The sequence below is a fragment of the Kaistella polysaccharea genome (assembly GCF_020410745.1).
Lineage (GTDB): Bacteria > Bacteroidota > Bacteroidia > Flavobacteriales > Weeksellaceae > Kaistella > Kaistella polysaccharea.
The window spans coordinates 1,441,788-1,557,130 of sequence record NZ_CP084528.1; the positions used below are offsets into that span (position 1 = coordinate 1,441,788).

Below are 115,343 nucleotides of genomic sequence, written 5' to 3' on the forward strand. Positions count from 1 at the left end.
GAAAATACAGGTATTTTGTGCCTGATCTTCTTTTAAAATATCTGCCTGAACGGTTCCACGAACGTTTGCGATCGTTTCTGCTTTAATTTTATTATACGTTTCAGCATCGATTACTTCGTCGCCTGTAATTCCTAATAATTTTAAACCTAAGCCGTTATTTCCTTTTGGAAGTTCGCCTTCATACGATGGTCTTTTCAAACCTTTATCATCAAATTTGGCTTTTAACTGTGCTTCAACTTTTTCCCAAAGATTATTTTCAGATAAATATTTTTCTACATTTTGATCAATTGCTGCATTCATAAAAAACGCGAGCAACATTGGAGCTGGACCATTAATCGTCATGGAAACCGAAGTCATGGCATTCACCAGATCAAAACCGGAATACAATTTTTTCGCATCATCTAATGTCGCAATTGAAACTCCGGCATTTCCGATCTTCCCATAAATATCTGGTGGAAAAGCGGGATCTTGTCCGTATAAAGTTACAGAGTCAAAAGCGGTTGACAAACGTTTCGCGTCCATATCTGCAGACACATAATGGAATCTACGGTTCGTTCTTTCGGGTCCGCCTTCTCCCGCAAACATTCTGGTTGGATCTTCACCCGTTCTTTTAAAAGGGAATAATCCAGCGGTGTACGGAAATTGTCCTGGAACATTTTCCTGACCTTTCCAACGAAGCAAATCTCCCCAATCCTGAAATTTCGGTAACGATAATTTCGGGATTTTTAAATGCGATAAAGATTCATATTTTGTTTCTACTTTAATTTCCTTTCCGCGGACAAAATAGGAATAAGCGTCTTGCGACATTTCTTCTTTAAAATGTTTCCAGCCTTTTAGAAATGCGATATTTTCTTCAGAAAGTTCTTTTTTCGTTTTAAGGAAAGCTTTTTCTAATTTATCGGTTGTATGTTGATCATCGGTGATGAGTACTTTGGCACCTTCCAAAAGATACATTCTCTTTGCGATAAGCGCCTGATTTTCAACTTCTTTATCGTAAGCATGATTGCTTTCTACAATTTCCGAGAGATAACGCACACGTTTTGGCGGAATTACCGTAATATCGTCAGAAACATTTTGTTCTACAAATTCTTTAAATTTTGGCGCAGTTTCCCCTTGAGTTTTTTCTAAAGTTTCGTTAACCTTATTAATTAAAGCATTGTATAATTCTGTGGTTCCGTAGTCGTTGAACTGACTTGCTTTGGTTGAAAAGACAGGCATTTCTTCTAAAGTCTTGTCAAAAGCAACGTGATTCCGTTGATAGGTTTTACGAACAGCTTGTAATGCGTCTAAAGCACCACGCTTATCTGATTTGTTTAAAACAACCAAATCGGCATAATCCAACATATCAATTTTTTCCAATTGCGTAGAAGCACCATATTCCGGCGTCATTACGTACATGGAAACATCTGCAATATCTGTAATTTCTGAACCCGATTGTCCAATCCCGGAAGTTTCCAAAATGATGACGTCAGGTTTTGCTAATTTTAAAATATTTAAAGCAGAATGAATATATGGAGAAACAGAAACATTATTCTCACGAGTCGCCATCGAACGCATATAAACGCGAGGATCATTAATGGAGTTCATTCTAATTCTATCACCCAAAAGTGCTCCTCCGGTTTTCTTTTTAGAAGGATCTACGGAAACAATCGCGATCTTTTGATCTGGATTTGAACGTAAAAAACGACGAACCAATTCGTCTGTTAAAGAAGACTTCCCTGCACCACCAGTTCCGGTAATTCCGATAATTGGAATTTTAGAATCTTTTGCTTTTTCGTCAATGGCTTTTACCAACTCAGGTTTTTCATCGGAGAAATTTTCTACGGCTGAAATAACTTCTGCGATGGATTTCGAATCTTCAAATTTAATTTTATCTAGATCTGAAACTTCAATATGTTCTCCCGTAGCGAAGTCGGATCTTTGTACCAAATCATTGATCATTCCTTGTAAACCCATTTCACGGCCATCATCAGGGGAATAAATTCGGTCGATGCCGTATTCCATTAATTCTCGAATTTCTTCGGGAAGAATTACGCCACCGCCACCACCAAAGATCTTGATTTGAGGTGCTCCTTTCTGACGAAGAAGATCGTAGATATATTTAAAATATTCGTTGTGACCACCTTGATAAGAAGTCAAGGCAATTGCGTTTGCATCTTCCTGAATAGCGCAATCCACCACTTCTTCCGCAGATTTATCGTGACCGAGATGAATAACTTCGGCACCTGTGGCCTGAATCATTCTTCTCATAATATTAATAGCAGCGTCGTGTCCATCAAATAAAGAAGCGGCTGTTACGACTCTCACTTTATTTTTGGGCGTATATTTTTCTTGATTCATAATATAATTTCGATTGTCCCAAAGATACGGATTTTAGAAATTTTGGAAAAAGAAAAGCCTTTGAGATTTCTTAAAAGGTTTTCTTCTAAAAGTTATTGTTTTTTCAGAATCCACGTACCAGAATTACCTTCGTCAATTTTCCAGGTGCCAGAATATGTATTTTCTGGACTTCTGATGACATTCCCTAAAATGGCAAATCCAGAAATGCGGGATTGTACTTGATTAAATGAGGCGCCAATCATACCGCCTTCAAATGTCTCGTTGACCGCACTAAGTGTTGATATTCTTTTTACTTCAACAAAATTTTTTGCGGAAATTTCAATATGAAGCGTTCCCTGATCCGAACCGGAATAGGTACCAATATATACTCCTTTATAAGGAGAGCTGTAATTTTCTTCTGCTTTTCGCTCCCAATAATTATCTACAATCTGTTGGCAAGAGAAGAGGGAAAATAACGCGAACAGGATCATGAATTTGTAGATTCTCATATTATTTTACTACAAATATAAATTTTAATCGGAATGTCTACAATATATATAGCAGTCAGACTTTTGCGGACCTAACTATTTAATAATTGAATTGATTGCGGTTTGGCTAAAAATTAAAATTGGTATTTTTGAGCAAAATAATTTCAAATGCAAAAGACGTTTCTTTATTTATTCGCCGGAACCTCCATCAGTTTTCTCCTGAACTATTTCCTGTTAGGAAGTCAAGGTTGGGAACTTGATCTATATTACGCATTTGCTTTTGGTTTGGCGTGGGGAATTGCCTATTTTTTAGATAATGAAAAATTTTCCTTGCCTCAGAAATTGATTTACTCTTTTTTAGCGATGGGAATTCTAGTCATCATCGGAATACTATTTTTCAGTTTAGAAAAAGCAGTTCCTTCTATAATTAAATTTTCGATGGTTTTTGTGGCATATTATGTATTTGCCAGTTTTAGAAGATCTAAATCATTGCGGAAATAATTAAGGTTTTAGCATATCAATTTCAATTGAATTATTGTTTTTTGCTTGTTTTTCTTTAGCGCTATTCTCCGTCCTTTTTATAAACTCAGTTGGTGAGATTGCAGCTCCGTTTCCATCTTTCATATTGCCTATGTTTCCCTTCACGATCATTTGTTTAAAATCTTTTGCGGGATCATTTCTCATCTCCCAGAAGAGTTTTTTATATTTTTCCTGCGTAATGCGTATTGGAGTAACTTCCTGATTAAATTCAGAGATTTTCGGTTTTGAAGGTGTAAATTTAGTCACTCCTTTTAATTCAAATTGATGTGTTTTTGAAGCATCTTCCATTTTAACAATCAAACCCGGAAGACCACTAAATTTATAAGGCCCATCTTGAAAAGGTAATTCGGTAGCGAAATAGGCAGTCCAATTTCTGCCGGCAAAAGTAGTAGTGGCTTTTTGTGTTTCAAATTCTCCGATTTTCATTTTTTCAGGTAAGATTTTCCAAACCATTTTTCGATCATCAGCAACATTAAATAAATCCCCGCCTATTCTGGTTTCTAAAGAAACTTCTTGTTTTGGGTAATCCTTAAAAACTTTATACGTTATAATTCCGGAATTTCTTGGTCGAACTGTAAGAGAAACATTCATCGCACCAGTAGCCTGAATTTGTTTTTCATAATAGGCAACCCTTGTAGAATCTGCAACGAAAGCATCGCGGCTGTAAAACTTCGACCCGTCTTTGGAAACATCAAGATACATGAGTTCTTTGCTTATGTTATCTTTATTTAAAGTATCCCGTACAAAACTGTAATCGTAAATAAATCGTTGGTTCTGCGCGGAAGACAAAACGGAAAAAAAGAGTAATAAAGCGGCAAATTTTTTCATTGTTAATGTAATTTAAATGGAAAGATAATTCTTTTTTGGATTCGAAAGTTGGAGGAATGAAAATTTCTTTAATAAAATTTTTACGCGCATTTCAATGCGCAAAAATTTACTCAAAAAGCGGCAAATTTTTTATTTTTTTAATGAAAGAAAATTAGCGTAATGATTGTCATAAATTAAAAACCGAAAAAAATGACGTTTAAGCAGGATATTTTTTGCTTTTGGAAGATGTTAAATTTAAATATAATAATTACGGAAGACATTCAGCGTGAATATTTTAGGTAGAAAAATATTTTGAAGGAAATGATTTCGGACAAATATTACGAAATCTTTTCGGAATAGAAAAAAAAATCCTACCTTTGCACACCCGTTTTGGGGAAAATTATGTTTAATCGTAAACGAAAAAGTGTGAATACATTAAGTTACAAAACCGTCTCAGCTAACAAAGCTACCGCAAATAAAGAATGGGTTGTGGTAGACGCTGAAGGACAACCGTTAGGAAGATTAGCTTCTAAGGTTGCAAAGATTTTGAGAGGTAAGCACAAAACGAATTTTACACCTCACGCAGACTGCGGAGACAATGTAATCGTTTTGAATGCTGGAAAGATTACTCTTTCTGGAAACAAGTGGGCTGACAAAACTTACATTTGGCATACTGGTTATCCAGGTGGTCAAAAGTCAATGACTGCGCTAGAACTTCAAAAGAAAGATTCTTTGAAAGTATTGGAAAAATCTGTAAAAGGTATGCTTCCAAAAAACAAATTAGGATCTGTATTGTTTAAGAACCTTTATTTATATGAAGGAACTGAACATAAACATGAAGCTCAAACGCCGAAAGTAATTAATATTAACGAATTCAAATAATTAATATGTCAATAGTTCATAAAATCGGAAGAAGAAAAACTGCTGTTGCAAGAATTTACGTGAGACCAGGTACTGGTGTAATCACGATAAATAAAAAGGATTCTAAGGAATACTTTGGAACTGACGTTTTGGTTTACAAAGTAAATCAACCATTTTTATTAACAGAAACAGCTGGTCAGTATGACGTAACTGTGAATGTTTTCGGTGGTGGAATTACAGGTCAGGCTGAAGCAATCAGATTAGCTATTTCAAGAGCACTTTGCGAAATCAACGAAGAATACCGTTTGCTTCTTAAGCCACACGGATTGCTTACAAGAGACGCAAGAATGGTTGAAAGAAAAAAACCAGGTCAGAAAAAAGCAAGAAAGAAATTCCAATTCTCGAAACGTTAAGACGAGATTTGAGACTTGGCGACAAAAGATTAGAGATTTTTTATCTCCTGTCTATTGTTTTTCATCTATTATCTAACCCAAAAAATGCCCCGTTAGTTTAGCACCCAAACATTTCTCCCATCAAAGAAATTGTTGATTGCATAAAGCGGCACGTAAACTAAAAACAAAAAAGAGACATGGCAAAAGCAAATGTTAAAGACCTTTTAGAGGCAGGCGTACACTTCGGTCACATGACCAGAAAGTGGAATCCAAATATGGCTCCATACATTTTTATGGAGAAAAACGGTATTCACATCGTAGACTTACATAAAACAGCAGTAAAATTAGATGAAGCTTGTTCAGCTTTAGAAAAAATTACTTCTGCAGGTAAAAAAGTTCTTTTCGTAGCAACTAAGAAACAAGCGAAAGAAGTGGTAGCGAAATATGCTGCTGAACTTAATATGCCTTATATTACTGAAAGATGGCCTGGAGGAATGTTGACAAACTTTGTTACCATCCGTAAAGCTGTTAAGAAAATGAACCACATTGATAAAATGAAGAAAGACGGAACTTTCGAAACTTTATCTAAAAAAGAAAGACTACAAGTTGATCGTCAAAGAGCAAACTTGGAGAAAAATTTAGGTTCAATCTCTGACATGGTTCGTCTTCCATCAGCACTTTTTGTTGTTGATATTATGAAAGAACACATCGCAGTAACAGAAGCGAAAAAATTGGGTATTCCAGTTTTCGCAATTGTTGATACGAACTCAGATCCAAGAAAAGTAGAATATGTAATTCCTGGAAATGATGATGCTTCAAAATCAATTGATATGTTGTTAAGCGTTGTTTCAGATTCAATCAAGGAAGGTTTATCTCAAAGAAAAGCCGACAAAGAAAAATCTAAAGAAGAAGGAGAAAAAGTATCAGCTGATGCTGACGCAGATTTTACTTCTGAAACTCCAGCTCCTGCTGCAGAATAAGATTTTATCTTGAATATAAAAAAGGTTCAGAATTTATTTCTGAACCTTTTTTTTTGTGCCTATTTTTAAAATGGAAAAATAAATTCTCTATTTCTTAATTGATCTTGAATTTTATATACGTAATGGTTTTTCCTTTCGATTCAAATAATTCTTCGTAGTAGGTTTTAATTTCTCTTAACATCGGCGTTTCCGGATCAAACTCCGGCGCACCATAAATGTCGTGATTGGCGAAGAGAATTTCATGATCTAAACCTTGAAGAAGTCCCAAAGTATAACCGTGTAAAAATTCTGAATCAGTTTTCAAATGCATGATGCCGTCTTTTTTCAGAATCTTTTTATAACGTTCCAGAAAATCAGGATGCGTCATTCTGTGTTTTGTGCGTCTATATTTAATTTGCGGATCTGGAAATGTAATCCAGATTTCATCAACCTCATCTTCTGCGAAAAAACAATCAATCAGTTCTATTTGTGTTCGTAGAAAAGCAATGTTATTTAAATTATTTTCAAGGGCATCTTTTGCTCCAAACCAAAAACGCGCACCTTTAATATCAATACCAATAAAGTTTTTTTCGGGGAACGCTCTTCCTAATCCGACAGAATATTCTCCTTTTCCACAACCCAGTTCTAAAACGATGGGATTATCATTTTTAAATACTTCTTGTCTCCATTTGCCTTTCAGATGATAATTTGCCAAAGCTTCTGCTCTGGTCGGCTGAAATACGTTTGGAAGCGTTTCATTTTCGGCAAATCTTGCCATTTTATTTTTACCCATAGGATATAGAAAAAGCCAGGGCTTCTTGGGAATTTTAATTTAAAGGGAACGGTTTATTTACCCGGATTATTTAAAGATACAATCAAAGCTTTTTGCACAGACTTCTGCGAAGCGTAATCTGCGCCGCAAACCTTAGTTGTGAAGAGGTAACTACCTTTTTGCACTACAATTGAACCTTCGGCCTGTGTAGGAACAGCAAGGCGATATTTGGTATTGCCCACGCCCTCTATACGCATAATCATATTGCAGTTCGATTTATTTTCAATCATTACAATACTTTCTTTGCTGGTAGGATCGTTATCAAACAAAGAATTCAAAATCTGAACAGTTTTATTTTTATGTTCCATCGGTGATACCGACATCAACATCAGAAACTCTTCTTGCTCATTAGAATCAAGTAATGCAGAAGATTCGCCTAGTGCTTCAGCGCTCAGGTTTGCAGCGTAATTTTTCGCTGCCAGTTGCGCCTCAAATTTGGCAATTTGTTTTTGCTTAATAATTTCATTCATTTCCTCGAAACCAATTTTGGTTGAAGGTCTGCTGTACAGTAAGGCTATTTTTTCTTGAAAATGCGGAACACGCTGATCTGCAGGATGAGCATTTTTAATATATTCTTTTAGCAGTTTAATTAATCGTGGTTTTAAAAGCAATCTTTTCGGATCATCTGGATGTGCATCTTTCAGAAAAGCATCTATTTCATAAATGCTGGTACTTCGCATGATACGGGAATAATCCTTCATTTTTTTCTGTGCGGAAAAATTTGCACAAAATAAAGTGATAAAAAGTAGAAAAGTTATTTTTTTCAAAAACGCCATAGACTTTAAAAATTTTCGGTGAAGTACAGTTTGAGTATTGGTGTGCTAAAAACTGACTTTAATAATACGTCGCCAAATATAAAAAAATATTACTTAAAAATTGTTCTAATGCCTTATTTTACTTGCTCCATCAGATTAGAGTTTTTTAATCTCCGCTGATAAATTGGCAGATATTTCTCAATATATATTCCAATTACTTCGTAATTATTTGCTTGCACGTAAGAATAAATATCATCCGACGAATAGACAAACTGTAAAAAGTTTTCAATTAAATTTTCGGGAATCTTAAGAGCGGTGAAATACGGTACACCAAAGTAATTTTTGATATTCTTAACGGAAGAATTCATTTTTTCGTATTGTTGTGCCCTTTCTTTTTTCTTGCGTTCTCCAGAAAGAATATCGTAAACGCTTTCTAAACTAAAAGTTAAACCTCCTCCACTGAATCCTGCAACGGGCAATTGTGGCGGCGTACCGTCTCCTTTTGGACTTGGCAAACCGATCATTTTCTGCAAAGCCAGAGCTTTTTCTCCATTTCTAAGAGAAGTCACATCTTTTCGAAGATTTCCTGTGGGTTTAAATCTGCTGATGATCACTTCCTGAATATCGTAATACGCAATCTTCAATTCAACAAAATTCTTTGAAGTCTCCAGCTGTTCAGCGGTAACGGTCACGTCTTTCCGATCGGTAACGATCGATGTAAACCGAATTACATCTCCTTCTTTTGCCGGAATTTTAAACGTTCCAAAATAGTCGGTATACACCGTTTTGTGTGCTGTGACATTCGTTACATAAATCTGATTGAGGTAATATACCGATTTATCCCGGATAATGATTTCGCCGCTAAAATATTGCGCCTGAACATTAGTTAAAATAAATAGAATTCCCAGGAATAGTAACTTCTTCATACAGTGCGCAAAATAAATGTTTTTTTTCGGTACGATCACGTTCTTTGATGCAGAATTTGGGTTAAAGTTTGGTTAAAGCCTCCAAATTAGTGTTAATTTATTTACCGTTATTAAAAAGAAAAATCCCCGGACATCGCCCAGGGATTTTCTTATTGAAAAAATGACTCTTACTTTTTGATGAATTTCAATTTTGCAATCTCACCATCTTCTTCGATAGAGATGATGTAAACACCTTTTAAAAGGTTTGTAACCTGTACTTTATAATCAATTACTTTCCCATTAGAAACCAGTTGACCTGCCATATTATAGATTTTATAGCTTGCCTTATCGGTAACTTTCGTAATGTTTAATAAATCAATCGCAGGATTCGGATATACCTGAATCTGGTCTGTTTTTGGATTATTTATACCCAACACTGAGGAGATTTTAACTGCATAATCCTCTACTTCGCCATAATTAATGGTTCCGCATGGTGAAGTTTGTGTTCCGTTATATCTTAATGCAACACGCATTCCGACGGTTTTATCTCCAGTATAAGCATCCGCAGGAACTGAAAATGTCGCAGTTACTGATGTGGTTTGATTGGGCGCCGTTGACATGATCATCTCGTTCTGCTCATATATTCCGTTTCTATTAAAGTCGATCCATACACTTACCGCATCATCATAAGGAGTTCCCGGCCATGTTTTAGTGACCTTGATGATATTATTGGTTGTATTTGACTTAAGTTTTACCAATCTCGTAGCGTCATCAGAGTAATCAGTATAAGTTGACGCTCCTGAGACACTCGTCACGCCTGCAGCTCCTTCCGCTGTAATTTCAACTTTGCTGATAAATTCATCAGTTGCACTGTTTGAGACCAATTCACAATAGGTAAGACCCGTAGTTTTAAAAGTTGCATTTGCATAGGCGCTGGTACTTCCGGAGCAAACCGCAGCAACCTGTACATTGTAATCTGTAGTTTCCATTAAACCCGTAAGCAGGTAGCCTACTCCCGAAACAGAAATCTGAGTCCATGTGGTTTCAGTGGATTTTTTATACCGGACAATATAAGTTGCACCGGCCACGGCATCCCAACTTAATTTAGCAGTGTCCATCGTAATATCTGTCACTGTGAAATTTTTCGGTGCTGTCCCATCACATGGTGCAATGGGAGAAACGATAACCGTCTCAACTGCATAAAAGACATTTCCAATAGCTGAAATGCGTACTTTAAGTTCTGAATCAGTGGCAGCAGATGCGAAACTGAAAAGTTCCGCACCGTCGTTAGGCGTTGAAGCTGTTAAAAGTGTCCACGATGCGCCGTTATCTTTTGTATAATCTATCTTCACATCTTTTACATTAAAAGGCGAAGCATTTGTTCCGACAACATCCCAAGTTAAAGGTCCAGAAGCATTATTGTAGACTTTAGAACTTGTAATTTTAAATGGTCCTTTATCGCTCACGATCACTTTTTGCGTAGAACTTTGAGTTTGTTTCTGCGTAGCATCTGGATGATTATCTCTCACGTTCACACTAAAGTTGGTAGTTCTGGCAACTGTTGAAGCAGATTCCCAACTGTCTGGACTTCTCACCACGCCTGAAAGCACTGTTTCCAGTTTTGGAAAAGACCTAGCGGGATTCGCAACTGGTGGCAAAGATCTGAAACTTGCACCTGTCGTTGTGTTTCCAAGATTCGTTTTATCGATGGGAATCATCGCATTATCAATTTCTTCCCAGGTATAGGTAAGCGCATTATTTTCTGAATCAGTGGCCTGAGCAGTTAACACAAAAGCGGTAGATTTTGGAATCGTAACGTCTGGCATCGCTGTAATAAACGGTGGATTATTACTGATGGGAACTTCAACATCGCACGTTTTAGCTATTAAATTACTTTGTACCTGATTGATAGATATTACATGAAAATACGGATCAGAGTTCGATTGCACATCAGTATTTGCACCGGTAATTCCCGCATAACCCATTAAGGTAGATCCAGAACCGGGTTCAATACTCGTTATTTGACCTTCTAATAGATGAGAGAAAGTGTGGGTTGCACCAACTTGATGTCCCAGTTCGTGAGCCACAAAATCAAGATCAAAACTGTCACCCTTTGGAATACCGTTCGCGGGCGAAGTTATTCCAGACCCTTTGGCCTTATCAGTGTCACTGGAAGGATTGATACAGATACAACCCACGCAACCAGCATTGCCACCACCACCTGCGGCACCGAATAAATGCCCGATATCGTAAGCATTATTTCCAATGGTACTGGTAAGTGTTTTTTGAAGTTCTACATTCCAGTTCTTTAAACTGCTGTAAGGATCTGTAGCGGGATCGGTATAAATGAGCGCAGGGAAATCCTGAAGAATTAATCGCAGAGCAAAGTCTCTCTCGAAAATTCCGTTAACGCGTGTAAGCGTTGCGTTCATAGCAGTTAATGCCTGGGAGACTCCACCGAAATACTTGGTGTATTCTCCTGTAACAGACAAGGCCAGACGTAAAGTTCGAAATTTCTTATCGGAAGATTTATTAAAATTTAGGGCGTTTTTATCAAATGTTTTTCCCGCGGAATACATCTGATCGAGTTGTTGCTTAGTTAATGGCGTCTCGTTGGTAGAGCAGACAAAAGCTTTGTCACCTTCACTTTTAGTACTTTTAGGATGAACCCGATAGATTGATTTTTCAACATTCTGAGGTTCGATAAATTCGTAAACTCCATTTCTAACCATCATCGACTGGAAATCATTCGGCGCGATACTGAACCGAACATAAGCTGAAGGATCATCAATACCTACACCAGCATAAGAGCCGAGTTCATACCGATCCGCCAAAGATTTCACCACTACAGGTGAACTGTACACAGCAAATCTTTCTAGCCTTCCGTCAAGAGTTGGCAATGTAACTTCTACCGGAGTTGCATATTTACCAGATTCCTCAGCACGTGAAAGTGCAGCGACCATTTTGGTATATTCAAAGGAATAATAGATAGATTGTTGCGAAGATTTTTGAATTTTGTCACTTTGTAAAGTAACTGGACTCCACTGGCCAAATGCTGCGGTAGCCAACATTACCAAAAGGAAAGAAGGAAAGATCTTCTTCATATTACTGATATTTTATTATTTTTCAAATGTAGATTATTTTTAACCTCTTCCAAAGTTATAGAACTTAAATTTTTTCTAAAAGACAGATTTATACCATCTTAAAGCTTTAAGCAGCTTCATTAGTAAATTAAAAACCGCACTGAAAGTCAAAATGTAACTTTAAATAAAACTCCACCATTAATAGTTGAAAGACAGAGAAAGCAGTCTTGTTAATTAAGAATTCATCAGAAGGAATAAGCGATATTCCAGGAGAAACCGATGTTAAATTTTGCGGAGCTTTTACCAAATCCCGGAACAATCATGGGCTTAATCTCTTCTTGTGTGGTGGAGAAAACTAAATATTTTGGCTGTACCGTAACTTCGATATAAAGAGGTGATTCAAATAACTGAACCCTGCCGCCGACTGCACCTTCAATCCAGTAGGAACTTTGAGTAGATGAGGGAAATGCCGTGGAAACATCGCTGTCTCCAAATCCTCTGATAGGAACGGCTTTGTATTCCTGCGAATAAAATGAACCTGCCACTTTACCGCCTACATAAAAACCGTTAAGTTCATTTTCGGGATCGTGCGCCAGCATATATAAAGTTCCTAATCGCATAAAAGGACCTGAAGCTGTTGCATCGTAGCCATTTTTCTGATAGATATTAGATTCAAAACCGGCGTCTGCAATTGCATAAAAATTATCTTTGATTTTTGAAGACACAAATCCCTGAATTAATTTTCGGTCCGAAAATACGGAAAGACCAGCATTCAAAACATCAAAACCAACTAAAAAATTAGGTTCATATTTCCATGTTGATGGGATAGAATCTTTTTTATTTTGAGCCAGAGCAAGAATAAAAAGAAAACTAAAAAAGAAGGAAAAGATGCGTTTTGCTTTCATCGATAATCTGGGTTTGATTGAGTTCTATGCCGAGAACTGCGTTTGGAACTTCCAATTCGGGAATAAAATTCTGATAGAGCTTTTTAATTCCGCAGGCCGGCGAAACGTATTGCGCCACCGTCGTATAATTTAATTTTATTTTCGAATCTACCTTTTTCCTTGATGTTCCTACATACATTTCTGTAAATGGTGTTTCATCAACTCGTAAAGGAATTAACACCGAATCTGTTTTCATCACAGAGCCAAAAACGGGCACTGGACCTTTCCCGTAATCTACAGCGATAAAGAGCGAATCCAGTGTTTTCATTTTCCCGGTCGACTTTGTTTTAAATTTAATTTTCATTCGCGGCGTCGCTTCCCCACTGATGCAAATATCATCGTCGGACCCGCAGGAATAAAGGAAAATAGAAAGTAAAAAAAGTAGGACCAGGTTTCGTTTCATTATTTAGGATCTAAAGCCTTTTCAATTCTATACGTCAAATCGTCATAATGGTATTTGTTCACTAAATCAGAAGAGGTTTTCATGGCAATTTCTTCTTTTATAGTTTTCAATGTTCCGCGGACAATGGCAGAAACATCTGAATTTTCTGAAACTGCAACTCCACCTGAAAATCTGGAAGCTGGTGCAGGTTTAGAGTTAAGAACATTAATAAGCGATCCTACATAATTGCGCTGAAGATTTCTGCGATAAATATCAACCTCGGTATTATTAAAAATATCACCTTTCAAATCATTCATGTATTCAACTAAGGGATACGCATTTTGATCCAATACTTGATTTTGATACATCATTTGAAGAACGTTGGCTCCTAAAATTCTGTTTAAAACGGAATTCTGAAGATTTTCTACAACGGTTACGGGTGTTTTTTCGGTATTCTGAAAAACCTCTTTCTTCAAAAGCCATTCTGGCGTAGTAAATAGATTTTGGTTTAGGAAATCTAAAGAACGTTTTTGATCTGCTTTGGAAACCACTTCATAAACTGGTCCACTTTGTTCGATGGTTTTCGGAGTTTCCATTTGTCCGCCGATGTATTTGGAAACATGGCCAAGATATCTTGAAAACTGACCAGTCACTTGATCGTACATTGTGGCAAGATTGGTGAAATCCTCATTCGGTTTTTTCGTCCAGTTCGGGAGATTATCTACAATTCGCTGTAAATTTTTGATACCATAAGTACTTGCAAGCATTGCATCGTCACCAACCTGTTCGCTTTGGGAACGCGGATCGTATGGATTGCTTTCTGTTCCGAACCAAAGTCGGTTGTTCTTCAATTTACTCATCACCCATTTATTAAGGTGCTCTTTTTCTTTTTCGGGAGAATTGTACTGGTAAAATCGTCGATAACCCCAATCAATGGCCCAATCATCATAATCACCAATTCTTGGCATTAGTCCAGCTTCGGTCACTTTATCTTCTGGCTGCGCTACATAATTAAATCGTGCATAATCCATGATAGAAGGCGTATGACCATTTTTTTCCAACCATTTTCTATCTCTTAATTTTTCAACAGGAACGGTAGAACTGGATCCGAAATTATGTCTCAAACCTAAGGTATGTCCAACTTCATGAGAAGAAACAAACCGAATCAATTGACCCATCAACGCATCGTCGAAATCCATTTTTCTCGCACGTCGATCGTTTGGAGAAGCTTGTACAAAATACCAGTTTCTCAAAAGAAGCATTACATTATGATACCAGTTGATATGACTTTCCAGAATCTCCCCTGTTCGTGGATCAGAAATTGAAGGTCCGGACGCATTAGGTACATCTGATGGTTTATAAACAATCGCGGAATATCTTGCATCTTCAAGACTCCATTCCGGATCATCTTTGGAATTGGGAACTTTAGCAAAAATGGCATTTTTAAAACCTGCTTTTTCAAAGGCTTTTTGCCAGTCATTAACACCTTCTATTAAAAATGGAACCCACTTTTTAGGCGTCGCTGGATCGATATAAAAAACGATTGGTTTTGCAGGCTCTACCAATTCACCTCTTTTATATTTTTCCAGATCTTCTGGTTTTGGCTCAAGTCTCCATCTTTTTATAAGTGAAACTCTTTTCACTCCCTGGGGATCTAAATCAAAATCGGTATAACCGACAGCAAAATAGCCAACACGCTCATCAAAATAGCGCGCCTGCATTTTATCGGCGGGCAATAAAACAAGCGACGAATTAATTTCTACGGTATAATTTCCACTTACCACAGGTTTTTCCTGTCCTGGCGGAACGGTAATCCGGCCTAATGTTTTTGCAAAAGTTTTGGTTGTATTTATTTCAAGATTATTAGGAAACGATTTAACAAAGTTGACATACGATTTGTCTTTCTGGAAAGAACCAACTTTATAGCTGTTTTTCACTGGCGCCGCAAATGACACGAGTTCATTGTCAGCGTTCAACATATCGGTTACATCGATTACTGAAGATTTTTTGTCTTTACCGAAAGCTTTAATATCAAAAGACATAATAATCGATTGCATATTATTACGCATCACCGAATTATACATCTGCGAAGTAGAATCTTTCGCATAATCAACATAGGAAATTGATTTAATGAAAATTTTATCTTGCGGACCTTTTTCAAAAGTAATTACGTTCTGTGCAATCTGGTCACCAGCATAACCACTTGTTCCAGAGCGCATTCCTGCGGCCGCTTTCGTTAATCTGCTAACGAGTAAAAATTCTTTAGCAAGAATTGTATTGGGGATTTCAAAATAAAATTTATCATCAACTTTATGTACCGCTAAAACTCCCAGATCTGTGATGGCTTTATCCGTAATCACGTCTTTGTAAGGTTTTATTTTCTCCGGCTTTTTAGCTCCAGCTTTTGGTTTTGCTGTTGCTGCCGTATCAGTTTTTGTAACTAAAGTGTCTTTTTCCTGAGCACCAGCGCTCGTAATTACTCCAAAAAGTATAAATGCTGACAATACGTTTTTCAATGCTTTCATATATATTTTAAAAAAAAATAAAAATAGTGTTTATATTCGATATAGAAGGGCTATGTTTTCAACATGATGGGTTTGTGGGAACATATCTACCGGTAAAATTTTCACTAATTTATAATGATCTTTCATCAGTGCTAAATCTCTGGCCTGTGTCGCAGAGTTACAACTAACGTACACGATTTTTTGCGGCGCCAATTTTAAAATTTGTTCGACTACTTTTTGGTGCATTCCATCTCGTGGTGGATCGGTAATTAAAACATCAGCTTTGGGGTGTTGAGCGATAAATTCATCATTAAAGATTTCCTTCATGTCGCCACAGTAGAACGTACAGTTATCTAAACCATTTAATTCTGCATGTTCTTTAGCAGCATTAATGGATTCCTGAACCGATTCGATTCCGATGACGTGTTTTGCTTTTCGCGCGACATATTGAGCGATCGTGCCAGTTCCTGTATATAAATCGTAAACGACCTCATCACCTTTTAAATCGGCAAATTCTAAAGTTTTTGCATATAAATTTAAGGCTTGCTTATAATTCGTCTGGAAGAAAGATTTCGGTCCAATTTTAAATTTCAAACCTTCCATTTCTTCCATTAAAAAGCCCTCGCCAAAATAGGTTTCAACATCTTGATCGTATAATGAATCATTTTGTTTTGAATTTACCGCGAAAAGCAACGTTTTAATTTCCGGAAATTTTGCCAGTAAAAAATCAAATAATTTTTCTCTGCTTGCTTTATCCTTGCGGAATAACTGGAACAAAACCATCCATTCTCCTTTTGAATTCTGACGGAACATGACGGTTCTTAAAAAACCCGCCTGATTTCGAACATCGAAAAACTCCAGTCCATTTTCTTCAGCATAATTTCTAATGGCTAAACGCATCGCATTTGAAGGATCTTCCTGAAGGAAACATTCTTTCAAATCTAAGATTTTGCTCCACATTCCGGGAATATGAAAACCTAAAGCATCTCTATTGCCATAATTTTCTTCGGAACTGATTTCGTATTGCGTTAACCAGCGTGCATTTGAAAAAGAAAATTCCATTTTATTTCGGTAGAAATATTGTTCTTCACTGCCCAGAATTGGTAAAGTTTCGAAATCTTCAATTCCCGCAATTCTTTTAATATGATTGTAAACTTCGTCTTGTTTAAATTCGAGCTGTTTTTCATAGGAAAGATTCTGCCATTTACATCCACCACAAACTCCAAAGTGAATACATCTTGGCTCTACACGAAAAGGAGATTTTTCTATAATCTCGATCATTTCGGCTTCGTAGTAATTCGATTTAGATTTTTTTACACGCGCATTTACAACATCGCCCGGAACTGCGCCAGAAACCAAAACAGTTTTCCCTTCTGGAGTTTTTCCGACTGCGACGCCCTTTGAGCCCGCGGAAACCAACTTTATATTTTCTAAAACAATATTTTTATTCTTCTTTCTCATTGAAATTAATCTGGTGGCAAAAGTAAGGTTTTAAAATAAAAAAAAGCAGGTAATTGCCCGCTCTGAATTTCGAAATTTATTTAAAGTTTATTATTCTGAGTTACTTGCGATTGGATAAATAATATTCCCGATTTCGAATATAGACAAATCCTGCAATGCCGCCTAAAAAAAGAAATGAAAGCGTCCAGAAATATTTTAAAGAAAGATTGTTTTTAAATACATCGATGATGAGCAAAACAGACGCTATAAAATTTGCAAACAATCCTAAAGAAATAAAAACGATCTCCATGTCAGACGAAATTCCGATTTGTGATAAATCAAATACCAGCGGAAATGAAACGAAGATCAGTCCGAATAATATGATGGAATAGAGCATGTTCTCCGGAAGCAATAGATCTGTTTTCATGTATAAAAAGTTTCTTTAAATATAAAAAATCCTGCCCAATAACTCGGACAGGATTTACTGTATAAATTGAATTTATTATTTTGTGGCTGGAGCTTCTTGCATTGGAGGCGCAAGCAAATCATTTTGTAACGTGGCTTCTGGCGCTGCTGTTGGCGCTTTCAAACCTGTCATTTTATCAAGAACGTTGATGAGTTCTGGATCGCCCAAGTTGTAGGAGAATTTACTTGCTACTTTTCCATCTTTGTCAATCACAATAAACGAAGGTAATTTAAAGCCGTAAATTCCTAAATCTTTAGCAATTTGAGAATTCATGCCATTTTCACCATAAACATTAGTTCCCGGAATATCTTTTAAAAGTGCATTGCTTGTTTTGATGAACTGATCTTTAGTATCATCAAGGTTTACGAATACAAAATCCATTTTTGATTTATAAAAATTTACCACTTCTTTCAAAACTGGAATATTCGCTTCCGCGATATATGGATTCCACGAAGCGTAGAACATTACCAAAGATGCCTGTGCTGCAGAAAGTTTGAAGTCACTGCCATCAGCTTTTATTAATTTTGACGTGGGTGCAACTTCACCGATTTTCGGTCCTGAGATTACGTATTGAATTCTCTTTAAATCTGCTTTAATATCTTTATCGCTAATTTTTTCGTCGATAATTTTACTGATTTTTGCTGCATCAGCATCGCTTGTTTGTGGATTTATATCGCTGTTTGACATTACAAAAGCCAAAAGATAATCTTTCGCCAATGCAGACATGTCTTTTTTAGTATCTAGAAATCGAGAGAACAATACAGAAGAAGTTTCATTACCCGTTTTGTTATTGGCTGCAGCAAAGGCTTGAAAGTCTTTACTTAATTTGCCTAATAAATAATTGCGGTAAATAGGTTGATTTTTTAATAAACGGTCTTCATCTTTTTTCAGTTTCGCTTCCATATCCGTAAAGTTTTTAGAAACTTTAAAGTTTGGATTCTGACTTACTTGCGGACGATTCATCTCATATTGGTTCATTAAACCCAAAATACTGGCATTTAATTCATCTTTTTTCCACTGTACGACTTCACTATCCGGCGAAGTAGTTTTGGCAGCAGTTTCGATATTTTTCTCTAAATCGGTACTTATTTTTTCAATCTCTTTCAAGAAAGCGGGTTCTTCTTTCGATACGAGTTCACCCACGTTAATTTTCGAAGCATAACTTTCAATCAGTTTTTGAACTTCTTTTAAAAATTCGTTGTTGTTTTTTGCGTCACCAGTTACGGTAAACTGTGCGGGAAAAGATTCTGCTTTTCCAGAAATATTAACTTTCTGGCCTCCTTTCAGATAAATCATTGCTTGCTTGCCAGCATAAGTCATAATATACATTCCATCTTTTGGCGCTTCAAAATTGCCAGAGAAATTGCCTTTTGCATCTACGCCCATATTCACAAGCGGAAGTGTTGCTACGCCTGAGGCTTCGATAAATTCTATTCGTTCTAAAGGAGAGCCGCCAGCAAAATTACCTGTAACTTCTACTTTTTTAGAACAGGACATTGCCACAAAGGCGATTAAGAGCATTAAAAAAAACTTATTCATTTTTTAATTATTTTACTTTTATAGTTTTAAAGAAATTTCGAGCGACTGCGCTTTTAACTTTGGGCAAAAGTAAGGTATTCGCTGTGTTATAGAAAATATTAAAATAAGATTTGTGAAAGTTTAACAAAGAAAAAGCTGCTTTCCGGAAAGAAAACAGCTTTAATGATCATTTGTAAAGTTTTACCCTTTATCAATAGCAGCAGCCATATACTCTCTGTTCATTTTTGCGATCACTGAAAGTGTAATTCCTTTCGGACATTCTACTTCACAAGCACCTGTATTTGAACAGTTACCGAAACCTTCTTCATCCATAGCTTTCACCATATTCAAAACTCTTCTTTCAGCTTCTATTCTACCTTGTGGCAATAATGCCAATTGCGTTACTTTCGCGCCAACGAACAACATCGCTGAACCGTTTTTACAAGTTGCAACGCAGGCGCCACATCCGATACAAGCCGCAGCATCCATTGCGTTATCTGCATCCTCTTTCGGGACAAGAATTGCGTTGGCATCTAATGTATTTCCGGAAGTATTTACGGAAATAAAACCACCGGCTGCCATTACTCTATCGAAAGAACTTCTGTCGGTTACCAAATCCTTGATAATTGGAAAAGCAGCACTTCTCCAAGGTTCAATATGAATGGTTTCACCGTCTTGGAACATTCTCATGTGCAACTGGCAAGTCGTAATTCCAGTATCTGGTCCGTGCGGGCGGCCGTTGATGTACAACGAACACATTCCACAAATACCTTCCCGGCAATCGTGATCAAAAGCAATAGGCTCCTGACCTTCGTTGATAAGGTTCTCGTTGAGCATATCCAACATTTCCAGGAAAGATGAATCCGTAGAAACGTCGGAGATTTTGTAAGTCTCAAACTGTCCTTTTGATTTATTATTTTTCTGTCTCCAAATTTTTAGAGTCAGGTTTAATCCTTTTTTTGTACTCATTTTATACTATTTTTTGGAGATTATTTATAACTTCTTGTTTTGACTTCGATGTTTTCATAAATCAGATCCTCCTTATGTACTACTTCCTGATTTATATTATCGCCCTGATATTCCCAGGCAGCCACATATTTGAAGTGCTCATCATCTCTCTCAGCTTCTCCTTCTGGTGTTGCATGATCCCAACGGAAATGCCCACCACATGATTCTTCTCTTTCCAGCGCATCCATTGCCATCAGTTGACCCAATTCCAAGAAATCTGCAACACGGAAAGCTTTTTCAAGTTCCATATTCATTCCGTTCGCATCTCCGGGAACTTTTACATCTGCCCAGAAATCACGTCGTACTTCTTCAATTTCGCGAATCGCTTCTTTCAAACCTTCTGGTGTTCTTCCCATTCCGACTTTATTCCACATGATGTGGCCTAATTTCTTGTGGAAATAATCAACACTGTGATTTCCCTTATTATTGATAAAGAAATTTACTTTATCCTGAATTTCTTTTTCTGCGGTTGTAAATTCTGGCGTGTCTGTTGGTATTGCTCCTGTTCTGATATCGGCAGCTAAATAATCTGCAATCGTGTAAGGCAAAACGAAATAACCGTCGGCCAAACCTTGCATTAATGCAGAGGCTCCTAGTCTGTTAGCACCGTGATCAGAAAAGTTTGCTTCTCCAATTACAAAACACCCAGGAATTGTAGACTGCAAGTTGTAATCAACCCAAACTCCACCCATGGTATAGTGAACTGCTGGATAAATCTTCATCGGCGTTACGTAAGGATTGTCTGCAGTAATTTTTTCGTACATCACGAAAAGGTTACCATATTTCTCTTCAATCCAAGCTTTTCCTAGATCATAGATTTGTTGTGGCGTTGGATTATGAATATTTTTCTCAATCGCTGCTTCATTTCCTTTTTTTAGGATTTCCGTAGAGAAATCAAGATAAACACCTTCATGCGTCTCATTGTTTTCAATTCCGTAACCTGCGTCACATCTTTCTTTCGCGGCGCGGGAAGCAACATCTCTTGGTACTAAGTTTCCAAAAGCTGGATATCTTCTTTCTAAATAATAATCCCGATTTTCTGCAGGAATATTTTCAGCTTTAAGTTTTCCTTCTCTTATTGCTACTGCATCTTCAATGTTTTTAGGAACCCAGATACGTCCGGAGTTTCTTAATGATTCCGACATTAAAGTCAGTTTAGACTGTGCTGTTCCATGTACAGGAATACAGGTCGGGTGAATTTGTACAAAACAAGGGTTTGCAAAATAAGCCCCTTTCTTATGAATTTTCCAGGCAGCGGAAACATTAGATCCCATTGCATTTGTAGAAAGAAAATATACGTTTCCGTAACCACCAGAAGCGATTACAACTGCGTGTGCGGAATGTTTTTCAATTTCACCGGTTACTAAATTTCTGGCGATGATTCCACGGGCTTTACCATCAACAATAACCAACTCCAACATTTCGTGGCGGTTATACATTTTAATTCTTCCTTTACCGATTTGACGGCTCATAGCAGAATAAGCTCCTAATAATAATTGTTGTCCTGTTTGCCCTTTTGCATAAAATGTTCTTTTAACCTGAACACCACCGAAAGAACGGTTGTCTAACTGACCACCATATTCGCGTCCGAAAGGAACACCTTGCGCAACACACTGATCGATAATCGAGGAAGAAACTTCGGCAAGTCTGTAAACGTTTGCTTCTCTAGACCGATAATCTCCACCTTTAATGGTATCGTAAAATAATCTATAAACCGAGTCACCATCACCTTGATAATTTTTAGCAGCATTAATACCACCTTGAGCGGCAATAGAGTGCGCTCTTCTTGGTGAATCCTGATAACAAAATGCTTTTACATTATATCCCTGCTCTGCTAATGTTGCAGCGGCAGAACCACCAGCTAAACCTGTTCCTACAACAATGATATCAATTTTATCACGGTTATTCGGCGAAACCAAGTTCATATGATCTTTATGATTTTTCCATTTGTCCGCTAACGGACCAGCCGGAATTTTTGAATCTAATTTGCTCATTTTTAGAAATTTTAAATTTTAGATTTTAAATTTTAATACTGATGTAAAATTTAAAATTTATTGAGTTACGTAATGAAACACCGCTACAAGGATAAAACCTGCAGGAATAAGGATTGAATACCAAGTACCAATTGCTTTAATAACAGGAGTATATTTTGGGTGTCTTGCTCCTACCGACTGAAAAGACGACTGGAAACCGTGAGCCAAGTGTAAACCTAATAAAACAAAAGAAACTACATAGATGATCACCCGCCAAAGCTCAGCGAATTTACTGTGCAATTCACCATAAAATCTAGTGATATTGGTAGCGTCACCATCACCCGGAACATATTTATAAGTCATTTCGTGCAACCAGAAATCATACATGTGCAATCCCAGGAAAGCCAAAATAACAGCTCCTGAAATAATCATGTTTCGAGACATCCAAGTACTGTTTGCAGACCGGTTATTCATGCCGTACTTTATAGGTCTCGCATTGTTATTTTTAATTTCAAGAACAAAACCCATTACAAAATGGAAAATAACTCCTATTACCAAAATAGGTTGCATTACAAATTGAATGAGAGGGTTATAACCCATAAAGTGAGATGCTGCGTTGAAGGGACCATTTTCGCCACCAAGTGAGAGTAAATTTACCGAAAGGTGCATAATTAGGAAAATGAGCAAAAACATTGCAGACAATGCCATTGCGTATTTTCTACCAATAGTAGAAGTTGTTAATCCTGCCATAATAATGTTTAAATTTGAATTCTTACAAAGTTAGAAAATTGCAGAGGGAATTCCACGTGAGAAATGTCAGAATATTTTAGTTTGTAACCTTTCTAAATAAGAGATTACTAGTGATCTTATATTCTTCTAATTTAGGTTTTAATTCTGAGATATTTCCATCGCCTATTTTTACCTGAAATGATTTTGTGCGGCGCGAAGTAAGATAAGGTTCGATGATATATTGTTCTACTTTCTCCTGATCCACATTTTGGTTCATGTAAAAAATAACATGATCGCCTTTTTTCACTGATACAATTTTCTTTTTGAAAAACTGGTGCTCCAAAACTTCATTTAGATTAGTTGCTTTGTAGTTGAGGAGAAATCTCAGGGAAATAAATAGGAGAATAAAGAAGGCAAGCCGACTCGTATTTTTGATATTAAAATTTCTAATTATAAATCTTAATAAAAATAGAATGATGAGCAGCAGAAAAACTTCAAGTAAAGTCATGGGAATCATTTTATTTAAAGCAAAGTCAAGATCGCCAAAAAGATGAACCGCTTTTAGAGTGTAAGATATCAATCCATCAAATAAAACATTTACCCAATGTAGATCGATGGAAAAAGATATAAGAATAACCATTAATAAGGAAAAAACGATGATGATTTCAGCAAAAGGTATAATGACCAGATTGGCCAGAATAGAGAGACTTGAATACTGATGGAAATAAAAAATTACCAAAGGCATGGTGGCAAGTTGTGCTGATAAACTGATGCTTATTATATTGATCATTAAATTTTGAAACTTATTTTTAGGTCGAGGAAGACGTTTTAGTAAAGGCTGATTAAACCAAAAAATCCCAAAAACAGCGATAAAACTCAGCTGAAATCCCACATCAAAAACCTGGTTAGAGTCTGTAAAAAGAATGATAAACGCAGCAAGCGACATCGAATGCAATAAATCGGTTTTCCGCTGGAGCAAAATAAAAACATAATAACAGGTGATCATTACACAGCTTCTTACGACCGAATTACCATAACCGATAAAAAGAGCAAATGACCAGATTAAAACCAGAGCTGTAACAATCTTAATTTTCCTATATTTTGATGGAATCAAAAACCTCAGCATCAATAAAATAAAACCAAAAATGATCGCCATGTGCGTTCCGGAGATCGCCAATAAATGCATCGTTCCCGAATTTCTGAAATCTCGAACCATTGCCCGATCCATTTCTGTGCGATCCGCTAAAATAATTCCTTTCGCAAATTCACGCGTTCGCTTTTCCAAATCAGCTTGGTCTATTTTATCTAAAATTTCAAGACGTTTCTGACGAATTTTTTCACCTGTAGAAAGATCTTTACGCAATTCGGAGCGTAATGAACCGGGAAGATAACTTTGAAAGTAAATCCCTTTCCGTGCTAAGTATTTCGAATAATCAAACTGAAAATCGCTGTACGGTTTTTCTAGGGGATTGATATATATTTCTGCTTTGTAATAATTTGCAAAATTCAGCGCTGTTTCACTTTTCGGAATAGAAAGAACACTCTGGAATTGCTGATTATCTTTCCAACCTATAATTTCATAGCGGCGGTTTTTTTCATTGCTGTTGAGCTTTTTGCGCAACTTGAAAATGACCGTTTCTTTCCCATTAAAAGTAGGAAATTCAGGTTTTGTAGAATGTAAATAATGAATGAAAATTCCAAAGCAGATAAATAGAAATGCGAGAATTACCGGTCGGATCTTAAAAGTAAGAAAACTTTTAACAAAGAAAATAAAGAGGGTTACAACGCTTAAAATTAATAAGAGTACAATTGTAGGCTGCCCAAAAGACAGATAATCCTGCAATACAATTCCAAGAATAAAGAGGAGACAGAGAATAAGTAGAGGTTCTTTATCCAACTTCTTTTTTCAGTAAAAATATCAATATTTCATGATATAATTACCGTTAAATCACCCATTTACAATAACCTCGGCCGCGTGGTCACTGGCACCTTTTCCTCCTAATTTTTCTTGAAGTTTTGTAAAATTTTTCAACATTTCATCTCGTCGTTCGCCTTCTAAGATTGCGCTCAATTCTTTCACTAAATTCTTCGTGTTCAACTCACTTTGAATCAGTTCAGTAACAATTTCCTCATCCATAATTAAATTAACAAGGGAAATATATTTGATATTTTTCACTACCCGTTTTCCAATCTCGTAAGAAATGGTGCTGCTTCTGTAGCAAACCACTTCCGGAATGCTGAGCAATGCAGTTTCTAATGTCGCAGTTCCAGAAGCCACCAGGGCTGCTTTTGAACTTCTCAGTAAATCATACGTTTTATTAGAAACAAAATGAACATTTTTGTCGACGTATTTTTGATAAAATGATCTTGGTAAACTTGGTGCTCCCGCAATTACAAACTGATATTCTTTGAAATGAGAACGAACTGAAAGCATTAAATCCAGCATTTTGGTAACTTCCTGTTCCCGTGAACCCGGTAAAAGAGCGATGATTTCTTTCTCGTTTAGATGATGATCTGCTTTAAATTTTTCGATATTAATTTGGGGTAAATCTGAAATAGCATCTAGGAGCGGATGTCCGACGAAATGCGCATCTACGTTATGTTTTTTGTAAAAATCTTTTTCAAAAGGAAGTATGACGAGTATTTCATCAACAAACTTTCGAATTTTTTCAACGCGACCTTCTTTCCACGCCCAAAGTTGGGGCGAAATATAATACACCACTCGAAGTCCTAAACCTTTAGCGAATTCGGCAATTCTTAAATTAAATCCTGGATAATCGACCACAATTAAAACATCAGGATTGTATTTTTGAAGGTCTTCTTTACAGAATTTAATGTTTTTCAGAATGGTTCCCAAATTCTTAGCAACTTCCAGAAAACCCATAAAGGCTAAATCCTTGTAATGTTTTACCGGGACAATTCCAGAAACATCAGACATGAGATCGCCGCCCCAAAACCGGAATTCTGCTGCAGGATCTTTTTTCAAGAGCGATTTCATCAAGTTAGATGCATGTAGATCTCCAGAGGCTTCGCCTGCAATAATGTAATATTTCAAAATTAAAACTGGGTTTTATAAATTCGTGATAAGGGCTTTTCTGCTGAAAGAAATAATAAAATGCCTAAATTTGTTCAAAGATAAAAAAATGTCTGATTTAGAAATAAAAAATAAAATTGCTGAAAGTGGGTTGGTCAATTTTGATCTTTCAAAACTGGTTCCGCAGGGCAAAAGAATTGGTATTGATTTAAAAGATTTTCTTTTCGAAGGAATGATTTTAAAAGAAAAAGACTTTCGGGAGAAAATAAATGCCATCGATACGGAGCAATATTCATCTGCTTACCTATATATTTATAATTCAGCAGAAGCGATCGTTCCTTTATGGGCCTATTTTCTGCTTACCGCAAAATTAACAGAATCCTCAAAAAAAATTGTGTTCGGTAATCGGGAGGATTTAGAAGTATTATTAATGCACAATGCCATTCAAACCTACGATTTTACAGACTTGTACGGGAAAAGAGTTTTGGTAAAAGGTTGCAGCGACGAGCGAATTCCGGAAAACGCTTATATCGAATTGGTAGAACAGTTGAAACCCGTCGTAAAATCTTTGATGTTTGGTGAAGCTTGCTCCAATGTTCCGATCTTTAAAAACTAGATGTAAATTGTCTACCTCAATAAAATTGGACTATAATTTGCTAACTTGTTTCTCGAAATTTTAACACATTAAAATAAAATATTATGAGCTTAATTGATCTTATTACAGGCAGCGCCGGAAATCAAGTTGCGGCAGAAGCAGAAAACAAATTTGGAATCAGCAAAAATCAGGTCATTGCTTTATTGGCAGTTTCAGCGCCTTTGGTTATTTCTTATTTGAGAAAAAAATCTCAGGAAAGTGATCAGGAGGCAGAATCTTTGAACAATGCACTGGATAAAGATCACGACGGAAGCATCTTAAACGATCCATCACAGGCGGTTGCCCGACAACAAGAAGGCAACTCTATTTTAGATCATGTTTTTGGTGGACAAAAATCTACTGTAGAAAATCAGCTATCTCAAAATACAGGAATTTCGATGGATAAAATCGGACCTATTTTGGCCATGCTAGCACCGATTATTATGGGTTATATCGGCAAACAAAAACAATCGAACGGAGTTACTTCTGGCGGTGGTTTGGGAGATTTGTTGGGTGGAATTTTGGGTGGCGCTCAAAACCAGGCACAAGCAGAACCATCTAATCCTTTAAATGATATTTTAGGCAGCGTTCTTGGTGGAGATTCATCTCAATCTTCCGGAAATCCATTAAACGACATTTTAGGAAGCGTACTAGGGGGCGGTGGTCAGCAAAACCAACAGCAAGGCGGCCTTGGAGGACTTTTAGGAAGTATTTTAGGTGGCGGGCGATAATCCACGCACTATATAATAAAAAAACCGAAGATTATTCTTCGGTTTTTTTAGCTTTAGTTTCTTTTGGTTTTGCTTCCTCTTTGTCGGCTGTCTTTTCAGCTTTAGGTTTGGTTTCTACCGCATCTTCTTTTTTCTCAGCCTTAGGTTTTGGTGTCGCTTTAGGTTTTTTTTCCACTTCTGCATTTTCAGACTTTTCAGTAGGATATCCTACTTCTTTCCGTACTTTTTCTTTAGAAGCTTTTTTGTCGTCCTCATCCAAAACTTTTACAGGGATATGATTTACAGAGCTCGCTTTTCTCGGTCTTTTTTTACCGTAGCTTCCCGCTATAATTTTTCCTTTTTTCGATTTTTTATCGCCTTTTCCCATAATTAAATAATTTTTTTGATCTTGATTCTAACAAAGTTAGAAAATATTTCCGCAAACACTTCTTAATTATTCATAAAGTTTAAAAGTGAAAATTCTTGGTTAATACAATCAAATATTATATTTCAAGTTTTTACAATCTAAGCCAAATATTTATGAGGAAATTACTAAAAAAATATTTTGACTATTTTATTATCGTATTACGATATATTTTTATATGTTTACAGTATAAAAATTAAAATAATGAAATTATTCCCACAAATTGTTTCTTTTACCCTAAAAGCATTTTTAAACCTTTCCGTTTTTGGATTAGTAGTTACCTCTTTCTTTAATATTTGGGTTTTTCTGTCCCACCACTTTAATTGGACGGGCTCAATAATGAAGTACTATAATGGTATTGATTTTACAAATATTTGGGAAAAAGACAAATTTGCTTTTAATATCTTGATGATATCTGCGATTGTAATTACCACTTTAGAGATTATTTTATTTCTTTCCGCACTTACACTTTTAAATAAAATTAATTTAAAAAATCCGTTTGACAACGATCAAAGCTGGCTACTTAAACGAATTTCTATTCTCGCATTTTTTATAGGACTAATAAGTATTTTATTGAAGCTATATATAGAAACCTCAGTCAGCAGTGATCTTTTACTTTCTACACAAATGGGTGAAAGCAGTTTTCTGTGGTTGGCGGCAACTGTATATATTGTAAGTTTGCTCTACCAGAAAGGACTTTACCTACAATCGGAAAACGAATTAACCATCTAATTATGGCAATTATTTTCAATATAGATGTTATGCTGGCGAAGCGCAAAATGCAGAGCCAAGAGCTCGCGGAAAAAATTGGTATTACACAGGCGAATTTTTCCGTTTTAAAAACTGGAAAAGCAAAGGCATTGAAGATCTCAACATTAGAAGCAATTTGCAAAGTCCTCGATTGTCAACCAGGAGATTTGCTTGAATATCGACCAGACTAACAATAGCTCTAGTTTAAAAAGCAACGATATCACTATTTTCTATACAAAGTTGGTGAAGCCTTATCCTAACTTTAGTCTTAAAATCATACATTTGCAAACGGAAAAATTTCATATTTCAAAACATCAATTTATGTTCAGAACACACAATAACGGGGAACTTTCACTTAAGAATCTTGATCAAAACGTAACCCTTTCAGGTTGGGTTCAAACCATTCGCGACAAAGGTTTTATGATGTGGATCGATTTACGCGACCGTTACGGAATTACGCAGTTGGTATTTGATGCAGACCGTTCTTCCGCAGAATTGTTAGAAAACGCAAACAAACTCGGTCGAGAATTCGTGATTCAGATTGAAGGAAAAGTTATTGAAAGAGTCAGCAAGAATCCTAAAATACCAACGGGAGAAATTGAAATTTTGGTTGAAAAATTAACGATTTTAAATGCATCAGAAGTTCCACCATTCACCATCGAAGATCAAACTGATGGCGGTGAAGAACTGAGAATGAAATACAGATATTTAGATATCCGACGTAATCCGGTTAAAGACAAATTGATTTTCCGGCACAAAATGGCGCAGAAAGTCCGCAACTATTTATCTGATCAGAATTTCATCGAAGTAGAGACTCCGGTTCTTATTAAATCAACTCCGGAAGGGGCTAGAGATTTCGTAGTTCCAAGCCGTATGAATCCTGGACAGTTTTATGCGTTGCCACAATCACCACAAACGTTCAAACAATTATTAATGATTGGTGGAATGGATCGTTATTTTCAGATTGTAAAGTGTTTTCGTGACGAAGATTTAAGAGCCGACCGTCAACCTGAATTTACACAGATCGATTGTGAAATGGCATTTGTAGAACAGGAAGATGTTTTGGAAATCTTCGAAGGAATGACTGCGACTTTATTGAAAGATATCGCTGGAAAAGAATTCGGTAAATTTCCAAGGATGACTTTCGCAGATGCGATGAAAAAATATGGAAACGATAAACCCGACATTAGATTCGGGATGGAATTCGTGGAAGTAAACGAATTAGTCAAAGGAAAAGATTTCAAAATATTCGACGATTCAGAACTGGTGGTTGGAATCAATGTTGAAGGTTGTGCAGAATATACCAGAAAACAAATCGACGAATTAATCGATTGGGTAAAACGTCCACAAATTGGCGCAAATGGAATGATTTGGATCAAATTTCAAAATGACGGAACCGTTACTTCTTCCGTAAATAAATTTTACAACGAAGAAGATTTAAAGAAAATTACAGAAAAATTCGGATCAAAAGCAGGAGATTTAATTTTCCTAATGTCCGGAAATGAAAATAAAGTGAGAACCCAACTTTCCGCTTTAAGAATGGAACTGGGGAACAGATTAGGATTAAGAAATCCGAAAGAATTCGCACCACTTTGGGTCATCGATTTCCCATTGTTAGAATGGGATGAAGAAACAAACCGTTATCATGCGATGCACCATCCGTTCACTTCACCAAAACCCGAAGACGTTCATTTATTAGAAACCGATCCAGGAAAAGCCAGAGCAAATGCTTATGATTTGATTCTTAACGGAAACGAAATCGGTGGTGGTTCGGTCAGAATTTTCGATAAAGATTTACAGGCTAAAATGTTCAATTTATTAGGATTCACGAAAGAAGATGCAGAAGCACAATTCGGATTCTTGATGAATGCGTTCCAATATGGAGCACCGCCACACGCTGGGTTAGCACTAGGATTTGACCGTTTGGTTGCTATTTTAGATGGTAATGAAGTGATCAGAGATTATATCGCTTTCCCGAAAAATAATTCCGGAAGAGACGTGATGATCGATGCGCCAAGTCCGATTGCTGATGAGCAGTTGACTGAGTTGGCTTTGAAAGTTGAACTGAAAGATTAGTTTGAATTACAATAAATAATAAAAGAGGAAGTTTTGCTTCCTCTTTTTTTGTTTGTGATCTGATCAAGAAATTATTAAGGCAATTTCGCCACTAAATTTTCCGGTAAAATTTTTAAGATATAATAAATGATTTTCCATTTTAAATTGGGAACGATGGAGAAAGATTTTCCTGCATTTACAATATGTTTCCCGACATAATCTGGTTCCATCAAAAGGTTTTTATTCAATTCTAAACCTGCATTAATTTTCGTATTAATATATCCGCTTACTAAAACATTAACGATAATATTTCTCGAAGACAACTCTTGTCGAAGGCCGGCTAAATATTGAGTGAACGCAGATTTTGTACTTCCGTAAATGAAATTACTTTTTCTACCACGAACTCCGGAAAGTGAAGAAAGTCCGATAATTCTTTCCAGATTTTTATTGGATTGATCCATCGCAATAATATTCAGAATAGAAACTGCGCCCATATAATTGACTTCCATCATTTGTTTCGCTCCTTGAAAATCTTGAAGTGCTTTTTGATTTTCAACTAAAAAACCTGCAGCGTAAATTACAATATTGGGTTTTACTGGAAGTTCATTATAAAATTTTTGATGTGATGAAAAATCGGCTGCATCAAAATAGTTAATATTGATTCTTGAAGAATCAATATTATTTTCTTTAACAAAACGCTCCAAACAATCCAGATTTCTCGACGAAGCAATAATCGAAAATCCCTTTTCCAGATATTGCAAAATACATTGTTTCGCGACGTCGGAATTGGCGCCTAAAATGAGAACTGTTTTGTTAGAATTATTAACCATCGACTTACTTTGCTCGAAGTCGTTCCTTAATCTTCTCAATATTTTTCTTCGCAGAATCTTCCAGAATTAATGATGCGCTCATCAAAATTCTTTCCGGCATTAAATGCTCAAAATGCTCCGTTCCTTCCCAGGAAACTTTTTTAACCAATGATAAAGCGTCAGAACTTCGGGTTGATAATTTTTCTAAGAATTTATTGATTTCTTTATCCATCATTTCAATATTTTCAGAAACGGAATGATAGACATCGTGTTTTTCACACCAATCCGCACTTCTGAAGTCAGCGTCAATTGACATAGCAGCATAAGCAGATTTGCCCATTTTCCTTTCGACATACGGTCCAATTACGAAAGGTCCGATTCCCAGGTTTAATTCGGTTAAAGCCATTGCAGAATCTTTTGTAGCGAAGCAATAATCAGCTGCACAGGCAATTCCTACTCCACCGCCAGTTGTTTTTCCCTGAACTCTAACGATGACTAATTTTCCGCATGATCGCATTGCATTTAAAACTTTAGCAAATCCTCCAAAGAATTTTTTTGATTTTTCCAATTCTTCAATGTCCAGCAGTTCATCGAAACTTGCTCCGGCGCAAAATGCTTTTTCACCCTCTGATTTTAACAGAATGGCTTTTACTTCTTCTTTTGCTCCTTCATTTAAGATAGTTTGAGCCAGCAATTCTAAAATTTCTCCCGGCAAAGAATTACTTTTCGGGTGTCCAAATGTGATTTCTGAAATATTATTTTTAAGTTCTTGATTTACAAATCCGTTGTTCATTATGCTTTGTTTAAGGCTATTAAATATTTATCGATGTACAATTGTTTCTCTTTGCTTTTGTATTGCTGGATATATCTCGGATGTTCCAACACGGTGAGTTTATCAAAGAAATGTTCCTGACTGTTGATCTTGTCAATGAAAGTGGCGTTCTTTTTTCCTAAAATAAAAACTTCTGAAGTATCTAAACCTAAACTGATATGGTCTTTTAAACTTTGAATCATAAAGGGTTTTACGGCTTCGAAGAGATTTTTGTCATCATAATAATTTGCGTTTAAATTTCCTTTGATCGTATTTCTGACTATCGCTAAAGGAAAAGGCGAATTAATATAAAATTCTTTATAAAACCTTTCCGGTCCGCCAAAATTATCGATCACATCGTAGAGATAAACAGAGGAGATTTCATGCGTGTGAGCAGATTTCATCTCAATTCCACAAACGGTTTCCAATCTTTTTGTATCGGTGAAAGGAACGCCTGTGACTCCGGCTCCGTGGCGACTTGGATTAATTCCTATGATGAATTTTCTTTGGTTATGATCATGGTAGAATTTTTTATAAAAATCGGTCATCACCATTAAAGTTTCGGGATTATCGAAGAAAGGATTGAGTACATCAAAACCTTCAGGAAGATCGCCTGAATAATGCAGTTTCTTGTTGAATGCTACGACTTGTTCTCCGATGGTTTTTTTCAAAACAGTCTTTTAATTTATTTAGATAGCGTTCCTCCGGAACGCAAATTTTCTTTATATTATTTATTTCTACACAGATATTGTTCCTACGGAACAAATTTCAAATTTAAAAGTAATCTCATCTCACAAATGATTCCGTAGGAATCATATCTGTGTAGAAAGAATCTGATATCATTTTTCAAAGCGTTCCGTAGGAACGCTATCTTTAAACATTATTATCTTCTTCTAATCGTAAAATTCAAACAAATATTCCTCTTTAAATTCAATTTCAAATTTATTCAATACATCTAAATACTCCTCTCTGAAACTCCTTTTCTTATGATGTTCTTCTTGATTAAGAATATATTTTGTTACGACATCCTTTTGGCTTTTCGCATACGAAAATGCTCCGTAACCTTCTTGCCAAAAAAATTTTCCTTGAACCATTTTCTTTTCATTAATGAAATTTGTCGATTCCGTTTTCACCACTTTTACTAAATCCGGAATAGCAATTTTCAAATTTTTGTAACTAAAAAAAATATGAATATGATCTGGATTCAAATATATTGCAATTATCTTTTGACCCTTGTTCGTAAATATTCCCGTAATATACTTTTCAATTTCATCTCTGACTTCAGAACGTATTTAATTCTCTCGCCCTTTAGTAGCAAAAACTAATTGAATATAAATTTGAGAATTAGTATTAGGCATTTTTATGATTTTCAAATAAAATTAATTATCACCTTCAGTACATCAATTGCTTCTTTTCCTTCTTCTTCCAACCGGCTTGACTCCGATATTTCACAAAGAAAATTTTTAAATCTGCTTGGCTTTCGTAATCGACGAAATAAATCTTTTTATCTGCCTGACTAGAATATTTCACAAAGAACCACTTCCCTTCGTTTCCTTCGGCTTGGCTTTGGTAATCGACTTTATGAACTTTTAAATCTGCCTGACTTTCATATTTCACTACAAAAACTTTCACATCTGCTTGACTTTGATAATCAACGGAGAAAACTTTCTGTGCTGAAAACTGCAAAGTAAAAAATAGTCCAAAAATGAAGGCTAGATATTTTTTCATTTCAATTAACTGGTAAAAAGTCCAAATTGTTCAAAATGATGCGTAACATGTTTTTGGTGAAATAACTCCATCATTTCTTTATTTAATTTTCCGAAGACGAAATGCAAATGTTCTGCGTCTGGGTTTTCACGATAATAAATCTGATAGTTTTTTACCGATTCAATGAAGTGAGTTTTGGCTTCATCCAAATTTTTATATTTCAACGCGGGTAGTTTTCCATCTTCTAAGAAAGGTGCAGGAAAATCTTTAGGCATTTTATAGAAATTATAAAGTGAATCCTGATATTTCTCTAAATGTTCTTCCGGAGTTTTACATTCAGAAGTTTCTAATTCTCCGGTGCTGTATTTCATGGTGGTTTCTAAATGTTCCAACATTTGTTGAGCATTCATTTTTCCCCACTGCGGTACCGATTTCTCCGTTAAATTATTTAAACGTTTTGCAAAATCTTTATAATCGATCTTTATAAAAGGTGATTTTTTAGCAACCAAAGTTAAGATTGTTGCAATACAAACTACTTCTTCACGCTGATTAACAACTTCTACCAACCATTTTACTACTCCACTAGGAACGTTTCTTCCTTTGACGCCTTTGTTGATTCTTTCTTTCGCTGTTAAATAAACTGTAATTGTATCTCCGGCATATACTGGCTTGAAGAAACTGGCATTTTCTAAACCATAGTTCGCAATAACAGGTCCTTTTTTACCCGAAACAAATAGTCCTGCCGCTGCAGAAAGAATGAAATATCCGTGCGCAACAGTTTGATCGAAAATAGTTCCGTTTAAAGAAGTGGAATCGGTATGTGCGTAGAAATGATCCCAAGAAACATTTCCGAAGTTGACAATGTCTGCTTCTGTCACGGTTCTTCCGGCAGTTTCTAAAGAATCACCAATTTCTATTTCTTCAAAATATTTTCTAAATGGATGTTTATCTGAATAGGTCGGAATTGCTCCTTGCTGGTAAATTTTGGTAATCGCAGTCAGAATATCTGGTGAACCTTGGATCGCTGTTTTTTGTAAAAAGAAATGAAGTCCATTTAATCCGCCCATTTCTTCGCCACCGCCGGCTCTTCCGGGACCGCCGTGCATTAACGTTGGCAAAGGTGAACCATGACCCGTGGATTCTTTCGCGTTGTCTCGATTTAAAACAAAAATTCTTCCGTGACTTGAAGCCATTTTCCAGGAGGTTTCGGCCACGAATTTCTCATCACGAGAAATAATGGAACCAACTAAACTTCCTTTTCCGCGTTTTGCTAAAGCGGCTGCTTCGTCTGCATCTTTGTAAGGCATCAAGGTTGAAACTGGTCCGAAAGCTTCTACTTCGTGGGAACTATTTTTCTCAAACGGTTTGTCGTTATAAAAAACTTTTGGGGTCATAAAGGCACCGCTCTCGTAATGAGCATCTACGAGTTCATGCTTTCCGTCATAAATCAATTCGGTTTCGGCTTTTAACAATTCTATTTTTTCTTCTAAAACTGCCATTTCCTTTTTACCAACGATGGAACCCATTCTGGTTTCTCGGCTTAATGGATTTCCAATTTTGGTTTGATCTAAGGCTTTACTCAAAGCGTTTTGAACATCACCAACTAAATTTTCGGGAACGATAATTCTTCGGATTGCCGTACATTTCTGTCCGGCTTTTGTCGTCATTTCTGTTCTGACTTCTTTGATGAATAAATCAAATTCTGGTGTTCCAGGTTTTGCATCCAATCCAAGAATGGAACAGTTTAAAGAATCGGCTTCCATATTGAAACGGACGGCATTTTTAGAAACTGAAGGTAAAGATTTTAATTTTTTACCGGTCGACGCGGAACCAGTGAAAAGGACAGAATCGCCATCCTGAACGTAATCTAAAATATTTCCCGGTTCTCCACAAACCAATTGGATTGCACCTTCCGGAAGAATTCCACTTTCTATCATGTCCTGGAAAACGGCGTTGGTCAGGTAAGATCCAGGAGTTGCTGGTTTTACAATGCTCGGAACGCCCGCTAAAAGTGAAGTTGATAATTTTTCTAACATTCCCCAAACTGGGAAATTGTACGCATTAATTTGAACTGAAACTCCTTCGCTTGGTGTTAAAATATGAGTTCCTAGAAATGTTCCGTTAGCAGAAAGTTTCTGCGTATCGCCATCAACCCAAAATGGGGTGTTGGGCAACATTCTTTTTGCCAAACCTGAATAGGTGAAGAATGTTCCGAAACCTCCTTCGATATCTACCCAGGAATCTGCGTGAGTTGCGCCCGTTTTATAAGATAAATCGTAATAATTTTTCTTTCTTTCTAATAAATACAATGCTACTTTTTTCAACATTTCACCACGATCGTAAAAAGTCATGGAGGAAAGATTTTTGTAGCCAACGGTTCTTCCATAATCTAAGGCTTCTTCGAAATTGATTCCGCCTGTATCGGAAATAGCAACTAATTCACCATTAACTGCATTATAAAGTGGAACTTCATTTCCTGATCCTTCGATCCATTGTCCGTTGATGTAATTTTTTAATTTCATGGTTTTTGTGGTAAGGAATTATTTAGAGTTTTAGCAACGAATTTATACAACAGATAAAGAAGATACATGATAAAGAATATATCTAACGTAATTACTACTGCTGCGAAAATCATCCCGAAAAATCCGTTTTGCTGAGCCTTTAATTCAAGAGCAGGATCTTTACCTGCAGCCAAGGTATTATCGATGTTAACGTTGATAATATAAAGAGAAATTGCATTGAGGATAATTAGTAATATTGTACCAACGATGATCCATTTTTTATTAAATTTTTTTTTCATTATTGATCTTCATGCTTCGAGTTTAATGAAAATATGACCACTAAGAATTGAATATTTAGTTTCAAATTTTACTTTTTTAAAGATTGATTTTTCTGAGTGTTAAGATACTGAAATTTTCAATTTTGCTAAAATTTTCTTTTACGATCCAACTTGCGCCCCGGATGGAACGGTCTGTTTGAGCTCTTTTTCTTAGCTGAGGGAAGAGCAATGGCAAGAAAAAAGCGAGTAGTGACAGCCGGAAAAGGCGCCCAAATAAAAATAATAAAAAGGCCTTTCGACGTAGTCAAATGTGCGCCAAAAAAAAATCCCTCTCAAATTAAATTGAAAGGGAAATTAAAAGTATCAGTTAAGATTATCTTGCGCTCATGTCAACGTAATCACGTTTTGTGGAACCTTGATAAACTTGTCTTGGTCGACCGATTGGATCGTTGTGCAAACGCATTTCTTTCCACTGGGAAATCCAGCCAGGTAAACGTCCTAAAGCAAACATTACGGTAAACATTTCAGTTGGAATTCCTAAAGCTCTGTAAATAATTCCTGAATAGAAATCTACGTTTGGATAGAGTTTTCTTTCGATGAAATACTCATCTTCTAATGCTACTTTTTCTAATTGCAATGCGATGTCTAAAGCTTTATCTTCAATTCCTAATGCTGCAAATATATCATCTGCGGCTTTTTTGATGATGCGTGCTCTTGGATCAAAGTTTTTGTAAACGCGGTGTCCGAAGCCCATCAAACGGAAATTATCTTCTTTATTTTTCGCTTTTTCAACATATTTTGCAACGTCGCCACCATCTTTTTCGATCATTTCTAACATTTCGATTACTGCTTGATTTGCGCCACCGTGAAGTGGTCCCCAAAGCGCAGAAATACCTGCTGAAACTGAAGCGAATAAACCGGTATGTGCTGAACCAACCATTCTAACAGTAGATGTTGAACAGTTTTGTTCGTGATCTGCATGCAGAATTAACAGTTTTTCTAAAGCGTTTACCACCGTTGCATCTAAATGGAATTCCTGATTTGGACGACGGAAACACATTTTATAGAAGTTCTCTACATAGTTCAAACTATCGTCACCATGATTGATAGGTAGACCCATCTTTTTACGATAAGTCCACGCACAAAGGTGAGAGAATTTGGCGATCAACATTTCCGCTGCATGATCCATATCTTCTTTCGAAGTTACGTCAACTGCTTTTGGATTAAACGCCGTAAGTGCCGAGGTTAATGAAGATAAAACTCCCATTGGGTGGGCTGAACGAGGGAAAACATCGATCAATCTTTTCATCTCATCTGCTACGAAATTGTATTTTTTAATTCCTCTTTCAAAGCCTGAAAACTGGTCAGCCGTAGGTAAATTACCATTTAACAAAAGATACATTACTTCAGTAAAATTAGACTTTTCAGCAATCTGATCGATCGGGTATCCGCGGTAATACAATTCACCATTATCACCATCTAGGTAGGTAATGTCGCTTAAAGTTGCGCCTGTGTTTTTATATCCTAAATCTAAAGTAATCAAACCTGTTTGGTCTCTTAGTTTAGAAATATCGATTCCTCTGTCACCAATCGTGCTTTCTATGATAGGATACTCAAAGGCTTTACCATCATAGTTTAATATAACTTTGTTATCTGACATTATAATTTAATTTTTTACTAATTTATGAATATTGAGAGAAAACTGCAAATGATTTTCGGCGTTCTCAATGAATTTTATCTATTATCGTTTTATTTTGAAAGCAGACATACCTGGGAAGATTGCGGTGTCTCCTAAAGCTTCTTCAATACGAAGCAATTGGTTGTATTTTGCCATTCGGTCTGAACGGGAAGCTGAGCCCGTTTTAATTTGTCCGCAATTCATAGCAACTGCTAAATCTGCAATAGTAGCATCTTCGGTTTCTCCCGATCTGTGAGACATTACCGTTGTATATTTATTATTTTGCGCCATTTGAACCGCAGCCATTGTTTCGGATAAAGTGCCGATTTGGTTGACTTTAATTAAAATAGAATTAGCAATATCTCCATCAATTCCTTTTGCTAAAATCTCCGTATTGGTTACGAATAAATCATCGCCCACGATTTGCACCGTTTTTCCTAATCTTTCTGTGAGTAATTTCCAACCTTCCCAATCATTTTCGTCCATTCCATCTTCAATAGAGATAATTGGATATTTTGAAGCTAATTCTGCTAAGTAATCAACTTGCTCTTCGCGAGTTCTACATGCTCCGTTTTCCCCTTCAAATTTTCTGTAATCGTATTTTCCGTCCACATAAAATTCTGATGCTGCAGAATCTAAAGCAAACATAATATCGTCACCGGCTTTGTATCCAGCGTTTGAGATTGCCTGGGTTAAAGTATCTAAAGCATCTTCAGTTCCATTAAATTTTGGTGCAAAACCACCTTCGTCACCTACGGCTGTTGAAAGATTTCTCTTTTTTAAGATCGCTTTTAACTCATGAAAAATCTCTGTACCTTTTTGTAAAGCATGGGAAAAAGAATCTGCTTTCACGGGCATAATCATGAATTCCTGAAATGCGATCGGCGCGTCGGAATGCGAACCACCATTAATCACATTCATCATGGGAACGGGAAGTGTGTTTGCGTTGACACCACCAATATATTTGTACAAAGGAATCTTTAGATCTAAAGCTGCCGCTTTTGCAACCGCTAAAGAAACTCCCAAAATTGCATTTGCTCCAAGGTTTCCTTTGTTTGGTGTTCCATCTAACTCAATCATTAATTGATCGATGAAATTTTGTTCAAAAACAGAAGTCCCTATTAATTCTGGCGCAATAACTTCTCTTACATTTTCAACTGCTTTCAAAACTCCTTTTCCACCATATTCTTTTGCTCCATCGCGTAATTCTACCGCTTCGTGTTCACCAGTAGAAGCTCCAGATGGAACTGCAGCACGACCCATAGAACCTGCTTCCGTGAAGACATCAACTTCAATAGTTGGGTTTCCGCGAGAATCTAAAATCTGTCTTGCTTCAATGTAAGAAATGTAACTCATCTTAATTTTTTTAGTATTATTTATGTTCTACAAATTTAGTTAAAATTGAGTGATTTTGTGGGCTATGAAAGCTGATTTTGGTAAGCTTTCCGTTAAAATTTAGTTAATTCTATCACTTTATATCAAATTAAAAAAGGAATCTTTAAATTTGAGTTATCACAATTATAAACACTATGAAAAAATTACTTTTAACCGCTACGAGTTGCGCACTTTTAGTGGTCGCCAGCTGCACAAAAAATACGGAAGGAAATACGAACATCGTTAAAAATGAAGATGGTTCTGATATACAACTCCCCATTGACAGCAGCGCTAGAGAAAAAATAATGTCGAACGACAGCACGAACGCAAAAGAATATACGGACCGATATGTTGCGGAAGATGGAACTTCAGCATTGGTTACTTTTAAAAATGGGGATGCTGATAAAACCATAAGCATCCGAAGTAATAATAAAACGATTACGGCGCCGCAAAAAGAAGCTTGGGCAAAAGGCGGTGTTTACGGTAATTTCGATATTGAAATCGTAGCAAAAAATGACAGCGTAACGATTACGCAAGGGAATAATGTCATTCGACTTAAGAAAGCAAAGGGCGAATAATTACAGAAGAATTGAGAATTAATGAATAATTATAAATCAGGTTAGTCATTAAAGTTTGTAATTATTTAAATTCAGTAGAAAAAAAATCCGTCTTGTAATGAAACAAGACGGATTTTACTTTATAAAGCTTAGGGAATTTATTCGCCTGCTTTTTCTTCTGTAGAATCAGCAGCTTCTGCTTTTGGTTCTTCAGTTTTTGTTTCTTCTTTTGCAGGAGTTTCTTTAACTTCAGCTACAGTTTCTGCTACTTTTGGAGTTGCTCTTCTGCTTCTTCTTGTTACTTTTTTCTCTTCTGCATTCGGGTTGTAAAGATCATTGAAATCTACAAGCTCGATCATTGCCATATCAGCAGCATCACCTTGTCTGAAACCAGTTTTGATGATTCTGGTGTAACCACCATTTCTTTCTGCAATTTTAGGAGCAACTGTTCTGAATAATTCAGTAACTGCTTCTTTGCTTTGCAGGTAAGCGAAAACTGTTCTTCTGTTATGTGTTGTATCTTCTTTAGCTTTAGTTAAAATAGGTTCAACATACACTCGTAAAGCTTTTGCTTTAGCTACCGTGGTGTTGATTCTTTTATGCTCAATAAGAGAACAAGCCATATTAGAAAGCAAAGCACTTCTGTGCGAAGCTGTTCTAGATAAGTGATTGAATTTTTTACCGTGTCTCATTGTTTGTTATTTATCAGCGTCTAATTTATATTTCGCAACGTCGAAACCGAAGTTAAGACCTTTTGCATGCACTAATTCTTCTAATTCTGTTAAGGATTTTTTACCGAAATTTCTAAATTTCATCAAATCAGACTTCGTATAAGAAACCAGTTCTCCTAAAGTTTCTACTTCAGCAGCTTTCAAGCAGTTTAGTGCTCTTACAGACAGATCCATATCTACCAATTTAGATTTTAGAAGTTGTCTTGTATGTAAAGTTTCTTCATCATACTGGATTGATGCTTTTACTGCTTCAGTTTCTAAAGTAATTCTCTCATCGGAGAACAACATGAAGTGATAAATTAATATCTTAGAAGCTTCTGTTAATGCATTTTGAGGACTGATAGAACCATCAGTTTCAATATCCAATACTAGTTTTTCGTAGTCTGTTTTTTGCTCGACACGATAGTTCTCAACACTGTACTGTACTTTTTTGATCGGTGTAAAGATTGAATCAATAGCAATTGTTCCGATAGGAGCATTTGCTGATTTATTCTGATCAGAAGGAACATATCCTCTGCCTTTTTCAATATTGAACGTGATTTCAAATTTCACGTCTTTATTAGCAGAACAGATAACCAACTCAGGATTCAAAACTTCGAATTCCTGCATTGTTTTTCCTAAATCACCAGCTGTAATCGTATTTTGACCAGATACTTTGGCAGTTACCACTTCTGCAGTTGCAGTTTCGGTTTTTGCTCTAAGTCTTAATTGTTTAAGGTTCAGAATTAATTCTGTAACGTCTTCAATTACACCTGGAATTGTTGAAAATTCGTGCTCTACGCCTTCTATTTTGATAGATGTAATAGCATATCCTTCTAAAGAAGAAAGTAAAACTCTCCTCAAAGCATTACCGATCGTAAGTCCAAATCCTGACTCTAATGGTCTAAATTCAAATTGCCCTTTGAATTCATCAGAGTTAAGGAGGATTACTTTATCGGGTTTAATAAATGTTAAAATTGCCATATAATTTGGGTTGAGCAAAAATTTGAAAAAATTATTATTTAGAGTAAAGTTCGACGATCAATTGTTCTTTCAGATCTTCCGGAATTTGAATTCTCTCCGGAGCGGAAATAAAAGTACCTGCTTTTGTTTCGTCGTTAAATTGTAACCACTCATAAGTAGATCTGTAAGCCAATGAATCAGCAATTACTTCAAGAGATTTTGATTTCTCTCTTACTGCAACTACATCACCTGCTTTCATAGAATATGATGGAATGTTTACCAATTCTCCGTTTACGGTAATGTGTCTGTGAGATACCAATTGTCTTGCACCTGCTCTAGTTTTAGAAAAACCTAATCTGTACACTACATTGTCTAATCTAGATTCACACAATTGTAAAAGAACTTCACCTGTAACGCCTTTTGCTCGGTTGGCTTTTTCATAAAGGTTTGCAAATTGTCTTTCCAAAATACCATAAGTATATTTTGCTTTCTGCTTTTCCATTAACTGAACAGCATACTCAGATTTCTTTGATCCTCTTCTTTTGTTAACACCGTGTTGTCCCGGTGGTTGGTTTTTTCTTTTCTCGAAGCTTTTATCATCTCCGTAGATTGCAGCCCCAAACTTTCTTGCAATCTTTGTTTTTGGTCCTATATATCTTGCCATATTTTTTAAGATTTTAGATTAAAAATTTTAGATTTTAAATTAAAAATGGTTCACATCTAAAATTTATAATCTATCATTTAAAATTCTCAGATTATACTCTTCTTCTTTTTGGTGGTCTACATCCGTTGTGTGGCATTGGAGTCACATCAACGATTTCACTAACTTCAATTCCTGAATTGTGAATTGTTCTGATTGCAGATTCTCTACCTGCGCCAGGACCTTTCACGTAAACCTTTACTCTACGTAATCCAGCATCGTGTGCTACGGTTGAGCAATTTTCTGCAGCCATTTGCGCTGCAAAAGGAGTATTCTTCTTAGAACCTCTGAAACCCATCTTTCCGGCAGATGCCCAAGAGATGACCTCTCCACTTTTATTTGTCAAAGAAATGATGATATTGTTGAATGTAGCTTGGATATGCGCCTCGCCGATTGCTTCAACTTTTACTTTTCTTTTCTTAACTGCTTTTGTCTGTTTTGCCATAATTCTTACCGATTATTTACTTGCTTTTTTCTTGTTAGCAACAGTTTTTCTCTTTCCTTTTCGGGTTCTAGAATTATTCTTAGTTCTTTGTCCTCTTAAAGGTAATCCCAGTCTGTGACGTATTCCTCGTTGGCAACCAATATCCATCAATCGCTTGATGTTTATTTGTGTTTCAGAACGCAATTCACCTTCTACTTTTACGTTTTCAGTGATGTAGTTTCTGATCAATGCCAATTCATCGTCATTCCATTCGTTGACTTTCTTGTCTTCGCTAATACCGGCTGCTTTCAAGATCTCAGAAGAAGTACTTCTTCCAACACCATAGATATAAGTTAAACCGATAACGCCTCTTTTGTTTTTTGGTAAATCAATACCGGAAATTCTCGCCATAATTTAATTTTAGCCTTGTCTTTGTTTAAATTTTGGGTTTTTCTTGTTAATCACAAAAAGAACGCCTTTTCTGCGAACGATTTTGCAATCAGCACTTCTTTTTTTGATAGATGCTCTAACTTTCATTTCTAAGTTTTCTATTTTAATTTTACAACGGTTAAATGAGATCTTACGGAATCATTCCCATTTTGTTTAAATTTAGAACTCCATAATTTTCGTAATTACAGATGTCCTCTTTTATAATAAAGTTCAGTAGATACTGAAATTAATATCTGAATGTAATCCTACCTTTTGATAAATCGTAAGGGGAAAGTTCTAACTTCACCTTGTCTCCAGGTAAAAGTTTGATGTAATGCATTCGCATTTTACCAGAAATATGAGCGATAAGGATATGCCCATTTTCTAGTTCAACACGGAACTGCGCGTTCGAAAGTGCTTCCGTAATCACGCCGTCTTGCTCAATATGTTTCTGTTTAGCCATTAATTATTTTACTGGTTGTTTGTTGTTCTTGATAATTTAGACTGCATTAAGCCATCATAATGATGATTCAACAAATACGTATTGATCTGTTGTATAGTATCTAAGATTACTCCGACCATAATTAAAAGCGACGTACCTCCGAAAAATAAGGCAAACCGATCGGTCTGAACAAACGCTCCATACACAAGTGCTGGAAGGATTGCAAAGATAGCTAAAAACAGCGAACCTGGCAAAGTTATTTTTGACAAAATATCATCCAGATAATCAGACGTTTCCTTGCCCGGTCTTACCTTCGGAATCAGCCCACCATTTCTCTTTAAATCATCTGCCATTTGATTCACAGGAATCGTAATTGCAGTATAGAAAAAGGAGAAAATAATGATCAAAATCGCAAACAAAACATTGTATTGCCAACTGAAGACATTTTTAAATCCGGCTAAGAAAGTATTTGATTCGTCCACTTTGGTTAATAATCCTGGTACAAACATCAACGCTTGCGCGAAGATAATTGGCATTACTCCAGAAGCATTAACTTTAAGAGGAATCCACTGACGTGCTCCCTGCATTAAGTTTCTGTTAACTCCACCTCTTGCTTGTGCTCTACTTACGTATTGAATAGGAATCTTCCGCACGGCGACCGAAAGTACGATTGCCAAAAGAACAACTACCATCCAAAATAGCACCTCAATCAGAATCATTATGGTTCCAAAACCACCTTTACCTGTTTGCGTTGCAACCTCTTGAATGAAAGCACCAGGGAAATCTGCAAGAATACCAACCATAATTAAGATTGATATACCGTTTCCGATCCCTTTATCAGTGATTTTTTCACCTAACCACATTGCGAATACTGAACCAGCAACTAATATTACAATACTTGGCAACCAGAACATAACGGACTGCGGATTGATGTAGTACGCTGAAGCAAACTGCGCATGTGGCAAGAACATTTGGGTGATTGAAGTAAGGTAAGAAGGCGCTTGTACCAAACAAACTGCAATGGTCAACCATCTTGTAATTTGGTTCAGGGTATTTCTACCACTTTCACCATCTTTTTGCAATTTCTGAAGATACGGGATTGCCATACCCATCAATTGCACGATAATAGAAGCGGAGATGTAAGGCATAATTCCGAGTGCCATGATTGACGCTCGGGAGAAAGCCCCTCCTGTAAAAGAAGAAAGCAACCCAAGAAGTCCTGCTCCTTGCTTGTTGCCTCCCTGATCTTTATAAATATCCAAAAGATTCCCTACCTCTGCCATGTTAATAGCTGGTAAGGAAATATAAGATGCGAATCTATACACGAGGACGATACCGAGAGTAAAAAGTATTTTATCTCTCAATTCCTTAAGACTCCAAATGTTTTTCAGTGTTTGTATAAATTCTTTCATTGTAAATATTAAAGAGTAATTGCTTTACCTCCTGCTTTAGAAATTGCTTCTTCAGCAGATTTAGTGAATTTGTGTGCAGAAATTGAAACTCCTGATTTCAATTCACCTCTACCCATAATCTTTACGATTTCGTTTTTCTTCGCTAATCCGTTTTCTACCAATACATCTTGTGTAATTTCAGTGATATTTTTCGTATCAGCTAACATTTGTAGGGTGTCGATATTAATTCCTCTGTACTCTTTTCTATTGATGTTGTTGAAACCGAATTTCGGTAATCTTCTTTGCAAAGGCATCTGTCCACCTTCGAAACCAATTTTCTGAGAATAACCAGCTCTAGCTTGCTGGCCATTGTGACCTTTCCCGGCTGTTCCCCCTTTACCACTACCTTGTCCTCTACCGATTCTTTTAGTACTGTGAGTAGAACCTTTTGCAGGTCTAATATTATTTAAATTCATTATTTTTAGATTTGAGATTTTAAGATAAGAGATAAGAGACTGAATAAAGTCTCTTTTCTCTTGACTTGATTTCTATTTTACAACTACTACAAGGTGACTGATCGCAGATACCATTCCTAAGATAGAAGGAGTATCGTCATGTTCAACCACTTGGTGAAGTTTTTTTAATCCTAATGCTTCTAGCGTTCTCTTTTGAGTTTTGGTTCTACCAATAGCGCTTTTTACTTGTTTTACTTGAATTTTTGCCATTGTTTTAAATTAACCGTTAAACACTTTATCTAATGAAATACCTCTTGCTTTAGCAATTTCTTCAGGTCTTCTGATATCCAACAATGCTTTGAAAGTAGCTTTCACAACGTTATGTGGGTTAGATGAACCTTTAGATTTTGAAAGAATATCTTTAATTCCAGCAGCTTCAATTACCATACGAACTGTACCACCAGCGATTACACCGGTACCGTGAGTTGCAGGTCTCAAGAAGATATCTGCACCACCGTATCTTGCGGATGTTTGGTGAGGAATTGTATGATTAACTACAGGAACTTTTACCAAATTTTTCTTTGCATCTTCTACTGCTTTTGCAATAGCTGAAGCAACTTCTTTAGATTTTCCTAAACCGAAACCTACCGTTCCAGCTTCATCTCCTACAACCACGATTGCAGAAAAACCGAAAGCTCTACCTCCTTTTGTTACTTTCGTAACTCTGTTTACTGAAACGAGACGATCTTTAAGTTCTAATCCTCCCGGTTTTACTTTTTCTATATTATCTAGTCCTAACATATTTCCGAAATTTATTGATTAGAATTTTAGTCCGCCTTCTCTCGCGCCGTCAGCTAGAGCTTTCACTCTACCGTGGTATACGAATCCGTTTCTGTCGAACACTATATTTTCAATTCCTGCAGCTTTGGCTTTTTCAGCGATTGCTTTACCAACTTCTGCGGAGATTTCTGTTTTGTTACCTTTAGCAGACAACGCTCTTGACGAAGCTGATGCTAAGGTTTTACCGTCTTTATCATCGATCAATTGCGCATAAATTTCTTTATTGCTTTTGTAAACAGATAATCTTGGTAATTCAGCAGAGCCAGAGATTTTTCCTCTTACTCTTCTTTTAATTCTATTTCTTTTTTCTACTTTGCTTAGTGCCATGTTCTTAAGTTTTAAAATTAAGCAGATTTACCAGCTTTACGTCTTACAATTTCTCCAACGAATCTAACACCCTTTCCTTTATATGGTTCTGGTTTTCTGAAAGATCTGATCTTTGCAGCTACCATTCCTAATAATTGTTTATCGAAAGATGTTAAAGTAATCACAGGGTTTTTACCTTTTTCAGATAATGTTTCTACCACAATTTCTTTAGGAAGATCCATTACAATTCCGTGTGAGAATCCTAAAGCTAAATCTAATCTGTTTCCTTGATTAGATGCTCTATATCCTACTCCTACTAATTCAAGTTTTTTAGTCCACCCTTCGGCAGTTCCCTGAACCATATTATTGATTAACGCTCTGTAAAGACCGTGTAATGCTTTGTGCGATTTTGATTCCGACGGACGATCTAGGGTTAGAATCCCGTCTTCTTGTTTTAAAGTAATTCCTTCTTCTAACTGTTGTGTAAGTTCTCCTTTCGGTCCTTTCACAGTTACCAAACCGTCTTTCTCGGTTACCGTAACATTAGCGGGAATTTCTATAATTGATTTACCAATTCTTGACATTTTCCTTTGATTATTAATTAATAAACATAGCAGATTACTTCTCCACCAACTTTTTCTTGTCTGGCTTTTTTATCAGTCATAACTCCTCTTGAAGTTGAGATAATAGCCACGCCCAAACCGTTTAATACTCTTGGCAGCTCACCTGTTCCTTTGTATTGTCTTAGACCTGGTCTTGAAGCTCTTTGGATGCTTTTGATTACAGGTTTGTTGGTTAGTTTGTCGTACTTTAAAGCGATTTTGATATTTCCCTGAACAGCGTTATCCTCGAACTTGTAGTTCAAGATAAAACCCTGGTCAAACAAAATTTTTGTAATCTCCTTTTTAATTTTCGATGCAGGAATATCCACCACTTTGTGGCCTGCGCTTTGTGCGTTCCTTACTCTGGTTAGGAAATCTGAAATTGGATCTGTTACCATTTTTCTATTTTAATTATTGGTTTGTGATAGTTAGTTTTAAAAGGTGGTAGGCTTTAGGTTACAGTTAAAAACTATGTACTATAACCTACGACCTAATAACTTTACTATCTCGATTGTTCTAAATTTGTTACCAACTTGCTTTTTTCACTCCCGGGATCAGACCTTTGTTGGCCATTTCTCTGAAAGTTACTCTAGAAAGACCGAATGTTCTCATGTAACCTCTTGGTCTTCCTGTTAATTTACATCTGTTGTGTAGTCTTACTGGCGAAGCATCTTTCGGCAATAATTGCAAACCTGCATAGTCGTTAGCTTCTTTCAAAGCTTTTCTTTTTTCTGCATATTTTGCTACCGTAGCTTCTCTTTTGCGCTCACGCGCTTTCATTGATTCTTTAGCCATCTTTTAGTTCTTTTTGAAAGGCATACCGAAATGCGTTAATAATGATTTAGCTTCTTTGTCAGTTTTCGCAGAAGTAACGAAAGTAATGTCCATCCCTTGGATTTTTTTTACTTTGTCGATTGCGATTTCCGGGAAGATAATTTGCTCAGTAATACCCAAGTTATAATTTCCTCTTCCGTCGAAACCATCAGCTTTAATACCATTAAAATCACGGATTCGTGGGAGAGCTGAAGAGCTTAATCGGTCTAAGAACTCATACATTTGATTTGCTCTTAAAGTTACTCTAGCTCCTACTGGCATTCCTTTTCTTAATTTGAAAGCTGCTTCATCTTTCTTAGAAAGAGTTCCTACCGCTTTTTGTCCGGTGATTGCTGTAAGTTCTTCGATTGCATAGTCAACAATTTTCTTGTCGGCAGTTGCAGCTCCTAAACCTTGTGAAACAACGATCTTAAGTAATTTAGGGACCTGCATTACAGATTTGTACCCAAATTCTTCCATCATTGCAGGAACAATTTTCTCTTTATATTGTTGTTTTGGTCTTGCTATATATTCCATCGTCGTTTAATTATAAAGTTTCACCGGTTGATTTAGCAACTCTTACTTTTTTATCACCATCCACTTTAGATCCTGTTTTAGTTGCTTTACCGTTTTTGTCGATAAGCATAACATTGGAAATATGGATCGATGCTTCTTTCTCTACAATTCCGCCTTGTGGGTTTCCTGCTGAGGGTTTAGTATGTTTTTTAACGATATTTAAACCTGCAATAATAACTCTAGCGTCTTTGCCTTCTTTTCTGATCACTTCAATAACTTCACCTGTTTTACCTTTAATTTCTTTCTTTCCGGTAGTGATGATTACGTTATCTCCTTTTTTGATTTTTAACTTTGTCATTTTTGTAAATTTTAAAATTAAAGTACTTCAGGAGCTAATGAAATGACTTTCATATATTCTTTATCTCTTAGTTCACGCGCAACCGGTCCGAAAACACGGGTTCCTCTCATTTCACCTGCAGCATTTAAAAGAACACAAGCGTTGTCATCGAATTTGATGTATGAACCATCTTTTCTACGAACTGCTTTTTTTGTTCTTACTACTACTGCTTTAGAAACAGTTCCTTTTTTCGCCTGTCCTTGTGGTGTAGAATCTTTGATAGTAACTACAATCTTATCACCAACTGAAGCATATCTTCTTCTGGTTCCTCCCAGAACTCTGATTACAAGTACTTCTTTGGCACCTGTGTTATCAGCAACTTTTAATCTTGATTCGGTTTGTAACATTACTTAGCTTTTTCAATGATTCGTACTAATCTCCATCTCTTACTTTTACTTAAAGGTCTTGTTTCAGTAATTAATACTGTATCGCCTTCAGTACACTCGTTGTTCTCATCATGAGCGGTATATTTTTTCGTTTTTAGAACGAATTTACCATACATTGGGTGTTTTACTCTCGTCGTTTCACTTACAACAATGGTCTTTTCCATTTTATTGCTAGAAACGATTCCGATTCTTTCTTTTCTTAAATTTCTATCCATGATAAAAGGAAAATTATGATTGTTGTTTTAGTGTTAATTCAGTTTCCAGACGAGCAATCATTCTTCTCATATCTTTGATCTGAATCGGATTTTCAATAGGGCTTACGCTGTGCGATAATTTCATTTTATTGAAATCTGCTTTTGCTTCAGCCAATTTATTTTGAATATCTCCTGCGCTTAGATTTTTGATGTCAGCTTTTTTCATTTCTTAAAGATTATTGAGGTTGAACAAAATCGTTAGCAACTACAAATTTTGTAGTAACAGGAAGTTTTTGAGCGGCTAAACGTAATGCTTCTTTGGCAATATCGTAAGAAACTCCACCTACTTCAAACATAATTTTACCAGGTTTCACTACAGATACCCAATATTCCACAGCACCTTTACCTTTTCCCATCCTTACTTCGGCTGGTTTTTTAGTAATCGGCTTGTCTGGAAATATTTTGATCCATAACTGACCTTCTCTTTTCATATATCTTGTTGCAGCAATACGCGCTGCTTCAATTTGTCTTGCAGTAATCCAAGCACCTTCATTGGCTTTGATCCCGAAAGTTCCGTATGCAAGTTGACTACCTCTTTGGGCAATCCCCTTCATTTTCATCTTGTGAACTTTACGGAATTTGGTTCTTTTTGGTTGTAACATAATTTCTTAAATTTTAGATTTTAGATTTTAGATTTTAAAAAAGTAACGGTCATTTAAAACTGTCCTCTAAAATTTTGTAATTATTTTCTATCTCTTGGTCTACGGTCGTCTCTGTCTCTTCTGTCATTACGATCATTACGATCTCCTCTTCCTGCAGGTCCTTTTTTCTGTTGTCCTACTAGTGGCGTAAGGTCTCTTTTTCCGTAAACTTCGCCTTTCATAATCCAAACTTTAACCCCTAATTTACCGTACTGAGTTAGTGCCTCACCGATATGGTAATCGATATCTGCTCTAAAAGTTGACAATGGGATTCTTCCGTCTTTGAAAGATTCGCTTCTTGCCATCTCAGCTCCGTTTAAACGACCAGAGATTTGAACCTTGATTCCTTCAGCTCCCATTCTCATGGTACTTTGAATTGCCATTTTCACGGCTCTTCTATAAGAAATTCTATTTTCAATTTGTTTTGCAATACTGTCTGCAACTAAAACTGCGTCAAGTTCAGGTCTTTTGATTTCGAAGATATTGATCTGGATATCTTTATCCGTCAATTTTTTTAATTCTTCTTTTAATTTATCAACTTCCTGACCTCCTTTACCGATGATTAATCCCGGTCTAGCAGTAGTAATTGTGATGGTTACCAATTTCAATGTTCTCTCGATGTAGATTCTTGAAATTCCACCTTTAGATAATCTAGCTTCAAGGTATCTTCTGATCTTGTAGTCTTCTGCGATTCTGTCTCCATAATCTTTACCACCATACCAGTTCGAATCCCATCCTCTGATGATACCTAATCTGTTACCAATTGGATTTGTCTTCTGTCCCATACCTTGATTATTTAGTTTCTTTATTACCTAAGATTAATGTAATGTGGTTAGATCTTTTTCTGATTCTGTGACCTCTACCTTGTGGTGCTGGTCGCAGTCTCTTCAACTGTCTTGCACTGTCTACAAAAATTTCTTTTACAACTAAGTTTGCTTCTTCGATGTCTGCACCCTCATTCTTTAACTGCCAGTTGGCCATTGCAGAAAGAAGTACTTTTTCTAATTTATTTGAAGCATCCTTTTTTGAATATTTAAGGATATATAAAGCCTTATCTACCTCTACACCTCTAATGATATCAGCAACTAATCTCATTTTTCTTGGCGAAGAAGGGCAATCGTTATGTAACGCTTTTGCTACATCTTGGTTTGCTATTTTACGTGCTAATGCACTTTCTCTTTTTCTTGATCCCATGGTTATCTACCTCCTTTATTTTTGTTACCGCCGTGACCTCTAAAAGATCTTGTCGGAGAAAATTCGCCTAACTTATGACCTACCATATTCTCAGTTACATAAACCGGGATAAAAGATTTCCCGTTGTGTACTGCGATGGTTTGTCCAACGAAGTCTGGAGAGATCATTGATGCTCTAGACCAAGTTTTGATTACTGTTTTCTTACCAGACTCTATATTTGTCTGAACCTTCTTATCTAATGTGTGAGCAATGAAAGGTCCTTTTTTAAGTGATCTTGACATAATTATTTTCGTTTAGATATGATATGACGGTTAGACGCTTTATTTTTCTTTCTGGTTTTGTAACCTTTAGCAGGCATACCATTTCTAGATCTTGGGTGACCTCCAGAAGATTTACCTTCACCACCTCCCATTGGGTGATCTACAGGGTTCATTACAACTGGTCTTGTTCTAGGTCTTCTTCCCAACCATCTGCTTCTACCTGCTTTACCAGAAACGGTAAGCTGGTGATCAGAGTTGGAAACTGATCCAATCATTGCCATACATTCGCCAAGAACCATTCTAGATTCTCCTGAAGGTAATTTAATGATTACATATTTCTTATCTCTTGAAGTTAACTGTGCCGATGATCCTGCACTTCTTGCCATAATTGCTCCCTGACCAGGTTTCAATTCGATACAAGAAATTACAGTTCCCAAAGGAACATTTTTCAACTTCATAGCATTACCAACATTTGGTTCTGCGGATTCTGAGGCGATTACTTTCATATCTACCTTAATACCGTTTGGAGCGATGATATATCTCTTCTCTCCGTCTGTGTATTCCAATAGTGCGATGAAAGCAGTTCTGTTTGGATCATACTCAACAGTTTTTACCGTAGCTTCAACATCAAACTTGTTTCTTTTGAAGTCGATAATTCTGTATTTTTGTTTGTGTCCACCTCCGGTGTAACGCATGGTCATTTTACCAGTATTGTTACGACCACCTGACTTACTAATACCAACGGTTAGAGATTTCTCTGGTTTGTTGGTAGTAATTTCCTCAAAGTTATTTACAACTCTGAATCTCTGTCCCGGGGTGATAGGTTTTAATTTTCTAACAGACATTACTATTATTTATATTAATTAATTTGCAAAAATATCAATCACTTCACCTTCTGCAAGGGAAACGATTGCTTTTTTCAATTTGTTGGTTTTCCCAACCTGTAGTCCTTTTTTGGTGTGCTTTGAGGAAACTTTAGGCGCATAAATCATGGTTCTAACGTCTGCTACTTTAACACCGTAAAGCTCTTCTACTGCCTTTTTAACCTGGATTTTATTCGCTTTAGTATTCACTAAAAAAGAATAAGCACCACGCAAATCGGTAAGATAGTTTGCTTTTTCTGAGATAATTGGTTTAATAATAACTGACATGATTTATTTTCTTAAATTTTCCTGAAATTTTTCTAATGCACCTTCTAAGAATACAATTTCTCCAGCATGTACCAAATCATAAGAACTGATTTCGTTGTATGTCAAAACTTTCGTTTTAGGTAAGTTTCTTGAAGACAAATACACGTTTTTGTTCGCTTCTGGTAAAATATAAAGAGATTTTTTTCCTTCAAATCCTAACGCATTGTTCAAAGTGATAAATTCTTTAGTTTTAGGAGCATCAAAATTGAAAGCTTCTAATACTTTAATTGAATTATCTCTCATTTTTTGTGAAAGAACTGATTTCTTAGCTAATCTTTTCAAAGATTTGTTCAATTTGAATCTGTAATCTCTTGGTTTCGGACCGAATACACGACCACCACCTTTGAATAATGGATTCTTAATATCACCATATCTGGCAGATCCTGACCCTTTTTGTTTCTTAAGTTTCTTGGTAGATCCTGTAATTTCGCTTCTTTCTTTAGACTTGTGAGTCCCTTGTCTCTGTGCAGCAAGATATTGCTTCACTTCTAAGTAAACCGAGTGCTGATTTGGCTCAATACCGAAGATTGCTTCGTCTAGAGTTACTTTTCTTCCGGTTTCTTTTCCTGATGTATTAAATACTACTAGTTCCATTTTCTGATAATTACATAAGAATTTTTTGCTCCCGGAACAGCTCCTTTTACTACTAAAAGGTTTTGCTCTTCATCTACTTTTAACACTTGTAAGTTTGATACGGTAACTTGCTTACCACCCATTCTTCCCGCCATACGCATTCCTTTGAATACTCTGGATGGATCGGAACCCGCACCAATAGAACCTGGGGCTCTTAATCGATTATGCTGTCCGTGAGTTGCTTGCATTACCCCCGCAAAGTTGTGTCTTTTCACAACCCCTTGGAAACCCTTACCTTTTGAAGTTCCAGTTACATCAACAAATTCGCCTTCAGCAAATAAGTTCACTTTCACTTCATCTCCTACGCTTAACTTTTCTACGAAAGCATGATAGAATTCTACCAATTTAGCTTTAGGAGTTGAACCTGCCTTTTTAAAGTGGCCGGCTAACGCTTTACCAACGTTCTTTTCACTCTTGTCATCGAAACCTAGCTGAGCAGCTTTGTACCCATCCTTTTCAACGGTTCTGACCTGTAAAACCGAGCATGGACCTGCTTGAATAACGGTGCACGGCATGTTCTTGCCGTTTTCGTCAAACAAAGAAGTCATCCCGATCTTTTTACCAATAATACCTGACATTGTTTATATATATCTAATTAAGTTCTGGTTTGTCAATCAAGGGGTCGGTAACTTCTACGTTTGAAGTAGGCGCACTTCTTCCTTAAATTGAGTGTGCAAATGTATGAAGAAAATTTGAATTGACAAATAGAGATTAAAAAATATTTTCAAGTTTTTCGCTTGACCCCAAGTGACTTAAAAGAAAAATAGACCCTCCGCAAAGGGAGAATCTATTTTATATTTAAAAATTCCAAAATTTTATTTTATTGGGTAATGTACCGCTTTATCCAATTCGATGGGATTATAATCCTGTCGCAGTTTATCCTGTAATTTTACTGTTAACTCTTTGAACTGGTCAAGGCTTTTAATCTTCACTCCCATTACAGAGAAATTCGTAGAACCATCGTCATTCTTGAATTTTTCTTTAAATTCATATAATGGATCATTAAACAATTCCAGGCGTTTTTTATTTAAAGTTTTCTCATCTACCATGATCGGTTTTTTTCCCGCGAACGATTCCATAAAACCGGAAGTATCGTAAGTATCTTTTAATTGATAAGATTTTAGAAGGCTAAATTTGAAGTTGTTTTTATCATCAGCAACCTCAAAGATTAAACCGGGTAGACCACGGAATTTGTAGGGACCTTCATTACTATTCACTTCGGTATTAAACCAAGCCGTCCACTTTCTACCGCCAAATTTAGTTGTTGCTTTTTGAAGATTGTAGCTTCCCACTTTTTTGGTATCAGGCGTGAGAATCCAGACCATCTCATCACTTGTCTTAACTGCAAAAAAATCATTGAACAAAACGTAATTTATGTTTCGGTTGGTATTCCGCTCTCTCTTCAAAGTCGGAACTTCATCATCCCAACTTGAATTGGAATAATTTCGAATTTTATTGATGGAATCATTTTCTGCCTGAAAATAAGGATAAAATTTCACTTCTGTAGGATTGATGTCGAGCACCATATTCTCTTTCCGGAACTCTTTCGCTAAAGAATCACTTTTGAATTGATATTCATAGATGAATCGATGGGTTTGGGCATTCGCAGCGATGCTTAATAACAGTAGAAGGAAGAAACACTTTTTCATAAATAGTACCTTATAAATTAAATGCCGATTACTTTACAGGATAATCGATAATCTTGTCGAGCTCAACGGGATTATTAAATCTTCTCATTTTGATTTGTTGCGCTTTACGCACTTCGCGAACGTTATCTGCTTTTACTAAAGTGTTATCTTTCAAAAAAATACCCTCAGAATTTTCAAAATTAACATTTGTTGTATTTATAAACCCCAATGGATCTTCATATAAGCTAAGCATCTTTTTCTTATACTGTGAGTAATTCACCGCAACAACTTGTGGAAAATCATCGAGTGTTTGAATCTTTTTTGTTTCAGGATAATTTTCAGATTTTATCAACTGATACTGAAAATTATTGCGGTCATCTTTTAGTTCAACAATTAATCCAGGAAGGCCATAAAATTTATATGGTCCAGAATTGAAAGGAATCAATTTTGCAAACCAGGCCGTCCATTTTCTTCCACCCCAATTGGTTTCTGCTTTTTGCAAAGTCATCTTTTGAAAAATTTTGGTTTCATTTTTTAAATTCCATTTTTGTTGCGCTTCACTACTAATGTCGAACACTTCATATTCCATTAATTCCAATTCGCGGAATTGATTGGTTTTTAGATCATGCTTTACCACATTTGACATTTTTGGCTGGCCGCCAAATGTTGCGAATGAAATTTCACCACCTGAAGCTAGAAGAGAATCAAGGATAAAATAATCGCGGTGGTAAAATGAGGATTTTCCTTCGGCGATGTCTAAATGATAATAATCTTTGGTGATGGTGTTTTCTGTAGAATCTCTTTTGTAATTCACTTCATAAATGAAACGGTGGGTTTGGGCTGACAATAAAAATGGAAAGAGCAGGAATATTAAATATTTCATTGATGATAATTATAAATCAAATATAAAATTAAAATTTGAATGAGTATGATCACGCATATTTTGAGAATAAAACTCTTCTTTTCTGTTTTATGATGAAAGATGAGCATTCCCAAAACTGAACCGATTGTGCCACCGAAAAAGGTCATGATTAACAATGATTTTTCTGAAATGCGGTGTTTGTTTTTTTGAGCTTTTCTCTTGTCGAGACCGAAGTAGAAAAAACTGCCAATATTTATGGTCATTAGAAATGCGATAAAAAATTCGTTCATTTCGTGAAAGTAAGGAATTTACAATAATTTCTATGTGGGTTAGGGATTTGATTAACCTTGTCAAGGTTTGGAACCCTGACAAGGTTGTGCGAGAGAATCAATAAGAACTTTATTTGGTAAGCCTTTTCAGCCTTTGGAAGCCTTAAAGTTTCGGGGATGATTCTGAACTTAATTAAGAAGAAAAATGGCGCTTGTTTTCGGAAGAAGAACTGCTATAACTTCTAGCCCCGATTGCAGCGGCATCCTTTTGCAGAACGTAGTGGCGCAAAAGATATAGTGGAAAGCGGGACTGGTTTTGAACACCTAAAATAATCTCATTGCTCACAGATTTCACAGGTCTGCACAGATTGCGACTCGCAAGTCAATTCAAATTAATAGTCAAGAAAAAATCCCTGATCTTTCGAAAAGGGATTTATATAAGGACGATAATTAAATTATCACACTTTAATTTCTACGTCAACTCCTGAAGGTAACTCTAATTTCATTAGGGCATCTACAGTTTTAGAAGAAGAAGAATAGATGTCCATCAATCGCTTGTGTGCAGATAGTTGGAACTGTTCTCTTGCTTTTTTGTTTACGTGAGGAGATCTCAACACAGTGAAGATTCTCTTATTCGTTGGTAAAGGAATCGGACCGTTTACAACAGCACCGGTAGCTTTTACCGTTTTTACGATTTTCTCAGCAGATTTGTCTACTAAATTGTAATCGTAAGATTTTAATTTAATTCTAAAGGATTGCTATTTGCCTTTTTACATCTATCTGTGTTTTCCTTTTGCCTTACAGGATTTTCGACCTTTCTAATTCCTGATGGACGACCAACATAAGGATTTGAAATAAAATCATTTTTTGCCTTCATAAAAATATTTCTGTCTGTAACATTCTTAAACTTTTCTCTAATTGTAATGGGAGTGTGATCTATTTTTTCAATCTTTACCATGCTAAAAACGTAATCTTCTTGCTCATCATAAACTTTCAAAACTAAACCTGGCAAGTTGGTGAATTTATAAGGACCAATGGTCAAAGAAATATCGTTATCATAAAGTGCTATCCACTTTCTTCCCAGGTATTCCGAGGTTGCAACATGGCAATTAAACTTCTCATATTTTACTACTTGCTTCTTCAAAATCCATTTCGGTTTTTCTACGATTGAATAGCCAAGCGTAGTTAACCCTAGCGTTTCAATATGGGTATCCACTCCCTTAATACTATATATAAGATACTCGTTTCTAGGTTTAGGAAAATTCTCCATTGCAAAACCGCCAAATAAGTTATTGTTCTTTGCAAATGCGTTTAACAACGAATCCTTTTTCATTTTTTTTTCAGCCACAAACCTTGAATCCGTTCCCGTAATATAAAGATAGAATAGATCCTCATTATATATATTGAGTTTAGTTGAGTCGGGTTTGTATTTTAATAGATACGTAATTCGATAAGAATCGTTGTCGAGCTTATTCGGTGCAGTATGGAAATTAATTATAAACAAAAAAAGAGATAGCCAAATTATTTTTTTCATATAAATTAATAATATAGGGTGCCTAAACAAATACGCACCCTAATTTTAAACAATGTTAATTGCCACCACATTCTAAGTAATCATCAAACATAATAAATGCCAAAATAATTTCCATCGAAATCCCAGAATCAACACAATAATTCTCTGTTGTTCCACAGGAATAAGTTACCGGGAAACAATTTTCCACTACAACTGCTGACTTGGTACCATTCGTATCTTTTTTAACTTCCCAATTGATAATACTGCTTTCTGCAACAGCATTACTAGCACTCATCATTCCCGCAACTCCAAAAGCTGCCAATAATGACATTTTTTTCATAATACATTGTTTTTGTTTGTTTATGTATCACGAATCTAAAACTAAAACTATGCAAGCACTTTTCGGTAAAACCGTATTAATATCGTAATATATAATTATTCTAAATACGACATTGTATGAAAGGTTATCTCGACGGAAGCGCCATTACTAGATTTTGAAATAAATTGACTGGTGAAAATCTTTTTAGTAGTACTGAATAAATTTCAAGCCGCCATCGAAACGGCATCCCTGCCGCCGCTGCGGGATATAGTGAAGAGCGTGACCGGATTTCTAAAGTAGCTAAAATCTTGTTGTTCCTAGAAAAGAAACCTTCAAGGTTTGAACGAACAAAAAATCCCTAATCTTTCGAAAAGGGATTTATATAAGAACGATAATTAAATTATCACACTTTAATTTCTACGTCAACTCCTGAAGGTAACTCTAATTTCATTAGCGCATCTACAGTTTTAGAAGAAGAAGAATAGATGTCCATCAATCGCTTGTGTGCAGATAGTTGGAACTGTTCTCTTGCTTTTTTGTTTACGTGAGGAGATCTCAACACGGTGAAGATTCTCTTATTTGTTGGCAAAGGAATCGGACCGTTTACAACAGCACCGGTAGCTTTTACCGTTTTTACGATTTTCTCAGCAGATTTGTCTACCAAATTGTAATCGTAAGATTTTAATTTTATTCTGATTCTTTGTGACATTTTGATCTAATTTAAATATTAACCTCTTGCTTTTTCGATTACTTTTTCAGCGACGTTTTGCGGTGCAGCTTCATATTTTTCGAATTCCATAGAAGATGTTGCTCTACCTGAAGAAAGGGTTCTGAGTGTAGTTACATAACCGAACATTTCTGAAAGTGGAACGAATCCTTTAATTACTTTCGCATTGTTACGGTCATCCATACCGTTTACGGTACCTCTTCTTTTGTTAAGGTCACCTACGATATCACCCATGTATTCCTCTGGAGTTACCACTTCAATTTTCATGATTGGTTCCATGATTACCGGTTTCGCTTTTTTACCTGCTTCTTTGAAGCCCATTTTCGCAGCAAGCTCAAAAGATAATGCATCTGAATCCACTGGGTGGAAAGATCCGTCTTTCAAAGTTACTTTGATTCCTTCGATTTCGAAACCTGCTAAAGGACCATTCTTCATGGCTTCTTTGAAACCTTTTTCTACGGAAGGAATAAATTCTTTCGGAATGTTACCTCCTTTGATTTCATTGATGAATTCAAGACCTGGTTTGTGGTCATCAGCCGGAGCCAATTCAAACACAATATCAGCAAATTTACCACGTCCACCAGATTGTTTTTTATAAACTTCTCTGTGGGGAGCAACTTGTGTAAGGTTTTCTTTATATTCTACCTGTGGTTCACCTTGGTTCACCTCTACTTTAAACTCTCTTCTCATACGGTCAACAATAATGTCGAGGTGAAGTTCACCCATACCGGAGATGATGGTCTGTCCTGAAGCTTCGTCAGTTTTAACCTGGAAAGTAGGATCTTCTTCAGCTAATTTTGCCAAAGCGTTCCCCATTTTATCCTGGTCAGCTTTTGTCTTAGGTTCCACCGCGATACCAATTACCGGATCAGGGAATACCATAGATTCAAGAACGATCGGATGTTTCTCATCACAAAGCGTATCACCAGTTTTGATGGATTTAAATCCAACTGCTGCACCAATATCTCCAGCCTCGATATATTCAATCGGCTCTTGCTTATTAGCATGCATCTGGAAAATACGGGAGATTCTTTCTTTATTACCTGATCTTGTGTTTAGAACATAAGAACCAGCATCCAGTCTTCCAGAATAGGCTCTGAAGAATGCAAGTCTTCCTACGAAAGGATCGGTTGCAATCTTAAATGCCAATGCCGCGAAAGGCTCAGTTACTGAAGGTTTTCTTGAAATAGGCTCATCTGTTCTTGGATCTGTACCGTCGATCGCCTCTTTATCCATTGGAGAAGGAAGGTATCTACATACAGCATCCAGCATGAACTGTACACCTTTATTTTTAAATGAAGAACCACATGTCATCGGAATGATACTCATATCAAGAGTAGCGGCTCTAAGTGCAGTGTGAACTTCTTCTTCGGTAATGGAATCTTCGTCTTCCATAAATTTTTCCAGAAGATTTTCATCGTAAGCGGCGATTTCTTCGATCAGCTTTGCTCTATACTGCTTCACTTCGTCAACCATATCAGCCGGGATTTCTACAATATCAAAGGTAGAACCGTGGTTTTCATCGTGCCATACAATCGCACGGTTTTTCACCAAGTCAACAACACCTTTGAAATCAGCTTCGTCACCGATTGGCAATACGATTGGAACTGCGTTAGAACCAAGCATTTCTTTCACCTGCTTACAAACGTTCAGGAAGTCAGCTCCCTGTCTGTCCATTTTATTTACGAAGCCCATTCTGGCAACGTTGTAATTATCAGCCAATCTCCAGTTGGTTTCAGATTGTGGCTCAACTCCATCTACTGCGGAGAAAAGGAATACAAGTCCGTCAAGTACACGAAGTGAACGGTTTACCTCAACGGTAAAGTCAACGTGTCCTGGTGTATCGATGATGTTGAAGTGATAATCTTTCGCTTCCGGAAGAGGTTTTCCCTGTTCAGTTGGGAATTTCCAGTCTACAGTTACTGCTGCAGATGTGATGGTAATCCCTCTTTCAGCTTCCTGCTCCATCCAGTCGGTAGTAGCACCACCTTCATGGGTTTCACCGATTTTATGATTCTTTCCGGAATAAAATAAAATTCTTTCTGTCGTGGTGGTCTTCCCTGCATCAATATGCGCAGCGATACCAATATTTCTTGTTAATAAAAGGTCTCTTGCCATTTCAGATTAGAATTTAAAGTGTGAAAATGCTTTGTTCGCTTCAGCCATTCTGTGAGTGTCTGTTTTCTTTTTATACGCAGCACCTTCTTCTTTTGCAGCCGCAATAACTTCCGCCGCCAATTTAGACGCCATTGATTTATCGTTTCTAGCTGTAGAATATTTTATTAACCATTTCATCGCCATAGAAATCTTTCTATCAGCTCTAATTGGCATTGGAATCTGGAAGTTTGCACCACCAATTCTTCTTGAACGTACTTCTACGTGAGGCATAACGTTAGTTAAGGCATCTTTCCAGATTTCCAAAGCTTCTTTTTCGTTATCTCCTTTTTTACTTTCTACGATATCTAATGCATCATAGAAAATTTTGAATGCGATAGATTTTTTACCATCAAACATCAAATTGTTTACAAATCTTGTTACCAGTTGATCATTAAATTTCGGATCAGGTAACAACGGTCTTTTTTTCGCTTTTGTCTTTCTCATTGTTTCGCTTCTTTACTAATTAATGATTACTTTTTCTTACCTTTTGCTGGTGCTGCCGCAGCTTGACCTGGTTTTGGTCTTTTTGCTCCGTATTTAGATCTTCTCTGGGTTCTCCCAGCTACACCTGCGGTATCCAAAGCTCCACGAACAATGTGATAACGTACTCCCGGTAGGTCTTTCACCCTTCCGCCTCTAACCAATACTATCGAGTGCTCTTGAAGATTGTGTCCTTCGCCCGGGATATAGGCGTTAACTTCTTTACCATTAGAAAGTCTTACCCTTGCAACTTTTCTAAGTGCAGAGTTAGGTTTCTTAGGAGTGGTAGTATATACTCTTGTACATACACCTCGTCTTTGTGGACAGGATTCAAGGGCCGCCGATTTGCTCTTCTTGGCAAGCGAGACTCTTCCTTTTCTTACTAATTGTTGAATAGTAGGCATTAAATTGCTTTTTATTTTAGGGGGCAAAAGTACTAAATTTATTTGAATTGGCAAACGCTGACTTTTATTAATTTAAATATTTATACAAAATACCTCATTCATATAAGAAGGAAGATTATATAAAGTTCTGTCCGCATCACTGCAATTGCCTTCATCGATCGTAGAAGTTTTCATTTGGAGAAATACTTCCCTAAATTTGTCCTTAAATTATAAATTATGAAAAATCCCAAAATTATTGGCCTAAATGAGGCAGACTGTGATCTGATTTCAGAAAAATTAAATATTTTGCTCTCCAATTATTCTATCTTTTATCAAAATACCAGAGGTGCACACTGGAATATCAAAGGTGATCAGTTTTTTACCCTTCATCCGAAATTTGAAGAGCTCTACAACAATCTTGTTTTAAAGATTGATGAAATTGCAGAACGCATTTTGACCTTAGGTTCTACTCCACATCACAACTATACCGATTATGTAAATAAGTCAACCATTAAAGAAAGCATTGAAGTTTCTGATGCTACGCGATGTGTAGAAAATATTCTGCAATCCTTTAAAACGATTATTGATTTGCAAAGAGAATTACTAAACATTACCAGTGAAGCCGGCGACGAAGGCACCAATTCTCAAATGAGCGACTATATTACGGAGCAGGAAAAAGAAGTTTGGATGTATAATTCCTATCTCGGAAAATAAATTCTTACCTTTAATAAATCTAAAAATCGTCTTTCAAAGGCGATTTTTATTTTTGAATTTCTAAATTTGCCCCAATCATAACATCAATACATGAGCGAAGTCCGGTTAAGGTCTCTTCTAGACAATGATTTTTATAAAATCACGATGCAGAATGCCGTTATCAAACTCTTTCCTAACGAAAAAGTAAAATATCAATTTATCAACCGCGGTAAACATCATTTCCCGCCAGGTTTTGGGGACGAACTTCGAAGAAGTATTAATGCGATGGCGGAATTAAAGTTGACCCGCGATGAAAAAGAGTTTTTACGCATCACGTGTCCTTATCTAGACTTGCCTTACCTCGACTTCTTGGCCGGTTATCATTACGATCCGTCTGAAGTAAGTATTATTCAGACTGAAAATAATTTAGAAGTAACGGTAGAAGGCCAATGGTACCGCACAATTTTATGGGAAGTTCCTATCCTTTCGCTAATTTCCGAACTTCATTACGAGATGAATCATATGGAGCGTAATTCCAACGAGGTAGTCATTGAAAAAACTTTAGAAAAAGCGGCTCATCTTAATGAATTGCACGTCACTTTTGCAGAGTTTGGAACAAGACGCCGCCATTCTTACAAAGTCCAGGATTTGGTAGTGGAATCCTTGGTCAGAAATAATACTTCCGGAAATTTTATCGGCAGTTCTAATGTGCACTTCGCTATGAAATACGGCGTAAAACCTATCGGCACACACGCTCACGAATGGTTTATGTTTCATGCGGCGGAATATGGTTTCAAGATGGCCAATGCACTTTCACTAGAACATTGGGTAGATGTTTACCGGGGTGATTTGGGAGTTGCGCTTTCTGATACTTATACGACCGAAGTTTTCTTCCAGCAGTTCGATAAAAAATTCGCGAAACTCTTTGATGGCGTACGTCATGATAGTGGCGATCCCATTGAATTTGCCAATAAAACCATTGAACATTACAAAAAAAACGGCATCAATCCACTTTTTAAATACATCATTTTTTCTGATGGTTTAAACTTAGAAAAAGTAGAAGAAATTACAAAAGCTTGCGAAGGAAGAATAGGAATATCTTTCGGAATTGGCACCAATCTGACCAACGATGTCGGATTAAAACCCATGAATATCGTCATGAAATTAATTGCTGCTCAGTCCATCAACGGTGACTGGATTCCAACCGTAAAACTTTCTGACGAACATGGGAAATATACGGGCGATCCAAAAATGATTGAACTTGCGAAGGAATTTCTACGCATTAAAAATTAACCTCAGTTTCCCTGCAAATTAAAAGAATTCAGTAATCTTTTGTACTTTTAAAAAATGGAAATTAGTTCTCTAGTAATCGGTTTACTTTTCGGTGCAGCGTTGGGTGCCTTTATTCTTTATTTTATTTTAAAATCTTCTCATCTGCCCCGAAAATTGTATGATGACGTCAACCAAAATTTCATCAGAACCCAATCGGAATTAGAAAGTTCTTCCTTGAAGATTCAGGATCTCACTCAAGATATTTTAAAAGAAAAGGAAACGAATAAAGCGCAATCAGAAATCCTTAATCACCTAAAAAATGAAATGGCTACGATTACGGCGGAATATTCTTCAATTCAAACTCAATTTCTGGGACAACGCGATTCTAATGCTAAACAAGGTTTACAAATAGAAAATCTAATTTCAGAAAAACAGCATATTTTTGCGAAAAATTCTGAGCTTAACGCCATTAATGAAACCTTAAAAAATTCCCTGGAAAATCAAAAGGAAGAAATTACAAAAATGCAGGAATTGGCGAAAAATGAATTTCAGAATTTAGCCAATAAAATCCTGGAGGAAAAAACAGAAAAATTTACGGCTTTAAATCAGTTAAATCTTAAAACCATTTTGGAGCCTTTCCAAGAAAAGATTTTAGAACTTCGGAATAAAGTTGGTGAAACGTACGACAAAGAATCGAAAGAACGTTTTTCCTTAGGCGAACGCGTTAAAGAACTGGCTTTATTAAATCAGCAGATTTCTGAAGATGCAAAAAAACTGACACGCGCCTTGAAAGGTGAAAGTAAAACCCAGGGAAACTGGGGTGAAATGATATTAGAAAGCATTTTGGAGAAATCTGGTTTGGTAAAAGGACGGGAATATTTTCTGGAACACGAACTTCGCGATGAAGACAACAAAGCCCTTTTTTCGGAGTTCTCCGGGAAGAAAATGCGACCTGATGCGGTCGTAAAATATCCAGACGAACGAAATGTGATTATAGATTCCAAGGTTTCTCTTACGGCATTTATAGAACTGGTGGACGAAAATGATTCTGACTTGTATCAGATCAAACTCAATCAACATCTAAATTCCGTAAAAAACCACATTAAACAATTGAGCGAAAAGGCGTACGATGATTATGACAAATCCTTGGATTTCGTGATGATGTTTATTCCGAGCGAACCCGCATATATTGCAGCCATGCAGGCAGAACCTGATTTATGGAATTTTGCCTACGAAAAAAGAATACTTCTCCTCAATCCAAGCAATTTAATCACATCCCTAAAACTGGTTTCTGACCTTTGGAAAAGGGAATATCAAAACAAAAATGCAATGGAAATTGCCGAACGTGGAGCTAAACTTTACGATAAATTCGTAGGGTTTGTAGACAATTTAGAAAAAGTTGGTAAAAATATCGATCAGGCGAAAATTGTTTATAATGAAGCCTTCAAGCAATTATCAACGGGCAACGACAATTTAATTACGCAGACTATTAAATTAAAGACTTTAGGAATTAAAAATAAAAAGAATTTACCTCAAAGCCTGGAAGAATCGGCAGAAAATTTACTGGATTTCTCTGATCCTTCTTAATTATTTTTCAAACATTATTATCATGCTCATCGAAAGTTTCCAAAACGACAAAATAAAATATATAGTACGATTACTTTCGGACAACCGTTTTCGTAAAAAAGAAGGCGTTTTTGCAGTCGAAGGAAAACAGGAGAATGAAAGAGCACTAAAGTTCGGATTCGAAAATAAGGAATTTTATATCTCGGAGAATATTTTTAAAGATTCCTTACCAACTGGAAACGTCCATTTGGTTTCGGATAAAGTTTATGATAAAATTGCGTATCGTGGAAGTTCGGAAGGAATAATCGGATTGTACAGAACACCGATTACTGAATTAAAGAATTTCAAACCCTCTGAAAATTCCGCTATTATTATTGTAGAAAGTGTAGAAAAGCCTGGAAATCTGGGTGCAATTCTGCGAAGTTGCGAAGCTTTCGGCATTGAAGCGTTAGTTATCACCGACTCAAAGGTTGACTTTTTTAATCCCAATGTGATCCGCTCGAGTGTAGGCTGTCTGTTCGGGATGAATATTTTCCAATCAGGGAACGAAGAAGTGGCGGAGTTTCTGAAAACAAATAGTTATAAAGTTTACACCACTTTAATGGATGAAAGTGCCGAAGCCATTCAAAGCCGAAATTTAAAAAACAAAAGTGCCGTAGTTTTTGGCACTGAACATTCTGGCTTAACGGATTTCTGGAAAGGGAAAGGTTTGAATACGATTATACCGATGTCTGGCAGTATTGATTCTCTAAATTTAAGTAATGCAGTCGCGATATGCGGGTACGAAATTTTACGACAAAAAATGGCATAAAAAAACCGCTTCTAAAAAGAAACGGTTAATTTTGTCAGCGAGTAGCTGATTATTTTTTTGCAGCGTCAGCAGCATCTTGAGCAGCACCAGCAGCAGCATCAGCAGCACCTGTAGCAGCAGCAGCAGCTCCTTTAGCAGCATCTTTAGCCATATCAGCAGCAGCGTCAGTAGTTGCAGAAGCAGCATCTTTAGCAGCATCAACAGTTACAGCAGCAGCAGAATCAACTACAGTTGCAGCAGAATCAGCAACCATTGCAGCAGAATCAGCAACCATTGCAGAAGCAGAATCGCTAGCGTTAGCAGTTTCTACAGTTTCAGTTTTGTTACAAGCAACTAGAGCTACAGCAGCGAAAGCAACTGCGAAAAATGATTTTTTCATAATAAATTAAATTTAATTGTTTTGTTTAAAGTTTGAGTTCATCTAATTGAACAGGGCAAAGATATAGCGAGAAATAAATTTGTTTTGGAAAATTAATTGTAATATATTTGTAAATCTGATTTACAAAATAACATTACTGAAAATCAATAAATTACACATCTTTAGCACTTGAGCGATTTAGATTTATTACACTTCGAACAGCTAAAAAATGAGGTTCAAACTCAATATTTAGAAAACCACACGCCTTCCTTTGATGATATTTCAAAGTGGAAAGGTATCGACATCATATATTTTCAGGAAGATTTACGTAAAATCGCTAAAGGAAACATCAGCGAGAAAACATTCTACACTTATTTTAAAAATTCGCCGGTCACCAAACTTCCGCGAATAGATATGCTGAATATTCTGTCTATTTATGCAGGTTACGTGTCATGGTATGACTTCAAGAAAAACCATCTTTTCGCAGATGAAATATTAAAAGATCTGGAAGATGAAGACGAAAATCTAGCAGAATTATTGGATCAAGACGTAAAAAATGCGGAACCAATTGCAGAGGAAGACAAATTTGCTGTACAAAAGCCGATAAGTATAGAAAAATCTCCCATTACCGAGTCTGATAATTCTAATTTACAAAAATCGACTACTGATAATCAAACTGTTAGTCAAAATTCGACTTCCTTCTCATCTTACGATACCTCCGAACAAAAATCGACTTTATCTCTTGTAAAAAAATATCTTTGGTTGGGTATTTCGGCTGTTTTGGCAATTTTAGTTGGTTTATTAGGTTTTAAGGATGAGCTTTTCAGTAAAAAGTTTTATTACAGTTTTATTGATGCGGATCGAAATTCAAAAATAAATGCCGAATTACAGGTTCAAATTCTGAAAGAAAACGAATCTCCTATCCTTTACACGGCAAAACCAAATGAACCTTTCGTTTATACGACCAAATCCAAAAACCTGACCATGGTCGTTTCGTCGCCATATTATAGAACAGACACGATCCACAGAAATTTAGAATCTGCACCAGAAGCAGAAACCATCGAACTGAAACCTAATGATTATGCAATTATGCTTTTCTATTATTCTAAATCTTTGAAAGATTTGAAGCGGAAAAGAGAAACGCTTAATTATCTGATCAGTGACGACGCCTTGATCTATCAGGTTTATGATAATGAAACATACGGCGTTGAAACAATGGATAAGCAGCGGTATATTAACTTGGTGACTTTACCCTCAACTTCTCTGGAAAACCTGGAAGTCATCGAAACAAAGGATGATAAATCAAATAAAATAGTCATGATTAAATTTAAAATCGATACCGATGAAAAACTTAACTAAGATATTTCTCTTCTTTCTGAGCTTGTCCCTCATTACTTTTTCTTGTAATAAGCAGGATAAACAGATGTCGGACTTAGAAATAATACGAAAAAACAACAACATTAAAAGTTATCCCTCCGCTAAAATGGACAGCGCACAAGCGATTGCCACCATTACAAAGCAGAAAATTCAGGAACTTCTAGATTTATCTACACTATATACCTCAGGGACAAGGGATACGGAAATAGATTCTGTAATTTACTCCCAAATGAAAAGTTACTTTTCGGAGCAGGACTCTAATAAGCTGAGGCCACTTCTATTGGAACTCGACAGTTTAAAAGTGCAGCGCACAAAAGTGGGCGACATATCGGTATCGAAAGAGATTGTCGGGAAAGACACCTTAGATTTTGCGAAATTTTATGTGGAATATTTCGACATGAGAAACCGGTCAATTGGCACTTTCAATAAAAATGTACAATACATCTTGGAACCTTCGCCAGTGAAATTTCAGAAAGAATTTAAATTTTACTTTGTAGATTTTGATGTAAAACCACCGAATGACAGTACGTTGGTCGGCGTGACCAAGTAATCTAGTGGCACATCAAATTCAGATACATCATCAACTTTAGTTTCTGGAGGAAAGAAACTAACGCCAACCTTCAAGGTTTTGTCACTGATTCCAGATAGAAAACGATCATAAAATCCTTTTCCGTAACCGACTCTATTGCCCATCTCATCGGCATACAATAAGGGTACAACAACAAAGTCGAAATCTTTCACGCCGCAATCTTCCGTTCCTGCAGGTTCTTTAATTCCCCAGGAGTTTTCGATTAAAGGCGTTTCTTCCGTAATTTCAAGTGCAATTAATCTTCCTTTTACAATTTTAGGCACAAAAACCTTAATTTTATTCTTAAAGAAAAAATTTAGAAATAAAGAAGTGTCGACTTCCCCTTTTTCTGGAATAGATAGAAAACAGTGGACTTTTTGAGTCTCTTTTAAGTCAAATTCAGTTATAAAATTCTCGAATATTTTTTCAGATAAGGAATGCACTTCAGTTTCGGTTAAGCTTTCCTTTTTTTCTAAATAAACTTTTCTGATTTCGGCTTTTTTCATTTTCAAAATTGTTAAAGACAGTATGTCCCTAAGAACGCAATCTATAATTGGATATTTTTAGTTCTAAAACCTGTTCAATTAAGAGTTCTTTTACCCTAACATTTTATACAATTTATCAGATAATCTTATTCTAAATGGAATTTCAAAAGTGATTTGATCACCTTCTTTTGCCGTTTCACAGGCGCTTCCATTTGCGAATAGTGTCGTGATTGTATATTTCTGCTCGCCGGTTGTCGGACCAGCAATCAAAACTTGATCACCAACTGAAAGTTCAGCATTTTCAATTAAAAACTGTGCGATTTTCGATTTTGTATAATAATGTTCCGCCTTACCAATCAATACTTTTTTAGTGTTAATTTTCTTATGGATATTTTTGGTTTCTGCTTTCGCTAATGGTTTGTTGGGTAAATCACCGGATTTTTTAAACTTCAAAACATCGGATTTTCCTTTCCTAAAAATCTTATTTCCAACCTGAATTCCTTTTCTTAACTGAACCTGTTCGGCTAAAGGCAGATGAATAATATCTAAACATTCTGTGGAGCAACAATTTTCCATCGCGGCTTTACAATCGTCACACTGAATAAACAATAAATGACAACCTTCATTCTCGCAATTTGTGTGATTATCGCACGGTTTACCACATTGGTGACATTGCGAAACAATATCGTCTGTAATCCTTTCGCCCAAACGGTGATCGAAGACAAAGTTCTTCCCAATGAATTTACTTGGAATATCTTCTTCTTTGATCTGTCGGGTATATTCAATGATTCCACCTTCCAGTTGATACACATTTTTAAAACCTTGATGTTTAAAATATGCACTCGCTTTTTCACACCGGATTCCGCCTGTACAATACATGAGCAGGTTTTTATCTTCTTTGAAATCCTGTAACTGTTCGTTGATGATGGGTAAACTTTCCCGAAATGTTTCAACATCTGGCGTGATGGCACCTTCAAAATGACCGACTTCACTTTCGTAATGATTTCTGAAATCAACTACAATGGTGTTTGGATCTTCAAGCAAATTATTGAATTCCTGTGCCTTTAGGTGAATCCCCTTATTGGTCACATCAAAAGTATCATCATTCAAACCATCAGCAACAATTTTATGGCGAACTTTAATAGTGAGTTTTAAGAATGAATGATCGTCTTGATCAATTGCTACATTCAAGCGAATTCCTTTCATAAAATCATAAACTTCGAGCGTATCGCGGAAAGCATCTAAGTTCTCAGCAGGAATACTTATCTGAGCATTGATTCCTTCGTGCGCAACATAAATACGGCCGAGTGCATCGAGTGCATTCCAGGCTATAAATAATTCGTCGCGAAATTTTTTAGGATCAGTGATTTTAGCGTACGCATAGAAAGACAAAGTAAGTCGTTGCTTACCAGCTTCATCAATAAGTTGAGCTCTTTCTTCTGCGCTTAAGGTGTTATACAGTTGCATGCTATAAACGGTTTAAGGTAGAATTTTAATGGTGCAAAGATAAGAAATTAAGATTTTACCGTTAACATTTTATAATTTATTTGGGCAGACATTTGACTTCGTCGAAAAGCTATTATCTATTTTCTTGGGCAGCTTTTTCCATCCTCCGTTCTCTCCCGATTTTACATCGGAATCCACTCAATTGGGGCTACAAAACGCGCTAATAAGAAATTATGAGTTTTCGTAAATATGCTTCAGAATGTTTTGATCAACTTCAGTAAAGGGAACTTTTCTTCTCGCCATCGCCAATTCCGCAACTTCGTAGGCTTTTTCTAATTTGAATTTTTCATCGCCTTTCATTCCACCCCAGGAAAAATTATCAATTAAATTGGGTGGAAATCCGCTTTTGAAAATATTGGCTGCGACGCCCACAACGGTTCCCGTATTAAATTGCGTATTAATCGCCGCTTTGGAATGGTCACCCATAATTAAACCCGCAAATTGTAATCCTGTACTTGCAAATTTTTTGGTTTTATAATTCCACAATTTTACAATCGCATAATTATTTTTAAGATTTGAAGAATTGGTATCTGCACCGATATTGCACCATTCGCCAATTACCGAGTTTCCGATGAAACCATCGTGCCCTTTATTCGTAAATCCGAAGATGACAATATTGTTGACTTCGCCGCCAACTTTACAATGCGGACCAATTGTAGTCGCACCATAAATTTTCGCTCCTAAATTAAATTTAGAATCGTTGCACAACGCGATTGGACCACGAAGATTACAACCTTCCATCACCTCGGCGTTCTTACCAATATATATTTTTCCAGTTTTTGTATTTATCGTCGAAAATTCAATTTCTGCGCCTTCTTCTATAAACAAATCCTTCTTATCACCGAGAAAACCATTGGTTTCAGAAAGTAATTGAGACGATCTTCCTTTGGTTAATAATTCAAAATCGTAGTTTATTGCTTTTTCGTTATAGGTAAATAAATCAGTGGGTTGATTGAAAAACAAAACATCTTCTTCCACATCAGTCATTTTACTGATCTGATTCAGAGAAAAATTTTCCATATTAATTCTGGCCGCGATCAATTCATCTTTATAAACCAACGCTTCGCCCAATTGTAAATCTTTAATTTGTGCTAAAAGATTTTCGCTCGGTAAAAAATTAGGAACAATAAAAAGACTTTCTTTTGGTTCGTATTTTTTAAATTTCTCTTGTAAATAATCTTCTGTGAGATAAGAAACCTCCGAAGAACCCAATAACTTTTGCCATCTTTCAGAAAAAGTCAAAATACCGCACCGCATTTCTGCGATCGGTCTGGTAAAAGTAAGCGGTAAAAAGTCTTCCCAAAACTGGGCATCTGAAAATACAAGTTGCATCGCGTTAGATATTAGTGGTTATAAATGAGATTTTAAATAACAATTTTTACATTATTTAGACAATAAAAATAAGATTTTATAATCAACTTTAAGGTTTGGGTGCCTTCTAAAATGTGATTTCTGACATCTAAAAATAATAAAAAAGTCTTTCAAAAAAATTGAAAGACTTTCGTATGGTAAAAATTCAAAAATTATTTTGAGAATTTTTTGTACTTGTTCATGAATTTATCAACTCTACCTGCAGTGTCGACTAATTTCACTTTCCCTGTATAAAAGGGGTGAGAAGTTGAAGAGATTTCCATTTTTACCAATGGGAAAGTTTCTCCTTCATATTCAATTGTATCTTTGGTATCTGCAGTAGATTTGCAAAGAAACACCTCGTCGTTACTCATATCTTTGAAAACAACAAGTCTATAATTTTCTGGGTGGATTCCGTTTTTCATAACTTATTTTATTATTAATAATTAAAGCTTTGCTTTCGAAATAGTAATGGTATTTCTCTGCTAAATTTTAGACCGCAAAAGTACAATTAATTTTTTAATCTGCAAACACAACACAGATTAAATTTACAATTCTTCACCTCAACATTTTTAATTAAATTTGAAAGCTCCGTATGATCACCCGAATGAACAAATATAAAATAATTCTCGCTTCTGCTTTTTTTCTGCTTTTAGCGCTTCTAAGCTGTAATAGAGACGACATTAATTTTGAAAATCCTACGAAACCTTTGCGGGTTTCCGCAGATACCGTTTTTTTGGATACCGTTTATAATCAAGTGCGGTCGGAAACGTATGCTGTGAAATTGTATAATGACGAAGATAAAGATATTTTAATTCCGGAAATTTCTCTCGGAAGTGGTTCCGCCTCACTTTATCGAATTAATGTAGATGGGAAATCAGGCACAAATTTTAGTAATGTTCCTTTGCGCAAAAAAGACAGCTTGTACATCTTTGTGGAAATTGCACCCATTGCAAATGCTCCAGAAGCGATTGCTGAAGATCAAATCAATATAAAGACGACAGTCGGAAATCAGGAGATTACGCTCTTCTCCGTTGTTCAAGATGCTGAATTTTATATTGAAAGCAAGACCAACGAAAACATATTAACATCCAACACCACCTGGACGAATGAGAAGGCAAAAATTATATTTGGTCAACTTACACTGGAAGCCGGCAAAACATTAAATATAAAAAAGGGGACCAAAGTTTATTTCTTTAAAAATAGCGGATTAAAGATTTCAAAAAACGCAAACCTCAATATTAATGGCGATTTAGGTAGTGAAGTCATTTTCCGGGGAGACCGTAATGATCCGCGTTATGATACTCTTCCCAAAAACTGGGATCGCATTTACCTCGACGAAAATGCTCATTTAAATATGAATTACGCCAAAGTGTTTGGTGGCACAAGAGGTTTGGACCTAAATCATGCGACTGCTACAATTGAAAACAGTATTTTTCACACGCATCAGGAATACGGGATTTACGCCGTGAATTCGGTTATAACCGCAAAAAATCTCGTAATGAATAATTGTGGAGAAGCAGACTTCGGAATTTTTAAAGGCGGCACCTATAATATTATTCATTCTACACTCGCAAATTATTGGGAACTAAACGGATCGTCACCCGGACTTGGGTTGTACGCTACGAACGAATATAACAACGGAACTACTGCAGAACAAGGCGCACTCACGCTAAATATTCGAAATTCTATAATTTACAACAACCGCGACAACGCCGTTATTTTTAAACCTACGTCAGGACAAATTTTTAATTATCAAATTCAAAATACACTTTTGAAGTACGGCACCAATGCAGGTTTTACCTTCGATGGAAACAGTAATATCCTTAATTCCATAAAAAATGAAGATCCAAAATTCCAGAATTATTTTACAGAAAAAATGAATTTAAGACTGAAAGATGATTCCCCCGCAAAAGGAAAAGGAAATATTACGGTTGCAGCAACAATACCTTTCGATCTTATGAAAATCTCTCGAATTACAAATCCAACGTTGGGTGCTTACCAATAATTAAAATTTCCTATTTAAAAAACTGGCTGAATTATTATGGAAATTACCAAACTACAAAATGAAGTTGATGAATGGATAAAAACGGTGGGAGTACGTTATTTTAATGAACTTACCAATATGGCGATGCTGACCGAGGAAGTTGGCGAAGTTGCCCGAATTATTGCGAGACGATATGGCGAACAAAGCGAAAAAGAATCTGATAAAACGAAAGATCTCGGCGAGGAATTGGCAGATGTTCTGTTTGTTACTTTGTGTTTAGCCAATCAAACCGGCATAAATTTGCAGGAAGCATTCGACCGAAAAATGAAGAGTAAAACAGAAAGGGACCAAGACCGTCATCAGAACAACGAAAAACTGAAATAACCTGCGCAATCAATTATGCGCAGCGGAAAATGAAAAAATGAAGCTGGAAAAATCAATATTAAAAGACAATGAAACCGTTGAAATCAGCGGTTCTAAAAGTATATCAAACCGCCTTCTCATCCTAAACAAACTTTTCGAAAATCTAATTATTGAGAATCTTTCGAATTCTCAGGACACCCAGCTTGTGCAGAACGCGCTAACCAGTGATGACGAAATTATTGATGTTCATCACGCCGGAACTGCAATGCGCTTTCTGACATCTTATTATGCAATTCAAGAAGGAAAAACTACGATTTTAACAGGTTCTGACCGAATGAAGCAAAGACCCATTACATTTTTAGTGGATGCTTTGCGCGATTTAGGTGCTGATATTGCCTATGTCGAAAAAGAAGGTTTTCCACCTTTAAAAATAACGGGAAAAAGATTAGAAAATAGCACCGTTTCAATTCCGGCAAATATATCAAGTCAGTTTATTTCATCATTAATGTTAATCGGTGCTAAGCTGGAAAACGGTCTTATCATTAAACTTGTAGGTGAAATCACGTCCCGACCGTATTTGGAAATGACTTTGAAAATTTTGAGAACCATTGGTATCAACACAGATTGGAACGATCAGATCATCGAAATTTCGCCGGGCATTCAAAGTGATAAAAATTCCCAAATTATAAAAGTGATGACGGAAAGCGATTGGAGTTCTGCATCCTATTTCTACTCGCTCGCCGCCATTGGCCGAAAATGCATTAACTTACGATGTTTCCGCCCTTATTCACTTCAGGGTGATTCTGTGATTAAAGAAATTTACTGGACGTATTTTGGCGTAAACACCATTTCCGAAGGTGCTGACAGTAAAATCTCGCTCCTGCCAGAAAGTTCTTTCATTTTTCCGGAAAAAATAGAAATTAATATGAATGACTGTCCAGATATTGCACAAACATTGTGTGTTACCGCCACAGCATTACAAATTCCTTTTGAAATTACTGGGCTTTCAACTTTAAAGGTTAAAGAGACGGATCGCCTTGTGGCTTTAAAAAATGAACTTTTCAAAATTGGGTGCATCTCTGATATTACCGATGATTCAATTTGCTCCGTAAAATTCTTCGAACCCAATGAAACAATTATGATCGAAACTTACGACGATCACCGTATGGCAATGAGTTTCGCACCTTTCTGTCTTATTAAAGGTCTCAATATTCAAAATAAAAAAGTGGTCGAAAAATCGTATCCTAAATTCTGGGAAGATTTCCAGCAAGTTCTGCAATAATTACTCTAAAAAAACATGACAATACTTATCACTGGTACTTCTGCCGGAATCGGTTTCACTTTGGCTGAATATCTCGGAAAAAAGGGACATATTGTTTTCGGTCTCAGTCGAAAAAATGTGGAATCTGACTATTTCAAAACAATTCCTACTGATATTACAGACAATTTACAAGTTCAAAATGCAATTGCGGAGGTTTTAAAAACTGAAACAAGAATCGATGTTCTCATTAATAATGCCGGCATGGGAATGGTCGGGCCGGTTGAAGATTCTACGCAAGAGGAAATATTAAAATTATTTAATCTAAATCTGGTAGGCACTGTACAAATGATGACCGCAGTTCTACCACAAATGCGTGAACAAAAAATGGGTAAAATCATCAATATTTCCAGTATTGGTAGTGAAATGGGACTTCCCTTCCGCGGTTTTTACTCGGCTTCAAAATCTGCGGTAGATAAAGTAACCGAAGCAATTCGTTATGAAGTTTCACCCTGGAATATACAGACTTGCGCGCTGCATTTGGGCGACATCAAAACCAATATTGCCGAAAATCGGGTGAAAACAAAGGTTTCTAAACCTTACGAAGAAACTTTTAATCACGTATATTCCCTCATGAATTCTCATGTTGATCAAGGAACTGAGCCTTTGGAAGTTGCAGAATATGTTGAAAAACTTTTATTAAAGAAAACCTGGAAAGCCCATTTCTATTTTGCGAAATTAGGTCAGCGAATCGGTGTTCCATTAAAATGGATGCTTCCCCAAAAATTTTACGAAAATTTAATGCGGAGATATAATAAAATCGATTGATTTCTTTCCAATAAAAAATTTGTAAGGATAACTTTAGAAAAGTTAGCGTGCGATCTTTTTAATATTATCACTTTTTCCCATCGAATAAAAATGCAAAAAAGTCACGCCAAAATTGAGTAATTCCGGGCATTGGTTAACTGCCCAGATATCGCTCCATCGAGGACGAGGATTCTTTCGTTAAAAGCTTTATAAAGTGCGGTATTTTTATTTTTTTAGATAAAATTAAAAGAGACTTATTTATTTTCAGACAATCTCAGAATATCTCCAAATACACCGCGTGCAGTCACTTTTGCGCCGGCACCGCCACCCATGATGACGATCGGATTCTCGCCGTAACTTTCGGTGTAGATTTCAAAAATATAATCTGAACCCTTTAATTGTCCAAGCGAAGAATTGGCCGGAACAGAAATTAGCTGAACATCAAGTTCTCCTTTTTCCTTCTGCAAATCGCCATGTAAATCTCCTACGAAACGGAGAACGTGATTTTCTTTTTGCTTCTGTTTAACTTCTTCAAAATGAGCATCTAAAACTTCTAAACTATTTAATAAATCATTTTTGTCAAGATTCACTAAATTTTCCGGAATTAAACTATGAACATTAATGTCGGAAAGTTCATTACTTAAATCAAGTTCTCTCGCTAAAATTAAAAGTTTTCGGGCGACATCATTTCCAGATAAATCTTCGCGTGGATCGGGTTCTGTAAATCCCTGTTCCATCGCTTCCCTTAAAATAGTAGAAAATTTCTCGTCCCGAACTGAAAAATTATTGAAAATATAACTGAGTGACCCAGAAAAAACACCTTTAATCCTGGTGATATTTTCACCTGACAAATGCAGTAATTTAATAGTATCAATTAAGGGTAAACCTGCACCCACATTTGTTTCATAAAGGTACTTTTTATTCCTTTTCTTTAGAACATTTCTAAAATCACGGTATTCTGAAATTGGCAGGGTATTAAAAATTTTATTAGAAGAAACCAGATCGAAACCATTTTCGGCAAGACGCGTATAATTTTTCACAAAATCTTTACTCGCTGTATTATCAACAACGATAAGGTTTTCCAACTGGTGAAGCTGCGAAAACTGAATGAGAGACTCTACACTTGATTTTTCTTCTGAGACCAAGACCTCATCTGCCCAACTTTCATTGAAACCACTTTTGTTAAAGGCGATCTTGCGGGAATTGGCAACCGCTACAATCTTTAAATCGAGCTTTTTACGGTTTCGGATATCTTCAGATTTTTGTAAAACCTGGTCAATTAAAGTTGCGCCCACTTTTCCGTGGCCTATCATTGCTAAATGAACCGTTTTCGGTTTTGAGAAAATTTCCGCTTCGATGATGTTTTTAGCTTTTTCATCCTGAGAAGAAGTGACGACTATGTTGATTCTATTTTCGGCGGCAACTTGATTAAGAATTAATGGGAAAATATTATTTCTAGCGAGTTCAGACATTACTTTACTGAAATCCTTCGCAACAAATCCTAAGACCGAAACATTATTAATACTGAAAATCTGACTTACTTTTCCCGATTTTCTTTCTTTTATAAATTCGTCTATTAAACAGTTTACTGCTTTTTCAGAATCCGTTTCATTAACCAAAACAGAAATTCCGTTTTCTACGGCTTGTTGGGAAATTACGCCGACACTGATTCTTGCGTAAGTGAGTGCTTTAAAAATTCTTCCATCGATTCCAACTTCTCCTAGAAAATCTTTTCCTTCGAATTTGATGATGGCTTTTTGTTTAAGAATCTTTATTCCTTCTTTATTTTTCATTGATGATTTTATTTAAAATTTGAGTGAGTTGTTCGTATTCCATTAAGAACGCGTCGTGCACGTGATTGGATTTTATTTCGTGATAGAAAATATTTGCTCTAATTTTTCATAACAGTTCGGCATTTCAAAAGCTGGGAAAAACTGATCAGAATCTACTGCGATGAGATGAATATTTGTAATATCCTTCGTTTTGAAATCTTGATAATCCTCCGTTACATCGCCATCGAAACCATTTCCAGGAATATTAAAGGATATGACAGCGTAGACATTGGTGTAAATTGTTTTACGTTCACCAACTATGCAATTCCACCAGCCATTTTCATCGGCAACATTTGAATTTCCCCTCAAAGCCTGATTCTCCCAAATAAACGGCGCAGTATATAAAGGTTTTCCGAAAATTTGATACGACAAATCGATATCTAGGGTTCTACCTGATACTAATTTTTGATTCTTGAGTTTGATACGTTGTAGCGAAGTTTTCAATTTTTTTATAAATTAAAATTGAAAATGCTACCTGGGAAGGGTAATAAAAGTTTCTGTTATCTTCTCCCAATAAGGGATAGAATGTAGCACCTTCTTCGTTTCCGAAGGGTTGCCAAGGTATCTTAGAGTCTAATCTCTCCACCTTTCTTAATAACATTTTCAATATGTGAATGAACTTAATCAGCCGCAAAGGAAAGAATTAAATTGAAATCTCGCAAATTTTCATTTTTTTTTAATTTCCTAATTTCGCGGCAGAAATTTTTTAAGGATGATGACCGAACGCGAAAGAATGCTTGATGACCAATGGAAAACTTGGGGACCTTATGTAAGTAACAGACAGTGGGGAACCGTACGTGAAGATTACAGCTCTAACGGAAATGCTTGGGGATACACGACCTACGACGAAGCTCTAAGTCGCACGTATCGCTGGAGTGAAGACGGAATTGCGGGAATTTGCGACAGTAAACAATATCTCTGTTTTGCCTTATCCTTCTGGAATTATAAAGATAAAATGATCAAAGAACGGTTTTTTGGTCTGAGTAATTACCAAGGAAATCATGGTGAAGATGTAAAAGAACTTTATTACTATTTAGACAATACACCCACACATTCTTATATGAAAATGGTGTATAAATATCCGATTAATGAATTTCCGTATGATGAATTGATTGATGTGAATCACCGCCGCACAAAGCGCGAACCAGAATATGAACTTGTTGATACCGGTATTTTTAATAATAATGAGTATTTTGATATTTTTATTGAATATGCCAAAATAAATCATGATGATATTCTCGTACGAGTTTCGGTGAGTAACAGAAGTGCCCAAAAAGCGCCATTAGCCATAATGCCAACTTTGTGGTTTCGAAATAACTGGAAATGGGGATATGGGACTTATGAACCGGGTTTAAAATCTACACAATCCGATATTATTGAAGTAGATCACGGCTCAATTTCCGCAAAAAAACTGTACTCCAGAAACAAAAACTGCCAGGCGTATTTCTGTAATAATGAAACAAATCCCGACATCATTCCAAATACGGTAACCGACGCTAAATTTTTTAAAGACGGCATTAATAATTTTCTCCTTAAAGGCGATCACAACGCCATCAATCCTGAAAAGAAAGGAACCAAGGCAAGTTTCTTACTTGAAGCCGAAATAGAAGGTGGCGACACCCAAACTTTTGATTTCCGACTCAGTCCACATGATATGGAAGATGCCTTTTTTGATTTTGATCATATTATCAATTTGCGGAAAGAGGAAGCAGAAGAATTTTACAGTGAAATCCAACGTGAAATTGAAGATGAGGAAGAAAAAGACGTTCAGCGTCAAGCATTTGCCGGACTTTTATGGAATAAGCAGTTCTATCACTATAACGTTTCGAAATGGTTAAGTGGCGATCCTCAACATGAAGCGCCGCGAAATTTCAACCATTTTGTACGCAACACAGAATGGGAACATATGCAGAATAAGGATATTATATCAATGCCCGACAAATGGGAATATCCGTGGTTTGCGACCTGGGATCTGGCATTCCACTGCGTGCCGTTTGCAATTTTAGATTCTAATTTTGCAAAAAGTCAGTTAAAACTTTTGACTAAAGAATGGTACATTCATCCGAATGGTCAGTTGCCCGCTTATGAATGGGATTTCAGCGATGTAAATCCGCCAGTTCATGCATGGTCGACTTTTCGTGTGTTTAAAATTGATGAAAAAATCAACGGCAAACCTGATATTCCTTTTTTGGAAAGTGTCTTCCAAAAATTATTATTGAATTTTACATGGTGGGTAAACCGGAAAGATAAAAACGGAAATAATATTTTCGGTGGTGGATTTTTAGGTCTGGACAATATTGGTGCATTTGACCGAAATATGCAGTTTAAAAACGGCGATCACCTCGAACAGGCAGACGGAACCAGTTGGATGGCGATGTTTGCTTTAAATATGATGCGTATTTCTATGGAACTCGCGCTTTACAATCCAATTTATGAGGATATGGCGATTAAATTTTTTGAGCATTATCTCTACATTGCCGAAGCCATGGAGAATATCGGCAATAAGAAAAATGGTCTTTGGAATGAAAACGATGGATTCTTTTACGATTTACTTCAGTTAAATAGTGGCGAGTCTAAATCATTGAAACTTAGAAGTATTGTTGGATTAATTCCACTATTTGCGGTAGAAATTGTAGAACATGAAATTTTGGAAAAACTTCCTGATTTCCGACAGCGAATGGAATGGATTCTTAAAAATAAACCACATCTTGCAGACCTGGTTTCACATTGGGAAGTAGAAGGTCAAGGAGGAAAACATCTCATGAGTATTCTGCGGAGAGATCGACTGAAAAGAGTTCTTAGCCGAATGGTTGATGAAAATGAATTTTTATCGGATTACGGAATTCGGTCTATGTCTAAAGTTTATGAAAATGAACCCTTCGTTTTTAATATCGACGGGCAGGATTTCGTAGTGAAATATACGCCGGCAGAAAGCGACAGCAGTATGTTTGGGGGAAACAGCAACTGGCGCGGACCCATCTGGTTTCCGATCAACTTCTTGATTGTAGAAAGTCTGCAGCGTTTCCATTATTATTATGGCGACAGTTTACAAATTGAATATCCGACAGGAAAGTCAGAAATGCGCAATTTGGAATTCGTCGCCAATGATTTAAGCAAGCGACTCTACTCCATTTTCAGTAAAGACGAAAACGGTAACCGACCTTTTAACGGAGGAAATGAGTTGCTGAATCACAATGAATTTTTTAAAAATTACATCATGTTTCACGAGTATTTTAATGGCGATACCGGGGAAGGAATTGGCGCTTCTCACCAAACTGGTTGGACGGCTACTATTGCGAAGTTGATACAGCCCAGAATGGGATCGCGGCCTTCGTAAAAAATTATCAGGAAAAATAATAGGAAGAAATTTTATAACTATTTTGTCTGCGATAAATCGAGTATTTATAAATATTTGAAAATCAGATCGCCGAATTTTTGGTAGGCAAAATAGAGCAAAAATATCCAAATACTTAGAACAATTATAGCAAAAATCCAGTTCGTTTTTTGAAGTTTTCTAGGATTTTCCGCGACGCTTTTTCGTGCTTCCACTAAAATATAGGGAGGAATTAATCGGATCGACCACATAATTAAAAGCGGTACAATAATCAAGTCATCTAGAAGGCCGAGAATGGGAATGAAATCTGGTATTAAGTCAATGGGACTTAATAAATATCCCACCGTTATACCAATGACTAATTTCGCGAGCAACGGCGTTCGTTTGTCAGAATAAGCAAAAATAAGAACCTGAATTTCAGCTTTTAACTTCCGGACTTTTTCTTTTATCTGATTTAAAAGTTTCACACTTTTTCTCCGTTAACAAAAACCTCGTAGTTCACCGTAACATTAGGTTCCATGGTTTTAGAAACCGAACAATATTTTTCGAAAGAGAGTGCTGCAGCTCTTTCGGCTTTATTTGCATCTATTTTTCCTTCGAGAAAAAATTTTACCATAATGCTTTTAAATGGTTTTGCTTCATCCATCTCAATGCGCTCACCTTCGACTTCTGCAGAAAATCCTGTAATTTCCTGTCTTTGTTTTTTCATAATCGAAACCATATCGATTCCGCTGCAACCCGCCAAAGCCATTAAAACGGTTTCCATCGGGGAAACACCTTTAGTACCTTCTGATTGTGAAATATTGTCTAAAAGTATTTTATTACCGATTGAGTTTGTACATTCGAACAAGTAGTCATCATTGATGCGGTTGAGTGTAATTTTCATTTATAATATTTGAACCAAATTTAAAAAAATTAAAATGTAATCGATCAGAAATTGTTCGCCAAAATAATTACAGTAACCAATTAAATAATATTCACTAAATTTAGTCAACAGAAAATCACAATTTATGAAATACACCAACAATCGCTCAGGAAACGGCGGCGTCATCACCCTCAATAATGAGCAAGAGGAGATCGGCAGACTAACTTACACCATTTTTCCCGAAGAAAATAAAATGATTATCTCCTTCGTTTTGGTTCATCCGAAATTTGAAGGCCGCGGAATGGGAAAATATTTAGTCGAAGAAGGCATAAATTTCGCACGCGAAAATAATTGGAAAATTTACCCGCATTGCTCCTACGCACGCTCCGTTATGAACAGAATGAAAGATGTTGATGATATTTTATTAGAAAGATAAAACACAAACCCATAGAAATTCTATGGGTTTTATATTTTGATAATCTGTATCTTAATTTTTATTGAGGTGATAATACGCCAACATTTTGTAATACAATTTTGCCGCTAAAAACGCCGTTGGTTTTGGCATCGGCGAATCCATTAATTCCACAATATCGAAAGCAACAACGTTGCATTTTTCAAAAACTTTTCTCAACAGTTCCAAAGTTGGATACCATTGTAAACCGCCTGGTTCTGGCGTTCCGGTAGAAGGTGCAATTGATGGATCAAATGCATCTAAGTCAATGGTAATGTAAACATTTCCGGAAACTTTTTCCAGAACGTCATTAATCCAGTTTTCATTATTTGCAATTACGTGTGCAAAAAAACACTGCTCTTTGTTCACATATTCCATTTCCTCGATGTCGCAAGATCGAATACCGACCTGAACCAAATTGTGTTTTTGGCTGGCTTCAAAAACGGCGCAGGCGTGATTAGAAGTTGAACCGTGAAAGTCTGGACGTAAATCGGTATGTGCATCTAATTGCAAAACCGTCAGATTTTCATATTTCTCCCCCACTGCGCGAATTGATCCAATTGAAACCGAATGTTCTCCACCGAACAGGGTAAATAATTTTCCTTCGTTGTTTAATAAATCTTTGGTTTTATTATAAACTGCTTCCGTCATTGCTTCGGGCGAAGATTTTTCTGTAATTGCTCCAGCGAGAAAAACACCTTCTAAATACGGTTCAGTTCCTGTTTCAATATCGTACAATTCCATGTTTTCGGAAGCGTCTAAGAATAATTCAGGACCTTTATCAGCTCCTTTCCCCCAAGTTGACGTGCCGTCATAAGGAACGGTTACGAGCATTACTTTAGAATTTTCTAACTGAGCGTTTTCTTCGGGAATACCGGCGTAGGTTTGCATGATATTTTTGATTTTAGTTGTATAATTAAGAGATTTCAAAGATAAAAATTTCAAAATAATTCTGCCTGTTCGTGTAGACTTTAAAATATCATTTAGAAATAAGGGTGTTTTAACCTTTGACGTAAAATAAATAAATAATAATTTTACGTAAGTATTGATAATCAATTTATTACCCTTAAAAACTTACACCATGGTACCGAAATTATTTACAATAGTCATTTTACTTTTGGTGCAAAATTTATTTGCACAAAGTATTTTAGGAACCTGGTATGGAAACCTGAATACTCCGGGACAAATTCTTCCACTAGTTTTCCATGTGGAACAGGATGGAACTTTGTTTAAAACTTTTTTCGATTCTCCAATGCAAGGTGCAAAAGGAATTCCCGCAAAATCGACTATGTTTGAAAACTCTGAGCTTACTGTGATGGCGCCGGAGTTCGGAATTACATACAAAGGAAAACTAAGTGATGAAAAAATTGAAGGAATTTTTACACAGGGAGAATCAAAAACCCCCTTCACTTTGACCCGAATTAATACCGCTCCGGCCGTTGATCGACCACAAAATCCAAAACTTCCTTACCCTTATAATTCTAAAGAAGTCACCTTTAAAAATGAGACGCAAGGAAATGAATTGGCCGGAACAATTGCAGAACCAAAAAACTTCGATAAAAACGCTCCAATTCTCGTCATGATTACAGGAAGTGGCGTGCAAAACCGCGACGAAGAAATGGATGGGCACAAGCCGTTTCTAGTGATTTCTGATGATCTGGCAAAAAAGGGAATTGCCACTTTAAGACTAGATGACCGTGGAATAGGCGGTTCGGAAAAAGGAAAAGAGGAACAACCAACGACAGCTGATTTTGTAACTGACATCAATTCTGCTGTTAATTATTTGATGAAAAACGGCTATACAAACATTGGCTTAATCGGACATTCTGAAGGTGGGATGATTGCTCCAATGGTTGCTTCTGAAAATAAAAATGTAAAATTTATCGTCCTTCTTGCGGGACCTGCACTTCCGATGATCGATGTTTTTGTAAAACAAGCGAGAAGCAGGCTGGAAAGCGTAAACGTCCCAAAAGAAGATATCGATAAAGACGTCGCAAATAAACGCACGATTTTAGAATTTGTGAAATCATATAAGGGAAAAGACTATAAGTCAGATTTAAAAAAATATTTAGCAGATAACTTTCCTGACATGAAAAGCCAGGAAACTGATGCTTATCTAAGACAATTGGGTACCAATTGGTGGCGCTATTCTTTAAATATTAATCCTCGATTATATTTAGAAAGATTGAAAATTCCAGTTTTAGCGGTTAATGGCAGTAAAGATACACAGGTTAGTTCAAAAGAAAATTTAGCCTCCATTAAAAAATCTCTTGAAAAAGCCGGAAATAAAAAATTTGAAATCGTCGAGTTTGACGGTTTAAATCATTTTTTCCAAACTGCGGAAACAGGAAGTTCTATGGAATATCCCGAGATTGCAGAAACCATCTCCCCAAAAGTTTTAGATAAAGTGAGCTCATGGATTGCAAACTTGAAACAGTATTAATTCTAAAATTTTTGTAGATTAGAAATTGTAACAGAATCGTCATGAAAACAAAATTCATCATCCTTATATTATTAATATTCTTTCAAAATATTTTCTCCCAAAACATTACCGGTTCCTGGTACGGAAATCTAGATGTTCAGGGACAGAAGCTGCCTTTGATTTTTCATATCGATAAAGACGGAAATGGTTTTAAATCAACATTTGACAGTCCGACGCAAGGAGCAAAAGAAATTCCCATTCAGAACACTTTATTTGAAAACAACGAGTTGACGTTTAATGCTTCTAACTTAGGAATTACTTTCAAGGGAAAATTAAACGCTCAAAAAATCGAGGGGATTTTCTCACAAAGCGGAATGAACTTTCCTTTGATTCTTACAAGAAACGAAGAAACTACAATTGTCAATCGGCCGCAAACTCCGAAACCACCTTTTAATTACAGCAGCGATGACGTTACTTTTAAAAATGACACGGAGGGAAATCTACTTGCGGGAACACTTGCTACTCCAAAAAACTTTAAGAAAAACCAACCTATTTTAGTAATGATTACCGGAAGTGGTGCGCAGGATCGAAATGAAGAAATGTTCGAGCATCAACCATTTTTAGTCATTGCAGATGATTTGGCTAAGAAAGGAATTGCCACTTTACGTCTGGACGACCGTGGAATTGGTGGTTCGGAAAAAGGAAAAGACGGCGCTACTTCGGCAGATTTTGCGACCGATATTAATTCGGCGGTTGATTATTTAGTAAAAAAAGGATATAAAAATATTGGTTTGATTGGTCATTCGGAAGGTGGAATGATTGCGCCTATGGTTGCAGAAATGAATAAAAGTGTGAAGTTTTTAGTACTTTTGGCCGCTCCCGGCATTCCAATCCTGGATCTTGTTTTGGATCAAAATAAAAAGCTTGCAGAAAGCGCTAATTTACCTCAAACGGCTGTTGATGAGGTTTTGTCTATAAAAGCAAAAACGTTTACCTACGCTCAACTTTATACTGGAAAAGATTTTAAAGGTGATCTCAGACGATATTTAGATGAAAATTATCCAAATATGCCGAAGGAAGAAAAATCCGCATACCTGGATCAAATGTCGTCGGCTTGGTTTCGATATTTTATTAAATTTAATCCAGATGACTACTTATCAAAGGTTAAAATTCCTGTTTTGGCAGTGGATGGAAGTTTAGATATGCAAGTTTCAGCAAAAGAAAATCTGGCGGGAATTAGAAAATCCTTAACAAAAGCAGGTAATAAGCATTTTGAAATCGTAGAATTTGAAGGATTAAACCACCTGTTTCAAACAGCAACAACGGGAAATCCTTCCGAGTACGGACAAATTGAGGAAACTTTTTCACCTAAAGTTTTGGATAAGATCAGTTCGTGGATTTTAGCATTGAAATGATTCTAAAACAATTCTTTAATACAAACTGCTTCAACATTTATGAAAACAAACTATAATACAGAAGACGTTAACAATCGACATCATTGGGTTTTAGGGCTTTTCTATTTCAACAAAGATGATCAGCGATTATTTCCACCTAAAAGATTTAAATACTTAGGCTGGACGATCAATTTTGCAAATCCTTATTCTATTTTTGCATATTTAATTTTAATAGTTGCTGTGCTTGGAATTCTTTATGTACTCCGAAACTTATCATCCTTTAACTAGATATTTATGCCACTAAAAGCAGTACTATTCGATATGGACGGTGTTATTGTTGACACTGAACCGCTTCACCGAAAAGCCTATTTTCAAATGTTTAGTGACTTTGGAATTGAAGTTTCCGAAGAATTGTATAGTTCGTTTACCGGAGCCTCAACGAAAAAAGTCTGCAATACGGTCATCGAAAAGTACAGTTTAAAAGCAACTCACGACGAATTAGCGGTGATCAAAAGAAAATATTTTAAACATTTTTTTTATCATGATGCAGATTTCGATTTAATTCCAGGTGTTAAAGATTTAATTGAGCATTATTTTGAAAATAACATCAAACTTGTTTTAGCTTCTTCCGCCAGTATGACGACAATTAATATGGTTTTCGAAAAATTCGCTTTGGAGAAATACTTTATCGGGAAAATTAGTGGTGCCGATTTGAAAGAATCAAAACCTCATCCTGAAATTTTTCTTCTTGCCACTGAAATTGCCAAAGAACCAAAAGAGAATTGTATGGTGATTGAAGATTCTACAAACGGAATATTAGCTGCACATTCTGCGCAAATATTTTGTACGGCCTATAAAAGTGAACATTCGGTTAATCAAAATTACGAAAAAGCCGATCTGCTGATTACCGATTTTAAAGAAATTGAATCCGACAAAATGGACCATTATTTTAAAGATTTTCTTCCCTTCGAAATATAAAATGGATGAAGTTTTAGCCCCGATGGAAACGGCATCCCCCGATACCGCTTTCGGTAGAGGGGATAAAGTGAACAGCGGGACTGCATAAAAAAAGAAGCAACTCACTGGTTGCTCCTCATATATTTCAAGATTTATTTCTTCTTAATATCCCAATAATTTAAGGACGTCTTCGGGTTTTTGTTCTTCCCGGAAAACGCTGTAGGTAAAGTTGCCTTCTTCATCTTTATCGATCAAAATATGTTTCGGCTGAGGCATCAAACAGTGGTGAACACCGCCGTAGCCGCCAATTGTTTCCTGATAAGCACCGGTATGGAAAAATCCGATATAGAGTGGTTTTGTATCGCTAAAAACCGGCAAATAAATCGCATTGGTATGTTGCTCAGAATTATAATAATCGTCGGAATCACAGGTTAGACCACCGAGGAAAACGCGTTCGTACGTGTCTTCCCACCGATTGAGTGGCAACATGATAAATTTGCGGGAAATCGCCCAAGTATCGGGAAGTGTCGTCATAAATGAAGAATCGATCATATTCCACTTTTCACGGTCGTTCTGGCGTTTCTGGGAAATAATTTTGTAAAGATGACCGCCGCTTTCGCCGACTGTAAAACTACCAAACTCGGTGTAGATATTTGGTTCTTCAACGCCTTCTTCTTCGCAGAATTTCTTGATCTGCGAAACAATTTCGTTGACCATATATTGGTAATCGTAATCGAAATTTAATGAAGTTTTGATGGGAAAACCGCCACCGATATTCAAAGAATCAACTTCGGGTGCAATTTTTTTCAAACGTGCATAAACACGCAAACATTTATATAATTCATTCCAGTAATAAGCAGTATCCTTAATGCCGGTATTGATGAAAAAGTGTAACATCTTCAACCTTGCATTGGGATGTTCGGCAATTTTTTGGCTGTAATAAGGAATAATGTCTTTGTAACCAATCCCCAATCTCGACGTATAAAATTCGAATTTTGGTTCTTCTTCGGACGCAATTCTAATTCCTATATTGAAGGTTGTATCAATACTTTCTGTAAGTTTATCCAATTCCCGATAGTTGTCTAAAATAGGCGTGATATTGTGAAAACCACTATTGATGAGCCCGGAAATTTTCGCCAAATAATCATCAGTTTTAAAACCGTTGCAAATCACTTCAACTGTTTTATCGAACTTTCCTTTATCGAAAAGAGATTTCACAATGTCCATATCATAAGCGGAAGATGTTTCAATTGAAATGTCGTTTTTCAAGGCTTCTTCCAAGACAAAAGCAAAGTGGCTGGATTTTGTGCAGTAACAGTATCGGTAATTTTTTTTGTAATCGTTAATTTCAAAAGCTTCTTTAAACCAAGCTTTTGCCCGCTGAATATTGGTTGAAATTTTTGGCAGATAATTAAACTTCAGCGGTGTCCCAAACTGCTCAACTACGTCCATCAAAGGAATATCATGAAAGTTGAGACTATTTTCAGTTACACTGAATTCTTCGGTGGGAAAATAGAGCGTCTGGTCTATAAGTTCTGAATATTTAATTTTCATATTGGGTGTAACGTTGTTCAGTTAAAGAATGCAAAGTTGGTAAAAAAAGTTGGGTTTTTATTTTAAAATTCCGTTAAATTATTCCGATGGTTGATGTGATAAAAATATAATCAAATCTCCTTCCTCAAACTCTATCGTTACCTGACTTTCTTTTGCAAAATTACGGGTTCCAATTCGGGTGGTAAGATTTAAGTTTTCATTATTTAAAGACCAGTTCAATCCTGTTGTAGTAACACTTTTTGTTTCAGGAAAAGGATATAATGAAATTGTTCGATGCTGAACATCATTTAAAACTAATTGATTAGGTGAAAAGAAATAAGTGGCGAATTCATCATAGAAAGTGATTCTGAGAAGATTTTTAAATTTAAAAGCTACAGTTAAATTACCCAGAAAATGATCCATTTCCCCACCGGAAGCGCCATACACATGAACTTCTGTAAACCCGCGGTTTTTGATAATTTCTAAAGATTTTTCAAAATCAGTTTTATCCTGATCCGGCGTATAAATAAATTTCTCCTGATAAACCCCTTCATCATTACCAGCGTGAGAATCAAAATCACCCGATATAAAATCTAACTTTGAAAGTGGGAATTTCTTTTCTTTCAAATAATGAAAAGCTCCGTCAGAACAGGCAATCAAGGAGTAATCCTCGACTTCGGGTAAAATTTTAGGCGGAACGCCGTTGATAAAAAGAAGCGCTTTACCGGTCATTTGGATTCCAGTATTCTTCCGATTCATTATTTAGTTTAGAAGCGTGGCGCGCTAAGACAAAAAGATAATCCGACAAGCGATTCAAATATTTTAATAATTCCGGACGGACTTCTTCTGTTTCATTCAGGAATACCAAACTGCGTTCTGCGCGCCGACAAACTGTCCGACAAACATGAAGTGACGTTGCGGATCTTCCGCCACCAGGTAATATAAAATATTGCAAGGGTTTTAAATCTTTTTCAAATTCATCCATCCAATGTTCAAGCTCTTCAATTTCTTTTTCAGAGATTGCCAACGCTAATCGGGATTTTCCGTTAGCTAAAGTTAATTTGTCAGTTGGCGTTGCAGATTCTGAGCCTACGGTAAAAAGATCGAACTGTATTTTTTTGAGTTGCGAAAGAACTTGTTCATCGGTCACTTCACTTTTTGCAACTCCGATAAATGAGTTTAATTCATCAATTGTTCCGTAAGCTTCCACGCGGGCCGACGCTTTAGAAACGCGGGTTCCACCGTAAAGTGCAGTTTGTCCTTTGTCCCCTGTTTTGGTATATATTTTCATTCCAGTTATATTTTGTGAGAAATGTAAATTTAGGGATTTTCTTCTTATTCTATTTTTTACAGCTCATCTAAAATTATTTTCCAAAGATTTCTATTAAAACTTCTGAAGAAATTGATATGACCAATTTCCCCTTTCTCTGATTCTGAAACCCGAATTTCTCTATAAGTAGATTTTAAATTAGGATAAACCGACTTCATTAAATTATGCATTCCTTTATCGGTCACCCAGGAATCATCTTCCGCGTGAATAATAAATGTTTCTTGAGTTAAACAATTTGAAAAGTCTTCTTCATTTTTTTCATAAAGTTTGCTCGTCGATTTTTTATTCAGGATTAAAGTCTGCCAATCGAAAGCTACACCTTTAGGCAATGATTCTCCCAAGCCGAAGCGATGCGCGGGGAAATATCCAAAAAAATGGCTCATTACTGGAAGTGCAATACCAAAGCCCAACAAAGCTGCAACAGCAATTTTAAATTTTAAATTCCAGATATGTGCGTCCTGCGTCGCCACAAAAATAAACTTCTTAAAAATTTGGGAATCTTCATTCATACCTAAAATTAAAGCACCAACAGAATGCCCCAAGCAATATTTAAGATAATGTGGATATTCCTCTTGGATAAAATCGGTAAGCGTCTTAAAATCAACAGTTCCCCAGATACGCATACTTGCCTGGAAACCCTTCATAATTTTAGGTTTAGATTCACCTATACCGCGGTAATCGTAGGTGAGCACTGTAAATCCGTTTTCGCACATGTACTTGGCAAATGAAAAATAGATTTGCTGCTTAACTCCGGTTGCTGAGTTAAGAAGTAAGACTTTATTGTTTGGAATTTCAGGCTGGAAAACCTTTACAGAAAGTGGATATTCGTCCGGTGTTTTTAAAAATAGTTCTTTCATTGTAAAAAAAATTCCACTTGCAAAATAGAGTGGAATTGATTTTTAAAATTATAAAATTTTAGGCTCATTTTTGAATAAAGCGTTGTGACATGAATAGTGGTTTATTCCTGAACGATGTCTTTCAGATAAGGCAAACCACGTTGTGAACCTCTATTTTTAGTTACTTTTAGAGAAACATCGTTGCCGAAACGAACACAATCATCTATCGAATTTCCGTGACAAAGTGCAACGGCAAATCCGCCCGCAAAAGCATCGCCCATTCCCATTTTGTGCAGTACTGAATCGTGATCATTACGGTAATATTTCATTTCAGTTCCGTTAAAATAAGTGGTAGAATTGGTATCATCGCGAACGAATAACTTATTTGGAAATTTTCGTAAAATCTGTTCTCGCGGCTCATCGCCGAAAATAATAGAAAGCTCATTACTTTTGGCAACAATAAAAGTGGCATTCTCAATAACCTCAGGATTTAATTTCTTTGCAGGAGAAGCATAAATACCCATTTTTTTACCGTTAGCCACAACTAATTTTGAAGCATAATCTACAGTTTCCATTGGGATTTCTAACTGAAGAAGTACCAAATCAACTGTAGTGAATAATTTCTCAGCTTCTGCCACATGTTTTTCGTTAAGGCAATAATTCGCGCCTGGAACAACTACAATCGAATTTACACCGTTGGCGGCAATTACATAAGCAGTTCCTGTTGAAGCTTCTTCCGTTTCCACAATATAACCGACGTTAACGCCTTCATCAACTAAATTCCGCATAATTTGCTGCCCGAAAGGATCCATGCCGACTGCGCCAATAAAATAAACGCTGGCGCCCAATCGTGATGTTGCCACAGCTTGATTTGCGCCTTTGCCACCAAAGAAACTTTCCGATTTCTCGGCCATTACCGTTTCGTTTGGTTGTGGCGGATGTTCGGTATTTAAAACTAAATCTATTGAAGAACTTCCAATTACAATAATTTTAGGTTGTTCGGTAGTAATATTCATTTTGGTAAAAACTATACATTAATAAAATAATGAGGTTTAAAGCTATTAAATAATCTCAATAAATTCGCAAATCAATTTTACTGGATTATTATTTTCATCGAATGCAATATAACTCGCGTAGAAACCTTCACCATATCCAGTTTCAAAAGCGAAAATATTCCCATCTTTTTCCTCGTGCGGATTTAAGAAAGCAAATTGATTCACCGCGCCGTCTTGCTGAAAAAAATGTTCATGGAAAAACTCCTCATAAATTCCCATGAAATCAGCGCCTTTTCTTTGAAACAAATGTTGCTCCAAACTATTCAGATCCTTTTGAGATTCCAAATCCATAAGACAACCCATACCGCTTTCCACAGGGAATCCGTAAATTTCTTCATCTTTCAAGTCAGTAATATGTTGCCCTTCTGAAGTGGCCAAAAGCCAACTCGTAACGGGAGCTTCACTGAAAACTACTTCTACATAAGCAATACAGTTACTTTCTATCTCTTTATGCACCAAAACCGGAAATTCACCGATCGGAAAAATCGTCGAAAAGGCGGGCATTTCACTGGTGATTAAAGGATCACTGGCAATTAAATGGCCACTCGAACTTTTAAGATTTCCTGCTTCAAAAGTTTCTATTAAAGGATTTTCAATAAAATTTTTGGTGAAGAGTTTTTTTATGCTGTCGATATGCTTCATGATAATGTTTTCAATTTTTCTTGCAGTAAAACTAATTTATCTTGCGCGTCTTTTTGTTTCTTCAATTCGATATCCACAACCTGTTGCGGAGCTCCAGCCATGAATTTTTCATTAGAAAGTTTCTTTTCAACGGAGATTAAAAATCCTTTCAGATATTTAATTTCGTCCTCAGTTTTAATTTTTTCTTCCCCCAAATCAAGATTTTCACTTAAAGGAATTGAAACTTCCGTGCCACCAACGAGAAAGGAAAATGCTGGTTTATCGGTCTTTTCTCCAAAATGAAGCGTCGTGATATTGGCTAATTTTCGGATCAATTCTTCATTTTCAAAAGAAGTCGAATTAGTGAAAACTTCAACGCTCTCTCGTGGTGAAATCCCTTTAGTTTGGCGATAATTTCGAATACCTGAAATAATTTCTTTTGAAGTGTCAAAGTTTTTAATTAAAGTTTCATCAAATTCTGTCACCTTTTTCTGCTGCGAGATCACCAAAGCTTCTTCCACCGATCTTTCTGAAATATTCTGCCATAATTCCTCTGACAAGAAAGGCATGAATGGATGTAACAATTTCATTAATTCTTCGAAATAGTGAATGGTTTGATCATAAACTTCCGTAGAAATCGCCTCGCCATAATTTGGTTTAATGGCTTCTAAATACCAGGAACAGAAGTCGTCCCAAATTAATTTGTATAATAAGTGTAACGCATCCGAAATTCGGAACTTCTCAAACTGATCCGCAATTTCAACAATGGTTTTATCCATTTGATTTTCGAACCAGGAAATGGCTTGTTTGTCTGCCTTATTGGATTTTATGGAATCGTCTTTTTTCCAACCTTGAATTAATTTATTGGAGTTCCAGATTTTAGTTGCGAAATTTCTTCCCTGCAACATTAATTCTTCATCGAAAAGCAAATCGTTTCCGGCAGCCGAACTCAATAAAATCCCGACGCGAACGCCATCTGCGCCATATTTTTCTATGAGCTCAATTGGATCTGGAGAATTCCCCAATGATTTGGACATTTTTCGTCTCTGTTTATCCCGCACAATTCCAGTGAAATAAACATTTTTAAAGGGAACTTCTTTTCTATATTCAATTCCTGCCATGATCATTCGGGCCACCCAAAAGAAGATAATATCTGGTCCAGTTACCAAATCAGAAGTTGGGTAATAGTAATTGATATCTTTATTTTCAGGATCGTTAAGGCCGTCGAAAACCGACATTGGCCACAACCAGGATGAGAACCAAGTGTCGAGTGCGTCTTCGTCTTGATGAAGATCTGAGACTTCGAGATTTGAGATTTGGGACTTTTTTTTAGCAAGTATTAAGGCTTTTTCAATGGTTTCTGCCACGACGAAATCATCCTGTCCTTCGCCATAAAAGTAAGCTGGGATTTGTTGTCCCCACCAAAGCTGTCGTGAAATATTCCAATCGCGGATATTATCCATCCAGTGTTTGTAGGTATTCTTAAATTTTTCCGGGTGAAATTTTACCTCATCATTCATCACCACATCCAAAGCTGGTTTGGCCATTTCTGACATTTTCAGAAACCACTGAACAGAAACTTTCGGTTCGATGATCGCACCTGTTCTTTCTGATGTTCCTACTTTATTAACGTAATCCTCAGCTTTTAACAAAAGATCATTTTGCTCTAATTCTTTTACTATTTCTTTACGAACGACGAATCTGTTTTTACCAGAATAATGTAAACCGTGATCATTCAAATTCGCATCATCGTCTAAAGAATCGATCATTGGTAAACCATGACGTTTTCCAATTTCATAGTCATTGGTATCGTGAGCCGGCGTAATTTTCAGCGCTCCAGTTCCGAATTCAATATCCACATAATCATCTTCAATAATTGGAATCACACGATTTACGATAGGAACAATAACATTTTTTCCTTTTAAATGCGCATATCGTTCATCGTTTGGATTAATACAAACGGCCGTATCACCAAAAATCGTTTCGGGACGAGTTGTTGCAACAGATAAATATTCATCTTTACCTGAACCCGCCGAAGATTCAATTTTATATTTAAGGTAATACAGTTTTCCGTTTTGCTCTTTGAAGATAACCTCTTCATCAGAGATATTGGTTTTCGCTTCCGGATCCCAGTTCACCATTCGATAACCTCTGTAAATCAAACCCTTATTATACAAATCGACAAAAGATTTCACCACTTGTTGAGAAAGTTTTGGTTCCATGGTGAAACGCGTTCGTTCCCAATCGCAAGAACAACCTAATTTTTTCAGTTGCTCTAAAATTGTTCCGCCATATTTGTCGGTCCAGTCCCAGGCGTGTTTTAAAAATTCTTCGCGGCTGATATCGGCTTTATTAATTCCTTCTTCTTTCAGTTTCGCTACGACTTTCGCTTCGGTAGCGATTGATGCGTGATCCGTTCCAGGTACCCAGCATGCATTAAATCCCTGCATTCTCGCTCTGCGAACCAGTATATCCTGAATTGTATTGTTCAGCATATGACCCATATGAAGAATTCCTGTCACATTTGGTGGCGGAATTACAATCGTATACGGCGGTTTTTCGTTCGGTTCGGAATGAAAATAATTATTTTCGAGCCAGTAATCGTACCATTTTTTCTCGGTTTCCCGCGGGGAATATTTATCTGAAATCTGCATAGAATCTATCTTTGGGCTTTAGTCTACAAAAATAGACAAATAAAAAAAATTTTCTTTACTATTAAAATAATTTTTAACTTTGTCTGTTATTATTTATCAGAACACAACCTTAAAAACTTTAAAATCATGAAAAAAATATTTGCCGGTCTACTATTAAGTGCTTCATTTGCATTTGCTTCGGCGCAAACCATTTCTTTTGATAAAACAACATTTGATTATGGAACAGTGAAGTTGGGCGATGATGGACATCGTGTATTTACCGTAAAAAATACGGGAGATAAACCGCTAATCATTTCTAAAGTTAAGGCAGGATGCGGATGTACTACGCCGGAAGTAACTACAGAACCAATTATGCCAGGTAAAACAACACAATTGAAAGTTGGTTACGATACAAAAATAGCAGGTCCGTTTGTAAAAATTATTGAAGTTTATTCAAACGATCCTGAAAATGGTAGAGCTGTAATCAATATTAAAGGAACTGTAGACGCTGATGCCAAAGCTATTCCTGCAACCAAAGTAATGCCCGCTGCTGCAGTAAAAAAAGATTAAAATAAATTCTCAATAAGACGTGTTTTTTAACTGTCTTTTGACGATAATCTATAAAATCATTTCTTATTTGAAATGATTTTTTTTTTAGTAGAACATTACACTTATACTATTGAGTTTTCGAGTAAGATAATTCCCAAAAGAGAGAAAAAAAAAACGATTTCATGCTGTGCAGGAAAAATTTTACGGTGCACTGTTAAAATAATTCTTAACTTTAACTATTCACATTAATCAAAACACAACTTAAAGAAATTTAAAATCATGAAAAAAATATTTACAAGTTTACTTTTAACTGCTTCATTTGCATTTGCAATGGCGCAAACCATTTCTTTTGACAAAACGATCATTAACTACGGCCAAATACAAAGTGGTGACGATGGAGTCCGACTATTTACCGTCACTAATGTTGGTGATAAACCTCTAATTATTTCTAAAGTTGAAGCCGCGTGCGGATGTACAACTCCACAAATAACCAAAGAGCCCATTATGCCTGGAAAATCAGCCATATTAAGAGTCGGTTATAACACTGGTCTTGTAGGTGCATTTTCGAAAGATATCAAAGTATATTCCAATGATCCCAAAAATGAAAGATCCGTAGTTACAATACAGGGAAATGTTGAACGATTTCGGACACATGAAGGGTATGTTGAAAGAAAGGATAGATATAACTAAAAATTGACAGTTAGAGATATTGTTTTCTACAATAATCTATAAAATCATTTCTTAATTGAAATGATTTTTTTATTTTAGTAGAAATATTAAACCTATGGATTTAGATTTTACTGACAATTTCATTGTTAAAGGGAAGTTCGATATCAAAGACACCAAAACTGAGTACGAGGGAAAACTGAAGAAGAAAGAGGGTAAGAAAATGCTTGAAGATGAAAAAGAAAAGCTTCGTGCACTGCAGGAAAAACTGTATGCAGATGGTAGCAAATCTTTACTGATCGTTCTTCAAGCGATGGATGCTGCAGGGAAAGATTCCTTGATTGAGCATGTTTTCGGTGGTGTAAATCCACAAGGTTGCGATGTGCACAGTTTTAAAACGCCAAATGATAAAGAGTATGATCACGATTTTCTGTGGAGACATTATATCGCCTTGCCGGCAAAAGGGAAAATAGGAATTTTTAACCGCAGTCACTACGAAAGTGTGCTTGTTTGCAAAGTTCATCCAGAATATAATTTAAGCGAAAAGGTTTGGGATTCTGTTGATGATTTTGATAATGAATTTTGGGAAAACCGATATGAAAGTATTCGGAATTTTGAAAAGCATCTGTCGGAAAATGGAACAACGATTATTAAAATATTTCTAAACGTTTCCCAAAAAGAACAAAAGAAGAGATTCCTAGACCGTATCGAAGAACCAGATAAAAACTGGAAGTTTGCAGCAGGCGATTTATCTGAGCGTGCATTATGGGGAAAATATATGGATGCTTATGAAGAAGCGATTGATGAAACGTCTAAAGATTATGCGCCTTGGTTTGTAATTCCGGCGGACCACAAATGGTTCGCGCGCGTTGCAGCCATTCAAATTATCATTGATGCTTTGGAAGGAATGGACTTGAAATTTCCGACACTTTCTGAAAAGGCAACTGAAGGTTTGGAAGACGCAAAGAATCAATTGGAAAATGAATAAATTAGAAAGCAGGAATTAAAATTTCTGCTTTATTTTTTTTGGAAAAACCCACAAGAGAAACTGTAAGCCGGATTCTGTAGATTGACCGAAGTCAAAATGCTTGTTATTTATCTACGCTGTACATTACTGCAAAGCTTGAGCTGTTTACCCCTCGGTTTTTGGAGCGAGCCACTCCTATCTTGACGAATCAAGTAATCCGATATACTTAACATTGCACCGCAAAGAGTTTACCTGGTTTCACTATAAATTAATATACATACTTTCTGTTGCACTTGTCCTGATCTCACGACCGACGGATGTTATCCGCTTTGCTGCTCTAAGGTGTCCGGACTTTCCTACCTCCGCCGGAGCGGAAATCAACAAGCCGTTTTTCTTGTGGGCGACAAAGATACATAATATTGAAAATTATTAATAAATTATAATTGGAAAGAAATTTGCTATGACGACAGCTAAAATTATTGATACATTTGACTTATGGATTATTACGACATTATAGTTTCTGTTCTGAATCGCTGGTATACGAGCTTTGCAAGGGCAACACCACAAATTATCGTGGGAATATTAATATTCCTTCTCTTTTTAACTTTAAGCTCGTTCTTAAGTAAAATAGCGGTTCGCATCTTTCATAAATTTTTCCCGAAAAGTAAAAATAAATCTGTTGTTGCTTTAATTAAAGTTTTTAAATTCCTCATCGTCCTTTCAGGTGCATTTATTTCTTTGGAAATCATGGGAATGGGCGGATTTGTGTTAAAGTTTATCGGAAGTCTTGGAGTTGCCGGTGTTATCGCGGGTGTAGCTTTGAAGGATTTGGTTTCATCGATGTTTTCAGGCGCTCTAATTGGAGTGGATAAAGCTTTTGCCGTAGGTGATTACATCACTATAAAAGATGTTTCGGGAACGGTAGAAAGTATTGATTTTCTGACAACCAAAATCATTACCGATGAAGGTAAAAAAGTCCACGTTCCCAATCAATTGGTTTTCAGCGCACCGTTTACGAATTATTCTGCGTCGGGTCAACGAAAGGTTTTTTTAGATATTCAAATTTCTAATAATCAGGATTTAGAAAAAGTAAGCGATTTAATTTTAAATGAGATTAAAACCTTTGATTTCGCGGATCACGTAGACGACGCTCAAGTTTTTATTCAAAAACAATCATTTGGTATATTTTATATGCAGGCAAGATTTTTTATGAAAAGTGGATCCAACATCAACAAAGTAAAAACCGATGCATTGATGAGATTAAAAAGCAAACTGGAAAAGGAAGGTATTGAACTGGCCACACAAGCAGAATTGACTTCTCAAATAGTGAATAAAGTTGGTGCAGAATAATTGTTTTTGTATAAATCTAATTATTCATCTAGAGCTTATTTTCGCAATGGTACGTAGCCCTGATCGCAGTGACATCCTATTGTGAAGCCTTTCGGCAGGCTCAAGAAAGGCCAAGGCGGAACAATAGATATAACAAAGAGCAGGTTCCCGGCTCCTAAAAATAAAAAAAACCGTTTCAAATTTATGAAACGGTTTCTCTTTTATAATTCGAAAATTTTAGTGACCTAAAACTTCTTTTACTTTATTAGCAGCTTCTTCCAACGTAATCACGGAATGAACTGGCAAGCCAGAATCATCGATCAATTGTTTTGCTTCTACTGCATTGGTTCCTTGCAATCTCACGATCAATGGAACTGGCAGACTTCCCATGGCTTTGTAAGCATCTACGATACCTTGAGCAACACGGTCGCAACGGACGATTCCACCGAAGATGTTAATCAAAATTGCTTTTACGTTTGGATCTTTCAAGATAATTCCGAAAGCTTTCTGAACTCTTTCTGCATCAGCAGTACCACCAACGTCTAAGAAGTTTGCTGGGTTACCACCAGATAATTTAATAATGTCCATAGTCGCCATCGCAAGACCAGCACCGTTTACCATACAGGCAACGTCACCATCCAATTTCACGAAGTTCAAACCAGCTTCACCAGCTTCAACATCCGTTGCATCTTCTTCTCTTGTATCTCTTAATTCAGCCAAATCTTTGTGACGGAATAACGCGTTGTCATCTAAAGAAACTTTAGCATCAACAGCGATAATTTTATTGTCAGAAGTTTTTAAAACCGGGTTGATTTCAAAAAGACTTGCATCAATTCCAACATAAGCATTATATAAAGAAGCGATAAATTTTACGAAATCTTTATGAGCAGCACCTTCTAAACCTAAGTTGAAAGCGATTTTTCTCGCTTGGAAACCTTGCAATCCCACTGAAGGATCAACAACTTCGTTATGAATTAAATGAGGCGTTACTTCTGCAACGTGCTCGATATCCATTCCACCTTCGGTAGAATAAACGATCATGTTTTTCCCTTGCGCTCTGTCTAAAAGGATAGAAACGTAAAACTCTTTGGTTTCAGTTTCACCTGGATAATAAACGTCTTCAGCTACCAAAACGAAATTCACCTTTTTCCCTTCCGCAGAAGTTTGTGGAGTAACCAACTGCATTCCGATAATGTTTTTAGCATTTTCTTTCAGTTTTTCCATGTTGGGAGAAAACTTAACGCCGCCGCCTTTACCACGTCCACCTGCGTGAACCTGTGCTTTTACAACCCAGCCTTCATTTCCGTTCATTTCTGTCAGTTTTTTCGCGGCTGCTTCTGCTTCTTCCACAGTGTTAGCGATAAAACCTCTCTGGATGTTTACGCCGTATTTTGCCAAAATTTCTTTCGATTGGTACTCGTGAAGATTCATAATATTTTTGTTAGATTTTTATTTTTTTAAAGATTTACAAATTTAATAAAATTTAGAAGATAATGGTTGTAACCGCATCATAATTTGGCGGAAAATACATCATTACATCCATTTAAAGTAAAATCACTGCCGATTTTTTTCATATAAAATAAAAAATACAACCCCAATGTAAGCACGAAACTTTGGTAATTATCTTAAACCTTTTGTATGGAATAAATTTCAAAGAAAATAAACGATAGAAATAAGTTTAATTTCTACCGTCTAAATCTGAAATGTAATAAATGATATGTATAAAAGCTGCATTTTTCTAAACACCAGCAGACAGACCATTTAATGAAAAAAGGACCGGTAAAAATTACCAATCCGTTAATTTCGAACGCTGAGAAAGTTTAAAATTCTAGAATTATTTTACGTTGAATTTACCTTTCATCATGGAGTAATGTCCTGGGAATGAACACATATAATCATAAGTTCCTTTTGCTGGAGCCTGGAAAGTAATCGTGTCAGATTCTCCACCACCTAATAATTTGGTATGTGCGATAATTTCACTTGTGTCAGCGGGGATATAACCCTCTTTTTGAGCTTTCGCTGCTTCTGCTTCAAATTTTTCAAGATCAGTACCATTTTTCAATAGCACAAAGTTGTGGCCCATTGATGCAACCGGCATTGTTCCAGTGTGGTTTAAAGTTAGAACAACAGTTTGACCTTCATAAACATCGATTTCTGAAAGATCGTACTGCATCTTATCATTACCATTTAATGTGATATTGATGGTGTCTTGCTTGGCAGCAGCATCGGCAGCACCGTCAGTTGCAACAGTCTCAACAGGAGCGTCCGTTACCGCTTCAGTTTGTTCAGTTTTGTTACAAGAAATTAAAAGCGCACCACTAATCGTTAATAATGCTAGAACGGATTTCATTTTGGAATAATTCATCTTATATTATTTTTAACAAATGTATATATTTAATATGAATAAAGCAAGTGCGAATTTTAAATAACATCAAAAAACTCCGTTAACTCGCATTAATTAAAGGTCTAAAAATTGTGAATGTTTAATAGGTAATTGAACTAAGCAATTCGACCAACCTTGTTTATTTTAATTTCCTATGATTTATTGGCAATTATAATAACTTTCTATCACGAAATTGACGCCTGAACCATTAAGATCCTAAAGCAACCGATTTGAATTTTACTAAATTAAAAGATAAAATTAACCGTCTCTGAATGCGAGCTTATTTACTTTCAATATAAATTATGAATTTGCTATTGCGGTTTTCTCATAAAACGTGGTGGCAATTCCTGCTAGAATAATTATGCTGCCAATTACTTGAATTCCTGTGATTGTTTCGTTCACAAAAATAGCGGCCAAGATCGTGGCAAAAATGGCCTGACTCAGCAAACTTAAGGAAACTCTTGTCGCCCGCATATTTTGAGTCGCATAGCTGATGAGCAACCAAGCAATTAACTGACAAACGATTCCCTGAATAAATAGTGAAATCCACGCTTTTTCTGAAAAGCCAAAGAATTTTTCGCCGAAAATAATATTGATAATCAGTAGAAAAATGGTACTAGAAATCATACTGTACGTGATGAAAGTAATAACAGTCATCTTTGCCAAAACACTTTTGCTGACTAAAATATAGATCGCGTATAACACTCCAGAGAGAATGGCAAGGTAAAACGCAAAGTCCAATTTAAATTCTAAAATATTTTGAAAACCCACGAAAACAATCATACCGATTAAGGCGATGAATGTCCCAAGCCAGAAACTTTTCCGTGGTCGGTAACTTAAAAATATAAAGGAAAAAACTCCAAGCCAAATAGGTGAAAGATTGGTCAATAACGTAGCTTGGGTTGCAGAAGAACTTTGAATCGCAATATTCCAAACTGCAATATCGGAGGCAAATAAAATTCCGCAAAGCCCAATTGGGAGAAGAATTTTAAAATTTTCTAAATGCAGTTTTTTCTTGTAAAGTGCAAAAGGCAGTATAATAACCGTTGCAATTGCCATACGGTAAAATGCGGCGATTAAACCGGAAGTAAGATTCATCCGAACAATAACAGGAAAGATGGAAATACACAGAATCCCAATAAATAAGGCAAGTCTAGGTTTAGTCATATTTAATATTTTCTACCGACTTCTTTGCAGATTTCTAAATATTCAGCTGGCATTTTCGAAAATAAACCTTGCTCATAATATTCATCAGAATGAGGAATATAAATGCTGTATTTTTTTCCCAGTGGAATTAAGGAGATAAAAAACAATTCAAAATAATTTTTATACACCGTAATTATCGCATTCACTTCAAAACCATTTTTCATGATTTTGCGCTGCTCCTTACCAACAGGTTTTTTATTAAGGCCAAAGATGAAAAAGAACATTTAAACCTTATTTTTGATAAAATAGAAAATAAGCATCGCCCAGGAAATAATCATTAACAATCCACCGAGCGGCGTTACTGGCCCTATAAATTTGGAGGGAATTGCCGCAACTTCGCTAAAAGCCAACAGATAAATACTCACCGAAAAGATAAATGTTCCGGCAATCATAAAAATGGAAATCCATTTTTCTGAAGGGGTTTCAAATTTTAAAATGTACCCTACAATTAATAAAAATAAAGCAGCGTACATTTGATATCTTACACCGGTTTCAAAACTGGCCAGTTTCTCCACCGAGATTATTTTTTTTAAAGCGTGCGCGCCGAAAGCGCCTAAAATCACGGAAACCAAACCATAAATGGCTCCGATTATTAATGTTGTATTTTTCATAATTAGATATAAATTCTTTTAATGTAATGTGCTGTCAACTTTTCTTTACAAAGATTATTAAACGTGATTTCAATTATATTTTTCCGGTTTGATAATAGAGCACTAGTTTCGCGATGATTGATAGTATTCCAAGTGCAATAAAAATCCACGAGAACTTTTTTGATTTTGCGAAACCTGCATCTTTGGTGACTTTCAGAAAAATCCCAAATATTAAAATTAGAAGTCCTAAAAAGATTTGAAACATTTTATTTATTTCTCATTTTGTTAAACTCCGCGATGACTTCATGATGCGTGACCGTTTTGTCTTTAAAATAAGTGACGAAATGATTTTTCTCCTCTTCTGTAGCGCCTAGTTGATTTAAGATGTTAAAGAGATGCATTTTCATATGTCCTTTCTGAATTCCGGTTGTTACCAAAGAACGCAACGCTCCGAAATTTTGGGCAAGACCAGAAACCGCCAGAATACTCATCAGTTCTTGCGCAGATGGTTTTCCGAGTAAAGCCAGTGAGAATTTCACGAGCGGATGAAGATTCGTCAATCCACCAACAACGCCCACAGAAATCGGTAAATCGATCCAAAATCTGAAAATTCCATTATCAATAGTACAATGTGTTAAACTCGAATATTTTCCATCTTTCGAAGCATAAGCATGGGCGCACGCTTCTGTTGCACGAAAATCATTTCCCGTCGCAATTACCACCGCATCAACTCCGTTCATAACTCCTTTGTTATGCGTAGTCGCACGATAAGGTTCAATCTCAGCGATCGTAACAGCACGTTTGAATTTGGTCGCAAATTCCTCATTAGAAATTCCACTGTCGTCTTTTAAATCTTCAATTTTACAGGAAACTTCAGCACGCACAATACAATCTGGCGTAAAGTTGGACAAAATATTCATCACGATCTGTAAGGAATCTATTTCATCCTGCGTAAAACTTTCTTCTTTTTCAACTTCCTCTTTCAAAGTTTTACCAAATTGCTCCAAACACGAATTGATAAAATTCGCGCCCATAGAATCTACCGTATCGAAACTCGCTTTCAGCTGAAAGTAATTTTCTAGATCGCCAGTTTTATCGATGAGTCGAATATTCAAAATACCGCCACCACGATTCCGCATATTTTTAGTAATATCTTCAGTGGCTTCAAATAATCTTTTCTTTAATTTAAAATTGAAGAAATGTAATATTTTATGCGGTTCAACATTCATTATAAAATGAGTGTGACCTAATTTTTTGGTATTGATGATGGTTGTTTTGAAGCCTCCTTTATCAATCCAGAATTTTGCCGCTTTAGACGCAGCCGCGACTACCGAACTTTCTTCTACAGCCATCGGCAAAGCGAGCAACTTTCCATCAATAAGAAAATTGGGTGCAATTCCGTAAGGCATATAAAAATTAGAAATAGTGTTTTCAGAAAATTCTTCGTGCAACTTTTGCAGCGTATGATCGCCGTTCCAATATTGCTGAAGTACTTGTTCGTAATTGCGGTCTTCACTCAAATACTCTTTAATGAGCCAATCTATTTTTCTTTGTTTCGAAAGTTTAGAGAAGCCTTCAACCGGTTGGTGATTCATAGAAATAAATTTTGAAAATCAAAGATAGGAATTTAGGTCGTAAGCAGACTCTTACTTCGTCTTCTTTACTGAGAAAACTTAACAAAAAAATCGCCAGATATTCCGGCGATTTCAACTTGTTTTAATAAAACGGTCGTTCAATTATTTATTCCAACTGCGTTCCCAGGTATTCCCATTCTTCTAGAGCCAAATCTAAATCTGCTTTTTTAGCATTGTAATTTTCCAAAGTTTCAGCCGAAGGATTTTCTGAGGTAAAAGTAGCTTCCATTTCCTCAATTTTAAGTTCCAGCTCAGAAATGCGTTCTTCTACTTTCTTAATTTTATTTTGAATATTTTTTTGATCTTTCGAAACGATCACCACTTTTTTCTCGATCGGTTTTTCAACAACCTTTTCGACCACTGGTTCATTTCGTAATTCCTGTAATTTAGATTTCTCTGCAGAAACTTCACGGATGCTTTCTTTCTGACGGAATTCCAGATAATCATTGATATCGCCTAAAAATTCTTTCATTCTGCCATCACGGAATTCAAAAATTTTATCGCTCAAACCTTGTAGGAATTCCCGGTCGTGAGAAATTACGATGAGTGTTCCTTCGAATTTCTGTAAAGCCAATTTGATGATTTCTTTAGATTGAATATCCAAGTGGTTCGTCGGCTCATCCATAATCAAGGTATTGAAAGGACGAAGCAACAATTTACACAAAGCCAAACGGTTCCGCTCGCCTCCAGAAAGTACTTTTGTTTTCTTGGTCACGTCGTCACCCTGAAAAAGGAAGCTTCCCAACAAATCGCGCACTCTCGGGCGGGTTTCTTCCGTTGCAGAATCTTCAGCTTCTTCTAAAACGGTTTTATTCGGCGTTAGAACTTCTTCCTGGTTTTGGGCAAAATAGCCGATATTCACATTATGTCCAAGATTCCATTCACCAGAATAATCGGTGATTTCTCCGGATAATATTTTTGCTAAAGTCGTTTTACCTTGACCATTTTGACCCAACAAAGCGATTCGCTGACCACGTTCGATAAAGAAATCAACATCATCAAAAATTTGTTTTTTGCCGTAGGCTTTTCCTAATTTTTTAGCTTCAAAAACTACTTTTCCTGGAGTTACAGCGGGTTGAAAACGAATATTAAATTTAGAAACATCATCGGTATCAACTTCAATTCTTTCAAGTTTATCTAATTTCTTGATCAAAGATTGCGCGAAAGAAGATTTGGTTGCAGAGGCGCGAAAACGGTTGATATTATCTTCCATTTGCTTAATTTCTACATCCTGATTTTTCTTGGCTTGAATTTGTTTTTCTTTTCTCTCCTTACTCAGCTCCAGATATTTGGTGTAGTTGGCTTTATAATCGTCAACTTTTCTATTATTAATATCAAAAGTTCGGTTACAAACTGAAGTCATAAATTGCTTATCGTGACTTACAAGAACGATTGATCCCGGATAATCTTTCAAGAAAGCTTCCAGCCAAATAATAGATTCCATATCCAAATGATTCGTAGGCTCATCTAAAAGCATCAAATCATTTTTCTGTAGAAGAAGTTTTGCCAGTTCAATTCTCATTCTCCAACCACCCGAAAATTCATCGGTGATTTTGTGGAAATCATCGGCTTTAAAACCTAAACCCAACAAGACTTTTTCTACATCACCTTCCAAGTTATATGCATCGTAGTGCATTAAAAGATCATTTAATTCCGTCATGCGGTGGATTAAATTTTCATAATAATCACTTTCGTAATCAGTTCTGGTAACCATTTGATGATTAACGTCCTCCAACTCATTTTTCATGGCATTGATCTGCTCAAAAGCCTGCAAAGTTTCATCCCAAACAGTACGTCCTTTAACAAAATCCAAATCCTGTTTTAGAAAACCAATAGTTACCGTTCCCTCTTGAACAATGCTTCCTTCGTAGAAATTAATTTCTCCCGTAAGCATCTTTAACAATGTAGATTTACCGGCGCCGTTTTTACCTACCAAACCGATTTTATCATCTTTTTTAATGGTAAAATTGACGTTTTGGAAAAGATAATTTCCCGAGTGATGAAGACCTAAACTTTGAACCGAAATCATATAAATAAATACTAATTGATGAGAGAATTTTCGAGGTGCAAAAGTAATGAAACTAATTGAATTACAGACTATCTTAGAACGCGGTGTAATCTATTTTCTGTATAAATAAGAAGCTATAAATCTCAATTTAAATTAATGAACCTCAATTCATTTACGTATTTTCAATTCTTTTTTTCGCAATTCGAATTGGTCAAATTTTTAAAATAATGACTTAAAATATGGTTCTTGGTTCCGTTTAAAAAAAGAATAAGAAGAAAAAACAAATACACGCAGATTATAATAAAAGGCAAGAGTTGATGATATTTTTTCGAAACAGGTAAAGTGTGAAAATAACAGGAGGTTTACTGATTTTGGAGAAAAGCTTTTCATGTTTCAGTCATTTTTCGGTGCTGCTAATCATGTGTTTCATAAAATAAAAGAATCCACCAGTGAAGGTGGATTCTAAAAAACACAAATGATGAAAAAAAATTTATTCTTTGCTTTCGCAAGCATTAGAACACTGCAAATATTAGCTATTTTTTTTACATACCCAAATATTTTTCTTAAAAATTCACTATTTAATGTATTTATGAAACCAATAATAATTCTTAAACTCCTAAGCCTTAACACATACCCTATTAAAAACTACCGCTATAAGGATTGTGTAGCGATACCTTAATTTTATTTTAACATTACGATTTAATGAAAATATTTTAGTAAATGAAGGGATGATAAAAAATATTTATACAAAAAAGAATAAAAAGATTATAATTTTCGTCTTTAAATAGCAAATTTAAATTTTCGAAATCACCCTTTTTTCCCGCTGAGCTCCAGATTTTGAAAGTTTTGTTAAATAAACGGTCAAATTATATTAATATTTTACTCATAAAATTGAGCATAAAAAACCACCATTCAAAATTGAACAGTGGTTTTAAAATACGTTTTAGGTTCGGGTTATTCCGTTGGTCTGAAAACCAGTCCGCTTTCATCGAAATAATCTAACGTAATTCGATCACCGTCGTTTACGTGACCAGCGAGAATTTCTTTAGACAGTTTATTGAGCACTTCTTGTTGTAAAACTCTTTTCAACGGTCGTGCGCCAAAACTTGGATCATAGCCTTTGTTGGTGATATAAGTAATCGCATCTTCTGTAGCAGTCATTATAATTCCCCGTTTTGCAAGCATTTCGTTAAAACCTCTTAACTGATAATGAACGATTTTGCCGATTTCTTTTTTATTTAAAGGTTGGAAAAGTACCGTCTCATCAATCCTGTTTAAAAACTCCGGACGTAATGTTTGTTTGAGTAAACTGAAAACTTCTTCTTTTGTTTTTGCAACCACTTCTTCAACATTCTCATCGGTAATCTTTTCAAAATTTTCCTGTATCAAATGAGATCCTAAATTAGAAGTCATAATAATAATCGAATTTTTAAAGTTTACGACTCTACCTTTATTATCCGTTAACCTTCCATCATCTAAAACCTGAAGTAATGTATTGAAAACATCGGGATGCGCTTTTTCAATTTCATCTAAAAGGATCACGGAATAAGGTCTTCTGCGGACCGCTTCGGTTAGTTGTCCGCCTTCATCATAACCCACATATCCCGGAGGCGCGCCGACTAATCGTGAAACAGAATGTCTTTCCTGATATTCACTCATATCAATTCGGGTCATGTTATTTTCGTCATCGAAGAGATATTCCGCAAGTGCTTTTGCCAATTCGGTTTTTCCCACACCTGTTGTTCCCAGGAATAAGAAACTTCCAATGGGTTTTTTCTCATCGTTTAATCCGGCACGATTTCGGCGGATAGCATCGGCGACTGATTCAATCGCTTCTTCCTGACCGACAACTCTTTTATGAAGTTCATCTTCAAGATGTAATAATTTTTCACGTTCAGACTGCAGTAATTTCGTGACCGGAATTCCTGTCCATTTAGAAATAACTTCTGAAATATTTTCCGCAGTGACTTCTTCTTTAATTAATTCGTTTTGATGGTTTTGCATCTCCAATTCCAGTTTTTGCAAATCACCTTCTTTTTCTTTAATTTTCCCGTATTGAATTTCTGCAACTTTCGCGTAATCGCCGGCTCTGGACGCGCGTTCAGCTTCTAATTTCAATGCTTCGATATCTTTTTTAATGCTCGTTAAATCTTCAGATTTTTGTTTTTCTTTGAGCCATTTCGCATTAATTTCATTGCGCTGTTCCGAAACTTTAGAAATATCTTCTTTCAAATGCTGAACTTTAATGTCGTTCCCTTCTCTGGAAATTGCTGCGAGTTCAATTTCCATCTGCATGAGTTTTCGATCCAGAACATCAAGTTCTTCTGGTTTTGAATTGATTTCCATTCTCAATTTAGCAGAAGCCTCATCAATTAAATCGATGGCTTTGTCCGGTAAAAATCGGTCGGAAATATACCGCTGTGACATTTCCACCGCAGCAATAATCGCTTCGTCTTTGATTCGCACTTTATGGTGTGCTTCATATTTATCTTTAACTCCGCGCAAAATAGAGATCGCAGATTCTGTGTCTGGCTCTTCAACCATCACTTTCTGAAAACGTCTCTCCAGCGCTTTATCCTTCTCAAAATACTTTTGATATTCATTTAAAGTAGTCGCTCCAATCGCCCGAAGTTCACCTCGTGCCAAGGCTGGTTTTAAGATATTTGCAGCATCCATCGCTCCATCACCACCGCCAGCTCCTACCAAAGTATGAATTTCATCGATGAAAAGAATAATTTGGCCTTCGGATTTGGTTACTTCATTAATGACCGATTTCAAACGTTCCTCAAATTCACCTTTGTATTTTGCGCCAGCGATTAATGCGCCCATATCCAAAGAATACAAAGTTTTATCCTGCAAATTTTCTGGAATATCACCAGAAATAATTCGATGCGCAATTCCTTCTGCAATCGCAGTTTTACCCACACCAGGTTCCCCAATTAAGATTGGATTATTTTTAGTTCTTCGGGAAAGAATCTGCAAAACGCGACGAATTTCTTCATCGCGTCCTATCACAGGATCGAGTTTTCCTTCTGCCGCGAGTTCGTTGAAATTTTTCGCGTATTTATTTAAACTTTGATAGGTTTCTTCAGAACTTGCAGACGTGGCTTTCGACCCCTTTCGCAGTTCTTTAATTGCAGTTTCTAAAGTATTTTTAGTAACGCCCATATCTTTCAACATTTGAGAAACCGGTGAAGAGACCTCAAATAAAGAAAGCCAAAGATGTTCGATGGTCACAAATTCGTCGCCCATTTTCTTTGCCACGTTTGGAGCGTCGAGTAAAATTTTATTTGCAGTTTGGGACAGATAAATATTTCCGCCTTCTACTTTGGGTAGTTTTTCCAGATTCTCACGATTTCTTTCGCGCACTAAAGTCAATTCAGCCTCGGATTTCTTCATTAAAAATTCCGAAATATTTTCGTCTACCTGGAAAATTCCCTCTAACAAATGTTGAGGTTCAATACTTTGATTGCCAAATTCCATAGCGATTTGCTGTGCTTTCTGAATGGCTTCCTGTGATTTTACGGTATATTGATTTAAGTTCATAAGGTTATTTTTTAAGTTTAGAAACATAGGGAATTCACTACTTCTGAATTCCCGATGTCTCCTTCAATCATTATTAATTCATATTTCTTCGCACAAAAAGTATTCTAATACCTGAGATTACGAATTATAGGACAATTTTACCGATTATTCGTTTTAAAACCACCTTGAATCCGTCAAAATTTCCGATTTATCGTAAAAATCCATCTATAAAGTTACAAAAAATACAAATAAGTAGGTTGCTTTTAGGATGATTTTATCTCTGAGGTTTATAGTTTTCACCTTTCAAAAAATAAGTATATTTGTTGAACTCACTTTTTTGAGATTGTAAAATACTATGCATCATTTCCATCAATTAAAAACTACGAAAGTTACGCGTGAAACCAACGATTGCGTTCATATCGCCTTTGAAATACCAGAACAACTACGTCATGAATTCTCCTTCAAACAGGGCCAATATTTGAATGTAAGATTTCTTTTTGGGGAAGAAGATTTGCGTCGTAGCTATTCTATTATTAATGCTCCGAGTGAAGAAAATTCCGATCTGGAAATTCTGGTAAAGCATTTGGAATACGGTAAAGTTTCCAGTTATCTAAACCAGCAGCTAAAAGTTGGTGATGTGATAGAAGTAATGGCGCCCTCTGGACATTTCTATACGCATTATCACCCTTCTAATAAAAAGAATTACATCGGTTTGGCGGCCGGAAGCGGTATTTCTCCGGTATTATCAAATATCAAAGAAGCACTTTTTCAGGAACCACAAAGTTCTGCTTATCTTTTTTTTAGCAACAAAAGCTTTAATGACATTATCTTTAAAAAAGAGATCGATGAGTTGGTGGAAAAATTTGAAGGCCGTTTAAAAGTAATATTCCTTCTTTCCCGAGAAAAACATTTTGAAGATGAACTTTTTGAAGGCCGTATTTCCGCAGAAAAACTGGACCTCTTATTCCAAAGGTTTGATGATATTCCAGTGCAGGATTCAACGTATTTTATTTGTGGACCTTCTGAAATGATTAAAGGAATTTCGGATTACCTAAAAAAAGACAAGAAAGTTCCCTCACTTCAAATCATGTATGAATATTATGCAGCGCCAGATGACGCAGGCAATGCAGAAATGAGCGACGAATTTAAAGCCATTCCCAATCTGGAAAGTATGGTCACTTTAATCATCGATGACGATGAATATTCTTTCCACTTAAACTCCAAGAAAAAAAGTATTCTTGATCATGCTTTAGATGAAAAACTTCCCGTACCCTTTGCGTGTAAAGGCGGCGTGTGCTGTACTTGCAAAGCACAAGTTATGGAAGGAGAAGTATTTATGGAAAAAAACTTTGCTTTAACTGATGACGAAGTTGAGCGCGGTTTTGTGCTAACGTGCCAGTGTCACCCGACGACCAATGTGGTGATGTTGAATTATGACGTTTAATTAATTTCAGATTTAAAAAAAACAGAAAAAATGAAAACCTGGAAATTTGCTTCAATAGTAGAAGAAGAAAAAGAATATAAAGTAGAAGGATTAAATATCTGGAACTTTTATTGGCATTGTTCTGACCGCAAACAAGAGGTTATTGGCCCGCGCAGCGGGAACCCTTATCAGTTCAATGAATATGAAATCCGAAGTCCAGAAAAAACCGTAACTTTTGTAGCCGGAGAATTTTCGGATGGGCGAATTGGTCTTTATTTAAAGGACGAAAACGGAATTGATACTCATTAATTTCGGTAAATTAAATTTAACTCAACACAACGATTATGAATCAAGATAAATTTTTAGATTACGTACAGGCAGAAAATAAAGTAGAACCGAAAGATGTAATGCCAGACGATTACAGAAAACTTTTGGTAAGACAAATTTCGCAACACGCCCATTCTGAAATCGTGGGAATGCTGCCGGAAGCCAACTGGATTTCACGAGCTCCAACATTGAGAAGGAAAATGGCGTTGCTCGCTAAAATTCAAGATGAAGCTGGACACGGCCTTTATTTATATGCCGCCACAGAAACTTTGAATAACGGCGAGATCGCTGCGGACAGAGATTCTACTTATAATGACATGCTTTCCGGAAAAGCAAAATATTCCAGCATCTTCAATTATCCTGCACTTTCTTGGGCAGATATTGGTGCAATCGGCTGGCTCGTAGATGGCGCGGCGATTATGAATCAGGTGATGTTGATGGGAAATTCTTACGGACCTTATTCCAGAGCGATGGTGCGAATTTGTAAAGAAGAGTCTTTTCATCAAAGACAAGGTTATGAAATTCTGATGACGCTTTGTCGCGGAACGAAAGAACAAAAAGATTTAGCACAAGAAGCCCTAAACCGTTTCTGGTGGCCGGCACTGATGATGTTTGGTCCAAATGATGCAGATTCTCCTAACTCACAGAAATCGATGAATTATCGAGTGAAAAGAGAGAGCAACGATGATCTGCGCCAGAGATTTGTAGATGTGACGGTTTCCCAGGCGGATTTTCTAGGATTAAAAGTCCCTGATGAAAATTTAAAATGGAATGAAGAAACCCAACATTACGATTTCGGGGAATTGCCGTGGGATGAATTCATGGAAGTTTTAAAGGGAAACGGACCTTGTAATAAAAAGCGGTTGGAAACGAAGCGAAAAGCCCAACGTGAACATTCTTGGGTAAAAGATGCCGCGATGGCGTTTGCTGAAAATACAAAAGAAGAAACTGTAAATCATTAAATCCTAAAAAATTAATTGATGATTTGGCAAGGACGTTTCGATGGTAATGAACCTTTATATCACCGAGTTTTTCAAAGGGTTTCTCTGGAAGAGAATTATGAAGTCATTAAAAAAAATGATTTTGTTCTTCATGGTTTTGCCGTTGATGAAGGCGTAAAAAGGAATAAAGGACGAGAAGGCGCAAAAAATGCTCCAGACAACATTCGAAAAAATACCGCCAATTTTCCGATCGTAAATCCGCACTTTTCACTAAAAGATTACGGAAACATCGTTTGTGAAGACCATGATTTAGAAAAAGCACAGGCGGAGCTTTCAGAAGCAGTTCAAAAGGTTCTTGAAGGAAATGGCAAATCGATTGTATTTGGCGGTGGCCATGAAGTAATGTTCGCCCATTATTCCGGAATTAAAAAAAATTTTCCGCAGAAAAAAATCGGCATCATAAATATTGACGCACATTTTGATAATCGGGAAATAGATCCAAAAATTGGCGCAAGTTCAGGTACTGGATTCTGGCAAATTAAGCAGGAAGGTGCGATTCATTCCTTACATGTCGGGATACAGCGGAATTCTAATACTTTGAAATTATTTGATACCGCCCATCAAAGTGGGATGAAATATATTTTAGCCGAAGAAGTTTTTTTCGAAAATTTGCCCAATCTCTATCTTAAACTCGATGAATTTTTAGCAGAAGCTGATGTCGTTTATTTGACAATCTGCATGGATGTCTTCAATGTGGCTATTGCACCTGGCGTTTCTGCTTTGGCTTATAATGGAATTTTTGCAGATGCAGCTTTTATGCATTTATATAAACACATTTTAAATTCAGAGAAACTCATTGCAATGGATGTAGCAGAAGTTAATCCAACATTCGACGAGGCGGAGAAAACTTCCAGATTAGCTGCAGCTTTGATAAATGAGTGGTTTATGACAAATTCTTTTTATTAAACCGTACTATATAAGGAGCAAGAATTCAACAGTTTAAGGTAGGTAATAGTATTTATTATTAAAATGTCTTTCAGCTCCATCAAATATAATATGAGTACGCTATTTTAGATTGCATTATTATTACGATAAATAAAGTATATTAGCTCTCTTTTAGAAAAATAATAACATTTTCGGAATCATTAAAAAAGCTTCTTTTAGTAGGTAAAAATTACTAAAATAAGCGCTAATGATAAAGAATTTTATATATTTGCAGCAACTAACAATTAATTAAAATTATAATACTATGTCAGACATTGCATCAAGAGTAAAAGCGATTATCGCTGATAAACTCGACGTTGAAGAAACAGAAGTTACTCCAGAAGCTAGCTTTACTAATGATTTAGGAGCAGATTCATTGGATACTGTTGAATTAATCATGGAATTCGAAAAAGAATTTAACATTCAGATTCCTGATGATCAGGCAGAAAAAATCACAACGGTAGGACACGCTATTGCTTATATTGAAGAAGTAGTGAACAAATAATATTCTATCACAAAGAAAAAATTTATGGAATTAAAAAGAGTAGTTGTTACCGGCTTCGGCGCTATTACACCCGTTGGAAAAAATGCCAAAGATTACTGGGAAAGCCTCGTGAGAGGTGAGAGCGGTGCTGCTCCTATTACTCTTTTTGATGCCAGAAATTTTAAAACCAAATTTGCGTGCGAAGTGAAAAACTTCGATCCACTAGAGCATTTCGATAAGAAAGAAGCTAAGAAAATGGATAGAAATACGCAGTTGGGACTCGTTGCCGCACGTGAAGCGGTAACACATTCTAGAATTATGGAAGACGGGGTTGATAAAAACCGCGTTGGCGTAATCTGGGGTTCCGGAATTGGTGGTCTTGAAACTTTCGAACATGAAGTATTGGGTTGGGCAAACACGGAAATTCCGCGTTTTAATCCTTTCTTTATTCCGAAAATGATCGCGGATATTACGCCGGGACACATTTCTATAGAATATGGATTTCATGGTCCAAACTACACCACTGTTTCTGCATGTGCCTCTTCGGCAAAT

General features: G+C 36.3%; 127 protein-coding genes, 1 other RNA gene, 2 pseudogenes and 1 riboswitch (2 of these 131 cut by a window edge). Of the genes and pseudogenes, 36 read left to right on the forward strand and 94 right to left on the reverse strand.

Translation table 11 applies throughout. The features are described from left to right. Positions 1-2,340, reverse strand: partial view of a methylmalonyl-CoA mutase family protein gene (locus tag LC814_RS06660; protein ID WP_226063171.1) — the 5' portion only. The gene continues 1,041 nt to the left of window position 1, outside the view; only the first 2,340 of its 3,381 coding nucleotides appear in the window; the start codon lies at positions 2,338-2,340; the stop codon falls past the left edge of the window. A 92-nt stretch (positions 2,341-2,432) separates the two neighbouring features. After that, a complete protein-coding gene (locus tag LC814_RS06665; protein ID WP_226063172.1) occupies positions 2,433-2,828 on the reverse strand; it encodes a hypothetical protein in 396 nt (131 codons plus the stop codon). A gap of 147 nt (positions 2,829-2,975) precedes the next feature. On the opposite strand from LC814_RS06665, the gene LC814_RS06670 reads away from it, so the two are divergent. After that, positions 2,976-3,308, forward strand: coding sequence for a hypothetical protein (locus tag LC814_RS06670; RefSeq protein ID WP_226063173.1), 333 nt, complete (start codon positions 2,976-2,978; stop codon positions 3,306-3,308). On the opposite strand, the gene LC814_RS06675 is transcribed toward LC814_RS06670, so the two are convergent. Beyond that, the gene (locus tag LC814_RS06675) at positions 3,309-4,175 is read right to left on the reverse strand and encodes a GLPGLI family protein (RefSeq protein ID WP_226063174.1); all 867 of its coding nucleotides are present in this window, start codon (positions 4,173-4,175) and stop codon (positions 3,309-3,311) included. A 405-nt stretch (positions 4,176-4,580) separates the two neighbouring features. Between LC814_RS06675 and rplM the strand changes: the two genes are divergently transcribed. The 3 genes from rplM to rpsB all read left to right on the forward strand — a co-directional run bounded on the left by rplM (position 4,581) and on the right by rpsB (position 6,387). Next, on the forward strand, positions 4,581-5,036 hold the full coding sequence (gene rplM / locus LC814_RS06680; protein ID WP_143851893.1) for a 50S ribosomal protein L13: 456 nt from the start codon (positions 4,581-4,583) through the stop codon (positions 5,034-5,036). 5 nt (positions 5,037-5,041) lie between these two features. Further along, entirely contained in the window at positions 5,042-5,428 is a 387-nt protein-coding gene (rpsI, locus tag LC814_RS06685) for a 30S ribosomal protein S9 (protein WP_226063175.1), read from the forward strand. Between the two features lie 176 nt (positions 5,429-5,604). Further along, a complete protein-coding gene (rpsB, locus tag LC814_RS06690; protein ID WP_226063176.1) occupies positions 5,605-6,387 on the forward strand; it encodes a 30S ribosomal protein S2 in 783 nt (260 codons plus the stop codon). A 94-nt stretch (positions 6,388-6,481) separates the two neighbouring features. Here rpsB and trmB read toward each other — a convergent pair whose 3' ends face one another. The 15 genes from trmB to lpxB all read right to left on the reverse strand — a co-directional run bounded on the left by trmB (position 6,482) and on the right by lpxB (position 25,960). Then, a complete protein-coding gene (trmB, locus tag LC814_RS06695) occupies positions 6,482-7,159 on the reverse strand; it encodes a tRNA (guanosine(46)-N7)-methyltransferase TrmB (RefSeq protein WP_226063177.1) in 678 nt (225 codons plus the stop codon). Positions 7,160-7,212: 53 nt separating this feature from the next. Next, positions 7,213-7,899: a DUF6759 domain-containing protein gene (locus LC814_RS06700; protein WP_226063178.1), complete on the reverse strand. Its 687-nt coding sequence runs from the start codon at positions 7,897-7,899 to the stop codon at positions 7,213-7,215. Between the two features lie 188 nt (positions 7,900-8,087). Continuing rightward, positions 8,088-8,879, reverse strand: a complete 792-nt coding sequence (locus tag LC814_RS06705) for a hypothetical protein (protein WP_226063179.1) — start codon at positions 8,877-8,879, stop codon at positions 8,088-8,090. A 167-nt stretch (positions 8,880-9,046) separates the two neighbouring features. Next, on the reverse strand, positions 9,047-11,962 hold the full coding sequence (locus LC814_RS06710) for a reprolysin-like metallopeptidase (RefSeq protein WP_226063180.1): 2,916 nt from the start codon (positions 11,960-11,962) through the stop codon (positions 9,047-9,049). A gap of 224 nt (positions 11,963-12,186) precedes the next feature. After that, positions 12,187-12,846 carry a DUF6048 family protein gene (locus tag LC814_RS06715; RefSeq protein WP_226063181.1) on the reverse strand — a complete coding sequence of 220 codons (660 nt, stop codon included), beginning with the start codon at positions 12,844-12,846 and terminating at the stop codon, positions 12,187-12,189. Then, positions 12,812-13,288 (reverse strand): hypothetical protein, encoded by a 477-nt coding sequence (locus tag LC814_RS06720; protein ID WP_226063182.1) that lies wholly within the window; start codon positions 13,286-13,288, stop codon positions 12,812-12,814. The genes LC814_RS06715 and LC814_RS06720 overlap by 35 nt, the downstream gene beginning before the upstream one ends. Beyond that, complete coding sequence (locus LC814_RS06725) at positions 13,288-15,792, reverse strand: zinc-dependent metalloprotease (protein ID WP_226063183.1); 2,505 nt, start codon at positions 15,790-15,792, stop codon at positions 13,288-13,290. The genes LC814_RS06720 and LC814_RS06725 overlap by 1 nt, the downstream gene beginning before the upstream one ends. A 30-nt stretch (positions 15,793-15,822) precedes the next feature. Beyond that, the gene (gene rlmD, locus LC814_RS06730; RefSeq protein WP_226063184.1) at positions 15,823-17,232 is read right to left on the reverse strand and encodes a 23S rRNA (uracil(1939)-C(5))-methyltransferase RlmD; all 1,410 of its coding nucleotides are present in this window, start codon (positions 17,230-17,232) and stop codon (positions 15,823-15,825) included. 100 nt (positions 17,233-17,332) lie between these two features. Continuing rightward, positions 17,333-17,638 (reverse strand): hypothetical protein, encoded by a 306-nt coding sequence (locus LC814_RS06735; protein WP_226063185.1) that lies wholly within the window; start codon positions 17,636-17,638, stop codon positions 17,333-17,335. A gap of 75 nt (positions 17,639-17,713) precedes the next feature. After that, a complete protein-coding gene (locus tag LC814_RS06740; protein WP_226063186.1) occupies positions 17,714-19,216 on the reverse strand; it encodes a TlpA family protein disulfide reductase in 1,503 nt (500 codons plus the stop codon). Between the two features lie 180 nt (positions 19,217-19,396). After that, positions 19,397-20,164, reverse strand: a complete 768-nt coding sequence (locus LC814_RS06745; RefSeq protein ID WP_226063187.1) for a succinate dehydrogenase/fumarate reductase iron-sulfur subunit — start codon at positions 20,162-20,164, stop codon at positions 19,397-19,399. A 20-nt stretch (positions 20,165-20,184) separates the two neighbouring features. Continuing rightward, on the reverse strand, positions 20,185-22,197 hold the full coding sequence (locus tag LC814_RS06750; protein WP_226063188.1) for a fumarate reductase/succinate dehydrogenase flavoprotein subunit: 2,013 nt from the start codon (positions 22,195-22,197) through the stop codon (positions 20,185-20,187). A 57-nt stretch (positions 22,198-22,254) separates the two neighbouring features. Further along, a complete protein-coding gene (locus tag LC814_RS06755; protein WP_226063189.1) occupies positions 22,255-22,926 on the reverse strand; it encodes a succinate dehydrogenase cytochrome b subunit in 672 nt (223 codons plus the stop codon). Between the two features lie 76 nt (positions 22,927-23,002). Next, positions 23,003-24,802 (reverse strand): ComEC/Rec2 family competence protein, encoded by a 1,800-nt coding sequence (locus LC814_RS06760; protein WP_226063190.1) that lies wholly within the window; start codon positions 24,800-24,802, stop codon positions 23,003-23,005. Between the two features lie 51 nt (positions 24,803-24,853). Next, entirely contained in the window at positions 24,854-25,960 is a 1,107-nt protein-coding gene (gene lpxB, locus LC814_RS06765) for a lipid-A-disaccharide synthase (protein WP_226063191.1), read from the reverse strand. A gap of 88 nt (positions 25,961-26,048) precedes the next feature. On the opposite strand from lpxB, the gene LC814_RS06770 reads away from it, so the two are divergent. Continuing rightward, complete coding sequence (locus tag LC814_RS06770; RefSeq protein WP_226063192.1) at positions 26,049-26,555, forward strand: DUF2480 family protein; 507 nt, start codon at positions 26,049-26,051, stop codon at positions 26,553-26,555. 83 nt (positions 26,556-26,638) lie between these two features. Then, on the forward strand, positions 26,639-27,304 hold the full coding sequence (locus LC814_RS06775) for a DUF937 domain-containing protein (RefSeq protein ID WP_226063193.1): 666 nt from the start codon (positions 26,639-26,641) through the stop codon (positions 27,302-27,304). 31 nt (positions 27,305-27,335) lie between these two features. Here LC814_RS06775 and LC814_RS12535 read toward each other — a convergent pair whose 3' ends face one another. Continuing rightward, a complete protein-coding gene (locus LC814_RS12535; protein WP_375373389.1) occupies positions 27,336-27,671 on the reverse strand; it encodes a 30S ribosomal protein THX in 336 nt (111 codons plus the stop codon). A 240-nt stretch (positions 27,672-27,911) separates the two neighbouring features. On the opposite strand from LC814_RS12535, the gene LC814_RS06785 reads away from it, so the two are divergent. The 3 genes from LC814_RS06785 (at position 27,912) to aspS (ending at position 30,533) form a co-directional block, all read left to right on the forward strand. Then, on the forward strand, positions 27,912-28,439 hold the full coding sequence (locus LC814_RS06785; RefSeq protein WP_226063194.1) for a DUF2975 domain-containing protein: 528 nt from the start codon (positions 27,912-27,914) through the stop codon (positions 28,437-28,439). A gap of 2 nt (positions 28,440-28,441) precedes the next feature. Beyond that, complete coding sequence (locus tag LC814_RS06790) at positions 28,442-28,648, forward strand: helix-turn-helix domain-containing protein (RefSeq protein WP_226063195.1); 207 nt, start codon at positions 28,442-28,444, stop codon at positions 28,646-28,648. Between the two features lie 130 nt (positions 28,649-28,778). Next, entirely contained in the window at positions 28,779-30,533 is a 1,755-nt protein-coding gene (aspS, locus tag LC814_RS06795) for an aspartate--tRNA ligase (RefSeq protein ID WP_226063196.1), read from the forward strand. Between the two features lie 74 nt (positions 30,534-30,607). Here aspS and LC814_RS06800 read toward each other — a convergent pair whose 3' ends face one another. The 9 genes and pseudogenes from LC814_RS06800 to eno all read right to left on the reverse strand — a co-directional run bounded on the left by LC814_RS06800 (position 30,608) and on the right by eno (position 39,652). Next, complete coding sequence (locus LC814_RS06800; protein WP_226063197.1) at positions 30,608-31,342, reverse strand: SDR family NAD(P)-dependent oxidoreductase; 735 nt, start codon at positions 31,340-31,342, stop codon at positions 30,608-30,610. A gap of 4 nt (positions 31,343-31,346) precedes the next feature. Further along, entirely contained in the window at positions 31,347-32,114 is a 768-nt protein-coding gene (locus tag LC814_RS06805; protein WP_226063198.1) for an enoyl-CoA hydratase/isomerase family protein, read from the reverse strand. Then, positions 32,114-32,803, reverse strand: a complete 690-nt coding sequence (locus tag LC814_RS06810; RefSeq protein ID WP_226063199.1) for an SMUG2 DNA glycosylase family protein — start codon at positions 32,801-32,803, stop codon at positions 32,114-32,116. The genes LC814_RS06805 and LC814_RS06810 overlap by 1 nt, the downstream gene beginning before the upstream one ends. Before the next feature lie 222 nt (positions 32,804-33,025). Continuing rightward, positions 33,026-33,490, reverse strand: a pseudogene (gene tnpA, locus LC814_RS06815) (IS200/IS605 family transposase). A 34-nt stretch (positions 33,491-33,524) separates the two neighbouring features. After that, positions 33,525-33,860 carry a 7(1) septoil knot domain-containing protein gene (locus tag LC814_RS06820; RefSeq protein ID WP_226063200.1) on the reverse strand — a complete coding sequence of 112 codons (336 nt, stop codon included), beginning with the start codon at positions 33,858-33,860 and terminating at the stop codon, positions 33,525-33,527. Between the two features lie 5 nt (positions 33,861-33,865). Beyond that, positions 33,866-36,361: a phenylacetic acid degradation bifunctional protein PaaZ gene (gene paaZ, locus LC814_RS06825; protein ID WP_226063201.1), complete on the reverse strand. Its 2,496-nt coding sequence runs from the start codon at positions 36,359-36,361 to the stop codon at positions 33,866-33,868. Continuing rightward, positions 36,358-36,639 carry a hypothetical protein gene (locus tag LC814_RS06830; RefSeq protein ID WP_226063202.1) on the reverse strand — a complete coding sequence of 94 codons (282 nt, stop codon included), beginning with the start codon at positions 36,637-36,639 and terminating at the stop codon, positions 36,358-36,360. The genes paaZ and LC814_RS06830 overlap by 4 nt, the downstream gene beginning before the upstream one ends. 352 nt (positions 36,640-36,991) lie before the next feature. Then, positions 36,992-38,278, reverse strand: coding sequence for a citrate synthase (locus LC814_RS06835; protein ID WP_226063203.1), 1,287 nt, complete (start codon positions 38,276-38,278; stop codon positions 36,992-36,994). A gap of 81 nt (positions 38,279-38,359) precedes the next feature. Continuing rightward, positions 38,360-39,652: a phosphopyruvate hydratase gene (gene eno, locus LC814_RS06840; RefSeq protein WP_226063204.1), complete on the reverse strand. Its 1,293-nt coding sequence runs from the start codon at positions 39,650-39,652 to the stop codon at positions 38,360-38,362. Between the two features lie 173 nt (positions 39,653-39,825). On the opposite strand from eno, the gene LC814_RS06845 reads away from it, so the two are divergent. Next, positions 39,826-40,248, forward strand: a complete 423-nt coding sequence (locus LC814_RS06845; RefSeq protein WP_226063205.1) for a hypothetical protein — start codon at positions 39,826-39,828, stop codon at positions 40,246-40,248. Between the two features lie 137 nt (positions 40,249-40,385). Here the strand turns inward: LC814_RS06845 and rplQ are convergent, their stop codons facing one another. From rplQ to rpsL, 38 genes are all read right to left on the reverse strand, one after another. Beyond that, positions 40,386-40,919 (reverse strand): 50S ribosomal protein L17, encoded by a 534-nt coding sequence (rplQ, locus tag LC814_RS06850; protein WP_226063206.1) that lies wholly within the window; start codon positions 40,917-40,919, stop codon positions 40,386-40,388. Between the two features lie 6 nt (positions 40,920-40,925). After that, positions 40,926-41,921, reverse strand: a complete 996-nt coding sequence (locus LC814_RS06855; RefSeq protein ID WP_226063207.1) for a DNA-directed RNA polymerase subunit alpha — start codon at positions 41,919-41,921, stop codon at positions 40,926-40,928. 34 nt (positions 41,922-41,955) lie between these two features. Beyond that, on the reverse strand, positions 41,956-42,564 hold the full coding sequence (rpsD, locus tag LC814_RS06860; RefSeq protein WP_226063208.1) for a 30S ribosomal protein S4: 609 nt from the start codon (positions 42,562-42,564) through the stop codon (positions 41,956-41,958). Between the two features lie 91 nt (positions 42,565-42,655). Beyond that, positions 42,656-43,045, reverse strand: a complete 390-nt coding sequence (gene rpsK / locus LC814_RS06865; protein ID WP_027376638.1) for a 30S ribosomal protein S11 — start codon at positions 43,043-43,045, stop codon at positions 42,656-42,658. Positions 43,046-43,057: 12 nt separating this feature from the next. Continuing rightward, on the reverse strand, positions 43,058-43,435 hold the full coding sequence (gene rpsM, locus LC814_RS06870; RefSeq protein WP_226063209.1) for a 30S ribosomal protein S13: 378 nt from the start codon (positions 43,433-43,435) through the stop codon (positions 43,058-43,060). A gap of 9 nt (positions 43,436-43,444) precedes the next feature. Beyond that, complete coding sequence (rpmJ, locus tag LC814_RS06875) at positions 43,445-43,561, reverse strand: 50S ribosomal protein L36 (protein WP_007839480.1); 117 nt, start codon at positions 43,559-43,561, stop codon at positions 43,445-43,447. A gap of 139 nt (positions 43,562-43,700) precedes the next feature. Continuing rightward, positions 43,701-43,916, reverse strand: coding sequence for a translation initiation factor IF-1 (gene infA / locus LC814_RS06880; RefSeq protein ID WP_015806726.1), 216 nt, complete (start codon positions 43,914-43,916; stop codon positions 43,701-43,703). Positions 43,917-43,924: 8 nt separating this feature from the next. After that, positions 43,925-45,307 (reverse strand): preprotein translocase subunit SecY, encoded by a 1,383-nt coding sequence (gene secY, locus LC814_RS06885; protein ID WP_226063210.1) that lies wholly within the window; start codon positions 45,305-45,307, stop codon positions 43,925-43,927. Between the two features lie 8 nt (positions 45,308-45,315). Continuing rightward, positions 45,316-45,762, reverse strand: a complete 447-nt coding sequence (rplO, locus tag LC814_RS06890; RefSeq protein WP_226063211.1) for a 50S ribosomal protein L15 — start codon at positions 45,760-45,762, stop codon at positions 45,316-45,318. A 72-nt stretch (positions 45,763-45,834) separates the two neighbouring features. Continuing rightward, positions 45,835-46,011: a 50S ribosomal protein L30 gene (gene rpmD, locus LC814_RS06895; protein WP_226063212.1), complete on the reverse strand. Its 177-nt coding sequence runs from the start codon at positions 46,009-46,011 to the stop codon at positions 45,835-45,837. 9 nt (positions 46,012-46,020) lie between these two features. Continuing rightward, positions 46,021-46,542 (reverse strand): 30S ribosomal protein S5, encoded by a 522-nt coding sequence (gene rpsE, locus LC814_RS06900; RefSeq protein ID WP_226063213.1) that lies wholly within the window; start codon positions 46,540-46,542, stop codon positions 46,021-46,023. A gap of 18 nt (positions 46,543-46,560) precedes the next feature. Further along, a complete protein-coding gene (gene rplR / locus LC814_RS06905; protein ID WP_226063214.1) occupies positions 46,561-46,908 on the reverse strand; it encodes a 50S ribosomal protein L18 in 348 nt (115 codons plus the stop codon). A gap of 17 nt (positions 46,909-46,925) precedes the next feature. Further along, complete coding sequence (gene rplF / locus LC814_RS06910; protein ID WP_226063215.1) at positions 46,926-47,471, reverse strand: 50S ribosomal protein L6; 546 nt, start codon at positions 47,469-47,471, stop codon at positions 46,926-46,928. A gap of 17 nt (positions 47,472-47,488) precedes the next feature. Beyond that, positions 47,489-47,887, reverse strand: a complete 399-nt coding sequence (gene rpsH, locus LC814_RS06915; protein WP_226063216.1) for a 30S ribosomal protein S8 — start codon at positions 47,885-47,887, stop codon at positions 47,489-47,491. Positions 47,888-48,014: 127 nt separating this feature from the next. Beyond that, a complete protein-coding gene (rpsN, locus tag LC814_RS06920) occupies positions 48,015-48,284 on the reverse strand; it encodes a 30S ribosomal protein S14 (protein ID WP_034718706.1) in 270 nt (89 codons plus the stop codon). Between the two features lie 3 nt (positions 48,285-48,287). Continuing rightward, positions 48,288-48,839: a 50S ribosomal protein L5 gene (gene rplE / locus LC814_RS06925; RefSeq protein ID WP_226063217.1), complete on the reverse strand. Its 552-nt coding sequence runs from the start codon at positions 48,837-48,839 to the stop codon at positions 48,288-48,290. Positions 48,840-48,849: 10 nt separating this feature from the next. Beyond that, on the reverse strand, positions 48,850-49,176 hold the full coding sequence (gene rplX / locus LC814_RS06930; protein ID WP_226063218.1) for a 50S ribosomal protein L24: 327 nt from the start codon (positions 49,174-49,176) through the stop codon (positions 48,850-48,852). Between the two features lie 17 nt (positions 49,177-49,193). Further along, positions 49,194-49,562 (reverse strand): 50S ribosomal protein L14, encoded by a 369-nt coding sequence (rplN, locus tag LC814_RS06935; RefSeq protein WP_039341546.1) that lies wholly within the window; start codon positions 49,560-49,562, stop codon positions 49,194-49,196. Continuing rightward, positions 49,562-49,819, reverse strand: a complete 258-nt coding sequence (gene rpsQ, locus LC814_RS06940) for a 30S ribosomal protein S17 (RefSeq protein WP_088263399.1) — start codon at positions 49,817-49,819, stop codon at positions 49,562-49,564. The genes rplN and rpsQ overlap by 1 nt, the downstream gene beginning before the upstream one ends. A gap of 10 nt (positions 49,820-49,829) precedes the next feature. Continuing rightward, positions 49,830-50,021 (reverse strand): 50S ribosomal protein L29, encoded by a 192-nt coding sequence (gene rpmC / locus LC814_RS06945; RefSeq protein ID WP_226063219.1) that lies wholly within the window; start codon positions 50,019-50,021, stop codon positions 49,830-49,832. A 10-nt stretch (positions 50,022-50,031) separates the two neighbouring features. Further along, the gene (gene rplP / locus LC814_RS06950; protein WP_226063220.1) at positions 50,032-50,457 is read right to left on the reverse strand and encodes a 50S ribosomal protein L16; all 426 of its coding nucleotides are present in this window, start codon (positions 50,455-50,457) and stop codon (positions 50,032-50,034) included. 80 nt (positions 50,458-50,537) lie between these two features. After that, entirely contained in the window at positions 50,538-51,281 is a 744-nt protein-coding gene (gene rpsC, locus LC814_RS06955) for a 30S ribosomal protein S3 (protein ID WP_226063221.1), read from the reverse strand. Positions 51,282-51,288: 7 nt separating this feature from the next. Continuing rightward, a complete protein-coding gene (rplV, locus tag LC814_RS06960; protein ID WP_039341563.1) occupies positions 51,289-51,690 on the reverse strand; it encodes a 50S ribosomal protein L22 in 402 nt (133 codons plus the stop codon). Positions 51,691-51,692: 2 nt separating this feature from the next. Further along, positions 51,693-51,971, reverse strand: a complete 279-nt coding sequence (rpsS, locus tag LC814_RS06965; protein WP_125024496.1) for a 30S ribosomal protein S19 — start codon at positions 51,969-51,971, stop codon at positions 51,693-51,695. Positions 51,972-51,973: 2 nt separating this feature from the next. Beyond that, on the reverse strand, positions 51,974-52,795 hold the full coding sequence (gene rplB, locus LC814_RS06970; RefSeq protein WP_226063222.1) for a 50S ribosomal protein L2: 822 nt from the start codon (positions 52,793-52,795) through the stop codon (positions 51,974-51,976). A gap of 18 nt (positions 52,796-52,813) precedes the next feature. Continuing rightward, positions 52,814-53,101 (reverse strand): 50S ribosomal protein L23, encoded by a 288-nt coding sequence (rplW, locus tag LC814_RS06975; RefSeq protein ID WP_039341572.1) that lies wholly within the window; start codon positions 53,099-53,101, stop codon positions 52,814-52,816. 3 nt (positions 53,102-53,104) lie between these two features. Further along, positions 53,105-53,734: a 50S ribosomal protein L4 gene (gene rplD / locus LC814_RS06980; RefSeq protein WP_226063223.1), complete on the reverse strand. Its 630-nt coding sequence runs from the start codon at positions 53,732-53,734 to the stop codon at positions 53,105-53,107. Beyond that, positions 53,725-54,351, reverse strand: a complete 627-nt coding sequence (gene rplC / locus LC814_RS06985) for a 50S ribosomal protein L3 (protein WP_226063224.1) — start codon at positions 54,349-54,351, stop codon at positions 53,725-53,727. Before rplC ends, rplD begins: the two co-directional genes overlap by 10 nt. A 237-nt stretch (positions 54,352-54,588) precedes the next feature. Next, positions 54,589-55,422, reverse strand: coding sequence for a GLPGLI family protein (locus tag LC814_RS06990; protein ID WP_226063225.1), 834 nt, complete (start codon positions 55,420-55,422; stop codon positions 54,589-54,591). A 28-nt stretch (positions 55,423-55,450) separates the two neighbouring features. Beyond that, positions 55,451-56,284, reverse strand: a complete 834-nt coding sequence (locus tag LC814_RS06995) for a GLPGLI family protein (RefSeq protein WP_226063226.1) — start codon at positions 56,282-56,284, stop codon at positions 55,451-55,453. Next, a complete protein-coding gene (locus tag LC814_RS07000; RefSeq protein ID WP_226063227.1) occupies positions 56,281-56,553 on the reverse strand; it encodes a DUF1294 domain-containing protein in 273 nt (90 codons plus the stop codon). Before LC814_RS07000 ends, LC814_RS06995 begins: the two co-directional genes overlap by 4 nt. 437 nt (positions 56,554-56,990) lie before the next feature. Further along, a complete protein-coding gene (gene rpsJ / locus LC814_RS07005; RefSeq protein ID WP_226065780.1) occupies positions 56,991-57,278 on the reverse strand; it encodes a 30S ribosomal protein S10 in 288 nt (95 codons plus the stop codon). Beyond that, on the reverse strand, positions 57,269-58,066 hold the full coding sequence (locus tag LC814_RS07010) for a GLPGLI family protein (RefSeq protein WP_226063228.1): 798 nt from the start codon (positions 58,064-58,066) through the stop codon (positions 57,269-57,271). Before LC814_RS07010 ends, rpsJ (LC814_RS07005) begins: the two co-directional genes overlap by 10 nt. Positions 58,067-58,121: 55 nt before the next feature. Further along, on the reverse strand, positions 58,122-58,385 hold the full coding sequence (locus LC814_RS07015) for a hypothetical protein (RefSeq protein WP_226063229.1): 264 nt from the start codon (positions 58,383-58,385) through the stop codon (positions 58,122-58,124). A 382-nt stretch (positions 58,386-58,767) separates the two neighbouring features. Continuing rightward, complete coding sequence (rpsJ, locus tag LC814_RS07020) at positions 58,768-59,073, reverse strand: 30S ribosomal protein S10 (protein ID WP_002661363.1); 306 nt, start codon at positions 59,071-59,073, stop codon at positions 58,768-58,770. Positions 59,074-59,091: 18 nt separating this feature from the next. After that, entirely contained in the window at positions 59,092-61,209 is a 2,118-nt protein-coding gene (gene fusA / locus LC814_RS07025) for an elongation factor G (RefSeq protein ID WP_226063230.1), read from the reverse strand. A 6-nt stretch (positions 61,210-61,215) separates the two neighbouring features. Next, positions 61,216-61,692 (reverse strand): 30S ribosomal protein S7, encoded by a 477-nt coding sequence (gene rpsG / locus LC814_RS07030; RefSeq protein WP_226063231.1) that lies wholly within the window; start codon positions 61,690-61,692, stop codon positions 61,216-61,218. Positions 61,693-61,718: 26 nt separating this feature from the next. Further along, a complete protein-coding gene (gene rpsL / locus LC814_RS07035) occupies positions 61,719-62,132 on the reverse strand; it encodes a 30S ribosomal protein S12 (RefSeq protein ID WP_034718671.1) in 414 nt (137 codons plus the stop codon). A 216-nt stretch (positions 62,133-62,348) separates the two neighbouring features. On the opposite strand from rpsL, the gene LC814_RS07040 reads away from it, so the two are divergent. From LC814_RS07040 to LC814_RS07055, 4 genes are all read left to right on the forward strand, one after another. Next, positions 62,349-62,825 carry a Dps family protein gene (locus tag LC814_RS07040; protein WP_226063232.1) on the forward strand — a complete coding sequence of 159 codons (477 nt, stop codon included), beginning with the start codon at positions 62,349-62,351 and terminating at the stop codon, positions 62,823-62,825. A gap of 90 nt (positions 62,826-62,915) precedes the next feature. After that, on the forward strand, positions 62,916-64,097 hold the full coding sequence (pncB, locus tag LC814_RS07045) for a nicotinate phosphoribosyltransferase (RefSeq protein ID WP_226063233.1): 1,182 nt from the start codon (positions 62,916-62,918) through the stop codon (positions 64,095-64,097). Positions 64,098-64,151: 54 nt separating this feature from the next. After that, complete coding sequence (locus tag LC814_RS07050; protein ID WP_226063234.1) at positions 64,152-65,663, forward strand: DNA recombination protein RmuC; 1,512 nt, start codon at positions 64,152-64,154, stop codon at positions 65,661-65,663. Positions 65,664-65,685: 22 nt separating this feature from the next. After that, positions 65,686-66,453, forward strand: coding sequence for a TrmH family RNA methyltransferase (locus LC814_RS07055; protein WP_226063235.1), 768 nt, complete (start codon positions 65,686-65,688; stop codon positions 66,451-66,453). 49 nt (positions 66,454-66,502) lie between these two features. Here the strand turns inward: LC814_RS07055 and LC814_RS07060 are convergent, their stop codons facing one another. Further along, the gene (locus LC814_RS07060) at positions 66,503-66,832 is read right to left on the reverse strand and encodes a hypothetical protein (RefSeq protein ID WP_226063236.1); all 330 of its coding nucleotides are present in this window, start codon (positions 66,830-66,832) and stop codon (positions 66,503-66,505) included. 168 nt (positions 66,833-67,000) lie between these two features. Between LC814_RS07060 and LC814_RS07065 the strand changes: the two genes are divergently transcribed. Both LC814_RS07065 and LC814_RS07070 read left to right on the forward strand, forming a co-directional pair. Further along, entirely contained in the window at positions 67,001-68,170 is a 1,170-nt protein-coding gene (locus LC814_RS07065; protein ID WP_226063237.1) for a hypothetical protein, read from the forward strand. Next, positions 68,154-68,738 (forward strand): hypothetical protein, encoded by a 585-nt coding sequence (locus LC814_RS07070; protein ID WP_226063238.1) that lies wholly within the window; start codon positions 68,154-68,156, stop codon positions 68,736-68,738. The genes LC814_RS07065 and LC814_RS07070 overlap by 17 nt, the downstream gene beginning before the upstream one ends. Here LC814_RS07070 and LC814_RS07075 read toward each other — a convergent pair. The 4 genes from LC814_RS07075 to LC814_RS07090 form a co-directional block, all read right to left on the reverse strand. After that, on the reverse strand, positions 68,675-69,262 hold the full coding sequence (locus tag LC814_RS07075; protein WP_226063239.1) for a 5-formyltetrahydrofolate cyclo-ligase: 588 nt from the start codon (positions 69,260-69,262) through the stop codon (positions 68,675-68,677). The two genes, LC814_RS07070 and LC814_RS07075, sit on opposite strands and share 64 nt — an antisense overlap. A 90-nt stretch (positions 69,263-69,352) precedes the next feature. Further along, on the reverse strand, positions 69,353-70,708 hold the full coding sequence (gene trhO, locus LC814_RS07080) for an oxygen-dependent tRNA uridine(34) hydroxylase TrhO (protein ID WP_226063240.1): 1,356 nt from the start codon (positions 70,706-70,708) through the stop codon (positions 69,353-69,355). Between the two features lie 210 nt (positions 70,709-70,918). Then, positions 70,919-72,079, reverse strand: a complete 1,161-nt coding sequence (locus LC814_RS07085) for a GlmU family protein (RefSeq protein ID WP_226063241.1) — start codon at positions 72,077-72,079, stop codon at positions 70,919-70,921. A 191-nt stretch (positions 72,080-72,270) separates the two neighbouring features. Next, positions 72,271-72,522 carry a type B 50S ribosomal protein L31 gene (locus tag LC814_RS07090; RefSeq protein WP_226063242.1) on the reverse strand — a complete coding sequence of 84 codons (252 nt, stop codon included), beginning with the start codon at positions 72,520-72,522 and terminating at the stop codon, positions 72,271-72,273. 170 nt (positions 72,523-72,692) lie between these two features. Between LC814_RS07090 and LC814_RS07095 the strand changes: the two genes are divergently transcribed. The 4 genes from LC814_RS07095 to LC814_RS07110 are packed head-to-tail and all read left to right on the forward strand — an operon-like array spanning position 72,693 to position 76,533. Continuing rightward, entirely contained in the window at positions 72,693-74,105 is a 1,413-nt protein-coding gene (locus LC814_RS07095) for a hypothetical protein (protein WP_226063243.1), read from the forward strand. Between the two features lie 36 nt (positions 74,106-74,141). Beyond that, positions 74,142-74,468, forward strand: a complete 327-nt coding sequence (locus tag LC814_RS07100; RefSeq protein WP_226063244.1) for a nucleotide pyrophosphohydrolase — start codon at positions 74,142-74,144, stop codon at positions 74,466-74,468. A gap of 37 nt (positions 74,469-74,505) precedes the next feature. Next, entirely contained in the window at positions 74,506-75,729 is a 1,224-nt protein-coding gene (locus LC814_RS07105) for a 3-phosphoshikimate 1-carboxyvinyltransferase (protein ID WP_226063245.1), read from the forward strand. Positions 75,730-75,744: 15 nt separating this feature from the next. Beyond that, entirely contained in the window at positions 75,745-76,533 is a 789-nt protein-coding gene (locus LC814_RS07110) for an SDR family oxidoreductase (RefSeq protein ID WP_226063246.1), read from the forward strand. A gap of 42 nt (positions 76,534-76,575) precedes the next feature. Here the strand turns inward: LC814_RS07110 and LC814_RS12540 are convergent. From LC814_RS12540 to LC814_RS07120, 3 genes and pseudogenes are all read right to left on the reverse strand, one after another. After that, positions 76,576-76,677, reverse strand: a pseudogene (locus LC814_RS12540) (methylenetetrahydrofolate reductase [NAD(P)H]); the annotation flags it as partial. 89 nt (positions 76,678-76,766) lie between these two features. Next, positions 76,767-78,305: an ACT domain-containing protein gene (locus LC814_RS07115; protein ID WP_226063247.1), complete on the reverse strand. Its 1,539-nt coding sequence runs from the start codon at positions 78,303-78,305 to the stop codon at positions 76,767-76,769. A 72-nt stretch (positions 78,306-78,377) separates the two neighbouring features. Next, positions 78,378-78,788, reverse strand: a complete 411-nt coding sequence (locus LC814_RS07120) for a hypothetical protein (protein ID WP_226063248.1) — start codon at positions 78,786-78,788, stop codon at positions 78,378-78,380. 53 nt (positions 78,789-78,841) lie between these two features. Beyond that, positions 78,842-78,945, reverse strand: a riboswitch (SAM riboswitch). 111 nt (positions 78,946-79,056) lie between these two features. Here LC814_RS07120 and LC814_RS07125 point away from each other — a divergent pair. Beyond that, on the forward strand, positions 79,057-81,681 hold the full coding sequence (locus tag LC814_RS07125) for an MGH1-like glycoside hydrolase domain-containing protein (RefSeq protein WP_226063249.1): 2,625 nt from the start codon (positions 79,057-79,059) through the stop codon (positions 81,679-81,681). A gap of 65 nt (positions 81,682-81,746) precedes the next feature. Here the strand turns inward: LC814_RS07125 and LC814_RS07130 are convergent, their stop codons facing one another. After that, a complete protein-coding gene (locus LC814_RS07130) occupies positions 81,747-82,145 on the reverse strand; it encodes a YkvA family protein (protein ID WP_226063250.1) in 399 nt (132 codons plus the stop codon). Further along, positions 82,142-82,564, reverse strand: a complete 423-nt coding sequence (locus LC814_RS07135; protein WP_226063251.1) for an OsmC family protein — start codon at positions 82,562-82,564, stop codon at positions 82,142-82,144. The genes LC814_RS07130 and LC814_RS07135 overlap by 4 nt, the downstream gene beginning before the upstream one ends. A gap of 124 nt (positions 82,565-82,688) precedes the next feature. On the opposite strand from LC814_RS07135, the gene LC814_RS07140 reads away from it, so the two are divergent. Then, a complete protein-coding gene (locus LC814_RS07140) occupies positions 82,689-82,979 on the forward strand; it encodes a GNAT family N-acetyltransferase (protein ID WP_226063252.1) in 291 nt (96 codons plus the stop codon). Between the two features lie 51 nt (positions 82,980-83,030). Here the strand turns inward: LC814_RS07140 and speB are convergent, their stop codons facing one another. After that, positions 83,031-83,885, reverse strand: a complete 855-nt coding sequence (gene speB, locus LC814_RS07145) for an agmatinase (protein ID WP_226063253.1) — start codon at positions 83,883-83,885, stop codon at positions 83,031-83,033. Between the two features lie 190 nt (positions 83,886-84,075). On the opposite strand from speB, the gene LC814_RS07150 reads away from it, so the two are divergent. Genes LC814_RS07150 through LC814_RS07165 form a run of 4 tightly spaced genes read left to right on the forward strand, consistent with a single transcriptional unit; the run spans position 84,076 to position 87,788 of the window. Continuing rightward, on the forward strand, positions 84,076-85,437 hold the full coding sequence (locus tag LC814_RS07150; protein ID WP_226063254.1) for an alpha/beta hydrolase family protein: 1,362 nt from the start codon (positions 84,076-84,078) through the stop codon (positions 85,435-85,437). Positions 85,438-85,478: 41 nt separating this feature from the next. Next, on the forward strand, positions 85,479-86,831 hold the full coding sequence (locus LC814_RS07155; protein ID WP_226063255.1) for an alpha/beta hydrolase family protein: 1,353 nt from the start codon (positions 85,479-85,481) through the stop codon (positions 86,829-86,831). Between the two features lie 39 nt (positions 86,832-86,870). Beyond that, complete coding sequence (locus tag LC814_RS07160; protein WP_226063256.1) at positions 86,871-87,098, forward strand: DUF5808 domain-containing protein; 228 nt, start codon at positions 86,871-86,873, stop codon at positions 87,096-87,098. Between the two features lie 6 nt (positions 87,099-87,104). Next, entirely contained in the window at positions 87,105-87,788 is a 684-nt protein-coding gene (locus LC814_RS07165) for an HAD family hydrolase (protein WP_226063257.1), read from the forward strand. Positions 87,789-87,929: 141 nt separating this feature from the next. Here the strand turns inward: LC814_RS07165 and LC814_RS07170 are convergent, their stop codons facing one another. The 7 genes from LC814_RS07170 to LC814_RS07200 form a co-directional block, all read right to left on the reverse strand. After that, complete coding sequence (locus LC814_RS07170) at positions 87,930-89,321, reverse strand: type III PLP-dependent enzyme domain-containing protein (RefSeq protein WP_226063258.1); 1,392 nt, start codon at positions 89,319-89,321, stop codon at positions 87,930-87,932. Positions 89,322-89,399: 78 nt separating this feature from the next. After that, the gene (locus LC814_RS07175) at positions 89,400-90,059 is read right to left on the reverse strand and encodes a thiamine diphosphokinase (protein ID WP_226063259.1); all 660 of its coding nucleotides are present in this window, start codon (positions 90,057-90,059) and stop codon (positions 89,400-89,402) included. Beyond that, positions 90,022-90,591, reverse strand: a complete 570-nt coding sequence (locus LC814_RS07180; protein ID WP_226063260.1) for a cob(I)yrinic acid a,c-diamide adenosyltransferase — start codon at positions 90,589-90,591, stop codon at positions 90,022-90,024. Before LC814_RS07180 ends, LC814_RS07175 begins: the two co-directional genes overlap by 38 nt. Positions 90,592-90,647: 56 nt before the next feature. Then, complete coding sequence (locus LC814_RS07185) at positions 90,648-91,487, reverse strand: alpha/beta hydrolase family protein (RefSeq protein ID WP_226063261.1); 840 nt, start codon at positions 91,485-91,487, stop codon at positions 90,648-90,650. 101 nt (positions 91,488-91,588) lie between these two features. Then, positions 91,589-92,482: a ribokinase gene (locus LC814_RS07190; protein WP_226063262.1), complete on the reverse strand. Its 894-nt coding sequence runs from the start codon at positions 92,480-92,482 to the stop codon at positions 91,589-91,591. Positions 92,483-92,527: 45 nt separating this feature from the next. Continuing rightward, the gene (locus LC814_RS07195) at positions 92,528-93,163 is read right to left on the reverse strand and encodes a DUF4241 domain-containing protein (protein WP_226063263.1); all 636 of its coding nucleotides are present in this window, start codon (positions 93,161-93,163) and stop codon (positions 92,528-92,530) included. Beyond that, entirely contained in the window at positions 93,160-95,796 is a 2,637-nt protein-coding gene (locus LC814_RS07200) for a valine--tRNA ligase (protein ID WP_226063264.1), read from the reverse strand. The genes LC814_RS07195 and LC814_RS07200 overlap by 4 nt, the downstream gene beginning before the upstream one ends. Before the next feature lie 126 nt (positions 95,797-95,922). Here LC814_RS07200 and LC814_RS07205 point away from each other — a divergent pair, with 126 nt between their 5' ends. The 3 genes from LC814_RS07205 (at position 95,923) to LC814_RS07215 (ending at position 97,978) form a co-directional block, all read left to right on the forward strand. Next, on the forward strand, positions 95,923-96,345 hold the full coding sequence (locus LC814_RS07205; protein WP_226063265.1) for a DUF1573 domain-containing protein: 423 nt from the start codon (positions 95,923-95,925) through the stop codon (positions 96,343-96,345). A 258-nt stretch (positions 96,346-96,603) separates the two neighbouring features. Next, positions 96,604-97,014: a DUF1573 domain-containing protein gene (locus LC814_RS07210; RefSeq protein ID WP_226063266.1), complete on the forward strand. Its 411-nt coding sequence runs from the start codon at positions 96,604-96,606 to the stop codon at positions 97,012-97,014. 94 nt (positions 97,015-97,108) lie between these two features. Beyond that, positions 97,109-97,978: a PPK2 family polyphosphate kinase gene (locus LC814_RS07215; RefSeq protein ID WP_226063267.1), complete on the forward strand. Its 870-nt coding sequence runs from the start codon at positions 97,109-97,111 to the stop codon at positions 97,976-97,978. Between the two features lie 47 nt (positions 97,979-98,025). Here the strand turns inward: LC814_RS07215 and rnpB are convergent. Further along, an RNA gene (gene rnpB / locus LC814_RS07220) (RNase P RNA component class A) lies at positions 98,026-98,354 on the reverse strand. A 98-nt stretch (positions 98,355-98,452) separates the two neighbouring features. Here rnpB and LC814_RS07225 point away from each other — a divergent pair. Then, a complete protein-coding gene (locus LC814_RS07225) occupies positions 98,453-99,307 on the forward strand; it encodes a mechanosensitive ion channel family protein (protein ID WP_226063268.1) in 855 nt (284 codons plus the stop codon). A 216-nt stretch (positions 99,308-99,523) separates the two neighbouring features. Here LC814_RS07225 and sucC read toward each other — a convergent pair whose 3' ends face one another. The 9 genes from sucC to clpB form a co-directional block, all read right to left on the reverse strand. Continuing rightward, positions 99,524-100,717: an ADP-forming succinate--CoA ligase subunit beta gene (gene sucC, locus LC814_RS07230; protein WP_226063269.1), complete on the reverse strand. Its 1,194-nt coding sequence runs from the start codon at positions 100,715-100,717 to the stop codon at positions 99,524-99,526. A 403-nt stretch (positions 100,718-101,120) separates the two neighbouring features. Continuing rightward, positions 101,121-101,651 (reverse strand): azurin, encoded by a 531-nt coding sequence (azu, locus tag LC814_RS07235; RefSeq protein WP_226063270.1) that lies wholly within the window; start codon positions 101,649-101,651, stop codon positions 101,121-101,123. Positions 101,652-101,969: 318 nt separating this feature from the next. After that, positions 101,970-102,836: a DMT family transporter gene (locus LC814_RS07240; RefSeq protein ID WP_226063271.1), complete on the reverse strand. Its 867-nt coding sequence runs from the start codon at positions 102,834-102,836 to the stop codon at positions 101,970-101,972. Positions 102,837-102,838: 2 nt separating this feature from the next. Continuing rightward, positions 102,839-103,099, reverse strand: coding sequence for a hypothetical protein (locus LC814_RS07245; protein WP_226063272.1), 261 nt, complete (start codon positions 103,097-103,099; stop codon positions 102,839-102,841). Continuing rightward, positions 103,100-103,486 (reverse strand): DUF423 domain-containing protein, encoded by a 387-nt coding sequence (locus tag LC814_RS07250; protein ID WP_226063273.1) that lies wholly within the window; start codon positions 103,484-103,486, stop codon positions 103,100-103,102. 73 nt (positions 103,487-103,559) lie between these two features. Beyond that, entirely contained in the window at positions 103,560-103,730 is a 171-nt protein-coding gene (locus LC814_RS07255) for a hypothetical protein (RefSeq protein WP_226063274.1), read from the reverse strand. A gap of 1 nt (position 103,731) precedes the next feature. Beyond that, positions 103,732-105,060, reverse strand: a complete 1,329-nt coding sequence (locus LC814_RS07260; protein ID WP_226063275.1) for a hydroxymethylglutaryl-CoA reductase, degradative — start codon at positions 105,058-105,060, stop codon at positions 103,732-103,734. A 145-nt stretch (positions 105,061-105,205) separates the two neighbouring features. Beyond that, the gene (locus tag LC814_RS07265; protein ID WP_226063276.1) at positions 105,206-107,128 is read right to left on the reverse strand and encodes an ABC-F family ATP-binding cassette domain-containing protein; all 1,923 of its coding nucleotides are present in this window, start codon (positions 107,126-107,128) and stop codon (positions 105,206-105,208) included. Between the two features lie 933 nt (positions 107,129-108,061). Further along, positions 108,062-110,653, reverse strand: a complete 2,592-nt coding sequence (gene clpB / locus LC814_RS07270) for an ATP-dependent chaperone ClpB (protein ID WP_226063277.1) — start codon at positions 110,651-110,653, stop codon at positions 108,062-108,064. Positions 110,654-110,987: 334 nt separating this feature from the next. Between clpB and LC814_RS07275 the strand changes: the two genes are divergently transcribed. The 6 genes from LC814_RS07275 to fabF all read left to right on the forward strand — a co-directional run. Further along, positions 110,988-112,076 (forward strand): FAD-binding oxidoreductase, encoded by a 1,089-nt coding sequence (locus LC814_RS07275; protein ID WP_226063278.1) that lies wholly within the window; start codon positions 110,988-110,990, stop codon positions 112,074-112,076. 30 nt (positions 112,077-112,106) lie between these two features. Then, positions 112,107-112,364, forward strand: a complete 258-nt coding sequence (locus tag LC814_RS07280; protein WP_226063279.1) for a hypothetical protein — start codon at positions 112,107-112,109, stop codon at positions 112,362-112,364. A 35-nt stretch (positions 112,365-112,399) separates the two neighbouring features. After that, positions 112,400-113,344: a 1,2-phenylacetyl-CoA epoxidase subunit PaaA gene (gene paaA / locus LC814_RS07285; protein WP_226063280.1), complete on the forward strand. Its 945-nt coding sequence runs from the start codon at positions 112,400-112,402 to the stop codon at positions 113,342-113,344. A gap of 18 nt (positions 113,345-113,362) precedes the next feature. After that, complete coding sequence (gene hutG / locus LC814_RS07290; RefSeq protein ID WP_226063281.1) at positions 113,363-114,289, forward strand: formimidoylglutamase; 927 nt, start codon at positions 113,363-113,365, stop codon at positions 114,287-114,289. Between the two features lie 283 nt (positions 114,290-114,572). Beyond that, the gene (locus LC814_RS07295; protein ID WP_002976354.1) at positions 114,573-114,812 is read left to right on the forward strand and encodes an acyl carrier protein; all 240 of its coding nucleotides are present in this window, start codon (positions 114,573-114,575) and stop codon (positions 114,810-114,812) included. Between the two features lie 24 nt (positions 114,813-114,836). Beyond that, positions 114,837-115,343, forward strand: partial view of a beta-ketoacyl-ACP synthase II gene (gene fabF / locus LC814_RS07300; protein WP_226063282.1) — the start only. Its footprint extends 738 nt past the window's final position; only the first 507 of its 1,245 coding nucleotides appear in the window; it begins with the start codon at positions 114,837-114,839; the stop codon falls past the right edge of the window.

Coding starts and splice junctions, on each gene's coding strand:
- aspS (WP_226063196.1), top strand. CDS start 28,779: ATGTTCAGAACACACAATAACGGGGAACTTTCACTTAAGAATCTTGAT.
- LC814_RS06775 (WP_226063193.1), top strand. CDS start 26,639: ATGAGCTTAATTGATCTTATTACAGGCAGCGCCGGAAATCAAGTTGCG.
- LC814_RS07170 (WP_226063258.1), bottom strand. CDS start 89,321: ATGAAAATTAAATATTCAGAACTTATAGACCAGACGCTCTATTTTCCC.
- LC814_RS06805 (WP_226063198.1), bottom strand. CDS start 32,114: ATGAACAACGGATTTGTAAATCAAGAACTTAAAAATAATATTTCAGAA.
- LC814_RS12535 (WP_375373389.1), bottom strand. CDS start 27,671: ATGGGAAAAGGCGATAAAAAATCGAAAAAAGGAAAAATTATAGCGGGA.
- rplW (WP_039341572.1), bottom strand. CDS start 53,101: ATGTCAGTTATTATTAAACCAATTATCTCAGAAAAAGCAAACTATCTT.
- LC814_RS06670 (WP_226063173.1), top strand. CDS start 2,976: ATGCAAAAGACGTTTCTTTATTTATTCGCCGGAACCTCCATCAGTTTT.
- rpsI (WP_226063175.1), top strand. CDS start 5,042: ATGTCAATAGTTCATAAAATCGGAAGAAGAAAAACTGCTGTTGCAAGA.
- rpsD (WP_226063208.1), bottom strand. CDS start 42,564: ATGGCAAGATATATAGGACCAAAAACAAAGATTGCAAGAAAGTTTGGG.
- LC814_RS06855 (WP_226063207.1), bottom strand. CDS start 41,921: ATGGCAATTTTAACATTTATTAAACCCGATAAAGTAATCCTCCTTAAC.
- rpsE (WP_226063213.1), bottom strand. CDS start 46,542: ATGTTAGGACTAGATAATATAGAAAAAGTAAAACCGGGAGGATTAGAA.
- hutG (WP_226063281.1), top strand. CDS start 113,363: ATGATTTGGCAAGGACGTTTCGATGGTAATGAACCTTTATATCACCGA.
- LC814_RS06710 (WP_226063180.1), bottom strand. CDS start 11,962: ATGAAGAAGATCTTTCCTTCTTTCCTTTTGGTAATGTTGGCTACCGCA.
- LC814_RS07140 (WP_226063252.1), top strand. CDS start 82,689: ATGAAATACACCAACAATCGCTCAGGAAACGGCGGCGTCATCACCCTC.
- rpmJ (WP_007839480.1), bottom strand. CDS start 43,561: ATGAAAGTTAGAGCATCTATCAAAAAAAGAAGTGCTGATTGCAAAATC.
- rpsB (WP_226063176.1), top strand. CDS start 5,605: ATGGCAAAAGCAAATGTTAAAGACCTTTTAGAGGCAGGCGTACACTTC.
- LC814_RS07195 (WP_226063263.1), bottom strand. CDS start 93,163: ATGAAGCATATCGACAGCATAAAAAAACTCTTCACCAAAAATTTTATT.
- LC814_RS07265 (WP_226063276.1), bottom strand. CDS start 107,128: ATGATTTCGGTTCAAAGTTTAGGTCTTCATCACTCGGGAAATTATCTT.
- LC814_RS06990 (WP_226063225.1), bottom strand. CDS start 55,422: ATGAAAAAGTGTTTCTTCCTTCTACTGTTATTAAGCATCGCTGCGAAT.
- rplD (WP_226063223.1), bottom strand. CDS start 53,734: ATGGAACTAGTAGTATTTAATACATCAGGAAAAGAAACCGGAAGAAAA.
- LC814_RS07150 (WP_226063254.1), top strand. CDS start 84,076: ATGGTACCGAAATTATTTACAATAGTCATTTTACTTTTGGTGCAAAAT.
- LC814_RS07100 (WP_226063244.1), top strand. CDS start 74,142: ATGGAAATTACCAAACTACAAAATGAAGTTGATGAATGGATAAAAACG.
- LC814_RS07155 (WP_226063255.1), top strand. CDS start 85,479: ATGAAAACAAAATTCATCATCCTTATATTATTAATATTCTTTCAAAAT.
- rpsM (WP_226063209.1), bottom strand. CDS start 43,435: ATGGCGAGAATTTCCGGTATTGATTTACCAAAAAACAAAAGAGGCGTT.
- LC814_RS07060 (WP_226063236.1), bottom strand. CDS start 66,832: ATGAAAAAATCATTTTTCGCAGTTGCTTTCGCTGCTGTAGCTCTAGTT.
- paaZ (WP_226063201.1), bottom strand. CDS start 36,361: ATGAAATTAAAAAATTACATCAACGGACAATGGATCGAAGGATCAGGA.
- rpsC (WP_226063221.1), bottom strand. CDS start 51,281: ATGGGACAGAAGACAAATCCAATTGGTAACAGATTAGGTATCATCAGA.
- fusA (WP_226063230.1), bottom strand. CDS start 61,209: ATGGCAAGAGACCTTTTATTAACAAGAAATATTGGTATCGCTGCGCAT.
- LC814_RS06715 (WP_226063181.1), bottom strand. CDS start 12,846: ATGAAAGCAAAACGCATCTTTTCCTTCTTTTTTAGTTTTCTTTTTATT.
- rlmD (WP_226063184.1), bottom strand. CDS start 17,232: ATGAGAAAGAAGAATAAAAATATTGTTTTAGAAAATATAAAGTTGGTT.
- speB (WP_226063253.1), bottom strand. CDS start 83,885: ATGCAAACCTACGCCGGTATTCCCGAAGAAAACGCTCAGTTAGAAAAT.
- rpsG (WP_226063231.1), bottom strand. CDS start 61,692: ATGAGAAAGACAAAAGCGAAAAAAAGACCGTTGTTACCTGATCCGAAA.
- LC814_RS06835 (WP_226063203.1), bottom strand. CDS start 38,278: ATGTCAGATAACAAAGTTATATTAAACTATGATGGTAAAGCCTTTGAG.
- rpsK (WP_027376638.1), bottom strand. CDS start 43,045: ATGGCAAAACAGACAAAAGCAGTTAAGAAAAGAAAAGTAAAAGTTGAA.
- rpsJ (WP_002661363.1), bottom strand. CDS start 59,073: ATGTCACAAAGAATCAGAATAAAATTAAAATCTTACGATTACAATTTG.
- LC814_RS07125 (WP_226063249.1), top strand. CDS start 79,057: ATGATGACCGAACGCGAAAGAATGCTTGATGACCAATGGAAAACTTGG.
- rpsN (WP_034718706.1), bottom strand. CDS start 48,284: ATGGCTAAAGAATCAATGAAAGCGCGTGAGCGCAAAAGAGAAGCTACG.
- LC814_RS06785 (WP_226063194.1), top strand. CDS start 27,912: ATGAAATTATTCCCACAAATTGTTTCTTTTACCCTAAAAGCATTTTTA.
- LC814_RS07040 (WP_226063232.1), top strand. CDS start 62,349: ATGAAAAATCCCAAAATTATTGGCCTAAATGAGGCAGACTGTGATCTG.
- LC814_RS07260 (WP_226063275.1), bottom strand. CDS start 105,060: ATGAATCACCAACCGGTTGAAGGCTTCTCTAAACTTTCGAAACAAAGA.
- rpsH (WP_226063216.1), bottom strand. CDS start 47,887: ATGGTAACAGATCCAATTTCAGATTTCCTAACCAGAGTAAGGAACGCA.
- LC814_RS07215 (WP_226063267.1), top strand. CDS start 97,109: ATGGATTTAGATTTTACTGACAATTTCATTGTTAAAGGGAAGTTCGAT.
- LC814_RS06755 (WP_226063189.1), bottom strand. CDS start 22,926: ATGGCAGGATTAACAACTTCTACTATTGGTAGAAAATACGCAATGGCA.
- eno (WP_226063204.1), bottom strand. CDS start 39,652: ATGAGTTACATTTCTTACATTGAAGCAAGACAGATTTTAGATTCTCGC.
- rplB (WP_226063222.1), bottom strand. CDS start 52,795: ATGTCTGTTAGAAAATTAAAACCTATCACCCCGGGACAGAGATTCAGA.
- LC814_RS07180 (WP_226063260.1), bottom strand. CDS start 90,591: ATGAAAATATATACCAAAACAGGGGACAAAGGACAAACTGCACTTTAC.
- infA (WP_015806726.1), bottom strand. CDS start 43,916: ATGGCTAAACAGAAACATATTGAGCAAGACGGCGTGATTACGGAAGCA.
- LC814_RS06995 (WP_226063226.1), bottom strand. CDS start 56,284: ATGAAATATTTAATATTCCTGCTCTTTCCATTTTTATTGTCAGCCCAA.
- rplC (WP_226063224.1), bottom strand. CDS start 54,351: ATGTCAGGTATTATTGGTAAAAAGATCGGGATGACTTCTTTGTTTGAC.
- LC814_RS07135 (WP_226063251.1), bottom strand. CDS start 82,564: ATGAAAATTACACTCAACCGCATCAATGATGACTACTTGTTCGAATGT.
- rplQ (WP_226063206.1), bottom strand. CDS start 40,919: ATGAGACACGGTAAAAAATTCAATCACTTATCTAGAACAGCTTCGCAC.
- rplP (WP_226063220.1), bottom strand. CDS start 50,457: ATGTTACAACCAAAAAGAACCAAATTCCGTAAAGTTCACAAGATGAAA.
- LC814_RS07240 (WP_226063271.1), bottom strand. CDS start 102,836: ATGACTAAACCTAGACTTGCCTTATTTATTGGGATTCTGTGTATTTCC.
- rpsL (WP_034718671.1), bottom strand. CDS start 62,132: ATGCCTACTATTCAACAATTAGTAAGAAAAGGAAGAGTCTCGCTTGCC.
- LC814_RS07175 (WP_226063259.1), bottom strand. CDS start 90,059: ATGAATCGGAAGAATACTGGAATCCAAATGACCGGTAAAGCGCTTCTT.
- LC814_RS07105 (WP_226063245.1), top strand. CDS start 74,506: ATGAAGCTGGAAAAATCAATATTAAAAGACAATGAAACCGTTGAAATC.
- LC814_RS06720 (WP_226063182.1), bottom strand. CDS start 13,288: ATGAAACGAAACCTGGTCCTACTTTTTTTACTTTCTATTTTCCTTTAT.
- LC814_RS07200 (WP_226063264.1), bottom strand. CDS start 95,796: ATGCAGATTTCAGATAAATATTCCCCGCGGGAAACCGAGAAAAAATGG.
- trmB (WP_226063177.1), bottom strand. CDS start 7,159: ATGGGTAAAAATAAAATGGCAAGATTTGCCGAAAATGAAACGCTTCCA.
- rpsS (WP_125024496.1), bottom strand. CDS start 51,971: ATGTCAAGATCACTTAAAAAAGGACCTTTCATTGCTCACACATTAGAT.
- LC814_RS06700 (WP_226063178.1), bottom strand. CDS start 7,899: ATGAAGGATTATTCCCGTATCATGCGAAGTACCAGCATTTATGAAATA.
- sucC (WP_226063269.1), bottom strand. CDS start 100,717: ATGAATCTTCACGAGTACCAATCGAAAGAAATTTTGGCAAAATACGGC.
- LC814_RS07070 (WP_226063238.1), top strand. CDS start 68,154: ATGAAAAACTTAACTAAGATATTTCTCTTCTTTCTGAGCTTGTCCCTC.
- LC814_RS07275 (WP_226063278.1), top strand. CDS start 110,988: ATGCATCATTTCCATCAATTAAAAACTACGAAAGTTACGCGTGAAACC.
- LC814_RS07000 (WP_226063227.1), bottom strand. CDS start 56,553: ATGAACGAATTTTTTATCGCATTTCTAATGACCATAAATATTGGCAGT.
- LC814_RS07090 (WP_226063242.1), bottom strand. CDS start 72,522: ATGAAAAACGGAATCCACCCAGAAAATTATAGACTTGTTGTTTTCAAA.
- LC814_RS07160 (WP_226063256.1), top strand. CDS start 86,871: ATGAAAACAAACTATAATACAGAAGACGTTAACAATCGACATCATTGG.
- LC814_RS07250 (WP_226063273.1), bottom strand. CDS start 103,486: ATGAAAAATACAACATTAATAATCGGAGCCATTTATGGTTTGGTTTCC.
- rpmD (WP_226063212.1), bottom strand. CDS start 46,011: ATGGCAAAAATTCAAGTAAAACAAGTAAAAAGCGCTATTGGTAGAACC.
- rplN (WP_039341546.1), bottom strand. CDS start 49,562: ATGTTACAAACCGAATCAAGATTAAAAGTTGCTGATAACACAGGTGCC.
- LC814_RS07245 (WP_226063272.1), bottom strand. CDS start 103,099: ATGTTCTTTTTCATCTTTGGCCTTAATAAAAAACCTGTTGGTAAGGAG.
- pncB (WP_226063233.1), top strand. CDS start 62,916: ATGAGCGAAGTCCGGTTAAGGTCTCTTCTAGACAATGATTTTTATAAA.
- LC814_RS06800 (WP_226063197.1), bottom strand. CDS start 31,342: ATGGTTAATAATTCTAACAAAACAGTTCTCATTTTAGGCGCCAATTCC.
- LC814_RS07205 (WP_226063265.1), top strand. CDS start 95,923: ATGAAAAAAATATTTGCCGGTCTACTATTAAGTGCTTCATTTGCATTT.
- paaA (WP_226063280.1), top strand. CDS start 112,400: ATGAATCAAGATAAATTTTTAGATTACGTACAGGCAGAAAATAAAGTA.
- LC814_RS07115 (WP_226063247.1), bottom strand. CDS start 78,305: ATGAAAAATAAAGAAGGAATAAAGATTCTTAAACAAAAAGCCATCATC.
- LC814_RS06750 (WP_226063188.1), bottom strand. CDS start 22,197: ATGAGCAAATTAGATTCAAAAATTCCGGCTGGTCCGTTAGCGGACAAA.
- LC814_RS07050 (WP_226063234.1), top strand. CDS start 64,152: ATGGAAATTAGTTCTCTAGTAATCGGTTTACTTTTCGGTGCAGCGTTG.
- azu (WP_226063270.1), bottom strand. CDS start 101,651: ATGAATTATTCCAAAATGAAATCCGTTCTAGCATTATTAACGATTAGT.
- clpB (WP_226063277.1), bottom strand. CDS start 110,653: ATGAACTTAAATCAATATACCGTAAAATCACAGGAAGCCATTCAGAAA.
- trhO (WP_226063240.1), bottom strand. CDS start 70,708: ATGCAACTGTATAACACCTTAAGCGCAGAAGAAAGAGCTCAACTTATT.
- LC814_RS06705 (WP_226063179.1), bottom strand. CDS start 8,879: ATGAAGAAGTTACTATTCCTGGGAATTCTATTTATTTTAACTAATGTT.
- LC814_RS07015 (WP_226063229.1), bottom strand. CDS start 58,385: ATGAAAAAAATGTCATTATTGGCAGCTTTTGGAGTTGCGGGAATGATG.
- LC814_RS06770 (WP_226063192.1), top strand. CDS start 26,049: ATGTCTGATTTAGAAATAAAAAATAAAATTGCTGAAAGTGGGTTGGTC.
- LC814_RS07085 (WP_226063241.1), bottom strand. CDS start 72,079: ATGCAACTTGTATTTTCAGATGCCCAGTTTTGGGAAGACTTTTTACCG.
- LC814_RS06790 (WP_226063195.1), top strand. CDS start 28,442: ATGGCAATTATTTTCAATATAGATGTTATGCTGGCGAAGCGCAAAATG.
- LC814_RS07110 (WP_226063246.1), top strand. CDS start 75,745: ATGACAATACTTATCACTGGTACTTCTGCCGGAATCGGTTTCACTTTG.
- LC814_RS06725 (WP_226063183.1), bottom strand. CDS start 15,792: ATGAAAGCATTGAAAAACGTATTGTCAGCATTTATACTTTTTGGAGTA.
- LC814_RS07210 (WP_226063266.1), top strand. CDS start 96,604: ATGAAAAAAATATTTACAAGTTTACTTTTAACTGCTTCATTTGCATTT.
- LC814_RS07225 (WP_226063268.1), top strand. CDS start 98,453: ATGGATTATTACGACATTATAGTTTCTGTTCTGAATCGCTGGTATACG.
- LC814_RS07055 (WP_226063235.1), top strand. CDS start 65,686: ATGCTCATCGAAAGTTTCCAAAACGACAAAATAAAATATATAGTACGA.
- LC814_RS07075 (WP_226063239.1), bottom strand. CDS start 69,262: ATGAAAAAAGCCGAAATCAGAAAAGTTTATTTAGAAAAAAAGGAAAGC.
- rplV (WP_039341563.1), bottom strand. CDS start 51,690: ATGGGATCAAGAAAAAGAGAAAGTGCATTAGCACGTAAAATAGCAAAC.
- LC814_RS07190 (WP_226063262.1), bottom strand. CDS start 92,482: ATGAATATTACTACCGAACAACCTAAAATTATTGTAATTGGAAGTTCT.
- LC814_RS07280 (WP_226063279.1), top strand. CDS start 112,107: ATGAAAACCTGGAAATTTGCTTCAATAGTAGAAGAAGAAAAAGAATAT.
- rplE (WP_226063217.1), bottom strand. CDS start 48,839: ATGGAATATATAGCAAGACCAAAACAACAATATAAAGAGAAAATTGTT.
- rplR (WP_226063214.1), bottom strand. CDS start 46,908: ATGGCACTAAGCAAAGTAGAAAAAAGAAATAGAATTAAAAGAAGAGTA.
- LC814_RS06675 (WP_226063174.1), bottom strand. CDS start 4,175: ATGAAAAAATTTGCCGCTTTATTACTCTTTTTTTCCGTTTTGTCTTCC.
- LC814_RS06845 (WP_226063205.1), top strand. CDS start 39,826: ATGAAAAAATTACTTTTAACCGCTACGAGTTGCGCACTTTTAGTGGTC.
- rpmC (WP_226063219.1), bottom strand. CDS start 50,021: ATGAAAAAAGCTGACATCAAAAATCTAAGCGCAGGAGATATTCAAAAT.
- LC814_RS07255 (WP_226063274.1), bottom strand. CDS start 103,730: ATGTTTCAAATCTTTTTAGGACTTCTAATTTTAATATTTGGGATTTTT.
- LC814_RS07095 (WP_226063243.1), top strand. CDS start 72,693: ATGATCACCCGAATGAACAAATATAAAATAATTCTCGCTTCTGCTTTT.
- LC814_RS07010 (WP_226063228.1), bottom strand. CDS start 58,066: ATGAAAAAAATAATTTGGCTATCTCTTTTTTTGTTTATAATTAATTTC.
- rplO (WP_226063211.1), bottom strand. CDS start 45,762: ATGAATTTAAATAATATTAGACCTGCAAAAGGTTCTACTCACAGTACT.
- LC814_RS06745 (WP_226063187.1), bottom strand. CDS start 20,164: ATGAGTACAAAAAAAGGATTAAACCTGACTCTAAAAATTTGGAGACAG.
- LC814_RS06665 (WP_226063172.1), bottom strand. CDS start 2,828: ATGAGAATCTACAAATTCATGATCCTGTTCGCGTTATTTTCCCTCTTC.
- LC814_RS06820 (WP_226063200.1), bottom strand. CDS start 33,860: ATGAAAAAATATCTAGCCTTCATTTTTGGACTATTTTTTACTTTGCAG.
- rplX (WP_226063218.1), bottom strand. CDS start 49,176: ATGACAAAGTTAAAAATCAAAAAAGGAGATAACGTAATCATCACTACC.
- secY (WP_226063210.1), bottom strand. CDS start 45,307: ATGAAAGAATTTATACAAACACTGAAAAACATTTGGAGTCTTAAGGAA.
- LC814_RS06740 (WP_226063186.1), bottom strand. CDS start 19,216: ATGAATAAGTTTTTTTTAATGCTCTTAATCGCCTTTGTGGCAATGTCC.
- rplF (WP_226063215.1), bottom strand. CDS start 47,471: ATGTCAAGAATTGGTAAATCAATTATAGAAATTCCCGCTAATGTTACG.
- LC814_RS06735 (WP_226063185.1), bottom strand. CDS start 17,638: ATGAAAACAGATCTATTGCTTCCGGAGAACATGCTCTATTCCATCATA.
- LC814_RS07295 (WP_002976354.1), top strand. CDS start 114,573: ATGTCAGACATTGCATCAAGAGTAAAAGCGATTATCGCTGATAAACTC.
- LC814_RS06830 (WP_226063202.1), bottom strand. CDS start 36,639: ATGAAAAAAAAATTTAATAAAAAATGGATCATCGTTGGTACAATATTA.
- LC814_RS07185 (WP_226063261.1), bottom strand. CDS start 91,487: ATGAAAGAACTATTTTTAAAAACACCGGACGAATATCCACTTTCTGTA.
- LC814_RS07165 (WP_226063257.1), top strand. CDS start 87,105: ATGCCACTAAAAGCAGTACTATTCGATATGGACGGTGTTATTGTTGAC.